This window comes from Leeuwenhoekiella parthenopeia (assembly GCF_020782115.1).
In the GTDB taxonomy this organism is placed as follows: Bacteria; Bacteroidota; Bacteroidia; order Flavobacteriales; family Flavobacteriaceae; genus Leeuwenhoekiella; species Leeuwenhoekiella parthenopeia.
On record NZ_JAJGMW010000007.1, the window covers coordinates 1 to 115343 of the forward strand.

112 protein-coding genes, 2 tRNA genes and 1 pseudogene (1 of these 115 running past the window's edge) are annotated in these 115343 nt (G+C 41.3%); 46 read left to right on the forward strand and 69 right to left on the reverse strand.

All coding sequences use genetic code 11. The annotated features are described in order from the left end of the window. Positions 1 to 402: 402 nt before the first annotated feature. From LLW17_RS06760 to LLW17_RS06790, 7 genes are all read left to right on the forward strand, one after another. Complete coding sequence (locus LLW17_RS06760) at positions 403 to 1017, forward strand: RNA polymerase sigma-70 factor (RefSeq protein ID WP_228229506.1); 615 nt, start codon at positions 403 to 405, stop codon at positions 1015 to 1017. A gap of 70 nt (positions 1018 to 1087) precedes the next feature. After that, positions 1088 to 2197, forward strand: a complete 1110-nt coding sequence (locus LLW17_RS06765; protein ID WP_228229507.1) for a FecR family protein — start codon at positions 1088 to 1090, stop codon at positions 2195 to 2197. A 3-nt stretch (positions 2198 to 2200) separates the two neighbouring features. Next, on the forward strand, positions 2201 to 5554 hold the full coding sequence (locus LLW17_RS06770; protein ID WP_228229508.1) for a SusC/RagA family TonB-linked outer membrane protein: 3354 nt from the start codon (positions 2201 to 2203) through the stop codon (positions 5552 to 5554). Positions 5555 to 5564: 10 nt separating this feature from the next. Then, entirely contained in the window at positions 5565 to 7025 is a 1461-nt protein-coding gene (locus tag LLW17_RS06775) for a RagB/SusD family nutrient uptake outer membrane protein (protein ID WP_228229509.1), read from the forward strand. Continuing rightward, a complete protein-coding gene (locus LLW17_RS06780) occupies positions 7012 to 8478 on the forward strand; it encodes a hypothetical protein (RefSeq protein ID WP_228229510.1) in 1467 nt (488 codons plus the stop codon). Before LLW17_RS06775 ends, LLW17_RS06780 begins: the two co-directional genes overlap by 14 nt. After that, positions 8479 to 9630, forward strand: coding sequence for a cytochrome-c peroxidase (locus LLW17_RS06785; protein ID WP_228229511.1), 1152 nt, complete (start codon positions 8479 to 8481; stop codon positions 9628 to 9630). Between the two features lie 207 nt (positions 9631 to 9837). Further along, entirely contained in the window at positions 9838 to 10992 is a 1155-nt protein-coding gene (locus LLW17_RS06790; RefSeq protein ID WP_228229512.1) for a porin, read from the forward strand. Between the two features lie 112 nt (positions 10993 to 11104). On the opposite strand, the gene LLW17_RS06795 is transcribed toward LLW17_RS06790, so the two are convergent. Both LLW17_RS06795 and LLW17_RS06800 read right to left on the reverse strand, forming a co-directional pair. Beyond that, a complete protein-coding gene (locus LLW17_RS06795) occupies positions 11105 to 12751 on the reverse strand; it encodes a RagB/SusD family nutrient uptake outer membrane protein (RefSeq protein ID WP_228229513.1) in 1647 nt (548 codons plus the stop codon). Positions 12752 to 12761: 10 nt separating this feature from the next. After that, positions 12762 to 15794, reverse strand: a complete 3033-nt coding sequence (locus LLW17_RS06800; protein ID WP_228229514.1) for a SusC/RagA family TonB-linked outer membrane protein — start codon at positions 15792 to 15794, stop codon at positions 12762 to 12764. Positions 15795 to 16003: 209 nt separating this feature from the next. Here LLW17_RS06800 and LLW17_RS06805 point away from each other — a divergent pair, with 209 nt between their 5' ends. Continuing rightward, positions 16004 to 18424, forward strand: coding sequence for a glycoside hydrolase family 2 TIM barrel-domain containing protein (locus LLW17_RS06805; RefSeq protein ID WP_228229515.1), 2421 nt, complete (start codon positions 16004 to 16006; stop codon positions 18422 to 18424). Here LLW17_RS06805 and LLW17_RS06810 read toward each other — a convergent pair. Further along, positions 18419 to 20323, reverse strand: a complete 1905-nt coding sequence (locus tag LLW17_RS06810) for a tetratricopeptide repeat-containing sensor histidine kinase (RefSeq protein ID WP_228229516.1) — start codon at positions 20321 to 20323, stop codon at positions 18419 to 18421. The two genes, LLW17_RS06805 and LLW17_RS06810, sit on opposite strands and share 6 nt — an antisense overlap. Before the next feature lie 92 nt (positions 20324 to 20415). Here LLW17_RS06810 and LLW17_RS06815 point away from each other — a divergent pair, with 92 nt between their 5' ends. Then, the gene (locus LLW17_RS06815; RefSeq protein ID WP_228229517.1) at positions 20416 to 20868 is read left to right on the forward strand and encodes a Na(+)-translocating NADH-quinone reductase subunit F; all 453 of its coding nucleotides are present in this window, start codon (positions 20416 to 20418) and stop codon (positions 20866 to 20868) included. Between the two features lie 208 nt (positions 20869 to 21076). Here LLW17_RS06815 and LLW17_RS06820 read toward each other — a convergent pair whose 3' ends face one another. After that, positions 21077 to 21469 carry a DUF423 domain-containing protein gene (locus LLW17_RS06820; RefSeq protein WP_228229518.1) on the reverse strand — a complete coding sequence of 131 codons (393 nt, stop codon included), beginning with the start codon at positions 21467 to 21469 and terminating at the stop codon, positions 21077 to 21079. Between the two features lie 88 nt (positions 21470 to 21557). Between LLW17_RS06820 and LLW17_RS06825 the strand changes: the two genes are divergently transcribed. Further along, positions 21558 to 22070, forward strand: a complete 513-nt coding sequence (locus LLW17_RS06825; protein WP_228229519.1) for an adenine phosphoribosyltransferase — start codon at positions 21558 to 21560, stop codon at positions 22068 to 22070. Here LLW17_RS06825 and LLW17_RS06830 read toward each other — a convergent pair. The 3 genes from LLW17_RS06830 to LLW17_RS06840 all read right to left on the reverse strand — a co-directional run bounded on the left by LLW17_RS06830 (position 22067) and on the right by LLW17_RS06840 (position 24972). Continuing rightward, the gene (locus LLW17_RS06830) at positions 22067 to 22219 is read right to left on the reverse strand and encodes an SsrA-binding protein (protein WP_228229520.1); all 153 of its coding nucleotides are present in this window, start codon (positions 22217 to 22219) and stop codon (positions 22067 to 22069) included. The genes LLW17_RS06825 and LLW17_RS06830 overlap by 4 nt on opposite strands. A 490-nt stretch (positions 22220 to 22709) precedes the next feature. Further along, positions 22710 to 24611, reverse strand: a complete 1902-nt coding sequence (locus LLW17_RS06835; protein WP_228229521.1) for a M56 family metallopeptidase — start codon at positions 24609 to 24611, stop codon at positions 22710 to 22712. Position 24612: 1 nt separating this feature from the next. Beyond that, positions 24613 to 24972, reverse strand: coding sequence for a BlaI/MecI/CopY family transcriptional regulator (locus LLW17_RS06840; protein ID WP_228229522.1), 360 nt, complete (start codon positions 24970 to 24972; stop codon positions 24613 to 24615). Between the two features lie 260 nt (positions 24973 to 25232). On the opposite strand from LLW17_RS06840, the gene cdaA reads away from it, so the two are divergent. Together cdaA and LLW17_RS06850 are read left to right on the forward strand one after the other, a co-directional pair. Further along, on the forward strand, positions 25233 to 26015 hold the full coding sequence (gene cdaA, locus LLW17_RS06845; RefSeq protein ID WP_228229523.1) for a diadenylate cyclase CdaA: 783 nt from the start codon (positions 25233 to 25235) through the stop codon (positions 26013 to 26015). A 3-nt stretch (positions 26016 to 26018) separates the two neighbouring features. Next, positions 26019 to 26873, forward strand: a complete 855-nt coding sequence (locus LLW17_RS06850; protein ID WP_228229524.1) for a DUF3667 domain-containing protein — start codon at positions 26019 to 26021, stop codon at positions 26871 to 26873. A gap of 1 nt (position 26874) precedes the next feature. Here the strand turns inward: LLW17_RS06850 and LLW17_RS06855 are convergent, their stop codons facing one another. Together LLW17_RS06855 and truA are read right to left on the reverse strand one after the other, a co-directional pair. Continuing rightward, positions 26875 to 28644, reverse strand: coding sequence for an ABC transporter ATP-binding protein (locus tag LLW17_RS06855; protein ID WP_228229525.1), 1770 nt, complete (start codon positions 28642 to 28644; stop codon positions 26875 to 26877). Then, a complete protein-coding gene (truA, locus tag LLW17_RS06860) occupies positions 28631 to 29398 on the reverse strand; it encodes a tRNA pseudouridine(38-40) synthase TruA (RefSeq protein WP_228229526.1) in 768 nt (255 codons plus the stop codon). The genes LLW17_RS06855 and truA overlap by 14 nt, the downstream gene beginning before the upstream one ends. A 75-nt stretch (positions 29399 to 29473) precedes the next feature. Here truA and LLW17_RS06865 point away from each other — a divergent pair, with 75 nt between their 5' ends. Next, positions 29474 to 29968, forward strand: a complete 495-nt coding sequence (locus LLW17_RS06865) for a metallophosphoesterase family protein (protein ID WP_228229527.1) — start codon at positions 29474 to 29476, stop codon at positions 29966 to 29968. Positions 29969 to 30071: 103 nt separating this feature from the next. On the opposite strand, the gene LLW17_RS06870 is transcribed toward LLW17_RS06865, so the two are convergent. Next, a complete protein-coding gene (locus LLW17_RS06870) occupies positions 30072 to 30482 on the reverse strand; it encodes a DUF4293 domain-containing protein (RefSeq protein WP_228229528.1) in 411 nt (136 codons plus the stop codon). A 207-nt stretch (positions 30483 to 30689) separates the two neighbouring features. Between LLW17_RS06870 and rho the strand changes: the two genes are divergently transcribed. Continuing rightward, the gene (gene rho, locus LLW17_RS06875) at positions 30690 to 32495 is read left to right on the forward strand and encodes a transcription termination factor Rho (protein WP_228229529.1); all 1806 of its coding nucleotides are present in this window, start codon (positions 30690 to 30692) and stop codon (positions 32493 to 32495) included. Between the two features lie 105 nt (positions 32496 to 32600). Here the strand turns inward: rho and rpsT are convergent, their stop codons facing one another. The 4 genes from rpsT to proS form a co-directional block, all read right to left on the reverse strand. After that, positions 32601 to 32849, reverse strand: coding sequence for a 30S ribosomal protein S20 (rpsT, locus tag LLW17_RS06880; protein WP_228229530.1), 249 nt, complete (start codon positions 32847 to 32849; stop codon positions 32601 to 32603). 22 nt (positions 32850 to 32871) lie between these two features. Next, positions 32872 to 32943 (reverse strand) — tRNA-Glu (locus LLW17_RS06885). Between the two features lie 40 nt (positions 32944 to 32983). Beyond that, positions 32984 to 33055 (reverse strand) — tRNA-Glu (locus tag LLW17_RS06890). A gap of 76 nt (positions 33056 to 33131) precedes the next feature. Next, positions 33132 to 34604, reverse strand: coding sequence for a proline--tRNA ligase (proS, locus tag LLW17_RS06895; protein WP_228229531.1), 1473 nt, complete (start codon positions 34602 to 34604; stop codon positions 33132 to 33134). Positions 34605 to 34735: 131 nt separating this feature from the next. Between proS and LLW17_RS06900 the strand changes: the two genes are divergently transcribed. The 8 genes and pseudogenes from LLW17_RS06900 to LLW17_RS06935 all read left to right on the forward strand — a co-directional run bounded on the left by LLW17_RS06900 (position 34736) and on the right by LLW17_RS06935 (position 42536). After that, positions 34736 to 35932 carry a hypothetical protein gene (locus LLW17_RS06900; RefSeq protein WP_228229532.1) on the forward strand — a complete coding sequence of 399 codons (1197 nt, stop codon included), beginning with the start codon at positions 34736 to 34738 and terminating at the stop codon, positions 35930 to 35932. A 21-nt stretch (positions 35933 to 35953) separates the two neighbouring features. Further along, the gene (locus tag LLW17_RS06905) at positions 35954 to 37450 is read left to right on the forward strand and encodes an OmpP1/FadL family transporter (RefSeq protein ID WP_228229533.1); all 1497 of its coding nucleotides are present in this window, start codon (positions 35954 to 35956) and stop codon (positions 37448 to 37450) included. A 166-nt stretch (positions 37451 to 37616) separates the two neighbouring features. Continuing rightward, on the forward strand, positions 37617 to 38297 hold the full coding sequence (folE, locus tag LLW17_RS06910) for a GTP cyclohydrolase I FolE (protein ID WP_228229534.1): 681 nt from the start codon (positions 37617 to 37619) through the stop codon (positions 38295 to 38297). Between the two features lie 40 nt (positions 38298 to 38337). Continuing rightward, a complete protein-coding gene (gene cysS / locus LLW17_RS06915) occupies positions 38338 to 39828 on the forward strand; it encodes a cysteine--tRNA ligase (RefSeq protein WP_228229535.1) in 1491 nt (496 codons plus the stop codon). Between the two features lie 15 nt (positions 39829 to 39843). Further along, positions 39844 to 40089, forward strand: a complete 246-nt coding sequence (yidD, locus tag LLW17_RS06920; RefSeq protein ID WP_228229643.1) for a membrane protein insertion efficiency factor YidD — start codon at positions 39844 to 39846, stop codon at positions 40087 to 40089. A gap of 66 nt (positions 40090 to 40155) precedes the next feature. Beyond that, positions 40156 to 41103 carry a prolipoprotein diacylglyceryl transferase gene (lgt, locus tag LLW17_RS06925; RefSeq protein ID WP_228229536.1) on the forward strand — a complete coding sequence of 316 codons (948 nt, stop codon included), beginning with the start codon at positions 40156 to 40158 and terminating at the stop codon, positions 41101 to 41103. Between the two features lie 4 nt (positions 41104 to 41107). Continuing rightward, complete coding sequence (locus LLW17_RS06930; protein ID WP_228229537.1) at positions 41108 to 41587, forward strand: DUF192 domain-containing protein; 480 nt, start codon at positions 41108 to 41110, stop codon at positions 41585 to 41587. A gap of 33 nt (positions 41588 to 41620) precedes the next feature. After that, positions 41621 to 42536 (forward strand): annotated as a pseudogene (locus LLW17_RS06935) (glutaminase). A 78-nt stretch (positions 42537 to 42614) separates the two neighbouring features. Here the strand turns inward: LLW17_RS06935 and secDF are convergent. After that, entirely contained in the window at positions 42615 to 45626 is a 3012-nt protein-coding gene (secDF, locus tag LLW17_RS06940) for a protein translocase subunit SecDF (RefSeq protein WP_228229538.1), read from the reverse strand. A gap of 538 nt (positions 45627 to 46164) precedes the next feature. Between secDF and LLW17_RS06945 the strand changes: the two genes are divergently transcribed. Further along, the gene (locus tag LLW17_RS06945; RefSeq protein ID WP_228229539.1) at positions 46165 to 48720 is read left to right on the forward strand and encodes an adenosylcobalamin-dependent ribonucleoside-diphosphate reductase; all 2556 of its coding nucleotides are present in this window, start codon (positions 46165 to 46167) and stop codon (positions 48718 to 48720) included. A 70-nt stretch (positions 48721 to 48790) separates the two neighbouring features. Here the strand turns inward: LLW17_RS06945 and mdh are convergent, their stop codons facing one another. The 4 genes from mdh to asnB all read right to left on the reverse strand — a co-directional run bounded on the left by mdh (position 48791) and on the right by asnB (position 55037). Beyond that, positions 48791 to 49717 (reverse strand): malate dehydrogenase, encoded by a 927-nt coding sequence (gene mdh / locus LLW17_RS06950; protein WP_228229540.1) that lies wholly within the window; start codon positions 49715 to 49717, stop codon positions 48791 to 48793. Positions 49718 to 49944: 227 nt separating this feature from the next. After that, complete coding sequence (locus tag LLW17_RS06955) at positions 49945 to 50949, reverse strand: DUF6588 family protein (protein ID WP_228229541.1); 1005 nt, start codon at positions 50947 to 50949, stop codon at positions 49945 to 49947. Positions 50950 to 51093: 144 nt separating this feature from the next. Further along, complete coding sequence (gene gyrB / locus LLW17_RS06960; RefSeq protein WP_228229542.1) at positions 51094 to 53034, reverse strand: DNA topoisomerase (ATP-hydrolyzing) subunit B; 1941 nt, start codon at positions 53032 to 53034, stop codon at positions 51094 to 51096. 317 nt (positions 53035 to 53351) lie between these two features. Continuing rightward, positions 53352 to 55037: an asparagine synthase B gene (gene asnB / locus LLW17_RS06965; RefSeq protein WP_228229543.1), complete on the reverse strand. Its 1686-nt coding sequence runs from the start codon at positions 55035 to 55037 to the stop codon at positions 53352 to 53354. A 246-nt stretch (positions 55038 to 55283) separates the two neighbouring features. Between asnB and LLW17_RS06970 the strand changes: the two genes are divergently transcribed. Next, positions 55284 to 55826: a DUF2911 domain-containing protein gene (locus LLW17_RS06970; RefSeq protein ID WP_228229544.1), complete on the forward strand. Its 543-nt coding sequence runs from the start codon at positions 55284 to 55286 to the stop codon at positions 55824 to 55826. Positions 55827 to 55920: 94 nt separating this feature from the next. On the opposite strand, the gene LLW17_RS06975 is transcribed toward LLW17_RS06970, so the two are convergent. After that, positions 55921 to 56553, reverse strand: coding sequence for a 7-carboxy-7-deazaguanine synthase QueE (locus LLW17_RS06975; protein WP_228229545.1), 633 nt, complete (start codon positions 56551 to 56553; stop codon positions 55921 to 55923). A 153-nt stretch (positions 56554 to 56706) separates the two neighbouring features. Between LLW17_RS06975 and LLW17_RS06980 the strand changes: the two genes are divergently transcribed. The 11 genes from LLW17_RS06980 (at position 56707) to ppgK (ending at position 64318) form a co-directional block, all read left to right on the forward strand. After that, the gene (locus LLW17_RS06980; protein WP_228229546.1) at positions 56707 to 58227 is read left to right on the forward strand and encodes a helicase HerA-like domain-containing protein; all 1521 of its coding nucleotides are present in this window, start codon (positions 56707 to 56709) and stop codon (positions 58225 to 58227) included. A gap of 17 nt (positions 58228 to 58244) precedes the next feature. Continuing rightward, positions 58245 to 58790, forward strand: coding sequence for a hypothetical protein (locus tag LLW17_RS06985; RefSeq protein WP_228229547.1), 546 nt, complete (start codon positions 58245 to 58247; stop codon positions 58788 to 58790). Positions 58791 to 58817: 27 nt separating this feature from the next. Further along, complete coding sequence (locus LLW17_RS06990) at positions 58818 to 59183, forward strand: cupin domain-containing protein (RefSeq protein WP_228229548.1); 366 nt, start codon at positions 58818 to 58820, stop codon at positions 59181 to 59183. A 138-nt stretch (positions 59184 to 59321) separates the two neighbouring features. Continuing rightward, positions 59322 to 59525: a hypothetical protein gene (locus LLW17_RS06995; RefSeq protein ID WP_228229549.1), complete on the forward strand. Its 204-nt coding sequence runs from the start codon at positions 59322 to 59324 to the stop codon at positions 59523 to 59525. A gap of 48 nt (positions 59526 to 59573) precedes the next feature. Then, on the forward strand, positions 59574 to 60413 hold the full coding sequence (locus LLW17_RS07000) for an alpha/beta fold hydrolase (RefSeq protein ID WP_228229550.1): 840 nt from the start codon (positions 59574 to 59576) through the stop codon (positions 60411 to 60413). A 10-nt stretch (positions 60414 to 60423) separates the two neighbouring features. Then, the gene (gene rluF / locus LLW17_RS07005; RefSeq protein WP_228229551.1) at positions 60424 to 61224 is read left to right on the forward strand and encodes a 23S rRNA pseudouridine(2604) synthase RluF; all 801 of its coding nucleotides are present in this window, start codon (positions 60424 to 60426) and stop codon (positions 61222 to 61224) included. A 93-nt stretch (positions 61225 to 61317) separates the two neighbouring features. Further along, positions 61318 to 61563 (forward strand): DUF7218 family protein, encoded by a 246-nt coding sequence (locus tag LLW17_RS07010; protein WP_228229552.1) that lies wholly within the window; start codon positions 61318 to 61320, stop codon positions 61561 to 61563. Between the two features lie 20 nt (positions 61564 to 61583). Beyond that, positions 61584 to 62003: a VOC family protein gene (locus LLW17_RS07015; RefSeq protein WP_228229553.1), complete on the forward strand. Its 420-nt coding sequence runs from the start codon at positions 61584 to 61586 to the stop codon at positions 62001 to 62003. Continuing rightward, positions 62000 to 63061, forward strand: a complete 1062-nt coding sequence (locus LLW17_RS07020; protein WP_228229554.1) for an AI-2E family transporter — start codon at positions 62000 to 62002, stop codon at positions 63059 to 63061. Before LLW17_RS07015 ends, LLW17_RS07020 begins: the two co-directional genes overlap by 4 nt. Further along, positions 63036 to 63365, forward strand: a complete 330-nt coding sequence (locus LLW17_RS07025; protein WP_228229555.1) for a thiol-disulfide oxidoreductase DCC family protein — start codon at positions 63036 to 63038, stop codon at positions 63363 to 63365. Before LLW17_RS07020 ends, LLW17_RS07025 begins: the two co-directional genes overlap by 26 nt. Positions 63366 to 63574: 209 nt before the next feature. Then, positions 63575 to 64318 (forward strand): polyphosphate--glucose phosphotransferase, encoded by a 744-nt coding sequence (ppgK, locus tag LLW17_RS07030; RefSeq protein WP_228229556.1) that lies wholly within the window; start codon positions 63575 to 63577, stop codon positions 64316 to 64318. A 58-nt stretch (positions 64319 to 64376) separates the two neighbouring features. Here the strand turns inward: ppgK and tnpA are convergent, their stop codons facing one another. The 5 genes from tnpA to LLW17_RS07055 form a co-directional block, all read right to left on the reverse strand. Beyond that, positions 64377 to 64811: an IS200/IS605 family transposase gene (gene tnpA, locus LLW17_RS07035; protein WP_228229557.1), complete on the reverse strand. Its 435-nt coding sequence runs from the start codon at positions 64809 to 64811 to the stop codon at positions 64377 to 64379. A gap of 135 nt (positions 64812 to 64946) precedes the next feature. Then, positions 64947 to 65828, reverse strand: a complete 882-nt coding sequence (locus LLW17_RS07040; protein ID WP_228229558.1) for a bifunctional 5,10-methylenetetrahydrofolate dehydrogenase/5,10-methenyltetrahydrofolate cyclohydrolase — start codon at positions 65826 to 65828, stop codon at positions 64947 to 64949. Between the two features lie 34 nt (positions 65829 to 65862). Beyond that, a complete protein-coding gene (locus LLW17_RS07045) occupies positions 65863 to 66228 on the reverse strand; it encodes a four helix bundle protein (protein WP_228229559.1) in 366 nt (121 codons plus the stop codon). Positions 66229 to 66279: 51 nt separating this feature from the next. Then, positions 66280 to 67608 carry a signal recognition particle protein gene (gene ffh, locus LLW17_RS07050; RefSeq protein WP_228229560.1) on the reverse strand — a complete coding sequence of 443 codons (1329 nt, stop codon included), beginning with the start codon at positions 67606 to 67608 and terminating at the stop codon, positions 66280 to 66282. 138 nt (positions 67609 to 67746) lie between these two features. Beyond that, positions 67747 to 68613 carry a Brp/Blh family beta-carotene 15,15'-dioxygenase gene (locus LLW17_RS07055; protein ID WP_228229561.1) on the reverse strand — a complete coding sequence of 289 codons (867 nt, stop codon included), beginning with the start codon at positions 68611 to 68613 and terminating at the stop codon, positions 67747 to 67749. A 108-nt stretch (positions 68614 to 68721) separates the two neighbouring features. On the opposite strand from LLW17_RS07055, the gene LLW17_RS07060 reads away from it, so the two are divergent. Continuing rightward, on the forward strand, positions 68722 to 69462 hold the full coding sequence (locus tag LLW17_RS07060) for a bacteriorhodopsin-like (protein ID WP_228229562.1): 741 nt from the start codon (positions 68722 to 68724) through the stop codon (positions 69460 to 69462). 140 nt (positions 69463 to 69602) lie between these two features. On the opposite strand, the gene LLW17_RS07065 is transcribed toward LLW17_RS07060, so the two are convergent. Further along, entirely contained in the window at positions 69603 to 70655 is a 1053-nt protein-coding gene (locus LLW17_RS07065; protein ID WP_228229563.1) for a hypothetical protein, read from the reverse strand. A 138-nt stretch (positions 70656 to 70793) separates the two neighbouring features. Here LLW17_RS07065 and LLW17_RS07070 point away from each other — a divergent pair, with 138 nt between their 5' ends. The 3 genes from LLW17_RS07070 (at position 70794) to LLW17_RS07080 (ending at position 74806) form a co-directional block, all read left to right on the forward strand. Next, on the forward strand, positions 70794 to 71312 hold the full coding sequence (locus LLW17_RS07070; protein WP_228229564.1) for an RNA polymerase sigma factor: 519 nt from the start codon (positions 70794 to 70796) through the stop codon (positions 71310 to 71312). Between the two features lie 61 nt (positions 71313 to 71373). Continuing rightward, positions 71374 to 72291, forward strand: coding sequence for a FecR family protein (locus LLW17_RS07075; RefSeq protein WP_228229565.1), 918 nt, complete (start codon positions 71374 to 71376; stop codon positions 72289 to 72291). Then, entirely contained in the window at positions 72281 to 74806 is a 2526-nt protein-coding gene (locus LLW17_RS07080) for a TonB-dependent receptor (protein ID WP_228229566.1), read from the forward strand. Before LLW17_RS07075 ends, LLW17_RS07080 begins: the two co-directional genes overlap by 11 nt. On the opposite strand, the gene argS is transcribed toward LLW17_RS07080, so the two are convergent. After that, positions 74807 to 76582 carry an arginine--tRNA ligase gene (gene argS / locus LLW17_RS07085; protein ID WP_228229567.1) on the reverse strand — a complete coding sequence of 592 codons (1776 nt, stop codon included), beginning with the start codon at positions 76580 to 76582 and terminating at the stop codon, positions 74807 to 74809. Positions 76583 to 76799: 217 nt separating this feature from the next. On the opposite strand from argS, the gene LLW17_RS07090 reads away from it, so the two are divergent. Continuing rightward, positions 76800 to 77231, forward strand: a complete 432-nt coding sequence (locus tag LLW17_RS07090; protein WP_228229568.1) for a hypothetical protein — start codon at positions 76800 to 76802, stop codon at positions 77229 to 77231. Here LLW17_RS07090 and LLW17_RS07095 read toward each other — a convergent pair whose 3' ends face one another. Continuing rightward, on the reverse strand, positions 77232 to 77435 hold the full coding sequence (locus LLW17_RS07095) for a hypothetical protein (protein WP_228229569.1): 204 nt from the start codon (positions 77433 to 77435) through the stop codon (positions 77232 to 77234). A 97-nt stretch (positions 77436 to 77532) separates the two neighbouring features. Between LLW17_RS07095 and LLW17_RS07100 the strand changes: the two genes are divergently transcribed. Continuing rightward, a complete protein-coding gene (locus LLW17_RS07100; RefSeq protein ID WP_228229570.1) occupies positions 77533 to 78972 on the forward strand; it encodes an SDR family oxidoreductase in 1440 nt (479 codons plus the stop codon). Between the two features lie 18 nt (positions 78973 to 78990). Here the strand turns inward: LLW17_RS07100 and ctlX are convergent, their stop codons facing one another. The 37 genes from ctlX to rpsL form a co-directional block, all read right to left on the reverse strand. Beyond that, positions 78991 to 79926, reverse strand: coding sequence for a citrulline utilization hydrolase CtlX (gene ctlX / locus LLW17_RS07105; protein WP_228229571.1), 936 nt, complete (start codon positions 79924 to 79926; stop codon positions 78991 to 78993). A gap of 18 nt (positions 79927 to 79944) precedes the next feature. Beyond that, positions 79945 to 80892 (reverse strand): dimethylarginine dimethylaminohydrolase family protein, encoded by a 948-nt coding sequence (locus tag LLW17_RS07110; RefSeq protein WP_434084773.1) that lies wholly within the window; start codon positions 80890 to 80892, stop codon positions 79945 to 79947. Between the two features lie 59 nt (positions 80893 to 80951). Continuing rightward, positions 80952 to 82238 (reverse strand): citrate synthase, encoded by a 1287-nt coding sequence (locus LLW17_RS07115; protein ID WP_228229572.1) that lies wholly within the window; start codon positions 82236 to 82238, stop codon positions 80952 to 80954. Between the two features lie 565 nt (positions 82239 to 82803). Further along, a complete protein-coding gene (gene eno, locus LLW17_RS07120) occupies positions 82804 to 84093 on the reverse strand; it encodes a phosphopyruvate hydratase (protein WP_228229573.1) in 1290 nt (429 codons plus the stop codon). 210 nt (positions 84094 to 84303) lie between these two features. Beyond that, on the reverse strand, positions 84304 to 85416 hold the full coding sequence (gene carA, locus LLW17_RS07125) for a glutamine-hydrolyzing carbamoyl-phosphate synthase small subunit (RefSeq protein WP_228229574.1): 1113 nt from the start codon (positions 85414 to 85416) through the stop codon (positions 84304 to 84306). Between the two features lie 105 nt (positions 85417 to 85521). Further along, complete coding sequence (gene rplQ / locus LLW17_RS07130) at positions 85522 to 86013, reverse strand: 50S ribosomal protein L17 (protein ID WP_228229575.1); 492 nt, start codon at positions 86011 to 86013, stop codon at positions 85522 to 85524. Positions 86014 to 86078: 65 nt separating this feature from the next. Beyond that, entirely contained in the window at positions 86079 to 87071 is a 993-nt protein-coding gene (locus LLW17_RS07135) for a DNA-directed RNA polymerase subunit alpha (protein ID WP_099645995.1), read from the reverse strand. Between the two features lie 26 nt (positions 87072 to 87097). Further along, on the reverse strand, positions 87098 to 87703 hold the full coding sequence (rpsD, locus tag LLW17_RS07140) for a 30S ribosomal protein S4 (protein ID WP_228229576.1): 606 nt from the start codon (positions 87701 to 87703) through the stop codon (positions 87098 to 87100). 86 nt (positions 87704 to 87789) lie between these two features. Next, positions 87790 to 88212 carry a 30S ribosomal protein S11 gene (gene rpsK / locus LLW17_RS07145; RefSeq protein ID WP_099645993.1) on the reverse strand — a complete coding sequence of 141 codons (423 nt, stop codon included), beginning with the start codon at positions 88210 to 88212 and terminating at the stop codon, positions 87790 to 87792. 9 nt (positions 88213 to 88221) lie between these two features. After that, complete coding sequence (rpsM, locus tag LLW17_RS07150) at positions 88222 to 88596, reverse strand: 30S ribosomal protein S13 (RefSeq protein WP_228229577.1); 375 nt, start codon at positions 88594 to 88596, stop codon at positions 88222 to 88224. Positions 88597 to 88601: 5 nt separating this feature from the next. Next, entirely contained in the window at positions 88602 to 88718 is a 117-nt protein-coding gene (gene ykgO, locus LLW17_RS07155; RefSeq protein ID WP_009779203.1) for a type B 50S ribosomal protein L36, read from the reverse strand. A 4-nt stretch (positions 88719 to 88722) separates the two neighbouring features. Further along, on the reverse strand, positions 88723 to 88938 hold the full coding sequence (gene infA, locus LLW17_RS07160; protein WP_028376332.1) for a translation initiation factor IF-1: 216 nt from the start codon (positions 88936 to 88938) through the stop codon (positions 88723 to 88725). Then, entirely contained in the window at positions 88938 to 90275 is a 1338-nt protein-coding gene (gene secY / locus LLW17_RS07165) for a preprotein translocase subunit SecY (RefSeq protein ID WP_228229578.1), read from the reverse strand. Before secY ends, infA begins: the two co-directional genes overlap by 1 nt. Positions 90276 to 90285: 10 nt before the next feature. Next, positions 90286 to 90738, reverse strand: a complete 453-nt coding sequence (gene rplO / locus LLW17_RS07170) for a 50S ribosomal protein L15 (RefSeq protein WP_228229579.1) — start codon at positions 90736 to 90738, stop codon at positions 90286 to 90288. An 11-nt stretch (positions 90739 to 90749) separates the two neighbouring features. Beyond that, positions 90750 to 90929 carry a 50S ribosomal protein L30 gene (rpmD, locus tag LLW17_RS07175; protein ID WP_228229580.1) on the reverse strand — a complete coding sequence of 60 codons (180 nt, stop codon included), beginning with the start codon at positions 90927 to 90929 and terminating at the stop codon, positions 90750 to 90752. A gap of 10 nt (positions 90930 to 90939) precedes the next feature. Next, positions 90940 to 91464: a 30S ribosomal protein S5 gene (gene rpsE, locus LLW17_RS07180; RefSeq protein ID WP_099645988.1), complete on the reverse strand. Its 525-nt coding sequence runs from the start codon at positions 91462 to 91464 to the stop codon at positions 90940 to 90942. A 6-nt stretch (positions 91465 to 91470) separates the two neighbouring features. After that, positions 91471 to 91824, reverse strand: coding sequence for a 50S ribosomal protein L18 (gene rplR, locus LLW17_RS07185; protein ID WP_228229581.1), 354 nt, complete (start codon positions 91822 to 91824; stop codon positions 91471 to 91473). An 11-nt stretch (positions 91825 to 91835) separates the two neighbouring features. Beyond that, positions 91836 to 92378, reverse strand: coding sequence for a 50S ribosomal protein L6 (gene rplF / locus LLW17_RS07190; RefSeq protein ID WP_228229582.1), 543 nt, complete (start codon positions 92376 to 92378; stop codon positions 91836 to 91838). A 20-nt stretch (positions 92379 to 92398) separates the two neighbouring features. After that, on the reverse strand, positions 92399 to 92797 hold the full coding sequence (gene rpsH / locus LLW17_RS07195) for a 30S ribosomal protein S8 (protein ID WP_099645985.1): 399 nt from the start codon (positions 92795 to 92797) through the stop codon (positions 92399 to 92401). A gap of 73 nt (positions 92798 to 92870) precedes the next feature. After that, positions 92871 to 93140 carry a 30S ribosomal protein S14 gene (rpsN, locus tag LLW17_RS07200; RefSeq protein ID WP_099645984.1) on the reverse strand — a complete coding sequence of 90 codons (270 nt, stop codon included), beginning with the start codon at positions 93138 to 93140 and terminating at the stop codon, positions 92871 to 92873. Positions 93141 to 93143: 3 nt separating this feature from the next. Then, positions 93144 to 93695 (reverse strand): 50S ribosomal protein L5, encoded by a 552-nt coding sequence (rplE, locus tag LLW17_RS07205; RefSeq protein WP_228229583.1) that lies wholly within the window; start codon positions 93693 to 93695, stop codon positions 93144 to 93146. Between the two features lie 2 nt (positions 93696 to 93697). Further along, positions 93698 to 94009, reverse strand: a complete 312-nt coding sequence (gene rplX / locus LLW17_RS07210) for a 50S ribosomal protein L24 (RefSeq protein WP_099645982.1) — start codon at positions 94007 to 94009, stop codon at positions 93698 to 93700. An 11-nt stretch (positions 94010 to 94020) separates the two neighbouring features. Then, positions 94021 to 94389: a 50S ribosomal protein L14 gene (rplN, locus tag LLW17_RS07215; protein WP_028376343.1), complete on the reverse strand. Its 369-nt coding sequence runs from the start codon at positions 94387 to 94389 to the stop codon at positions 94021 to 94023. Positions 94390 to 94391: 2 nt separating this feature from the next. Beyond that, positions 94392 to 94649, reverse strand: a complete 258-nt coding sequence (gene rpsQ, locus LLW17_RS07220; protein WP_099646250.1) for a 30S ribosomal protein S17 — start codon at positions 94647 to 94649, stop codon at positions 94392 to 94394. 11 nt (positions 94650 to 94660) lie between these two features. Further along, positions 94661 to 94852 carry a 50S ribosomal protein L29 gene (gene rpmC / locus LLW17_RS07225; protein ID WP_228229584.1) on the reverse strand — a complete coding sequence of 64 codons (192 nt, stop codon included), beginning with the start codon at positions 94850 to 94852 and terminating at the stop codon, positions 94661 to 94663. Positions 94853 to 94863: 11 nt separating this feature from the next. After that, positions 94864 to 95286 carry a 50S ribosomal protein L16 gene (gene rplP / locus LLW17_RS07230; RefSeq protein ID WP_099645981.1) on the reverse strand — a complete coding sequence of 141 codons (423 nt, stop codon included), beginning with the start codon at positions 95284 to 95286 and terminating at the stop codon, positions 94864 to 94866. A 19-nt stretch (positions 95287 to 95305) separates the two neighbouring features. Continuing rightward, the gene (gene rpsC / locus LLW17_RS07235; protein ID WP_228229585.1) at positions 95306 to 96025 is read right to left on the reverse strand and encodes a 30S ribosomal protein S3; all 720 of its coding nucleotides are present in this window, start codon (positions 96023 to 96025) and stop codon (positions 95306 to 95308) included. Between the two features lie 3 nt (positions 96026 to 96028). Then, complete coding sequence (rplV, locus tag LLW17_RS07240; RefSeq protein ID WP_228229586.1) at positions 96029 to 96439, reverse strand: 50S ribosomal protein L22; 411 nt, start codon at positions 96437 to 96439, stop codon at positions 96029 to 96031. 8 nt (positions 96440 to 96447) lie between these two features. Beyond that, positions 96448 to 96726 (reverse strand): 30S ribosomal protein S19, encoded by a 279-nt coding sequence (gene rpsS, locus LLW17_RS07245; RefSeq protein ID WP_099645978.1) that lies wholly within the window; start codon positions 96724 to 96726, stop codon positions 96448 to 96450. Between the two features lie 6 nt (positions 96727 to 96732). Continuing rightward, positions 96733 to 97557, reverse strand: coding sequence for a 50S ribosomal protein L2 (rplB, locus tag LLW17_RS07250; protein WP_228229587.1), 825 nt, complete (start codon positions 97555 to 97557; stop codon positions 96733 to 96735). 9 nt (positions 97558 to 97566) lie between these two features. Beyond that, a complete protein-coding gene (gene rplW, locus LLW17_RS07255) occupies positions 97567 to 97857 on the reverse strand; it encodes a 50S ribosomal protein L23 (protein ID WP_228229588.1) in 291 nt (96 codons plus the stop codon). A gap of 4 nt (positions 97858 to 97861) precedes the next feature. Continuing rightward, entirely contained in the window at positions 97862 to 98491 is a 630-nt protein-coding gene (gene rplD / locus LLW17_RS07260) for a 50S ribosomal protein L4 (RefSeq protein ID WP_228229589.1), read from the reverse strand. Further along, complete coding sequence (gene rplC, locus LLW17_RS07265; protein ID WP_228229590.1) at positions 98491 to 99102, reverse strand: 50S ribosomal protein L3; 612 nt, start codon at positions 99100 to 99102, stop codon at positions 98491 to 98493. Before rplC ends, rplD begins: the two co-directional genes overlap by 1 nt. A gap of 198 nt (positions 99103 to 99300) precedes the next feature. Beyond that, on the reverse strand, positions 99301 to 99606 hold the full coding sequence (rpsJ, locus tag LLW17_RS07270) for a 30S ribosomal protein S10 (RefSeq protein ID WP_009779180.1): 306 nt from the start codon (positions 99604 to 99606) through the stop codon (positions 99301 to 99303). Positions 99607 to 99617: 11 nt separating this feature from the next. Then, on the reverse strand, positions 99618 to 101750 hold the full coding sequence (gene fusA / locus LLW17_RS07275) for an elongation factor G (protein ID WP_228229591.1): 2133 nt from the start codon (positions 101748 to 101750) through the stop codon (positions 99618 to 99620). A 6-nt stretch (positions 101751 to 101756) separates the two neighbouring features. After that, positions 101757 to 102233 (reverse strand): 30S ribosomal protein S7, encoded by a 477-nt coding sequence (gene rpsG, locus LLW17_RS07280; protein WP_228229592.1) that lies wholly within the window; start codon positions 102231 to 102233, stop codon positions 101757 to 101759. 76 nt (positions 102234 to 102309) lie between these two features. Further along, positions 102310 to 102684, reverse strand: coding sequence for a 30S ribosomal protein S12 (gene rpsL, locus LLW17_RS07285; RefSeq protein WP_099645971.1), 375 nt, complete (start codon positions 102682 to 102684; stop codon positions 102310 to 102312). A 176-nt stretch (positions 102685 to 102860) separates the two neighbouring features. Between rpsL and LLW17_RS07290 the strand changes: the two genes are divergently transcribed. From LLW17_RS07290 to rlmB, 4 genes are all read left to right on the forward strand, one after another. Further along, entirely contained in the window at positions 102861 to 104549 is a 1689-nt protein-coding gene (locus tag LLW17_RS07290; RefSeq protein ID WP_228229593.1) for a BamA/TamA family outer membrane protein, read from the forward strand. Positions 104550 to 104757: 208 nt separating this feature from the next. Continuing rightward, positions 104758 to 107961, forward strand: coding sequence for a SusC/RagA family TonB-linked outer membrane protein (locus tag LLW17_RS07295; protein WP_228229594.1), 3204 nt, complete (start codon positions 104758 to 104760; stop codon positions 107959 to 107961). Between the two features lie 6 nt (positions 107962 to 107967). Next, positions 107968 to 109563 (forward strand): SusD/RagB family nutrient-binding outer membrane lipoprotein, encoded by a 1596-nt coding sequence (locus LLW17_RS07300; protein ID WP_228229595.1) that lies wholly within the window; start codon positions 107968 to 107970, stop codon positions 109561 to 109563. Positions 109564 to 109652: 89 nt separating this feature from the next. Continuing rightward, positions 109653 to 110387, forward strand: coding sequence for a 23S rRNA (guanosine(2251)-2'-O)-methyltransferase RlmB (gene rlmB, locus LLW17_RS07305; protein ID WP_228229596.1), 735 nt, complete (start codon positions 109653 to 109655; stop codon positions 110385 to 110387). Here rlmB and LLW17_RS07310 read toward each other — a convergent pair. Continuing rightward, entirely contained in the window at positions 110384 to 111094 is a 711-nt protein-coding gene (locus LLW17_RS07310; RefSeq protein ID WP_228229597.1) for a rhomboid family intramembrane serine protease, read from the reverse strand. The genes rlmB and LLW17_RS07310 overlap by 4 nt on opposite strands. Before the next feature lie 155 nt (positions 111095 to 111249). Between LLW17_RS07310 and LLW17_RS07315 the strand changes: the two genes are divergently transcribed. Continuing rightward, on the forward strand, positions 111250 to 112527 hold the full coding sequence (locus LLW17_RS07315; protein WP_228229598.1) for a replication-associated recombination protein A: 1278 nt from the start codon (positions 111250 to 111252) through the stop codon (positions 112525 to 112527). A gap of 96 nt (positions 112528 to 112623) precedes the next feature. Here LLW17_RS07315 and LLW17_RS07320 read toward each other — a convergent pair whose 3' ends face one another. The 3 genes from LLW17_RS07320 to LLW17_RS07330 form a co-directional block, all read right to left on the reverse strand. After that, positions 112624 to 113502, reverse strand: coding sequence for a hypothetical protein (locus tag LLW17_RS07320; protein WP_228229599.1), 879 nt, complete (start codon positions 113500 to 113502; stop codon positions 112624 to 112626). A gap of 72 nt (positions 113503 to 113574) precedes the next feature. Continuing rightward, a complete protein-coding gene (locus tag LLW17_RS07325) occupies positions 113575 to 114267 on the reverse strand; it encodes a YjjG family noncanonical pyrimidine nucleotidase (RefSeq protein WP_228229600.1) in 693 nt (230 codons plus the stop codon). Continuing rightward, positions 114260 to 115343: the 3' portion of a polysaccharide deacetylase family protein gene (locus LLW17_RS07330; protein WP_228229601.1), read on the reverse strand. The gene runs 221 nt beyond the window's last position; the window shows 1084 of its 1305 coding nt (coding positions 222-1305); its start codon lies off the right edge, out of view; it ends in the stop codon at positions 114260 to 114262. The genes LLW17_RS07325 and LLW17_RS07330 overlap by 8 nt, the downstream gene beginning before the upstream one ends.

Sequence of the window (115343 nt, forward strand, 5' to 3'; positions counted from 1 at the left end):
TTCTTGCCCGACATGAACTGGTCAAGCACCTTCTTTTCAAATTCTGTCTGTTCCTCTTTTCTCATGGTTCTGTCTGAATAAAATTAATGTTTAAATCTATTTCAGACAGAGTTTAATTTACACCCTCGCCAGTTACCATCAACGGCTATGATTAAGCGTGACTGTAGGTTTCCCCTTTTAAGGACACCTTAAAATTCGATAACTGCTTATTATTTAGTTTAGGATAGATGAAGAATTTATATTTTTCATCAAACCTGGGAATATATTCTTTAATGAAGCCTAGCATACAGACTTCGCTAATCTTTTGATTCTAATTATTTCAGATCTTTAAATCGTATTTCTATCCATATTATTCATTTTCATTCTAAATAAGCCTTACCTTAGCAGCCTAGTTAGTTAATAATGCCATCCCCTACTCCAGATCACATAGCTGATTCTTTGCTCTTTATTCAGTTTAAGAAAGGGAGTGAAAAAGCCTTTACACATTATTTCAATACGTATTTCAGAGCAATTACCGGTTTTTGTGAGCAATTTATTCCCGATACCGAAAGCGCACGCGGGATAGCTCAGGAGGCTTTTGTAAATCTGTGGCTCAACCGAAAGAAAATTGAAAAACCTGGGGGTATTCCTTCATTTCTTTACACCTCAGCACGCTCCAAGTGTCTTAACGAACTAAAGCACCTCAAGGTCGTGCGCAGGTATGAGAACGAAACTTTGGCGCAAAAAGAGAGTTCCATTAACTTGGAAGTCTTGCAGGCATTAGAAAATGACAGCCTAAGTTTTCAGGAGCTCGATCAAACTATTAACCGATTTATTGAAGAATTACCCGAACAGACCCGGCAAATCTTTAAAATGAAACGTTTTGAGCATAAAAAAAATTCTGAAATAGCGGCGGAACTGAATATTTCAGTAAAAACTGTAGAAGCCCATATGACAAAGGCCCTGAGCTTTCTTCGGGATGGCCTTTCAGAGTACTTTCCGGCAGTGATTGTGGGTCTTATTTCACACCTTTCTTAAAAAAATCCCAATTTAACATAGGGTTTGCTGTTTTTGAGTTGTACGTATATAAAAGCACCTCATAAAAGCAATGAATTCAAACATTCTATATAAATACTTCAATCAACAGGCATCTGAAGAAGAGATCGCTTTGGTTTTTGAATGGATCGAAGAAAACCCTGAGCATAAGCGCAAGTTTATTAGGCTTAAGGCTGCCTATGCAATGGCGACATCGGCTGAAATTGACCAGATAGAAATCGACCGCAGAAGATCTGAAATCAAACTTCCTAAAAAGTCATTTAAACCCTGGCGCTATGCTGCAATTCTGACTTTAATGATTGCTGCCGGAACATTTTGGTACCATTCTGACAGAAACGAGGAGATTACACAACAACCTCTTGTTTTAGAGATTCAGGAGTCTCAGGCAAGCATCAGACTCGAGGAAGTATCCCTAATTAAATCAAAAGAAGGTACTCCCCTGGCTCAATTTTCAGAAAATCAGCTTACGTATTTAGCGCAGTCCGCATCTACCCCAGTTACAAAGCAGCTCATCAAAGTTCCCTACGGCAAAACGCTTAAAGTAAGATTACCCGATCAAACTGAGGTTACGCTAAACGCCGGGAGCACGCTTGAATTTCCCAGCAGATTTGAAGGCAAGACACGAGAGGTAAGACTTACCGGAGAAGCATTTTTTGATGTGTACAAAAATAAAATGCAGCCCTTTGTGGTAAGGTCTCAAAATTTACACGTTGAAGTTTTAGGTACGCGTTTTAATATTCAGGCCTATCCTGAAGATGATTCCATAAGAACCGCACTTGAAGAGGGAAGCGTAAAGCTCTTTATCACAGAAACCCCGGATGCGCACACGCTACTGAGTCCGGGAGAACTGGCGACCTACAGCCGTAAACTTCAGAATCTGACCAAAGAACAGGCTCATATTGCACAACAGACAGCCTGGGTACGCGGCGAAATGTTGCTAGACAACACTCCATTTTCTGTTATTCTCAAAAAACTGGAACGTCACTTCAATCTAAAAGCTACAAACCACTATGCTCAACTAGAAAAAGAATCCTTCAGCGGAATCGTAAAACTTGATTTAGGAATCGAAGAAATACTTCAGGTCCTTCAACTGGATACCGCTTTTGAGTACAAACTTTCCAATAACCATTTAACTCTGTCACAACCGAAAACTAATCCCTAGCCTATGTTTCAATCTTTATATTTATTAAAACTTCGCCCGGTATTTTTAGCCTTGTTTTTTCTTGGTTTAGTGCTGACTCCCAAAAAAACTTTCGCCCAGCAGAGCGAGATACAGCTCAATCTGAATAAACCAACTCTTGCAAATTTTATAAAGGCCATCGAATCGCAAACTACGTACCGTTTTGTTTATAATGCCGGTAAGATAGATAGCAATCGGGTTATTGACCAAAATGTCAATGCCACTAACCTACGCGATGCATTAGCTATCGTTTCGGCTACACTCCCCTATAGCTTTACCGTAAAAGCAGATCAAATTATCATTTTGGCTCCCGGTGATCAAACGGGCAGTCAGCAGAAAACACGTCGTATTCAGGGTAAGATCTTAGACCCCTCAGGTCTGGGCCTTCCCGGGGCAACGCTGACTATCAAAAACACCAAACAAGGTGTCATGACAGACGCTGACGGTAATTTTTCCTATATCCTTTCAACTCCAGATATACCAAACACCCAACTGGAGGTAAAATTTCTGGGAATGGAAACCCAAACGATTACCGTGGGTAATCAAAGCGTTTTCAATATACAGATGCAGGAAGCACAAAACGAACTCGATCAGGTTATAATCACTTCCTCCTACGGTACCAAAAAGCTGAAAGAAGAAGTTGTAGGGAGTATCGTAACCATTACCGATAAAGAAATCCCAACACAACAAGCCAGTGAGAGTGTTGACAAGATGCTGGAAGGCCAGCTTGCCGGGGTTTTGGTTGAAAACACCTCAGGAATTGGAGGTCCGGTAAAGATCAACATTAGAGGTCAGGGAAGTCTTTCGCCACTAAATAATTCTTTATTAGGCACCTCAACCCAGCCATTAATCATTATTGATGGGGTTATTATGAACGAGCAAACTGCTGTCGACAATACCTTTTTTGACGGAGGTAACTTTTCAGAAACCCTGAATAACCCTTTAGGTCAAATTTCACCTGATGATATTGAGAGCATCAATGTCTTAAAAGATGCTGCAGCGGTTGGAGTTTATGGCGCTGATGGTGCGAACGGTGTTATACTTATTACTACCAAAAAAGGCCGGAAAGGTGCAATGCAATACAGCTTTTCATCGCAATTGGGTATTTCCGAAGCTATAAATCAAATTCAATACCTCAGCGGAAGCGAATATACACAGGTTCGTAATGAATTTTTAAGAAATACTACAGGGGCTACAGTGCCCCAAAATGGGATTAATACCAATTGGTTTGAGCTCCTCAATCAAACAGGGGTTTATAATAAATACAATTTTAGTGCTTCAGGAGCTACTCAAAAACTTAATTACAGGGCCAGTGTGACCTATCTGGATATTGATGAGCCGCAGGTAGGAAATGGTGCAAAACAGGTGAATTCAAACATTAATTTGGGTTACAGAGGCGAAAAACTAAACCTTTCCCTGAGCCTGTCTCCCAGTTATATTCAAAACAAGCAGCCCAATATTTATTACAACTATGCCTTTGCCCCTAATCTTGACCCCTATAATGAAGATGGAAGTTTTGCCTTTTTAGGCCTCAATGGCAGACCTAATCCTTTAGCCGCAGCAGCACAAAACCGAAATCTAAGTGACACCTATGGAGTTTTGGGAAGTTTTAATGTAGAATACCAACTGCTCCCCGAACTGAAACTTTCCTCGCTCTTTGGTGTGGACTATAAAGACAAAAAGCAAGATCGCTACTTCTCTGCTGCAAATGAAAGCGGTCAGACTAACGGTACTTTTGAACTCAACGGGATCGAGTATCCCAGATGGGGCCGAAGATTGATCAATAAGCGAAACTCTACCCGTTGGAACTGGCAAACTCAGGGCTTTTTTGAAAAACGCCTGGGCCTGCATAGTGTTGATCTCCTGGCCGGTGTTGAGTTAACCGAAGAACGAACTGACCTAACCTATGCCAGCGGACAAGGATTCGTAAATCCTGAAGTGCTAAATCCGGTAAGTGCTGCCTTGCAGGATGATGATCCTGAAACACAGGAAAACGATCGATTTGATAATCAAACCTACGCTTTCGATATCAATAATAACTCCCGGGTTTCGGTATACTCCCAGTTTAATTACAACTATGCGGGCAAGTATTTCTTATTAGTCAACTTTAGAAGGGATGAAAGTTCAGTCTTTGGTTCAGACCGTAATGTCGCCTATAATGGTGGGGCAGGCGTAAGCTGGATTCTTTCTAAAGAAAACTTCCTGAGCGATGCAGACTGGTTAGATTTATTAAAGCTAAAAGCCAGTTACGGAACAACCGGAAACTCGAGAATTGGTTCGTACAGAGCATTAGGATTATACTCTCGTGAAATTAATGGCGGGTATAATGGTCAAAATGAAGCTTTCCCTACTGCAGCACCGAACCCAGATCTTAGTTGGGAAAAGAACAACAAATTCAATTTTGGTATTGATTTAAATGTGTTTAGAAAATTACAGCTGTCTGTAGAATATTACTATGATGATCTAAAAGACCTCATTACCTCACGTGATATTCCTACAGAAAATGGATTTGCAAACCTTCAGCTTAATGCCGCCGAGATGTATAACAAAGGTTTTGAAGTCAGCGCTACAATGAACTGGGTTGATACCGATGCTTTTAAATGGCGAACCTCGTTTAATCTGGCTACCCTTCAAAACAAAGTAACCAGTCTGGTAGGTCTGGGAAGCGACTTTTCACCGGCCGCCAGAGCTTTAGCTCAAAAAGTAGGCTATAGCACTTCAGCAATCTGGGGAATCAATTGGGTGGGTATTGACCCGGCTACCGGGCGTGATCTGGTGAGCAAAGACGGGCAAATTTATGATCTTAATACGTATCGCGAATTGTTCAATGTAGATGCCTGGGAAGTTATTGGTAACAATCAGCCGGACATCTATGGCGGGTTTAGCAATACGTTTGATTTTGGTTTTGGGCTTAGCCTGAGCGTGCGTGGCTCGTATCAGGCAGGCGGCGAAGAATTGGTAGATTACCAGTTAATTTCCCAGTATAATTTTATAAACACCCGAAACCTTTCGGTTAACGCCCTAGACTACTGGCGTGGCCCCGGTGATACCAATGCCCGCTTACCGGTAGTATCAAACACCAATCTAATTGCGGCAAATATGTCCCGCTTTCTATACGATGCGACCTTTATTAAAATCAACAACATCAATTTAAGCTATAGCGTACCTGTTGCAGGTCTTAAAGTGCCTCTTGATGATCTTAGCGTTTTTGTAGATGCCTCTAATGTTGCCTACTGGTATCGCGATAATCCACCTGCGGGGCGTAATGGGATACGCGAATTCAAATTTGTGTACCCTCAGGCACGTACCCTCTCACTAGGTTTAAGAACCCGATTCTAAAAAGACAATTATGAAAACTATACCTACTAAAGTAACCCTGATCCTTAGTTGCCTCCTGATATGGAGCTGCAGTGATTTTCTGGATCAGGAACCCGGCTCTCAAATTTCCATTAATGAACAACTTTCAACCCGCAATGGCATGCTCGAAGCAGTTTCGGGAATTTACAGCAATCTGGAAGCTGTTCTTAGATTCGAAAATTATACCGTCTATGCAGACCTTCAGGGAGGAAATCTCAAGTTTTCTCCAGAGCCTTCCGGAAGTAATCAAGGACAAACGATTATTCCTGAAAATATTCAAAACATTTATAATTTCAATGATTTAGCTTTAGAAAGTGACCTGGAATCATTTTATGATGATTGTTACGAAATTATCAATGCTTGCAATTTACTTCTTGAAAACCTGAACACCCCTGAAGATCTTTCGGCTTCAGATCGTGATGAGATTGAAGCACATATGCTTGCCATTCGTGCATTTTCACACTTTATACTCACTCAGGTCTATGCACAAAACACGGTTTTAGGACAGGAAAACACCTTGGGGGTCGTTTATAAAACCCGTAGTCTTCAGGAGGACCTGGAGTTTTTACCTCGCTTGAGTCTTGATGAGACCTATACCAATATCATCGCAGATTATAATGCATCCCTGGAGCTTTTTACCGGCAATCAATTGCTTGAAGGTCCCGCATTCAGCTATTTTGATAGTAACAGTACCAAAGCACTATTATCACGGGTTTATCTGGCTAACCAAAACTGGCAACAAGCCCTAACAGCAGCACAGGGCGTCATTGAATCGTCTGGAATCGTTTTAACACCTCAGGAAAATTATATCGAATCCTGGGAAGAATCTCTCGCTCCTATTTCTGAAACCCTGCTCGAGCTTTCACTTCCACGCGATGCAGATGGTGATCTTGGAAATTCCATCGCTCAAACCTGGGGGTATACTTCAGCAACCTCATACGGAGAATTTGTAGCTTCAGAAGATTTAATCGACCTCTATGAAGAGGATGATTTACGAGGTCAACTCTTTTTAGAAATTGAACTGGCTGTTCTGGAAAATGATCAATTGGTCAATAAGCCCTTTTACTTTACTTCAAAATTTCAGGGGCAACCCGGCACTCCGGTCATTCGGATTAGCGAGTTGTATCTTATTGCTGCTGAAGCAGCGTTTGAGCTGAATCAAATTCCTCTTGCACTTGAGTACCTAAATAACATACGACAACGTGCTGGTCTTGATGCGCTTACGCAAACCGAAAATCTGGATGACCAGATTTTTCTGGAGCGTCGTCGCGAACTGGCCTTTGAACGTCATTTATTCTTTGACAGCAAACGCACGGGCAGAGGCATCGTGCGCAACGACGGCTGCCTGGCTACAACCTGCACGTTAGACTATCCTTCTAACTTTTTTGTACTGCCCATTCCGCAGAAAAACTTAAACCTTAACGAAAATCTTATTCAAAATGAAGGCTATTAATTATCTCTATTTTACATTGTTGTGCTTTTCGTTATCCTGCACTAACGATGACGTGAGTAATCAGGAACCCAAAGAGTTTACCCCCTTCTTAAGGTTTAATTTTTTGGTCAATTCTAATAACGAACCGCTGGTCTATCCTCAGGTAGTTGCAAACCGTCTACCGCTTTCAACTTACGATAACACCAGCCTTAAAACCTTAAAAATACCGGTAGCCCTGAGTTCTCAAAATTATGCAGAGACCGTAAGCGCTCAATATAGTTTGCAAACCGGCTTACCGCAAACCGCTTATACTGTAACTCCTGAGCGTTTGACCTTTACCGCCTCGCAGCCCACAGACACGATATATCTCAGCTTTAATGAGCGCTGGGGAAGTCAGGAAAGTCTGGTTTTTGAGCTAACCGAGGTTTCAGACCCCGCGATTCAGTTGGGCAATTTAAATGATGCGTATCCTAATAAGCGCCTGGAGATCAAACTGGGAGAAGTAACTACCACTTATCGTTTAAACACAAGCCGAATTGACTTAACCGGTCAGCTTGGTGAGGAGGTAAAATTTAGAGTAGAATTTCCTTCAGGATTTATTGCTTCCGAGATTGACGACAACAGTCTATTCAGTTTTCTGGATGGTTTCGATTATACTTTAGAGCGCTCAGAAATTGCTAACGACTTTATAGAATACACAGTAACCCTGAATGAATCACTTGCTAATGATGATGTCAACTTTCAGTCTATTGTCTCCTTAGCAGCGCTGGAAAATTATCAATTGTCAGGTAACAGTAATCTACTCCTGATTAAGCCTATCAAAGCTGAGCGGGATTTGGCTACTAACCCGGCTTCAAACTTTTACGATACCAGCAATCCGTTTTACCTGGCCAGAGGCGAAAACTGGATTGATCACGATAATGACGGGGAATGCACCTGGAGATCATGGACCGCTTTTGCGGTGCCCGTTGTCGTTAGCGCAAATAATCCCAATGCTGTTTTGGGAAGTGACAACGACACACCAGACCCGGCTGATGACATTTACTATGATGCATTTAAAATAGGTTTTGTAGCACCGCTTGCAGGAAGGACTACCAATCCTTTTAACTTGCAACGCTGGTTTGACAATGAGGCCACTAATGCCGATGTGTCCCCGGGATTCAATATTGAAGCTGCTATCGAATTCTTTCCCGAGGATGGAACAAGTACTACTCAGGGGACCGTGGCGGTCATCCCTCAGTTTTTAGCCATTTCCAGCCGCGATGATAAACTCTATGAGTTTGCTATCTCAGGAAGCGGTACGTACAGACAGGTAACTGATGATTTATGGGAAATCAAGCTCGAACTCCGCGTTAAAAATGACGCATTATACGGCGGCACAGTCACCTCAGAATATTACATCTACAGCGACCGCGGTTATGAAGACCCTGCAGATTTACCCGGCAACTCCTGTGTTAATGAAAAAACCCTTTAAATGATTTCAACTCTTTCGAAAATTCTCATTGCCGGCCTTGTTCTTCTAAGCCTTTCCTGCAAACACCACAGTGATACGCAGGAATATCAATCACTGGCAGAACTGCGCAAACTTTATGCCTCTGGCGATCCTACAATCTGGCCAAACCCCAATCTGGATAGCAGTGTGGTTGAGGGCTTCGAGGACATAGGTCATTTGCCGGATGTGCAGCACCCTGCGAACAATCCCTATTCTAAAGAAAAGGCTGATCTGGGCAAAAAACTATTCTTTGACCCACGTTTATCCCTAAGTGGACAGATCGCCTGTGCTTCCTGCCACAATCCTGAGCTTGCGTGGACAGACAATATCACGCGTTCTTTTGGTCACGACCGCCAGAATGGAAAACGGAACGCTATGACCATTATGAATGCGGCTTTTGCTCACGAACTTTTCTGGGATGGAAGGGCTAAAAGTCTGGAAGATCAGGCACGTTTTCCCATCGCAGACCAGGTGGAGATGAATGAAAAACTGAATATTGCCGTAGATAAAATAGATGCGGTTGAAGGTTACAAACCGCTTTTTGAAAACGCTTTTGGAACTACTGAAGTTTCACTGGAACGCATACAAAAGGCCATTGCCACTTTTGAACGTACTGTTGTAAGCCATACCAGTAAGTTTGATCGGTTTATAGACAACAGACCCGATTTATTTACAGATCAGGAAGTGCTGGGCCTCCATCTCTTTAGAACCAAGGCACGCTGCATCAATTGCCATAACACCGGTTATTTTAGTGATAACCAATACCACAATGATGGTCAGGTACTATTCGGTACTAAAGATGAAGATTTTGGAAGGTTTATCGTAACCGGCGATACCGCAGACATCGGGAAGTTTAGAACCCCAACCTTACGTGAAGTAGCGCGCACGGGACCCTGGATGCATCATGGCCACTTCCCTTCCCTGCGCGATGTCGTAGAATTTTACAATTTGGGGAATCCGCAGGTTGTTCAGAAAAAATATCGCGGAACCCCAAGGGACTCCTTAATCCCTAAGGTTTCGCCAATTCTGCAAAAACTAAACCTGAGTCGGGAAGAAATGGACGCGCTTGAAGCTTTTATGCGAACGCTTTCTTCAGGAGATACCCGAATACGTACGCCTGAGTTGCCTAAGTAAAGCGAATTAAAAATCCCGGGATTTCTGGTATCCCGGGATTTTTTTTGCATTTCAAAAATAATTTCAATCCCTTCTAGTATTTTATCAACCAACCCATAAACTTCCTTCAAATCGAGGTTCAAATAAATTTAGTAACTTCAAAAACCATTAAATCTTTGGTCATTCCAACTTAATGGTCTGCTTTAGATTTCAACCTACAACCAAGCTATGATCAGATCGTATTTAAGTATCCTGTTTTTACTATTAGGCCTTTTTGGCTTAGCCCAGGAAGACGGTAGCCCAGACGAACCCATCTTCCCTATCGAAAAAGCAGGCCTTCTTAAAAACATCAACATCACTTTTGATATGCGTATGGATTTTCAGGCTTATACATTTAGGGGCGGCGATAATTATTATAATGGCTTACAGTTTGAAAACGGCTTCACCGCGCTGGGAATTTCAGCAAAAATTAATGAAAAGCTCAATTTCCGGTTTCGGAACCGCTTCAATAAAGATGCCGATGTACAGAGCCTCGACCGTCTGGGGAGTAATATTGAACTGGCTTATATTGACCTGGAATTAAGTTCAAAACTTGATCTGTATGCCGGTAAAATGACTGCTTTTTACGGAGGTTATGAGTATGAGTTTATCGCTCGCGATGTTTTAGAATACAATGACATTTATGGTAATGCTCTGGCTTTTGTTACCGGCGCCGGAATAACCTGGCAGGCATTTGAAAATCATAAATTCGGAGCGCAGGTTTTAAATTCCCGAACGGCTCTGTATGAAGACCTGTATGGTGATATTGTAGATGAAAATATTCAGGAACCGGACTGGCCGGTGACTTTTGTAGCTAACTGGCGGGGGAGCTTTTTTGGCGGTAAATTTGAAACCATTTACAGCTTCAGCAATTCGACTGAAGTCAAAGACCGCGGAACGACCTTTTTTACCCTGGGCAACAAATACCAAAACAAAAATTTGACACTGATGTATGATTTTCACTACAGCTATGAGCAAATTGACACTAAGGGTATTGTGACCAGCACCCGCAATGATGGTGCTATCGCAGAGAATGTGACTTACATCGAAAACTGGCTGCGTGCAGAATACCGTTTCAGCCCAAAATTTCAGGGTTTACTCACCTTAATGACCAGCAGTGCTTATGATAACGCAAAGGCGGGCAATGATTTTATACGCACAAGTTACGGGATGATCCCAACGGTTTACTACAGTCCGTTTAAAGACCTCAATTTCAAATTCTATTTCGCTTACATTGGTCGGCCTTACGACTATTCAGATTATGCTATCGATGCGCTGGGTGCTTCAGCCTACAACAAAAATGAAGTCCGTCTGGGTTTTATCGCACCGCTATTGCTGTTGTAAATTCTTTAGGACATTTATAAAATATTTATACCCTGAACAAAACTGATGTCAAACAAAAAAGTTCCGAGAAGCATTACATCTCGGAACTTTTCTTTTTAAATATTGGTGTTTATTACCAACCTAATATTTGCTTTGCAGCAGGGTTTTTATCTATCTCGTTTTGCGGAATAGGCAACACGTATAATTTATAAGGGAAGCTCCTCGTCTCAAAAGGCTCCTTTATGTAAGTATAGTTATCTCCTTCTTTAATTATGGTCATACGCATTAACGGTCCGTTGAGCAAATCTTCGGCTATTCTCCAGCGTCTTATATCGAAAAAGCGGTGTTCTTCAAAAGCCAGTTCTATTCTGCGTTCATTACGTATGCGTTCACGCATTTCAGCCTGAGACAAACCGATCTTTAAGTCTGGCATTCCGGCTCTATTCCTTATTTGGTTTATAGCATCGTAAACAGTTTGATCAGGGCCGGTAGCTTCATTTTGTGCTTCGGCATAATTTAATAAGACTTCTGCATAACGCATAAAAATCCAATCCTGATCACTTGATTGAGAATAAATTACCAAATCCTCATTATGAAATTTTCTCAGAAAATAACCCGTAGTCATAAATGTGCTGGATTGCCCTTCTAAACCGCCTTCATATAATTGGATCTCGCGCCCTCTAAATTGAGCACCATCGTGAACCACGGTCGCTTCAAATCTGGGGTCCAAATTTTCAAAAGGATTTTGTGGATCGTATAAATCAGACGATTCCTGAGGCTCGCCGTCAATCATATCATAGGAACCAACAAAATTTTGAGTGGGCAAATTACCTCCCCATCCACCATCACTGCTACCACGGAAAGTATTCGGTGTATTGTAAACATCCCAACCGGCACCTTGTGTACCTCCAGCGTTTGTTTGATGGTGTTTATCAGGATATTGAAACTTCTTTGCGAAGATGATTTCTGAGTTATTCTTTTCAAGAAAAATTTGCTTGTAATCGGAATATAAACTGTATTCCGTTCCTATAACAGCCTCTGCGGCATCAGCAGCGGCCTGCCATCTTTCAGCATATAAAAGAACACGGCTTTTGAGTGCATTTGCTGCTCCTACAGTTGCTCTACCCGCAACTGTTTCAGATTTTGAAGGTAAGTAAGTCAAGGCTGCATCTAAATCAGCTATAATAAAATCTACTACTTCGTCATAAGTTGATCTAGGAATTTCAAAATCATCTTCTAACGTGAGACTACGATCTATTAGTGGTACTCCGGTAGGCTCATTACCGTCTTCATTGAAGCCATAAAGTCTCAATAACTCATGATAAATAAACGCTCTTAAAAAATGAGATTCTCCTTTTAAGCGATCTCTCAACTCTTCATTGCCTAGTCTGTCCAAATTCTCCAGTGCTGCATTGGCTTTACGTACAAGACGATAATAGTCTCCCCAGGTTGTCCCCCAAGGAACATTGCTAGGCAAGAAATCACCTGACTGAAGCTGGTTTGAATGTGTCCATTGCATACTAACATCTCCATCATCTGTAGTTCCGTCTAGAAGGTAGAGTCCCTTTGCCCAACCTCCATAATTACGATCAAAACCAGATGGCATACTGCCGTATATACCATTTACAAACTGTATTGCCCCCTGCTCATCAGTCCAAACGAGTTCCTCAGTTAATGAGTCTTTGGGAACCTGATCAAGTAAGTCGTCGTTGCAGCTGGTAAAAACACCCAGAACTGCCAAAACACCAATTTTAACAATATTTATTTTATACTTTTTCATCACTTTAATTTTAGAAATTCATATTTAATCCCACATTCCAAATGCGTAATTGCGGATATCCCCAACCTCGGCCATTATCATTTTCAGGATCGTAATCTTCAATCTTAGTCCAGGTTGCTATATTGTTTGCATTCACATAAATACGCATGCCACGAATTAAACTATTCTCATTACTTATAGGTAAGTTATACCCAATCTCAATATTTTTAAGCCTGATATATGAGGCATCTCTCAACCAAAAAGAAGAACCTCGATGATTATTAGTGGCATCAATAAGTACTCTTGGTTCACTGGCATCAGTATTTTCTGGAGTCCAACGGTCCAGGTTTTTTTCATATGCATTACCTGTACCCAAAAAGAACGGCCATGCTGCTTCACCACTGTAATACTGTCTTACACGTGCAGCACCTTGAAATAAAAATGAAAAATCAAAGTCTTTATACTCGATACCTCCTCGTATACCGTATATAATCTCCGGTGTGTTTGAAGGACCTATTGCCACACGGTCATTATCATCAATCAAGCCATCATCATTTACATCAGCATAACGAATGTCACCAGGCGCAGTATCCCCAAAATGGGTAGGAGCATTGTCTATTTCTTCCTGTGATTGGAAGAGTCCTAAAGCTCGTAACCCAAATTGCGTTCCTAGGGGTAAACCAGTACGTCGAATGTTCGGATTTTCAGTCACAGGTTCATCAATAAAAATCACTTTATTTCGGGCAAAGGTTAGATTACCATTCAGCGAATAGCTCAAATCATCAGATAGAAAATTACGATGACCCAGTTCAAGTTCAAAACCTCGATTATTAATCTCAACTAGATTTTCAACAGGAAGACTAACACCTAACAAATCAGGAACAGTTAAATTGCGATATCCTAAAATATCACTGCGCTGATCAAAGAAATAATCCACATTTACAGAAAGAGCACCATCCCATAAAATAGAATTAACCCCTATATTCAATTTTTTCACTGTTTCCCAAGTCACATCGGGATTTGCCAAATTACCTTCAAAAATAGCTGGCTGTACATCACCATCACCAAAAACAGCATTTCCATTTACATTGTACGATTGTAGATATAGGAAACGTTGATTTCCAATTCTGTCATTACCTAACACACCATAAGAAGCTCTTAATTTTAAAAAGTCAATTGTTTCCGAATTTTCCAAGAAAGCTTCTTTACTTAATACATAGGCCGCAGATGCCGACGGGAAAAAGCCCCAACGCTTACCTGGAGCAAACTGTTCTGAGCCATCAGTTCTAAAGCTTCCTTCAAGGATATACTTATCTTTATAGGTCCAGTTGATTCTACCTACAAAACCCTGACGACCACTACTTCCTGAGTAACCACGGTTATTGCGGTTTGCCGTACCTCCGAAATCGATTTCGTCTATCGCTAAGGTATAACCATCTCTAAAAGCACTTAAGAATCGCCATTTCTCTTGAGTTTGGGTGTAAAGAGCAAGAGCTGAAATATCACTATCTCCAAATGAGCGTTCGTAATTGATATGAGCCTGTAAGGTTAATGATTGAAAGTCATTATTGCTCTGATACAGCGAAGAAGGTGCGTCTGCTCCACTTACACTTTCCTGAAAGCCTCCATTACCATCTTGGGTGTAAAATGGAATTTTAACATATGACCAGTTTTTTACGTCAGTTAGAGTTTTATCATAAGCAGCAATTCCTCTTACAGTAAGCCCCTCAACCGGTAGTTTTTGCTCCAGTTCTATTCTTCCCTTAAATGCCTGAATACCTTCTTTTCGATATCCATTCTCAGGTAATGTAAGGTAGGCAGGGCCGTTTGAATATCCGCCATTAGACCATTTTATAGGTTGCATATCTGGTCTAGTTGACGTAAGCCATCTAAAAACCTCTGGACTTCCTATAGATGTGATTTTTTCATCACGTCCGGAAACGTCAAACGATAGACGTGTTGTATTTGTAACATCTGCATCAATATTTGACCGGAAGTTATATCGTTTGAAATTGTCATTAGGCACAATACCATCCTGATCTAAAACTCCAAAAGATGTCGCATATTGAATTTTTTCAGATCCACCGTTTGCCGAAATATTATAGGTTTGAATTAGAGCAGTTTTGTTAAGTACAGAAAACCAATTCGTGTTCGGGTAATTGTCAGGATCACTACCGTTTCTGAATAGCTCTAATTCTTCTTGAGTATAAAGAGGTTCATCACCTTGATTTGTTAGAGCTTCGTTATACAAATTTCCGTATTCGTATGCACTCAAAAATTTAGGGTCCCGTGTACGCTCCTGTACTCCGAGAGTTGTAGTCAGGTTTATTTGCATTACACCTTTTTTACCACGCTTAGTAGTGATTAAAATAACACCGTTACCCCCACGTACTCCAAATACTGCAGCACTTGCAGCATCTTTCAAAACAGAAAACGATTCAATCTCATTAGCATTAAGCTGTGAAAAATCACGTGCAGTACGCACAATACCGTCTATTACATAAATTGGCGATGCATCTCCGGTTGTTCCAATACCCCTTATAAATATTTGAGACCCGTCTCTTCCTGGTTCACCAGATCTTTGTGTAGCAATAATACCAGAGGTTTGCCCAACTAAGGCATTACTGAGGTTTGCAGTAGGGTTTTGTTCAAGTTGTTCTGATTTAATTTCAGAAACTGCCCCAGACAGTGTATTCCGTTGCTGTTTGCCATAACCTACTACTACCACTTCATCAAGTTTAGCAGTGTCTTCCTCTAGACTTACATCAATTTGACTTTCACTACCTACCGTAATTTCTTTGGGTTTGAAGCCTACATAACTGAAGACAAGTATATCTCCAGAATCCGCCTCAATAAGGAAATTTCCATCGAAATCTGTCACTGCACCTACAGATTTACCTTTAACAGTAACATTAACGCCTGGAATAGGCATACCGTTCTCAGAAGTCACAACACCTTGTACTTCTTGTTTGGTCTGTCCAAAACTAAAAGTCTGGCCCATTAAATAAATCAGCAGAGTGAAAATTGTGGCTGCTCTGCTCCAATTAAAGTTGTTGTTTTGCATAGTTTGTTGTTTAATAAGTGTATTTTTCACATTAAAAATACTATTAATTTTCTAAAAAAAAAGAACAAAAACCGCAATTACCTCAATTTACTTATAGTTATTTTGACTATTTGACAAGATTTAATTATGTCTGACAATAGTATTTATGCGGGTTTTAATATCCACACAACTCGATTTAACTTTGTAATTTTATTTCCTAATTTATATTTATGAATACTAAGTTCGTTTGGTTTTTTTCCTTTGTGACAATTATTTGCAGCGCCCAATCCCGTTCTGTAATCGAATTAGAAAAAGGATGGAAATTTCATAAAGGCGATGCAGCAACTGCTGAAGCAATAGGTTTTGACGATTCGGGTTGGCAGACGGTAACTGTGCCTCACGACTGGGCTATTTATGGCCCTTTTGATAAGGAAATAGACAAACAAACCGTTGCCATTACTCAAAACGGCGAGAAAATACCAACAGAAAAAACAGGACGCACCGGCGCTCTCCCGTTTACCGGGACCGGCTGGTATCGTAACACTTTTGAAATTGCTGATTGGACAGCAGGCAAAAAGGCCATTCTGCTTTTTGAAGGGGCGATGAGCGAACCGCAGGTGTACCTCAACGGGTCGAAAATTGGCGAGTGGGCTTATGGATATGCCTATTTCTATTTTGACATCAGTGATAAACTGCTTGAGGGTAAAAATACCCTGGCCGTTCAACTTTCTAACAAAGAATTTTCGTCACGCTGGTATCCCGGGGCAGGCTTATACAGGCCGGTTAGCCTTATCATTAAAAATGCTGAAAGTATTGACCAATGGGGAACTACGATAACCACTCCGATAGCAACAGCAGAAGTCGCACAGGTTACTATAAAAACAACATTTACGGGTGAAAATCTTCGGTTGATGACGACTCTTTATGATACCGAAGGGAACGAAATTGCTCAAAATGAAAGTACCCAATCTATCCAGAATCAGTTCGAGCAGCATATAAAAGTCGAAAAACCTCAATTGTGGAGTCCCGAAAATCCCTACCTCTATACTGCTGTTTCCAAACTTTACGCCGGTGATGAACTTAAAGATGAAGTCACCACCACCTTTGGTATTCGGTCAATACATTATTCCGCAGAAAATGGGTTTCAGCTTAATGGTAAAACCCGAAAATTTAAAGGAGTCTGCCTGCATCACGATTTGGGGCCTATTGGAACTGCGGTTAACAAAGCTGCGCTGCGCAGGCAGATGCAGATTTTAAAAGATTTGGGCTGTGATGCCATTCGCAGTGCTCACAATATGCCCTCCTTTGAGCAACTGGAGTTAGCCGATGAGATGGGTTTTATGTTTTTGGCGGAAAGTTTTGACGAGTGGAAAAAGCCAAAAGTTGAAAATGGCTACAACCGCTTCTTTGATGACTATGCCAAACGCGATGTCGAAAATTTAGTGCGCGCTACGCGAAACCATCCGGCAATCGTGATGTGGAGTGCGGGCAATGAAGTTCCTGACCAGTACGGAAGCGAAGGCGTAAAACGAGCCAGATGGCTTCAGGAATTGTTTCATAAAGAAGACCCTACCCGTCCCGTTACCGTAGGGATGGATCAGGTTAAAGCTACGATGGAATCTGGTTTTGGTGCTATTCTCGACGTTCCCGGACTCAATTACCGCGTGCATCTATACGAAGAGGCCTATGAGAAATTTCCGCAGGGCTTTATTCTGGGTTCTGAAACCGCCTCGACGGTTAGTTCGCGTGGCATTTATAAGTTTCCGGTTGAAAAGGCGAGTATGAAAGAATATCCCGATTTTCAAAGTTCGTCTTACGATTTGGAATATTGCAGCTGGTCTAATTTACCCGAAGACGACTTCATCCTGCAAGATGATAAACCCTGGGTAATTGGTGAATTTGTATGGACGGGTTTTGATTATCTGGGCGAACCCACGCCTTACGATACCAGCTGGCCGTCTCGCAGCAGCTATTTTGGAATGATAGACCTTGCCGGTATCCCTAAAGACCGGTATTATTTATACCGGAGCCGTTGGAATACCCAGGATGAAACCCTGCATATATTGCCCCATTGGAACTGGGAAGGTCGCGAGGGCCAGAAGACTCCGGTTTTTGTTTACACCAGTTATGATCGTGCCGAATTATTTGTGAATGGAAAAAGCCAGGGAATTCAAATCAAAAACGATTCTACTCCACAAACTCGCTATCGCCTGATGTGGAATGACGTAATCTATGAGCCCGGAACTTTAAAAGTGATTGCTTTAGACGAAAACAATAAGCCTGTTGCTGAGAAAGAAGTCAAAACCGCCGGAAAACCCTATGCCTTAAAGCTGGAAGCAGATCGCACCACCCTTAATGCAGATGGAAAAGATCTTGCGTTTGTTACAGTATCGGTAGTCGATAAAAACGGTATCCCCTGTCCTACTGCGACAAATCGACTCAACTTTAAGGTAACCGGTGCCGGAAGCTTTCGCGCTGCCTGTAACGGTGATGCCACGTCTCTGGAATTATTTCACAAACCCACGATGCAAGTGTTCAGTGGAAAGTTGGTCGTATTGGTTCAATCCTCAGAAAAACGAGGTACTATCCAATTAGAAATAAGTGGTAAAGGATTAAAATCAGAATCGATTAAGTTAAATGCTTCCTTATGAACCCGGGTCAACCGGCGCTTTTTTAAAGCAAACCACAAAAGTAGAGCCTTTACCGGGAACACTTTCAATTTCAAGCGTGGCATCGTTGAGCTCCAGAAACTGCTTAACCACCATCAGGCCCAGACCGGTGCCTATTTCCATTTCGGTACCCACTTTTGAAAGGATTTGCTCCTGATTTGATTTGATCTCATTCAATTTTTCGGCACTCATACCGGTGCCTTCATCAGCTATTATAAGTTTTACCCAGGCTGATTGCTGCTCGTAACTCAATTCAATCCTTTTACCTGACGGCGTAAACTTAAGCGCATTTGAAATCAGGTTGTGCAAAATCACCGATAAATGACCGGCATCGACCAGAATAAAAGGCAGATCCTTTTGCCTCGTATGAGTAAGATGAATGTCTTTGAGCTCAGCTCCGGCACTGTAGGTCTCCAAAACAATGGAAACAATCTCGACCAGGTCTACCTGAGATGGATTTATCAATACACCTTCAAGCTGCGAATGAGACCACTTTAATAAATTATCAATCATCACCAAAGTGGCATCGGTCTGCTTTTTAAGATCCCCGGTGAGCTTCGCAAACTCTTCCGGACTCACCAGTCCCGATTCTGCCAATACCAGCACTTGTCGTATAGAACTTATGGGTGATCGTAAATCGTGAGAAATTATGGTAAACAGTTTGTTTTTATGCTCATCAAGCTTTGAAAGTGCATTATTGCGCTTTAAAAGCGTGGCCTGGTTGGTTTCAATAACCCGATTTTTTTGATGCAATTCTTCAGCAAAACGGGCTTTCTGCTTGTAGTTTTTCCAGGTTAAAAACAGAATCAGTACGAGTAATAAAGCAAAAATACCCAAAGCGATAAGTTGCGTTCGCTTGGAATTTAACTCCGTTTCCTTGAGCTCCATCGCCGCAGTAAGCTGCTGATTTTCGATCTCCTTTTCCTCAAGCCGCATTACATTAATCTGCTGAGTCGTTTTAATATCATAAAGGGAATCCCGGTAACGCTGATTTTCTTTCAGGGCTTCATAAGCTCTTTCAGCGTTACCCCTCGCCGCATAAACCGATGATAAAATGGCTGAATTACGCTCCAGATCCCAGATCGATTGTGATCCTTTGGCAAAACTCATAGCCTCGAGTGCATACTCTTCTGCCAGCTCAAGATTGTTAAGGGCAAGATGGGATTGAGCCAATCCCGCATAGGCATAAGATTTTTCCCATGCATTGGCTTCCTGAGAGTCGTCTAAAACTGCCTGATGATGTTTAATTGCACTATCAAAATCCTTGATTTGAAAGGCTACCTCTCCAGATTTATTGTGATAATGATGTAAGATACCCGTTAAATTATTGCGCTCAGCAAGCTTTCGGGCTTCTTCTAAAACCTCCGAAGCTTTATCGAACTCACGCTGCTCGATATAAGAAATAGAAAGATTTATAAAAACAGCTGCCTTTTTTTCTTCTAGTTGATGCGCGTTATAAATTTTCATTACTTCGCTAAAGATCGCAATCGCTTCCTTATGCCGGTCTAATGCCTGTATCACCAGACCATTACCCATAAGCGCTTTTCCCTCACCGGTATAGTCACCTTGTTCTCTAAAGAGATTACGCCCTTCAACAAAATGAGTAAGCGACTCATCATACATCCCTTTTACATAATAAATCCAGCCTGCGGTATACAGTACTTCGGCGGTAAGCAGAGGAATCTCGTGCTCTTTGGTATACAGGTAAGCATTGGTAAGTGTAGTGATTGCCTCGTCAAAATTACTATACGAGAGTTCCTGAGCTTTTAGAAGTTCAGCCTTAATATGTTCTTCACTCGTATTTTGAGCCCAAAGCGTACAAACCCGTGGTGAAAGAGTCAAAAAACCAATTGCGAGAAAAATGAACAGGTTTTTAAACATAGAAAACATGTGATAGTAAAGAATACAAAAGATTACAAAGCACAAATTACGTTTAATCTCAGATTTTGTAACTTTATAAAAAAGAAAAGATTATGAAAAATGTTCGCTTAGATCAGGCTCTGCAAAAACTGTATACGGCATTTCACGAAAACAGGCTTGATCCGGAGTGCTGTAAAAGCTGTGCGGTAGGCAATATTTTGAACAACACAGAAAGCTGGAAGCATCTTACCGAAGGGCACGGCTCCCTAAGATTAAGCTATGTAGGCCAGGTCAATCAGGCTTTCGGTAAAAAATTTGAAGGCTACTCTCCCGTCGAATTAATTCAAATTGAAGCTGCATTCTTAAGAGGCTGCGGGTATCAATTGCCCCTTAAACGCAATTCCTTTAGACCTGAGGATCGCCAATCAAAAGAAATTCTTTTTGAAGGTCTTTGTGAAGCCATAACGGTGCTTTGCAAACTCGAAGGTGTTAAAAATGTGATGCACTATCAAAATCTGTTTAAGGCAGATAAATCTACTGCTCAAGCGACTGCAATTGCGATTTAAATTATGCCGGCTACCCATAAATGTTAATTTTACTTTTTTTCAGTAAAATTTTGTCACATCTGTAATTTCAGGTCGTCTTTTAAGTAATTAGATTGACTAAGAAATTTGAGTTTATTTATTTGGATTAGCCGCCTTTAATAACATAGAATTTTTAGCGTTAATTATACATAAGTGCGAAAGCTTCAGATTTATCTGGAGCTTTCTTTTTTTAGAACATAAAATCTTTGATAAAAATGTAGGCCAAAAGCAACCATCCAGTTGCAAGAAGCAGCCCGCCCAAAGGGGTTACCGGCCCTAGAAACTTCCATTTTCTGCCCAATGCACCCGAAAGGCAAAGACCATAAATGGAGAAGGAAAATAAAAAAGTACCCAAAATAAGGCAGGTGATTATATAACCTTCTAGCGCTGTATTAAAACCAAGATTAAAGCTCAAAACAAGTAATAGCAGGGCGTGATACATCTGGTACTTCACTCCCGTTTCAAAACTGGCGAGTTGCTCCTGTGTAAAACGCTTTTTTAAAGCGTGCGCGCCAAAGGCTCCTAATACAATGGCCAAAAAACCATAAAGTGCTCCAAAAAACTGGCTCATCAAAATTTCCATGGGGTATAGATTACTATTTGTAGCTTTAAAGATATATTTTGCGAATTAGTTTACACACATCCTGACCGCTAAAATCAAAACCAATATTATGGATCTTAAGAATTACATCACAGACGTACCCGACTTTCCGAAAGAAGGAATTGTCTTTAAAGACATAAGTCCCCTGTTGGTAAACGCCCGGGCTACCAATTACGCTGTTGAGCTTTTAGCAAAAGGATTATACGACATCAAAGCAACTAAAGTAATCGGGATTGAAAGCCGTGGATTCCTGTTTGGCAGTTTACTGGCTCAAAAACTAGGATTAGGATTTGTGCCGGTTAGAAAACCCGGTAAGCTCCCCGGAAAAATTTTGAGCGAAAGTTATGATTTAGAGTACGGAACAGACAGTCTTGAAATAAAGGCGGAAAGTATTGCTGAAGGAGATCTGGTAATCGTTCACGATGATGTTCTGGCGACCGGAGGCACTGCCGCTGCGGCTTGTCGCCTGGTAGAACACTGTGGTGGTAAAGTAGTGCAATGCAACTTTTTAATGGAACTCGATTTTCTTAACGGAAGAAAAAAATTAAGTTCCTATAGCCTGCACAGCCTACTGCATTATTAATCTAAAGCATTCTTTGTGACCCATAGTTTATAGCCAAATAAGGCCAGTTGCAGCTTACTGGCTTTAGCCAGATCAACATTCTTTTTCGTAAGGCTGGGTAAAACCTTTTTATTCAGTTTGGCAAGCGTTTTAAAAAACGTTTTCTTCATAGCAGGATTCCCTTTTGAGTGGTTAGTATCTCAAATTTAAGCTTTTAACCCCTTTCTGCGCGCGCTTACAGAAGGTGTTATGACTATTTTAGGATTATCCGAAAATGGTTTCAATAATTGTTAAAATAAGTGTGACCATGATTGTGATTTTTGATTGATTAATTTTTATTTGATCACAAATACGGAAGTAAAAATCACTCCCACAAGCGATTGCACAACTATTGATAAAATTGAATACAGTATTGTAAGTAAAAAAATGACTTTACCCAAAAACCAAAACACAAAACCCTTTAATTCTGTATAAATTATAAACCCTATAACTCCCATAAGCTTTACAACTGTAACTTTTATAGGGGCTTTTTCGGCAAATTTTAAAATCTCAAGGGGCAAATAAATTAAAAACGACTCCTAAAAGAACATTTCATCTTTTAGGTCATAAAAAATCCGCTGTAAAAAGATTACAGCGGATTTTTACAGATCTGAAAAATATTTAGTTTTTCATCGATTTCGTAGTAATTAAAATCACTCCGTTTTTACCTTTTTCTTTGTAAAGTGCAGTTGCTGAGGCGTCTTTTAATATCGAAATAGATTCGATGTCTTTAGGATCGAGCATCCGGAGTTCTTCCTGAGTAATTTCTATAGCATTTTTCAAAATAAGTGGTTGTTCATCAGATTTCTCTCCGGTTCCATACATACGAAGACTAAAACCGTCTTTTGGGGCACCATATATAAGTTCCTTAATATGTTGAAAAAGACTGTCTGGCGTTTTAAAACGGCTGTTTTGAGTTGTAGAACCAGACCTTCCATAACCAATTACTTTAAGCTCTTCCATTTCTGCGCGTTTAGCTTTCATTTCTTTTTCCCGTAGTTCCCGTTGTGCTTCAAGTTCCGCCTTTCGTAACTCCATTTCAGCTTCAATCTCAGCTTTGCGCAATTCAACTTCTGCCTCCATCTCGGCTTTACGCAATTCCATTTCGGCTTTCATTTCTTGTTTGCGCATTTCCAGTTCAGCTTTACGTATGGCGATAGCTTCCTCCAAGTCTTTTGCCAGATCTTGATTAGCTGCCGCATTACTTCTCGTGCCCTGTAAAATACTGTTGGAAGCTGATGTTACCCCAAAAGTCCCGTCCTCGGTTCTATAGATTGCAATGTCACTTATGGGCTTATCCCCTGAATAACTGGAACTGGCCTGATTGCCGCTAACCTTATCTTTTACACTAATCTTTATAGATGTTAATAATCCTGATGCATTGTATTTTACATTTGAAAAGTTAAAGCTCACCTGATGTTCAGATTCGAGCTCTTTAGCGAGTGCGTTAAGATCACTTTTAGTAAACGTATTAGTAATTACCCGTTTAAATGAAGTCTGCTCGCTACCTGCTTGCTGATGTGCGGCACGGGTTTGCTCATCTTCATTAGGAGACGGCTTAACAGCTTCCAGATTCTCATCAGTAACTTCAGACCCATTTCCAACTGATGAAGACTTTGCTGCTACTTCCATTTCGGGCTCTTCGCCTGATTCTAAATAGCGCACTTCTTCTTTTAAATTAAAACTCCAGATAAATACCGCGAGTACCGGTAAAATGACTGCCAGTTTTAGCTGATTGGACTTGCTTGATGATTGTTTGTTTAACATAACTATTCGTTTTTTGATGAATGATTGATAAAATGAATGGGTTAAGGCAGGTACCTGCCCGGGCACAGCAACTTTCACAAGTGCCATTTGGTAATTTTTAGGACTGCTTAATGTACCTGCGGTGGTAGCATCGGCGAGATATTCCAGATTTTGAATTACGGCACTTTTATACAACCAGGCCAGTGGATTAAACCAATTAACTATAAGCACAAGTTGCATTAAAAGGGTATCCAGACTGTGGTATTGACGTGCGTGAGCCTGTTCGTGAGCCAGGATCATTTCAAAATCTTCAGAACTATAGCGGGTTTTATCAACTGCGATATACTTAAAAAAGGAAAACGGAGACTCCAGTCCTTCTGCCTGAATGATTCTAAACCCATTTTCAAGCTTTCCGTTTTGCCTGTTTAAAAAACGCAGCAGCTCATAAAGCTTCCACACAAAAAGAAGACACATAACCCCTGCTCCCAGTAGATAACCGGTTAAAACAGCTTCCCAAATTCCAAATTCAAATGAATTTTGAGGTGTTTCTGCCAACGCAACCCCAACCGTATTCACCGTAAAATCAAAAACCGGCATTTCTTCATAAACGATTTGGGTAAATACCGCCACCGGAAGTACAAAACTTACAAAAACCCCTCCCAGCAAAAACTTGCGATTGGTTTCAAAAAAAGTCTCCTTCTGCAGCAAAACCAGATAAGTCAGGTAAAACAGACTCAACACGGCAGTGCTTTTCAATAGGTAAATGAGAAAATCCATACTACTGCTTTTTCTCGATTAATTCAAGTATTTCCCGCAACTCGTCTGCCGTTATTTTCTCCTCCTGAGCAAAAAAAGAAACCATATTTTTGTACGAACTGTCAAAAAACCGGCGGGTGGCCTCATTCCAGAATTTCTTGCCATAGGACTCCCGGCTTATCAAAGGATGGTATTGATGCGTTTTCCCAAAAGCCTTGTGCCCCACATACCCTTTCTCTTCCAGATTACGCACAATAGTCGACACGGTATTGTAATGCAGGTTCTCATCTTCCAGCTCTGCCTGCACCTCCTTTACAAAAGCCTTTTCGAGCCTCCATAAAACGTGCATAATTTCTTCTTCTTTATTGGTCAGTTTTTCCATAGGGATCATAAATTTTAGGGCGTTCGGGCGGGCTTGCGGCAGTCGCGATTTGCCGCCGAAAAAAACGGCTGCAAATGCGCTCCGACAATGCCTTAATCCCTAACGCATTACAAACATAAAACGAAAATTATAGTTAAACAACTATTTTTGTAGTTTTATGTTTGTATTCATTTTATGTGGTGCTTTTGTATAATTTAATACCTTCTGTCACTTTAGAGAACCATATATTTTAGCCTATTTTTACAAAAACTACCTGAGCATTGGACATTCTTGAAAACTTTAGAATACTTGACCTGGTCGACATCCTATTGGTAGCCACCCTACTCTATTATCTTTACAAACTGGTTAAGGGTACTGTGGCGATTAATATTTTCCTGGGAATTTGTATCATCTGGGTAATCTGGAAAATCACACAATTGCTTCAGATGGAAATGCTAAGTACCATTCTGGGCCAGTTTATCGGGGCCGGGATGTTTGCACTCATTGTGGTTTTTCAACAGGAAATTCGCAAGTTTTTGCTGATGATAGGTTCTACAAACATCGGTCGGAAGTCAGGATTTTTAAAACACATCAAGTTTCTTCAGGACGAAAATCAGGACAACTCCCTCACTAAAGTGGAAGAGATTGTAGATGCCTGCGAAAAAATGGGCAAGGACAAAACCGGCGCACTCATCGTCATTCAGCGTACCACCAATCTCGATTTTGTAAAACAAACCGGTGACGAGATGAACCTCGAGGTGAACCGCCCCATTCTGGAAAGCATTTTCTTTAAAAATTCAACCCTGCACGATGGAGCCGCCATTATCGAAGACAACAAAATTGTCGCTACCCGTGCCATACTTCCGGTTTCTAATGAGCGCAACATCCCCCTACGCTTTGGGCTTCGGCACAGAGCCGCTGTTGGTATTACCGAAAAGACAGATGCTGTAGCCCTGGTTGTTAGTGAAGAAACCGGCAACATCAGCTATCTTAAAGACGGCGAATTTGTATTATTCAAGAACACGACCGAGCTCGTAGATATCATACGTAAAGACCTAAGCTAAATTATGGAACAAGTTGAGCAGACCAATGAACAACTAGCCATAGTAAGCTATTGTAGAAATTGTCATCAAAATTTAGATGCCGGTGCAGCATTTTGCAGTGCCTGCGGAGGACAAATCGTAAAAAACCGAATAACCGTAAAAAACCTGGCTGAAGATTTTAATGACCGCTTCCTAAACCTGGATAGCGCCTTTCTAAAAACCTTCAGAGCACTCTTTACCAAACCGGAAGACGTCATAGGCGGTTATATAGACGGAGTTCGTAAAAAATACCTCTCTGCCTTTGGTTACTTTGCCATATCACTTACGGTAGCGGGAATCTATGTATTTATCCTTCGTGAGTATTTAATGGATTCCCTTTTTGAAAACCTTCAGGTATCTGAAACTCCAAATCAGGAACAGCAGCTGGCGTTTATCAAAAATTTTACGATGAGCATTAATGAATACCAGACACTTTTCAGCGTTTTGAGTATTCCCATTCTGGCTTTAATCTCCCGAATCGTATTCTGGAATTACAAAAAGTACAATTACCTGGAGCATATTGTAATTTACCTCTATGCGTTTAGTCACATTAACCTGGTATTCTACATTTTAGCCATTGGCACGATTTGGTCAACCTCCCTGTATACCTTTATCAGCTTTACAGGAATTATCGCCTACATTGTTTATATATGCTTTGTACTTAAACGCTTGTACCGTTTAAACACTACCAGCCTGATCTTAAAAACCTCGCTGTTTGCCTTAATCGGGGGTATTGTTTTCACCATTTTATGCACTGTAGCTATGATAATAATGTATAAACTGGGTGTTTTTGATGCTCTGATCGAAAGCACAAAAACTGCCGGGCAATCTAAAAGCTAGATTACTCTATTTCAGAATTTGAGGCAAACTGTACTTCGTAGAGTTTTCTGTAGTAACCATCTTCCTTCTCCAGAAGACTTTTATGGTTGCCCATTTCAACAATCTGACCCTTTTCCATCACGATGATCTTATCTGCCTTTTTAATTGTGGCCAGACGATGTGCGATTACAATTGAGGTACGCCCTTTGGTGATTTTATTAATCGCCTTTTGTATGAGGTGCTCACTATTAGAATCGACAGAAGAAGTAGCCTCATCCAGAACCAGAATACTGGGGTTGCTTACATAAGCCCTTAAAAATGAAATAAGCTGTCGTTGACCACTGCTCAGCATCGCACCGCGTTCTTTTACATTGTAATGATAGCCATTAGGAAGGCTCGATATAAATTTATCTACGCCAATAGTTTTAGCCGCGTTCACCACATCCTCTTCCGAAATATCGGGATTATTGAGCGTGATGTTATTGAGAATAGAATCTGCAAACAGGAAAACATCCTGTAAAACAACCGCAATTTCAGAGCGCAGCGAAGTGATTTTTACATCTTTTATATCTATTCCGTCAATAGAAATCGTTCCACTGTCAATTTCATAAAAGCGACTCAGTAAGTTAATGATAGTCGATTTTCCGGCACCTGTAGATCCTACAATGGCAACCGTCTCTCCTGCCGCAACCTCGAGATTAATTCCGCGTAAAACCTCTTCGTCAGGCACATAACTGAAGCGCACATCCTGAAAACTGATATCTCCTTTAATTTTAGCCAGTTCGCGCGTCCCTTCATCTTTTATACGTGCATCGGTATCCAGAATACCAAAAACCCGATTGGCAGCTACCATTCCCATCTGCAGGGTATTAAACTTATCGGCAATTTGACGTAACGGTGTAAACAGCATTTGCGAAAATTGTATAAAAGCAGTTACCAGACCTATGGTAATAACATCATTCTCTACAGCTCTCAAACCCCCATACCAAACCAGTAAACCTATCGTGATTGAAGTAACCATTTCGGCAATGGGAAAGAAAATAGAGTTGTACCATACGGTCTTGTTCCAGGCCCGCATATGCTTTTGGTTAATCTCGTTAAACTTCTCACGCTCTATGCGCTCACGCGAAAAAATCTGCACAATTTTCATCCCGGTAACCCGCTCCTGAACAAATGAATTGAGATTAGCGACCTGAGTACGCACTTCTTCAAAAGCAACTTTCATCTTCCGCTGAAAAATACGGGTGGCATAAAGTATAAACGGAAGGATTACAAAAACTATAAGAGAAAGCTGCCAGCTTTTGTAAAGCATTACTCCCGCAATCACCAGCATTTTAAGAAGATCACTGATGATCATAAAAAGCCCCTGACTAAAAATACTTGAGATGGTTTCGATATCATTTACAGCCCGCGTCACCAGCCTGCCCACGGCAGATTTGTCGTAATACTGCTTTTTAAAATAAATCATGTGATTAAAAAGCCTGGTGCGTATATCGAGTACCACCTGCTGTCCCAGCCAGTTTGCAAAATAGATAAATACGAGCTGGAAAATAGATTCGCCCAGAAGCACCAGAAAACTCAACCCAATATAGTACAGCAACGTGTCCATATCTCTGGGCTGCATACCCTGGTCTATGGCATACTCAAAATAAATGGGCCGTAAAACCGCAAATACTGAAATCAGAATCGCAGAAATACCTACAAAATACATGCGCCCCTGATAAGGGCGTGTATAACTCAAAAGCTTTTTAAACAAGCCAAAATCAAAAGCATTGCCTTTACTGTCTGCCATACGGGATAAAGATTTCTTCGGGGTAACGCACTGCGGTGAGGTATAAGCCATGCGCAGGAGCAGAAGCGCCTGCCTCAGATCGCTCGCCGCCGGCTATGATGTCTTTCAACTCATTAACGCTCGTTTTTTTAAGGCCTACATCCAGCAAAGTTCCTACTACGGCGCGCACCATATTGCGTAAAAATCGATCTGCAGTAATCCTAAAAACCAATCGGTCTTCTTCACGGCTCCAGAACGCTTCCCTAATGTCGCAAAGATAAGTTTTCACATCTGTATTTGACCGGCTGAAACATTTAAAATCCTGCCTGCCTAAAAGCAATTTTGCAGCCTTATTCATCAACTCCAAATCCACTTCGGCTTCAAAAAAATACGATTGATTCACCAAAAAAGGATTTTTCTGCTGGTGAATGAAATAAGAATAACTGCGCTCTATGGCATCAAAACGCGCATGTGCTTCTGCCGCTGCAGGAGTCATCGTTTTAACGGCAATGGCTTGGGGCAAAAAACGATTCAGTCTAAAAACCAGATGTTGTTGCTCATCTGGAGTTAGCAAATTTGCATAGTCAAAATGAACCCAAAGTTGTTTTGCATGCACTCCGGCATCTGTACGCCCGGCACCGGTAACCGCAATTTCAGACCTTAGCAAGGTGGTTAATGCCTTTTCCAATTCTTCCTGCACGGTGATACTCTGCGGCTGTCGCTGCCAACCATGGTATGCAGTCCCGTCGTAAGCTATATCTATAAAATACCGCACGCTTTGAATTTGTGATTAAAGCTGCAAAGATACATCTTTGCAGGGGCTCTTCTCACCCAATTAAGTTTCCCTCGTATGAAAAAAATCCTGCTTCTCAGTGACACCCACAGCCATATCGACGATCGTATTTTGGCATACGCCAAAAAAGCAGATGAAGTATGGCACGCAGGTGATATAGGAGATCTAAGAGTAACCGATGCGCTTCAAAAAATAGCCCCTTTACGAGCCGTATATGGCAATATTGACGATCACGAGATCAGAAATGAATTCCCCTTAAATAACCGTTTTAATTGTGAAGGTGTCGATGTGCTTATCACTCATATAGGGGGTTACCCGGGCCGATATTCGCCTGCCATTCGGGAAGAATTATATGCGCACCCGCCCAAATTATTTATTTGCGGGCATTCACACATCTTAAAAGTGATGCCAGACCGAAAACTCAACCTGCTGCATATGAATCCCGGTGCTGTGGGCACACACGGATTTCATAAAGTACGCACCATGCTTCGGTTTACAGTAGATCAGGGTAAAATAGACAATCTGGAGGTTATAGAAATGAAACGCGATTAATACCTGGTGCTTAATTAAGGCCTGCTACAAACATTTTAAAACGAAAAACCCTGCAAGTTGGCATACTTGCAGGGCTTCGCACTAATTAACTAAGATAGTAGGTCTATCGCAACCGGTCAACAGATTTTACAAGATCCTCATCCCGCTTAATTGCTTTGTTTGCCAAAGCGATAAAAACGATAGAAATGATGGGGATTAGCATCCCAATACCTTTCTCCGGGGCCGCCGCCCCTCCAGATAAGATTTGCGACTGGTAAACCAATACACCTAGTAAAATAAAGTTTAATATGATATTCAGTCTGCCTAGTACAAACTGTAGCTTTCTATTTTTAAATAAAAAAATGGTAATAAACGACAACAACGCACTTCCTAAAAACATAGCCAGCAACTCTATACGGCCGGTAGCATAAACCGGTTCTCCCTCAGCCGTACTAAAAACCGGTATCAGAAATAAAAGTCCGGCAGAAACCGCTGCGGCCAAAATTAAATAAATGCTTTGTATGCGTTGTATCATGTAAATACCTTCATTAGGGCTGACAAAAATAAAAACTTCTATCAGACTAGAGCCAAATTAATAAAAAATATTGTTGTATTATTGCAGTACATTGTGTAGCCAACTCTGAGTTGACTACTTACTTGCCAAAAAATTTATCAGATCTTCTCTCAAAATTTTTTGATCGCATTCAAACCAATTCATTACAGAAATTCATACGTATCGTTCATGTTTAATATTTCAGAATTAAAAGCTAAAAAGCTACCTGAACTTCAGGAAATTGCCAAAGGCCTTGATATCCCAAAGTTCAGAACACTCAAAAAGCTTGATTTAGTTTATAAAATCCTTGACCAGCAGGCATCAGACCCTAAAGCTGTAGCTGAAGTCATCGAAGATAAAAGCTCAGATTCCTCAAACTCCGGGGCTAAAGCTTCTGGAAAACCTGAAAAAGACGAATCCCGAAAGAATTCAGGATCAAAAGGACCTAACAATCCTCCAAAATCTGCAGGACCAAAAGATTCTTCCAATACACCTAAAGACGCAGATTCTTCTTCTAAAGATAAGGAAAAGCAAAAACGCAAACCTAAACCCAACAAGCCCGATCAGGATACTACCACCAAACAGGATTCTAATTCGGCAAAAGGAAGACCGCGCAAGGAAAACAATCCCAACTCCGGCAATCAAAATACCAAGAATACCAAAGATTCCAATTCGGGATCAAATGCCAACAACCCCAGGAATAACAACCGAAATAACAATTCGGGGAATAATTCTAATGGCAACCAGAACAACAACAATAACAACAACAATAATAATAATAACAATAATAACAGTAATTCAAACGGCAATAGCCACAATAATCAGCGCGACAACGGGAATAAAGACACCCGCAACCGCTACCGCGAGCCTGATTATGAGTTTGACGGACTTATTGAGAGCGAGGGTGTACTGGACATAATGCAAGACGGCTACGGCTTCCTGCGTTCTTCAGACTACAACTACCTGTCATCACCCGATGATATTTACGTATCGCAATCTCAAATACGTTTATTCGGTCTCAAAACCGGAGATACTGTACTGGGAGTAATAAGACCTCCTAAAGAAGGGGAAAAATATTTCCCGCTTATTAAGGTTTCTAAGATCAACGGACTTGACCCAAGCGTGGTGCGTGACCGTGTTTCGTTTGAACACCTCACACCGCTTTTCCCTAAGGAAAAATTCAACTTAGCAGATCGCCAAAGCACTATCTCTACCCGTATTATGGATCTTTTTGCACCTATCGGAAAAGGACAGCGGGGTATGATTGTATCTCAGCCCAAAACCGGTAAGACGATGTTGCTTAAAGATGTTGCAAACGCAATCGCAGCAAACCATCCTGAGGTTTATCAAATGATCCTTTTAATTGATGAGCGTCCTGAAGAGGTGACCGATATGCAACGCAACGTAAAAGGTGAGGTTGTAGCTTCAACTTTTGACAAAGAGGCTCACGAACACGTGCGCGTAGCTAACATTGTTCTGGAGAAAGCAAAACGCCTGGTAGAATGTGGTCACGATGTGGTAATCCTTTTAGACTCAATCACACGTCTGGCCCGCGCTTACAACACCGTACAGCCTGCTTCCGGCAAAATTTTGAGCGGTGGTGTTGATGCCAATGCCCTGCACAAACCCAAACGTTTCTTTGGCGCTGCGCGAAATATTGAAAACGGAGGTTCCCTTTCAATCATAGCCACGGCATTAACCGAGACCGGTTCAAAAATGGACGAGGTTATTTTTGAAGAATTTAAAGGAACCGGTAACATGGAACTTCAGTTGGATCGTAAGATCGCAAACCGAAGAATTTTCCCTGCGATTGACCTCACCTCTTCAAGTACCCGTCGTGACGATTTACTGCTTAGCGAAAACGCTATTCAGCGTATGTGGGTAATGCGCAAATACCTTGCAGATATGAATCCTATTGAAGCGATGGAATTCATCAGTGAACGCATTAAACAAACTAAAAACAACGAAGAGTTTTTGATATCGATGAACGGTTAAAAAACTTTTTTACTATACTAAAAATATATATTCAGATTTATCCCAACAAAAAAACTCCCTCGCATAAAAATGCAAGGGAGTTTTTAAACTTTTAAACAGAATTTATTAAAGCGCGTTTACGTGCTTAGCCAATTGTGATTTTAAGTTAGATGCTTTGTTATCGTGAATGATATTATTCTTAGCTAACTTATCGATCATAGAAACCACAGAAGGAAACATAGTCTCTGCTTCTTTTTTATCAGCCTCACGTAATTTTTTCATTGCATTACGTGTAGTTCTGCTTTGGTAACGGTTTCTAAGACGCTTTGTCTCGCTGTTTCTAATTCTTTTTAAAGATGACTTGTGATTTGCCATTATCTTGCTCTGTTTTAAATTGTAGCCCGTAGGGGAATCGAACCCCTCTTACCAGGATGAAAACCTGGCGTCCTAGCCGATAGACGAACGGGCCATTATGTTTTTATCACATTTGAGGTATGTGAAAACCTTTGTAGTCCGTAGGGGAATCGAACCCCTGTTACCAGGATGAAAACCTGGCGTCCTAACCCCTAGACGAACGGACCAGCCTTTGTTTCAAATGCGGATGCAAAAATAAACATATTTTTATAAGTCGCAATAGCAAAACAAAAAAAATTCAAATTAATATGCTTTTGCAAACAAAACACGTCTCGAAGCCGGTTTCCCACTATACACGCAAGTGCCTGATTCTTCCTTGTAATCAAGTGGTATACAGCGAATTGTCGCTTTAGTTTCGTTCTTGATTTGTTCTTCGGTTTCTGAGGTACCATCCCAGAATGCACTTACAAAACCGGTCTTATTCTCCAGAATATCTTTAAACTCGTCATAGGTTTCCACCTCGGTGATATGCGAATCTCTAAATTTAAGCGCTTTATCAAATAGGGCTGTTTGCATTTCTGCCAGTAAAGCCTGCACGCGATCAACAATAGCATCTTTAGAAACAACCTCTTTAGACAAGGTATCTCTTCGAGCCAGTTCAACCGTACGCTTCTCGAGATCCCGGGGACCAATCGCAATACGCAGCGGAACCCCTTTGAGTTCGTACTCATTAAATTTCCAGCCCGGTTTATGAGTATCACGATCATCATATTTAACCGAAACACCCAAAAGCTGTAGCTCACGCTTTAATTCTTTGGCGACCTGCGATATTGCATCAAGCTGCTCCTCCCCTCTGTATATAGGAACAATAACCACCTGAATTGGCGCTAATTTCGGAGGCAAAACCAGACCATTATCATCGCTATGTGTCATCACCAGAGCCCCCATCAATCGGGTTGAAACGCCCCAACTGGTAGCCCAGACATGTTCCTGATTCCCTTCTTTGGATGCAAACTTAACATCAAAGGCCTTGGCAAAATTCTGACCCAAAAAGTGTGAGGTTCCCGCCTGAAGCGCCTTACCATCCTGCATTAAGGCTTCAATACAATAGGTTTCAAGAGCTCCCGCAAAGCGTTCGCTTTCTGTTTTTGTACCGCGTATAACAGGCATTGCCATAAAACGCTCTGCAAATTCAGCATAAACGCGCATCATCAGGTTAGCTTCTTCTATCGCCTCCTGCTCGGTCGCGTGAGCAGTATGCCCCTCCTGCCATAAAAATTCTGCAGTGCGTAGAAACAGACGCGTGCGCATTTCCCAACGCACCACGTTTGCCCATTGATTGATTTTTATAGGTAAATCGCGATAAGACTGAATCCACTTTCTGTACGTATCCCAAATTATGGTTTCTGAGGTAGGCCTTACAATAAGCTCCTCCTCCAGTTTAGCTTCCGGATCTACTATAATTCCGCCATCTTCATCATTCTTAAGACGGTAATGCGTAACCACAGCACATTCCTTTGCAAAACCATCTACGTGACTTGCCTCCTTACTAAAGTAGGATTTAGGAATAAATAACGGAAAATACGCATTCTCGTGACCGGTAAGTTTAAACATGCGATCCAGTTCGGCCTGCATTTTTTCCCATATCGCATAACCGTAAGGCTTAATAACCATGCAACCGCGCACTCCGCTGTTTTCGGCCAGATCTGCCTTTACAACCAGCTCGTTATACCATTTTGAATAATCTTCTGCCCGTGAGGTTAAATTCTTTCCCATATATAGAAATTTGGCACAACTCTTGTGCTAGATTAAGTAGTTTTTCGGATTTGTAACATCTTTGTTAAATGCACAAATTTGACCGCAAAACTAACTAAATTTACAATTGTACAACAATAAATACGGATGATATGCGAGGCTTGAACATTACACAAACAGGAATACTGAAATTGGCCCTGGGCATTTTTGCTTCAGCGGGTTTAATCTCTTGCGGAACTTCACAATATGCTATGAATGATGGAATTTACGGATCACCATCAAACAGAGACTACAATAACGTGACTTCGCAAGATGTAACAACCAATGCCAACGGTAGTATATATGCTGATTATTTTAATCAGGGTGCTGCCGATATTGATAATGCTCAGCAGGAAGGCGTCATCTTTACAGATATTGATTCGTATTCTTCTACGGGTGATTACACCGAAGAAGACCTGCTCCTCGATAATGATTTAGGCTATAATGCTCAACCAGGTTGGGGAGACACCTATGACAATACAATTGTAAATGTTTATAACAACAGTCCGTTCTGGGGTGCAGGATGGGGTGCCTGGGGCAGTCCGTTTTTTGGAAATGCCGGATGGGGCTGGAACAACTGGGGATGGGGATGGAATTCTCCCTATAACGCCTGGGGTTGGGGCGGTCCCTTTTACGGAAACGTTGGATGGGGTTATGGTTTTGGAGCCTGGGGTAACCCTTACTGGGGCTATGGAATTGGCGGATGGGGCTATCCCTATGCAGGTTTTTACGGACACAACAACTTTTATGGATATCCATACCGCAACTGGTATCACAGCCGTTACGACAACAATAGATTAGCCTATTCCAACTCACGCAGAGGAGGACGTTATGAATCGGGCAGAACGGCAGATTCGAGGGCATCCTACTCACGCAGCAGAAGCAGCTATTCTACCAATTCGCGCCGATCATCTGATGTAAACTATGCCCGTACCAGTCGTACGTACAGCCGCAATGGTGTAGGTGTTGACACACGCTCGCGTAGTGCTTCCGGAAACACCTCAAACTCCAGAGTTTCGCGCTCCAGTACAACGAGTAACAGATCCATTTACAGTAGCCCAGCCAGACGCAGTAGCGGAAGCATCAGCAGAAGTGCGAGTGGAAACTCTAACGCGGTGCGCAGCAGTGCTCCAACAACAAGAAGCAGTACGTACAGCAGATCTAACAGCTCGACTCCAAGCCGAAGCAGCACCATGTCAAGAAGCGCTGCTCCATCCCGTAGCGCTGCACCTTCAAGATCAAGTTCATCAGGAGGCAGAAGCAGTTCTTCATCTTCTTCAGGAGGAAGAAGAGGCGGAGGTCGCGGGTAATTAATGTATCAATTTGCAAGTATGAAAAAAGTTCTCATAATTTTTATGATAGGTATTGGTTTGTCCCAAGTGAACGCACAAACCATATCTGATGCCGTAAACTACAGCACCGAAAATTTAACCGGTACCGCAAGATACCGCGGGGTTAGCGGAGCATTTGGCGCCCTTGGCGGAGATTTATCTGCTCTAAATAATAACCCTGCCGGTTCAGCTGTTTTCAATCAAAGCTTTGTTTCCTTAAGTCTTTTGTCTGATGGATACGATAATCAAACCCATTACGGTGACGGTATAACCACAAATTCAAGTTCTGATCTTGATTTTAATCAGTTAGGAGCTGTGTTTGTATCAAATGGCACCGGTAGTGTTACCAAACTCAGCTTCGGATTTAATTACGATCGCTCCAATGATTTTGACAATCAATTTTTAGCGTCTGGCGTAAGCTCTAATTCTATAAGCGATTATTTTCTTGGCTATGCTCAGGGAACACCACTCGAACTCTTAGAACTTCAGAACGGCGAAACTTTAGATGAATTGTATCAATTTTTAGGAGAAAATGAAAGCTTTGGCGCTCAGCAGGCCTTTTTAGGTTATCAGGGATATTTAATCGATCCGGAATCTTCAGATCTTAACAATACGGCATACACCAATGCACAAAACGGAAACGCCTTTGACCAGGAATACCGGTATACCAGCTTTGGGAACAACAGCAGATATACGCTAAATGCTGCAGCCCAGTTTGGAGAAGATTTTTATCTGGGAGGAAATATCAATATACACGCGTTTAATTTTACAAGGAATACCCTGCTTTTTGAAGACAACATTCAACAAAATAATGCCGTTAGCAGCCTCGATTTTGAAAATGATTACAGAGCGTTCGGCTCTGGATTTTCAGCCCAAATAGGCGCTATTTATAAAGCTTCTCAAAGTTTGAGACTCGGTCTTACTCTAGACAGTCCTACCTACTATACGATCAGCGAAGAAACCGAACAATTTCTGCGCACAACCAGCGACCTTGGTGAAACTGTAATTAACCCGAACGTCATTAATGTCTATGAAGATTACGAGTTTCAAACTCCTGCAAAAGCTACAGGAAGTATTGCCTATGTTTTTGGCGCGGGTGGGTTTCTAAGCTTTGATTATTCCTATCAGGATTACAGCTCAATCAAATTCAGACCGGAGAACGATGTATTCTTCCAGCAACTCAACGCAGATCTAAGCAATAGTCTGAAAGGAGTATCTACTTTTCGCTTTGGCGGCGAATTTCTTGCAGGCAGCTGGAGTTTCAGAGGAGGATATCGCTTTCAGGAAAGTCCGTATGTAAACCAAACCACTCTGGGAGATCTTACCGGGTATTCTCTTGGTCTTGGGTATGCTATTGGTAACGCCCGTATTGACGTTGCCTACGACTGGTCAAAACAGGAGCAAAATCCAGCCTTATATGACGGAGCCTTCACCAACACCGCTTTTATTGATCATATCAACACCAGCCTGGTGGCAACGCTTTCATTCAAGCTGTAGAACACCCTGTTTTCAAAATTCACATCAAGCCTTAATGCATTTCAGTATTAAGGCTTTTTTAATATCGCCTTGGCTAAATGTAGCCGCAAGTGTTAAGCAATTAAATTGTTAATTATACTATCTTTGCAAGCCCTTAGCGCAACCAGCGACTAAATGCACTATGAATATGAAAATTGACAACGAAGAATTGAATGCACTAGACGAAATAGGTGATAACCACCACAGCACTTCTGCACAGACTCCTTTGCGTGATGATGCCTTTAAACTTACCGATGCTGAAAAGATCGAGTTAATCAAAGAAGACGTTAATCATATTATGCAAACTCTGGGTCTGGATCTTACAGACGACAGCCTTAGAGGCACACCTAACCGTGTGGCCAAGATGTTTGTAAATGAAATTTTTGGTGGTTTGAGTCCGGCGCGCAAACCCAAGGCATCTACATTTAAAAATAATTACAAATACGGCGAGATGCTGGTAGAAAAAAACATTACTGTTTACTCTACCTGTGAACACCATCTCCTGCCTATTGTTGGGCGGGCACACGTAGCTTACATTTCTAACGGTACCGTAGTAGGTCTGTCAAAAATGAACCGAATTGTTGATTATTATGCCAAAAGGCCACAGGTTCAGGAACGCCTTACGATGCAGATTGTTCAGGAATTGCAACAGGCTTTAGGCACTGAAGATGTCGCGTGCGTGATTGATGCCAAACACCTTTGTGTAAACAGTCGCGGTATTCGCGATATCGAAAGCAGCACGGTAACCAGCGAATTTGGCGGTAAATTTAAAGATGAGGCAGTACGACGCGAGTTTTTAGATTACATTAAACTCGACACCCCTTTTTAAATCTACCTGCGTAGGCACAAAAGCATTTAAAACCACAGCTATGACGGCTCTGTACCACAAACAAAACATCAGCCTTTACAATTCGCTAAGCGGAAAGAAAGAATCTTTCAAACCCCTGTTAGAGGGTAATGTTGGGATGTACGTATGCGGACCTACCGTGTATAGCAATGTGCACCTTGGAAATGTGCGCACCTTTATGTCCTTTGATATGATTTTCAGATATCTGAAGCATTTGGGATATAAAGTGCGCTATGTACGCAACATTACCGACGCAGGACACCTTACCGATGATGCTGATGAAGGAGAGGATAAAATCGCAAAAAAAGCCAGACTAGAGCAAATAGAACCTATGGAAGTGGTGCAGCAATACACCATAGACTTTCATAATATCCTTCAAAAGTTCAACTGCCTCCCCCCCAGTATTGAGCCTACCGCAACCGGACACATCATTGAACAAATCGAGATCATAAAAGAAATTTTAGAGAACGGTTATGCCTACGAAAAAAACGGCTCTGTTTATTTTGATGTCATCAAATTCAATGAGAAACACGAGTACGGCAAACTAAGCGGCCGTCAATTGGAGGACATGATTACCAATACCCGCGAACTTACCGCGCAAAGCGAAAAGAGAAATGCTCAGGATTTTGCTTTATGGAAGAAAGCCGAACCGCAACACATCATGCGCTGGCCTTCTCCCTGGGGCGACGGTTTCCCGGGATGGCATCTGGAGTGTACCGCAATGAGCACTAAATACCTCGGAGAACAGTTTGATATTCACGGGGGTGGGATGGATTTAAAATTTCCGCATCATGAGTGTGAGATTGCCCAGTCTGAAGCTTCAAACGGAAAAAATCCTGTTAATTACTGGCTTCACGCCAATATGCTTACCCTTAACGGTAAAAAAATGTCTAAAAGCGATGGAAACAACATTTTCCCCGCTCAGATATTTACCGGTGACAGTCCGTTTTTGACTAAAGGCTTCTCTCCTTCAGTTGCCCGTTTCTTTGTGATGCAGGCGCATTACCGAAGCGTTTTAGATTTTAGCAATGAAGCACTTCTTGCAAGCGAAAAAGGCTTCAACCGTCTGATGGAAGCCGTAAGTTTACTCGATTCCCTCGAAGCTTCAGCAAATAGCGGTATTGACATTGCGGGCTGGAAACAAGCTTGCTATGATGCGATGAATGATGATTTCAATTCGCCCATACTTATCGCCCAGCTCTTTGAAGCTGTTAAGTACATTCATCAGCTTAAAGATGGTAAAGCTCAGATCACAGCGTCTGATCTGGAAGACTTCAAACAGAGCATGCGTGCTTTTGTTTTTGAAATCCTGGGCCTTGAAGATGTTACCGCTGCCGCAGAAGCCAATACCGATAAGCTTAATGGCACTCTTGAATTATTAATTCAGTTGCGAAAAGAAGCCAGAGCCAATAAAGACTTTGCCCTGAGTGACCAGATTCGTGATGAACTCCAAAAGTTGGGCATCCAGCTCAAAGACGGAAGAGAAGGCACCACCTATACCATATCAGGGTAATTGAATTGTACAACCGTGAAAAAAGTCCTGCAATCCATTTTGATTTTACCGATCAGGCTTTACCAGCGGTTTCTCTCACCCCTATTGCCCCCTGCCTGCAGATACACCCCAACCTGCTCGCATTATAGTGTTGAGGCAATTCAAAAACACGGCCCCATTAGAGGCTTGTGGCTGGCAATAAAACGCATCGCGAGTTGCAACCCATGGGGAGGATCTGGGTATGACCCCGTGCCTCCTGTCCCCAAAAAACAAAGTCTATAAAAACGATAAAATCCCCCAAGAAGCCTTTTGGCTTTGCTATATTTACAGCCTTAATTTTGATTACTTATGCATCTTCCATTTAAAATGACCTGGAATCCTTCAACCGGTTTAGACCTGGGATTTTTTACCCTTCACTACTATAGTTTGATGTTTGTCATTGCCTTCTCTCTGGGTTGGTATGTGATGAAAAGGGTTTACAAAAAAGAAGGTGTTGAAGAAGAAAAATTAGACCCGCTCTTTATTTATTCGGTATTAGCCATTTTGATAGGTGCTCGTTTGGGCCATGTGTTCTTTTACCAGACAGAATTGCTCTGGGAAGATCCACTTTCGGTTATTTTACCCTTCAGGTTTGTACCCGATATTGAATATACCGGCTTTCAGGGGCTTGCAAGCCACGGTGCCGCAATAGGTATGATTATCGCTATGTACCTGTATAATAAAAAGGTGTTGAAGAAAAGCGTATTATGGCTTTTGGACCGCGTCATTCTTCCGGTTTCATTAGGCGCAATCTTCGTGCGTATAGGTAATTTTTTCAATTCTGAAATGGTAGGAAAAATCACCGATTCTAATCTGGGAATTAAATTTGTACAGGACCAGTATAACAAATACGAAGTTCAGCGTTTAACCGGCATTCCTAATGAACAAAAAGCCTATCAGGCACTTACCGATGACCCGCAATTTGCAAGTTATATCGCCGAAATTCCCTATCGTTTTCCGGGTCAACTCATGGAAGCCACAGGCTATATTTTTGTATTTCTAATCCTGATGTTTGTGTACTGGAAAACCGACCTGCGTAAAAAAGAAGGCTTCTTGTTCGGTTTTTTCCTAATTCTGCTTTGGAGTGTACGCTTTGTGGTTGAGTTCTTCAAGCGCGCTCAGGTGGAAGGTAGAGAAGACTGGATTTTCGGGTTTAATACCGGGCAGATTCTGAGTATTCCGTTTATTTTAGTTGGAATCTTTTTTGTTGTACGGGCTTTAAACCAAAAGAAACAACCCAAGTATCCTAAATCTTAAAATTATGCGTTTATTGCTCTTAAGTTTGCTTTTTATAAGCTTTGTAAGCTGTAAGAATAAAGCAGAAAATACACCTAAAGAATTAACGCAGGAAAAGATCACATTTAGTCCCGAAGGAAGTCTGGAAATTTTCAAGAAAGACAGTAGTGTTGTTTCGTTAAGCATAGAACTTGCAGAAACTGCATACGAGACCGAAACCGGCCTTATGTACCGCGAATCTATGAAACCCGATCAGGGTATGCTTTTTGTTTTTGAAGACGAGCAGCCTCATAATTTCTATATGAAAAACACCTACATTCCGCTTGACCTGTTTTTCATTACCAAAGACCAAAAGATCGCAACCATCATAGAAAACGCGCGACCTCTTGATGAAACCAGCTTACCGTCTGAAGTTCCTGTACAATACGTTTTAGAGGTTAACGCCGGTTCAGCCGAAACCTGGAATATTCAGGAAGGAGATTCTATAAGCTGGAAGCGCAATTAGATCTTTTCAATTTGTCGCAAAACCAGTCACGTCATGAACTATCAAAAAATCCTTGAAGAAATTGCGGCAGAAACTTCAGTCCTAAAAAACTCAGGAAAAGTTGCTACCTATATTCCGGAATTGGGAAAAGTTGATCCCGGAAAATTCGGAATCTACCTGCAATGCACAGACGGGAAATCGTATGCTACCGGCGACTCGCACGAACGCTTTTCAATACAAAGTATATCAAAGGTTCTCAGCCTCGCTCTGACCTTGAAATTAAAAGGAAACAGAATCTGGCAACGCATTGGCGTAGAACCTTCAGGAGACCCGTTTAATTCACTGGTTCAGCTCGAGTACGAAAAAGGCATTCCCCGCAATCCGTTTATCAATGCAGGTGCATTGGTTGTTGCAGATATCCTGCTCACCGAACTGAAAAATCCCAAAGAAGACTTCCTACAATTTGTACGCGACGCTGCCGGAGATCAAAGCATCAATTACGATGAGAAAGTCGCTGCTTCAGATGGAACATAAGTTTCGCAATGCGGCATTAACTCATTTGATGAAAGACTTTGGCAATATCAATCACGATGTAGATACGGTGCTTGATTTTTACTTCCACCAATGCTCCATTGCGATGAGTTGCAAACAACTCGCGAAGGCCTTTACCATATTTCTGAACTACGGTAAATACGATCTGAGCAAAGAAGCCGCAATTCTAAACCCAATGCTTGCCAAGCGTATCAACGCCCTGATGATTAGCTGCGGTTTTTACGATGAGTCCGGCGAATTTGCATTCAGCATAGGCTTACCCGGTAAAAGTGGCGTAGGTGGTGGTATTGTGGCCGTGCATCCACGACATTACAGCGTTGCAGTTTGGAGTCCGCCGCTTAACAGCAAAGGAAATTCGGAGCGCGGAATGAAGGCCTTAGAATTGCTCACCACCAAAACCGAACAATCTGTTTTTTAAAAACCTTTAATTTTAAAACAAAAGAAACCCGATAGCTTTTACTATCGGGTTTCTTTTTATCTAATTAAGTCGGAAAGCTTAAGCTACCGGCTCCTCTTCTTTTTGTTTTTCAGGCTTAAGAGCCTTCTTTTGAATCGTATCAAACATCACAGGAGTTGCGATGAAAATCGAAGAATAGGTACCCACTACCACACCTACGATCAATGCAAACATAAAGCCCATAATACTTGCTCCACCAAAGATGAAGATTGCAAGCAATACGATTAAGGTGGTCATCGAGGTATTTAATGTACGGCTGATGGTACTGTTAATCGCCTGATTGATGATCACATCCATTTTGCGGGTAGGACCATACTCTTTCATGAATTCCCGGATACGGTCAAACACAACCACGGTATCGTTAAGCGAGTAACCAATAACGGTAAGGATCGCTGCGATAAATGACTGGTCAATTTCCATATTGAACGGCATAAACTTATAGGTCAGCGAGAAGATCCCTAACACGATAAGCACATCGTGGAAAACAGCCGCAACTGCACCAAGAGAAAATTGCCATCTTCTAAAACGCAATAAGATATACAGGAACACCACTACAAGAGACCCCAATACGGCCCAAAACGAATCTCTCTTAATATCATCTGCAATGGTAGGACCAACTTTGTTGTACTCCAAAATACCAATTTTAGCATCGCTTGATCCGCCTTTTACAAACTGTTCAAGAGTCAAATCTGCAGGTAAATACGATTTTAAAGCAGTATAGAGTTTTTGCTGAATATCATCATCAACATCAGAAGTTTCCTCTTCAATACGATATTTGGTAGTAATCTTCAGCTGGTTTGCCTCACCATAGGTTTTAGCCTGAGCGCTTTCTAACTCTGCAACTAAGCTCTGTTCTGCTTCTGTAGCATTTACAGGTTGCTCAAAACGCACCGTATAGTTACGTCCCCCAACGAAGTCAACACCCTGGTCAAGACTAAACGTAAACAAAGAAATTACACTCACCACAATTAATGTCCCACTTACGATGTAAGCAATCTTACGCTTCGCAAGGAAATCTTTATTGAAGTTGGCAAACAAGTTGCGTGTTGCAGCCGTTGAAAACTCAAGCGACTTCCCGTTTTTCCCATAACCGTCAATAAACAGACGAGTAACGAAAATCGCGGTAAATAAGGAAGTACCAATACCTATCATTAAGGTTGTAGCAAAACCTTGAATAGGTCCTGTACCAAATAAGAATAGAATTAAAGCTGTAAGGAAAGTTGTGATGTTGGCATCAAGAATAGATGACAGGGCATTGTTGAAACCATCCTTAATTGCATCTTTCTGAGACTTGCCTTTTGCCAGTTCTTCCTTGATACGCTCAAATATAAGTACGTTAGCATCTACCGACATACCTATGGTAAGCACGATACCTGCAATACCGGGAAGGGTTAATACCGCTCCAAGTCCTGCCAGAATACCAAAAATGAATAAAATGTTTACCGCCAAAGCGATATCTGCAAAAAGACCGGCTTTACCATAGTAAAAAACCATCCAAAGCAGAACTAGTAAAAGCGCTATAACGAACGATATTAAACCGCTGTTGATAGCCTCCTGTCCTAAAGAAGGTCCTACAACATCGTAAGATATGATCTTTGCAGAAGCAGGAAGTTTACCCGCTTTCAATACGTTAGCGAGATCCTGAGCTTCGGTTACCGTAAAGCTTCCTGAAATCTCAGTACTTCCATTTTTAATTTCTTGTTTTGCAGTCGCTGCAGAATACACCGTTCCGTCAAGAACAATTGCGATAGCGCTACCATCTGCCGCAACATCACCGGTTAGTTTTGCCCACTGGGTAGGCCCCTGACCTTCAAAATCAATTCCTACAGAAGGCAACCCCATCTGCGTATATTGCTGACGCGAGTCCTGAACTACGTCTCCATCCATCGCAGGGTTACCCGCACGATCTGATTGTAATGCGTATAAAGGCAACACATCGCTCTCACCTTCTGCAGTACCCCAACGGAATTTAGCATAACGCAGACTTTGTGGTCTTGCGCGCACAACTTCAGGCTTAGAAAGGTAACTGTTTATGGTAGCGGTATCTTTAATCTGCGCATATCCTATTACAGGAATCTGGCCATACTGCTGCAATGCAGGATTAAAGCTGAAACGCTCAAACAACGGATTATTTTGTGTAGCAGGAGTAATAGTATCTTCCTCACTGGCAAGTAATTCTTCAATAGAATCGTCTGTAGTTTCGGTAGAATCCTGAACTTCTGTAACTTCTTCTTCTTCAGCAGGAGCTACAAGGTCTTTTAAAATTGTGTTTACCTCTATAAGATAAGGAGCGGCTTCACCTGCAAAAACGGTTTTATAAAATTCCAGCTGAGCCGTACTTTCCAGCTGAAAACGAACGCGCTCAATATCGGTAGCACCAGGAAGCTCAATAAGAATTCGCGAGCGGTTATCTAAACGCTGAATATTAGGCTGTGTAACACCAAATTTGTCAATACGATTACGCAGTACTTCAAAGGCTGATTTAATAGACTCTTCAACTTCACGACGAATAATTGGCTTAACCTCATCATTTGTCATATTGAAGTTTACTTTTTCGCCCAAAGTAGTATTGGCAAAAATATCTGGAGATGCCAATTTATTGTCTCCCGGGATAGCCTCAAAAGCATCAAAGAAATTATCTAGAAAAGAATTCTGACTGTCTTTCTGAGCTTCTGCTGCCTGGTCTAAAGCCTGGTTGAATGCCGGGTCTGTAGAATTATTGCTCAAACCTCTTAGGATATCTGCAACAGAAATCTCTAAAATCGCGTTCATACCCCCTTTAAGATCCAGACCTTTATTAAGCTCTTTCTCTTTTGCATCGTTGTAGGTAATACCCAAAGCAATAGGATCATTTCCTACAGAATCTAAATACTGACGGGCAACTTCTCCTCTTCGATCAACATAATCAGGCACTGTGGAAGGCACTTGTTGTTCTGCAAAAGCAGCCGCCTTATCTTCAGCCTGGTTGGTAAAATACGTGAACGAAAGCTGATACAAACTTACCAGCCCAAATAAAATCGCAAATACTCTAATGAGTCCTTTATTTTGCATTACTTATACTATTTATTGATTCTTCCCGAACATTTTTCGGGCGATTTTGTAAAACGTGCAAATATAGGGTTTCAAGGCAGAAATGCCAATAAATATCTTTTTGATTTCTTTAACCTTTTAATTCACTGAAAAACAAGTGTTTATTCATTTTAAAAAAGAGCATTCAGGTGGTTTTAATATTCCTTCCGGGCTTCGTTCACATTATAAAAAGTATCACAGACAGCACGAAAATTGAATGAAAAATCCCCTTAAAAGGAATTCGGTTTTACCACTTAAAATAGGCGGTATCACTACCAGGATTAAGGGTTTTTTAAAAGCGTGGTAATTGATTTTCAGAAGTTAAACCCCGGCAAACTCCAAATCCTAAAACTTTACTTTTTTGTCAACTTTTTAATGTTGACAAATTTTTAAAAAACTGATTTTAAGTTATTTACAATTTATTTTTGATAACTTTTAAAAACATAAGCTCACCTTGCCTTATAAAATTGTGTACCTTCACATCTCGAAATTCCAGCATTAAAATTCTAAAATATTACCTATGCCTACACAAACTAAAGCACCTGTCTCTAAAACGTTTACGCAGGATGAAGCCTTCAAAGCTTCTCTAAACTATTTTAAAGGTGATGATCTTGCCGCTCGCGTCTGGGTCAATAAATACGCTCTTAAAGATTCTGAAGGCAACATTTACGAAAAAACACCGGACGATATGCACCGTCGTATCGCTAACGAAATTGCCCGTATAGAAAGCAGATATCCAAACCCATTAACGGAAGAAGAAGTTTTTGAACTCATAAAAGACTTTAAATACATTGTACCACAGGGAAGCCCCATGGCCGGGATAGGTAATCCCTTTCAGGTGGGTTCTTTATCCAATTGCTTTGTAATAGGAAACAGTGGTGAATCTGACTCGTATGGCGGGATTATGAAAATTGACCAGGAGCAGGTACAACTTATGAAACGCCGTGGCGGTGTAGGCCACGACCTTTCTCACATCAGACCAAAAGGCTCTCCCGTTAAAAATTCGGCGCTTACCTCAACCGGACTCGTACCATTCATGGAGCGGTATTCAAACAGCACGCGCGAAGTCGCCCAGGACGGCCGCCGCGGTGCGTTGATGCTTTCGGTCTCTATAAACCATCCCGATGCCGAAGATTTTATAGATGCTAAAATGGAGCAGGGCAAAGTAACCGGAGCTAACGTTTCGGTGCGTATTGATGACGGCTTTATGCAGGCGGTAAAAGACAAAAACAACTACACCCAGAAGTATCCTATTTTCAGCCCCAATCCCATCAATCAAAAAGAAATTGAAGCCGAAAAGCTTTGGAAAAAAATAGTTCACAACGCGTGGAAATCTGCAGAACCCGGAATCTTATTCTGGGACACCATTGCCCGGGAGTCAGTGCCCGATTGCTATGCAGATTTAGGTTACAAAACCGTATCAACAAACCCTTGCGGTGAGATTCCGCTTTGCCCTTACGATTCATGCCGTCTGCTGGCGATCAACCTGTTCTCATACGTTGAAAATCCTTTTACAGACAAGGCCTCCTTCAACTTTGATCTTTTCAAAAAACACATTGCCCACGCGCAGCGTATTATGGACGATATCATAGATCTGGAGCTGGAAAAAGTTGACGCCATCCTGGAAAAAATTGATGCCGATCCGGAAAACGAAGAAGTGAAGCAGGTAGAACGCAATCTTTGGTTAAACATCAAGAAAAAGGCTGAAGAAGGAAGACGTACCGGAATAGGTATTACTGCCGAAGGAGATATGCTGGCCGCATTAGGCATTAAGTACGGAAGTGAAAAAGGCATTGAGTTTTCTGTGGAAATTCACAAAACCATCGCGATTGAAGCCTATCGCGCTTCGGTTTACGCAGCTAAAGAACGTGGCGCCTTCCCTATTTTTGATTCGGAACGCGAAAAAGAGAATCCGTTTATCCTGCGCCTCAAAAATGCCGATGAGAAATTGTATTACGATATGCTTGAGTATGGCCGTCGTAATATCGCCCTGTTAACTATTGCTCCAACAGGTACGACCAGTCTAATGACTCAGACCACTTCGGGTATTGAGCCGGTGTTTTTACCGGTTTACAAACGCCGTCGTAAAGTAAACCCAAATGATAAAGAAGCCCGGGTTGATTTTGTTGATGAAGTTGGCGACAGCTGGGAAGAATATGTAGTATTTCACCATCGCTTTAAAGAATGGATGCAGGCTAATGGTATCGCAACCGACAAAAATTACAGTCAGGAAGAGCTGAATACTATTGTAGCCAAATCGCCTTACTTTGAAGCCACTTCAAATGATGTAGACTGGCTTAATAAAGTACGCATGCAGGGCGCCGTACAAAAATGGGTGGATCACAGCATCAGCGTGACTATTAATCTGCCTAATGATGTAGATGAGGAGCTGGTAGGCAACCTTTATCTTGAAGCCTGGCAGGCCGGCTGCAAAGGAGTTACGGTTTATCGCGATGGTTCACGTTCTGGTGTACTAATCTCTAACGAAGAAAAGAAAGAGGAAGAAGAAAGCGATACGCTAACACCATTTCCTACGAAAAGACCACAGGTTTTGGAGGCAGACATCGTTCGTTTTCAAAACAACAAAGAGAAATGGATTGCCTTTATTGGTTTAATTGGCGGAAAACCTTACGAAATATTCACCGGTATTGCTGATGATGAAGACGGAATTTTGATTCCGCGTTGGGTGGAAGAAGGGCTTATTATTAAAAACCGAAACGAAGACGGAAGCTCTCGCTACGATTTTCAGTACAAAAACAAGAGAGGGTATAAAACCACGATCGAAGGCCTTTCGCATAAGTTTGACCCGGAATACTGGAACTACGCTAAATTGATCTCGACAACCCTACGCTATGGCATGCCGATAGAAAAAGCAGTCGAGTTGACCAATAGCCTGCAACTGGACAGTGCGTCTATCAACACCTGGAAAAATGGTGTGGCGCGTGCATTAAAGCGCTATGTTGCAGATGGTACCGAAGCCCGCAAGCAAAAATGCGACAATTGCAACTCCTCGCAATTAATCTATCAGGAAGGTTGCCTTACCTGTAAAGATTGCGGTTCTTCAAAATGTGGTTAATCACAAGTATATAAGAACAAAAGAGCCGCTCGATGAGCGGCTCTTTTTATTTTAAGCTAGGAGAAATTGATTACAACTCAAGCAATCCGTTAGTTTTACGCACTGCATCAGCACTCTCCTTAAGTTTTTCTTTTTCAGCATCTGTTAAATCAACAGGCACGATACGCTCAATACCGTCTTTACCTAAAATAACAGGTACACCTATGCAGATATCATCAAGATCATACTCCCCTTCCAGCAAAGCTGAACATGGAAACATTTTCTTTTGGTCACAAGCAATAGCCTGCACTAAACCGGATACCGCAGCTCCCGGAGCATACCAGGCCGAAGTTCCTAAAAGCTTAGTAAGGGTCGCTCCACCTACTTTAGTGTCCTCCATCACCTGATCCAAACGCTCTTCAGATAAAAATGCAGAAGCAGGTACGCTGTTACGGGTTGCTAAACGGGTAAGCGGGATCATACCGGTATCACTGTGACCACCTATTACCATCCCGTCTACATCAGAAATAGGGCATTCTAAAGCCTCTGCCAGACGGTATTTAAAGCGGGCGCTATCAAGAGCACCGCCCATTCCTATGATTTTATTTTTTGGCAAACCTGTGGTTTTGTGTACCAGATAGGTCATGGTATCCATAGGATTACTTACCACAATGATTGTTACATCAGGAGAATGCTTGATCAGGTTACCGGCTACATCTTTCACGATTCCGGCATTGATACCTATCAATTCTTCTCTGGTCATACCCGGTTTACGTGGAATACCACTGGTAATCACCGCGATGTCGCTACCTGCAGTTTTTGAATAATCGCCGGTAGTCCCTGTGATTCGGGTATCAAAACCGTTCAGTGAAGCGGTTTGCATCAGGTCCATTGCTTTTCCTTCTGCAAATCCTTCTTTAATATCAACTAAAACAACATCTGAAGCAAAATTTTTCATTGCGATATATTCGGCACAACTTGCACCTACTGCTCCTGCTCCTACTACGGTAACTTTCATGGGTATGTATTTTTTAAATTAATTAGTATATGAAACACAATACCTTATGCGGTATCGTTTGCGGACGCAAAAATACGACTTCGTTTAATCTTTAGAGACTTATAAAGTTAAAAAATGAGGTAATCCTTAGCGGTAAGAGAAATACAAACCTTCAGCTTTTGACATAAAAAAACCGCTTTCAGCCTGGGTTTTGCTGAAAGCGGCTTATATTCCTAAAAAAAGTATCGCTATCTGAAACTAAATGCAATACCGGCTGTTAAATTACTGTATTCCTGCACGGTGTAATCTGCAAAGATTTTGAAGAAGGCCAGATTTAAACGGGCTCCTAATGAAGCACGCACGCTTGAAGGGTTATAAGACAATGCAATGGGATCAACCACTTCTCCAGGCTGACCATTATCGTATTCAAACTTATAAGTTCCCAAAACATTGATTTCAGATTTACCCCCTGTATATCCCAAACCGCCGTAAACCGTGACAAATGGAAAATCAAGCGAAGCAACACCCTGCACGGTATAGGAATTCAGTTTGAACTCTGCAGCCTGATTGCTTCCTTCTAAATCAGAATTTGCCTGAATATCGTAGTCAACATTCATATTGGTAAAAGCACCTAAAACAGAAATATTTAAAGGCAATTTGTCTAAAGGACCAAAGTATTGCATAATGTCGTGTTTAAAACCGGCTCCAAAAAGCTTCCCTTTCACATCATCACTACCCACTTCGGGCACAAAACGCACCATTAAATCTGTCCCTTTAAAAACACCCAGACTCGCCTGAATTGCAGGTGCGGGCACAGCGTTAAGGGGCAAGTCATCCTTTACACCTTCGGGCATGGTAAAACTCACCTCATCTCCATCCTGTGTGCGAAATTCAAGATCTACAGGCACACCACTACCCGCAACTGTAGGCGTAATGTCTCCGCTCTTGTTGATCAACTCATTTTGAAAATTAAGACTGCTTATTGCAAACATCTCTTTCTCAGAAGGAACAATTGCTCCGTTAAAGCCAATAGTAATATCAAAACCCCATTGCTTATGCGTTTTTGCCGTATGATACCAGCCGCCAGACATGCTGTAGACCAGACCTTCCATCGCCGGTGCGATATAAGCGCCCATCAGCGTATTAGCATCTGCTGTTCCGGCTTTTACAATGGCTTCAAAGCCATCATCTTCCTGTGCAAAAAGGCCTGTTGAGCCCAAAGCCAATAATCCAAATAGTAGTGTTTTTTTCATTCTCTGATTGATTTGGTTAAGTAAGATTGAATTTAAAATTCGTTATACGCCGTCAAAAATAACAAAACCGCTTAAAGACCAAAGGCTTAAAAATAAAAAAGCCCGACTTTTTCAAGACGGGCTTTCCAAATTATTTAAAAGATGTTACACATCAATATTTGCGTAAATCGCGTTTTTCTCGATAAACTCACGACGTGGTGGCACCTCATCACCCATTAGCATAGAGAATATACGATCAGCTTCAGTACCGTTGTCTATGGTTACCTGACGCAGGGTTCTAAATTCCGGGTTCATCGTGGTATCCCACAATTGCTCGGCATTCATCTCCCCAAGACCCTTATAACGCTGTACCGAGGCACTACCGCCCATTTCTTCGTTATACTGATCGCGCTCTTTATCACTCCATGCATAACGCATTTTTTTACCTTTTTTAAGTAAATAAAGCGGTGGAGTCGCAATATATACGTGACCGCCTTCAACGAGTTCGCGCATATAACGGAAAAAGAACGTCAAAATCAAGGTTGCAATGTGACTACCATCGACATCGGCATCACACATAATCACGATTTTATGATAACGCAGTTTAGTAAGGTTAAGCTCTTTGCTATCTTCTTCGGTACCAATGGTTACACCCAAAGCCGTAAAAATATTCTTGATCTCCTCGTTTTCAAAAACCTTATGCTGCATCGCTTTCTCCACATTCAGAATTTTTCCGCGAAGCGGAAGAATCGCCTGAAAGTTTCGATCACGACCCATTTTTGCAGTACCACCCGCAGAGTCACCCTCTACCAGGAATACTTCACAGGCCTGAGGATCGGTTTCAGAACAGTCTGCCAGTTTCCCGGGCAAACCGCCTATACTCATCACCGTCTTACGCTGCACCATCTCGCGCGCTTTCTTGGCGGCGTGACGTGCCTGAGCGGCAAGAATTACTTTCTGTACGATGGTTTTAGCATCATCCGGATGCTCTTCCAGATAAATTTCGAGCATTTCAGAAACAGCCTGAGATACCGCAGAAGTCACCTCGCGGTTACCCAATTTGGTCTTGGTCTGTCCTTCAAACTGAGGCTCAGCTACTTTCACCGAAATTATCGCTGTAAGACCTTCTCTAAAGTCATCACCGGCGATTTCAAATTTCAGCTTATCAAGCATCCCTGAAGCATCGGCATATTTTTTCAATGAAGTGGTCAAACCTCTTCTAAAACCGGCAAGGTGCGTACCTCCCTCGTGAGTATTGATGTTGTTGACATACGAGTGCAGATTTTCTGCATAACTGTCGTTGTAAATCATCGCAACCTCAACGGGGATATCGTTTTTCTCGCCTTCCATAGAAATAACGTGACCAATAATAGGCTGACGGTTACCATCCAAAAAGCGAACAAATTCCTTCAATCCTTCTTCAGAATGAAACGTCTCTATCGGGAATTCGCCTTTATCATCTTTCTGACGCTTATCCATCAGGGTAATGGTTATCCCCTTATTTAAATAAGCCAGTTCACGCATACGGCTGGCAAGCGTATCGTAGTTAAATTCTATAGTTTGCTGAAAAATGGTAGGATCTGGCAAAAAGGTCACTGCCGTACCACGATCTGTGGTATCACCAACAGCCTTTACCGGATACATAGCCTTACCTTTCTCATACTCCTGCTCCCAGATTTTACCATCGCGGTAAACGGTTGCTTTAAGGTGGTCTGAGAGTGCGTTAACACAACTCACCCCTACCCCGTGCAAACCACCGGAAACTTTATAGGAATCTTTGTCAAATTTACCTCCGGCACCAATTTTGGTCATTACCACCTGAAGTGCCGAAACGCCTTCTTTCTTGTGTAAATCTACCGGAATACCCCGGCCGTTATCTTTAACCGAGATTGAATTATTTTCATTTATAATCACATCAATGGCGTCACAATGACCGGCCATCGCCTCATCTATAGAGTTGTCAACAACTTCATAAACCAGGTGATGCAAACCACGTACACCTACATCTCCTATATACATCGATGGTCGCATACGCACATGCTCCATTCCTTCCAGCGCCTGAATACTGTCTGCAGAATACTGCTTCTTATTGGCTTCTTCGCTCATATATTTTTATTAGGTTAAATTGTTCTGTTTTTTCTTAAAGCGGAAAACATATTGCCTTAGATCAAAAGGGTGCTTAAAACACGACAAAACACACGCTAAAGATGTGTTTTTTGACAGCAAACAAATATAAAAAAAGGCTTCCCAGTAAAGGAGCAAAAGCCGAGCCAAAGGCTTTAAGTTATCAACAAATTGTGAAAAAACAGCCCTCATTTTTGAGTATCGGTGCCCGAAGGATTTAATTACTTCGAAAAGCATAAAAAAAGCGTTTTCAGTTACCCGAAAACGCTTCTTAATTGGCTGGTAGTTTATGAAATCTGTTAGGCCAACTCTTTCTTTTTACCATAGGCATCACTATGCACGTTTGCAACTGCACGACCAGATGGGTCGTTCATGTTTTTAAACGCCTCGTCCCACTCTAAGGCAATCTTGGTACTACAAGCCACTGAAGCTTCCTGAGGCACACTCCATGCTGCCGCATCACTTGGGAAGTGTTCTGCAAAAATGCTGCGGTAATAGTATTCCTCTTTGTTTGTTGGGGTTTGTATCGGGAACTTGTATTTCGCGTTAGCAAGCTGCTCATCGCTTATTTTTTCGTTCACCATTTCTTTTAAGGTATCAATCCAGCTGTAACCTACGCCATCTGAAAATTGTTCTTTCTGTCTCCAGGCTACACTTTCAGGTAGATACGATTCAAAGGCTTTACGCAACACCCATTTTTCCATACGCTCCCCGTTGATCATTTTATCCTGAGGGTTGATGTTCATCGCGACATCCATAAATTCTTTATCCAGGAATGGAACACGACCTTCTATACCCCATGCTGCCAGCGATTTGTTTGCACGCAGGCAGTCATACATATGCAGTTTGCTTAATTTACGCACGGTTTCCTCATGAAATTCCTGAGCGTTTGGTGCTTTGTGGAAATAAAGATATCCTCCAAAAACCTCATCTGCACCTTCACCCGAAAGTACCATTTTCACACCCATAGACTTGATGACACGGGCCATAAGGTACATTGGGGTTGAAGCACGAATCGTTGTGATATCGTAAGTCTCCAGGTTATAAATCACATCTCTGATGGCATCAAGACCTTCCTGGATGGTAAATTTAATCTCGTGGTGTACAGTGCCTATATGATCGGCTACTTTTTGAGCTGCAGCAAGATCTGGAGATCCCTCAAGACCTACAGAAAACGAGTGCAGACGTGGCCACCAGGCTCCATCCTGATCGTCGCTTTCAATATGCTTTTCTGCGTATTTTTTAGCAACCGCAGAAGTGATTGAAGAGTCTAGCCCGCCCGAAAGCAATACGCCATAAGGCACGTCAGACATCAACTGGCGGTGAACTGCTGCCTCAAGGGCGTCTCTTAATTTTTCGATGCTGGTTTCGTTTTCCTTAACGGCATCGTACTCCATCCAGTCGCGCTTGTACCATTGTTTAAGCTCGCCGTCACTGCTGTGCAGGTAATGACCCGGAGGAAATAATTGAATTTTTGTACAGGTACCTTCCAAAGCTTTCAGTTCTGAAGCTACATAAAAAGTACCGTGCTGATCCCAGCCCATATAAAGCGGGATAATCCCCATATGATCACGGGCTACAAAGTACTCGTCTTTAGCAGCATCGTATAATGAAAAAGCAAAGATTCCGTTTAACTTATCTAAAAACGCCGGACCTTCCTCCTGATACAAAGCTAAAATCACTTCACAGTCAGACTGCGTCTGAAAATCGTATTGCTTTTTAAGTTGTTTGCGTAATTCTTTATGATTATAGATCTCACCATTGGCGGCAAGAATAAGTTTTCCGTCAGGGCTTAACAAGGGTTGTTTTCCAGAAGCCGGGTCAACGATTGATAAACGCTCGTGAGCTAAGATGGCTTTCTCGTCGCTATACACTCCATTCCAATCCGGACCACGATGACGTATTTTTTTTGACATTTCTAAAAGCTGCGGTCTTAAAACTTCAGCAGGCTGTTTCAATTCATAGGCACATACGATCCCACACATAATTGTAATTGTTTTAATTTGATGGCTCAAAGATGCTATTTACATATTAACTCACAAACAAAAAAGCGATATATGATTACAATTGACAACTTTTTTTAGTTTATTTAGGTAAATCTGGAACAAAAACAAGCACTCTTCCTGTTTTTAAATTACAAATAGGATTTTAAGACCCTATTAACTAAAGAAAAGTCAGTCCACATTGTACATTTGCACGAAAGTTGACATCCACTTCATAAACATTATCTAATGAACAATATAGTAAAGACCATAGCAATTGCATTTCTGCTTTTAAGCATAGATGTTCAGGCACAAAAATTCACAGATCCCGATAAAAGTCCGTTAGACATTGCGATGTACCGCGGTCAGGATAAAGCTCCACGAGTACGTGTAATTTATAGCCGTCCTCAGAAAAAAGGCCGGGAAATTTTTGGTAAACTGGAGAAATACGGTGAAGTATGGCGCACCGGAGCTAATGAGTCTACCGAAATTAAATTCTACCGCGATATGATGGTTGGCGACTCGGTGGTACCTGCAGGCACTTACACGTTGTTTACCATTCCGGGCAAAAAGGAATGGACTGTAATCCTGAATAAAGATCTGGATACCTGGGGAGCTTACGGCTACAAGAAAGAGCGCGATTTGTTGCGCTTTACTACTCCTGCACGTAAGACTGCCGCACCTATTGAATCGTTTTCCATTTCCTTTCAACCCACCGAAGCCGGTTCTGATATGTTTTTAGGCTGGGACGATACGTATATCCAGGTTCCGTTTGAGGAAGTTGAGGAATAGTCTCTTAATAAGAATTAAAACTAATTATATGAAAAAGCCCCTTCCAAAAGAAGGGGCTTTTCTATGCTTTATACGTTCAGATTGAAAGCAGCAATTAGGGAATATTGAGGTACTTGTGCGTTTGCAGACTTATTTTCCATTTAGGATTTGCCATCACATAATCTACGATAAGCGGAGTCATCTTTTCACGAACGCTCCATTCCGGCTGTAAATACAATTCGCAAGCCTCATTAACCTTAGCTGCGTGTTCTTCGGCGAAATCAAAATCAGACTTGTTGTAGATGATTACTTTCAGTTCGTTTGCCTCCTTATAAATGCGGGGCTTTGGCAGCATTCGTTTTTTAGGCGAAAGACAAATCCAATCCCAGGTTCCGGTAAGCTCATAGGCTCCTGAAGTTTCAATATGCACCTGCATCCCTTCGGCTTTAAGCAAACCTGTAAGGTGCTCCATATCCCACATCAAAGGTTCCCCCCCTGTTACTACGATGGTTTTGCTGTATTTTTTGGCATTGGCAACAATAGCAGCAGCTTCGGTAGGCGGGTGTATGGCCGCGTCCCAGCTTTCTTTCACATCACACCAATGGCAGCCCACGTCGCAGCCTCCCACACGTATAAAATAGGCGGCGGTACCGGTATGATGACCTTCGCCCTGAATGGTGTAAAACTCCTCCATCAACGGGAGTAATTCTCCCAGCTCTACTCTGCTTGCTGTTGCCTCTTTTGTCATAGGGCGCAAAGATACACCGCCTGAAATGCATGCCAAAGCGAAGTGTATTTTATTTGACTAAAACCCCTAATCGCAGAACGCTAAACCGAGGTAATTTTCCCCGCCCGCTTGTAATACCAATCTTATCCTTATTTTTAAACCAAAATCTAAGCGATGGATCAAACGGAAGCATTTAAAGAACACATCATTGCGGGCAACACCTTCAAGGGAGATTCGATCCCGGTTGGAGCGGCCATGTTAAACGGGCAAACCATTACCGGTGCTCTGGTTAAAATTCCACTTAAAACTATGAACCGTCATGGGTTGATCGCCGGTGCTACCGGTACCGGAAAAACGAAAACCCTGCAAGTGCTGGCCGAAAACCTATCGGAAAAAGGAGTACCCGTACTGCTGATGGATATGAAAGGGGACTTAAGCGGAATTGCCAAAGCAAGCCCCGGACATCCAAAAATTGACGAGCGGCACGAAAAAATAGGCCTGCCTTATGAAGCCAAAGATTTCCCGGTAGAGCTTTTGACCCTTTCGGAACAAAATGGGGTGCGGCTCCGGGCGACGGTGAGTGAATTTGGCCCTGTGCTATTTTCGCGAATTCTGGATGCTTCAGATGCTCAGGCGGGTATTATCGCCATCCTTTTTAAATATTGCGACGACAAGAGCTTACCCCTTTTGGATCTTAATGACTTTAAAAAAGTGTTGCAATACGCCACAGATGAAGGCGGCGAGGAGATTCAGGAGCTGTATGGTCGTATTTCAACCTCTTCAGCAGGTTCTATTCTGCGAAAAATTGTTCAGCTTGAACAGCAGGGAGCAGATGTCTTTTTTGGCGAAAAGTCTTTTGAAGTAAACGATCTGTTGCGTCTCGATGAAAATGGAAGAGGAAAAATCAACATCATTCGGCTTACCGATATTCAGGATCGCCCGAAGCTGTTTTCAACATTTATGCTGAGTTTACTGGCTGAAATTTACAGTACCTTCCCCGAGCAGGGCGATAGCGAGCAGCCCGAACTGGTCATCTTTATTGACGAAGCCCACCTCATTTTTCAGGAAGCTTCTAAAGCTTTACACAGTCAGATAGAAAGTATTGTAAAACTCATCCGGTCTAAAGGCGTAGGTTTGTATTTTGTAACTCAAAATCCTACCGATGTTCCCGATGGAGTATTAAGTCAGTTAGGTTTAAAGATTCAGCACGCCCTGCGCGCCTTTACCGCAAAAGACCGTAAAGCGATAAAGCTTACTGCCGAAAACTACCCCATTTCTGAATATTACGACACAACCGAAGTGCTCACATCTCTGGGTACGGGAGAAGCTCTGGTTTCTGCACTTGATGAAAAAGGACGCCCCACACCGCTTGCGGCTACTATGATGCGTGCGCCTATGTCGCGAATGGATATTTTGAGTCAGGGCGAAATTGACGATATCAACCGAAAATCAGCCTTAATACCTAAATACAACGACAGTATTGACCGCGAGAGCGCTTACGAAATCCTTAATGCCAAAATAAAAAAGGCGGAAACCGAGGAGGCTAAAGAAAAAGCCCGGGACGAGCGTGCAACAGTTAAACGCAGCAGCAGTCGTTCAAGTGGTAATACTACCGAAAAAGCCATTATTAAAGTACTCACCAGTGCCACTGTATTACGCGGTGTTCTGGGGATTTTAAACAAAATGATTAAATAAAACACATAGCCTATTTTATGAAAAAAATCCTTTTAGCCGGTCTATTTGCCGGTATGTTAGTTACTTCTTGCTCTAAAGAAAATCCGTTTCAGGTGACTGCGACTCAGGTGGGACCTTTGACTAAAGAAACTCCGGTAAGCGATCTGAAAACTGTTTTTGCAAATGACAGTGTGGTAGATCAAAACAGCGGACTCAGCGAAGAACTTAACATTAATGCTATTGAAATCTATGAAAAAGGTGGAAAACAGCTTTTGAGTCTTATGCCCGTTAAGGAAGGGGAGCCAAAAACCATAAGAACCGTTCAGATCTTTGACCCCAGATATACTACTGAGGCCGGTATTAACCTCAACTCTACCTTTAAAGACCTTACTGACGCTTACGAGATTTCGCGGATAGAAACACTCATAAGCAGTGTGGTGGTATTTGTAGATGACATCAACGCGTATTTCACCATTGATCGTAAAGAGCTTCAGGGCGAACTGCGCTTTGATATGGAAGCTAAAGTTACCGAAGCTGAAATACCCGATGCGGCAAAAATCAAATACTTTATGATAGGCTGGTAATATTCAGCCTTTTTAAAAATTAAAGCAGTGAGCACCTATTTCATTCAGAAAAAACCTTTTGTAGTACCTACTGATGACGGCAAGTACATTGGCGAACATTTTGGCAAAGCCAGCACGGGTCAGAGTGATCTGAGTATTGCCCATATGGTTGCCCCGCCACATTGGAGTGAACCTTTTCAAACTCCCGAGTTTGACGAGTACACCTTCATTATTAGTGGCCAGAAGCAGTTTGAGATAAACGGCGAGCAACTCACACTACGGGCAGGAGAATCCATCCAAATTAAGGCCGGGACCCGGGTGCGTTACAGCAATCCTTTTGATGCGCCCTGCACCTATATTTCGGTATGTAAGTCTGCCTTCGATTTTGAAAAAGTAAATCGTGAAGCCGAATAATGATTAATCCAGTTTTATAATTTACTATCACGCAGTAATTTATAAATATGTATTAATTGTTGCTTAAAGGCTCGTTAATCTACATGAAGCTCTGCGCCTATTCCAGTACTTTAGCTCCATAACCAATATTTTAAAATTATGATCAAGATATTAGCAATCATCATGGTAATAGGTGGAGCGATCGCGCTAGTAGCCGGAGTGATGGGCATTTTTGGAAGTTTAAGCACAGGATTAAGCCCCTGGGCTCTCGCTATTTTGGGTGGTATATTTTTCCTTTCGGGGATATCTCTGCTTAAATACCGAAAAGATACTGATGTAATTGAATCTGAAAGCAAGAAGTAACAACCTGCTTAATCGTATATTTGCCCTCCCAAACAGGAGGGCTTTTTTATGCAAAAACTTTTCAAAAAACTCTTAGTAGGATCTTTAGGATTTTATATTAATACGCTGGCTTACTTAAGTCCGCGTGCTTCTGCCAGAAAAGCCTTTCGCGTTTTTAGCAAACCCCGTCAGGGAAAAATAGGACCGCATCATCAGGATTTTTTAGACTCTAACCTGGAGCCCAAACTTGAAGTTGCAGGGCTCTCCATTCAACCCTACAGGTGGAAAGGAACCGGAAAAACCATCGTGTTAGTACACGGCTGGGAAAGTCATTCGCATCGTTGGAAGGAAATGATTTTCAGACTCCAAAAAGAAAATTACAACATCATTGCCTTTGACGCACCCGCTCACGGGTATAGTGATGGCAAATATTTATATGTTCCTATCTACAGTAAGGTTCTTGATCAGGTTATTGCCATCTATCAACCGGCATTCCTGATAGGCCATTCAATGGGTGGTATGACCGTTTTGTATAATCAGGCGCAGGATTCAGCAACACGAATGGAGAAACTGGTCATCTTAGGCGCTCCTGATAAACTGGAAAGCCTGGTTGATCAATACCGGGCTATTTTAGGTCTTAATCAGAAAGCCATTGATGCCCTGGAAGCGTTTTTCAAGAGACGCTTCAATTTTAAGACTAAAGATTTTTCTTCTTCCGTATTCGCGAAAAAAATACAGACTCCTACCCTGCTTATTCACGACAAGGAAGATACCATTACTCCTGCTTCAGGCTCCCGGGCGATTCATATAGCACTGAAAAATTCAGAATATATTGAAACCGAAGGACTCAATCACAGCTTGTATGATCGTGAAGTCAATGAGAAAATAATAACTTTCCTATCTAAATAGAACAATTCTTATGCCCGGCGAAACACCTACACGTATCAACAAATACCTCAGCGAACTCGGATTCTGCTCACGCAGGGAAGCCGATAAGCTTATCGATGCCGGACGCATTACCATAAATGGCGCTGTACCCGAAATGGGCACAAAAGTTACGACAGCAGACGAGATTCGCGTAGACGGAAAACTGGTTGTGCAGGAGAAAGACAAACCGGTTTACCTTATTTTCAACAAACCGGTAGGGATTGTGTGCACCACAGACACACGGGTTGAAAAGGACAACATCATTGATTTTATCAATTACCCCACCCGCATTTTTCCGGTTGGCCGACTCGATAAAGCCAGTGAAGGTCTTATTTTCTTAACCAATGACGGGGATATCGTCAATAAAATTCTGCGTGCCCGTAACAATCACGATAAAGAGTATATCGTTGAAGTTGATAAACCGGTTACCGCATCGTTTGTAACGCGTATGTCAGACGGCCTGCCCATACTCGATACCATCACCCGTAAATGCGAGGTAGAGCAACTGGGCAAAAACCGGTTTAAGATTGTCCTCACTCAGGGACTTAACCGTCAGATACGCCGTATGTGCGAGTATCTCGGCTACGAGGTAACCCGCCTTAAACGCGTGCGTATAATGAATATTCATCTGGATGTTGCAGTGGGCAAATACCGGCAATTTACCCCGGCCGAACTTGCTGAACTCAACAGGCTTCTGGAAGGCAGTTCTAAAACCTATCTTGATCAGCAGGGTGAAGCTTCGGCACAGAAGGGCTTTATCCCTTCCGGACCCAGAAGGCGCAGAAAGGAGTAGTGATTTCCTTCAGTTTATAAACCTGTGTTAATCCTATCCTGCAACTCGTAAATTCCCACTAATTTTAAAGAAATCACTTTAGAATTATTGAGTATGGCAGATGAGAGACCTTCCGTTAAAAATGAAGACCAGTATGAGGCGCTAAGAGAGCAGGGTTATAGCAAAGAAAAGTCTGCTCGTATTGCCAACACCCCAAACGCGGGTAAAAAAGGAGGCAAAGCCAAAGACTACGAGGACCGAACCAAAGAAGAACTATACAAACAAGCTCAGGAAGTAGGCATTGAAGGCCGCTCGAAGATGAGCAAAAGCGAACTTATTGAAGCGCTGCGCAATAACTAAAACAACCAAAACACCAACCAATGCCCGCACCTTTTCACCTGGCTATTCCTGTTGATGATGTACAGAAAGCCCGAATTTTCTATAGAGACACCTTAGAACTAACCGAAGGTCGCAGCAGCGATCACTGGGTTGATTTTGATTTCTTTGGTCACCAGCTGGTGATTCATTACAAACCCAAAAGTGCTCAGGATGACGTACATCACAATTCGGTTGACGGCAAGGAAGTCCCTGTGCCGCACTTTGGCGTTGTGCTCGCCTGGGATGATTTTCATCAGTTTGCAGAAAAGCTGAAGCAAAAAAATATTGAGTTTGTAATTGAACCGTACATTCGATTTGAAGGTTTACCCGGAGAACAGGCTACCCTGTTCTTTTATGATCCCTGCGGAAACGCTCTGGAATTTAAGAGCTTTAAAGACATCTCTCAACTTTTCGCCAAATGAACAGACTCAAACCCGAACTGGTAAGGCAACTCTTCTTAATACTGCTCATTTTATTTCTTTCGGTATTAATTATTGAAGAAATGACCCCGTATTTATCGGGAGTTTTGGGAGCCATTACCTTGTATGTTCTTTTGACCAAAAGTGTAGAACGACTTATTAATAGAGGCTGGAAAGCGGGCTATGCTGCCGGTTTGGCTATGCTGGGCTCATTTTTAGTGATATTAGTACCCATCGGGTTAACCGTGATGATGCTTACTAATAAAATAGGCAAGGCGGTAAACAATTCAGAGCGCGTTATTGAGGTCATTAAAGATCAAATAGGGATTTGGGAAGCAGACCTAGGCTTCAAAGTGAGTGAATCTATTGACACCAACTCTATAACCAGCTGGGTTTCGACCAACTTACAAAATCTGGCGGGAGGTACCTTTAATGTGTTCATCGCAGTGGGTATTATGTATTTCATTCTGTATTATATGTTGGTCAATCGCGAAAAACTTCATAACTATCTTTACGCGTTTATTCCACTTGGTAAAGACAACATAAAACGTATAGGCGAAGAAAGCCAGGCCATGGTAAAAAGTAATGCTATAGGCATTCCTCTTGTAGCCTTGGCTCAGGGAATTGTAGCGCTGATTGGCTTTTTTATATTCGGAGTACCTGATCCCTTTTTCTGGTTTGTTATTACGGCGATAGGAAGTATGATTCCCTTTGTAGGAACCTTGCTGGGTATTGTACCGGTTGTAATTTTATTGGTTGCCAGCGGCAATAATCTGCAAGCTTTGGGGATTGGCATCTATGGGCTGGTCGTTGTAGGCTCTACAGACAATCTGATACGCCTTTATGTTTTAGAGCGACTTGCTAACGTACATCCACTGGTAACATTAATAGGGGTAATCGTAGGGGTTCCTCTTTTTGGATTTATCGGGTTAATCTTTGGACCGTTACTCATTAGCCTGTTTTTGCTGATTGTGAAAATTTACAAGCAGGAATACGGAGATCCCGATACCTTACTCGAACAACACCAGGAAGAGCATGTTTCAGAAAATACCACAGACTGAATTTCCACCAAAAGATAAACCGGTACTTATCTGGGACGGTAAGTGCGGGTTCTGCAAGTATTGGGTAACCCGTTGGCAAAACATGACGGGAGATTCTATCGAATACCGAACCTTTCAGCAGGCTGCAGCAGATTTTCCTGACATTCCTTTAAAAGAATTTAAAAAAGCAAGTCGTCTTATTGAAACGGAAGGCTCTGTTTATGCCGGCCCTGACTCCGCTTACCGTAGTTATGATTATTCTTCCAAAAAAAGAGTATCCCTATCATCGCTGGTACACACAAAATGCAACTTTCAGAAAGCTTAGCGATCACGGTTATAATTTTATAGCGAAGCACAGACCGGCAATGTTTAAATTGACCAAAATGATGTTTGGCAGCGATCCTTTAAACTTTAGACCCTATTGGCTTATGTATATTCTGGGTATAATTGGGCTCTTTTTTGTGGTTTTTCAATAAATTGCCTATTCATTTTAATTCATGCTGAAAATTTCAGCCTAAAATTTAAGAGATCTTTATGGCAATACTGGGCGTTGATGTAGGAGGTTCAGGCATCAAAGGGGTACCTGTTAATTTAACTAAAGAAGAATATCTAGGGGAGCGTTTCCGGCTTGACACGCCCGTTCCACGCGAACCCAAAGCAATGGTTGAGACTATTGCACAAGTGGTAAAACACTGGGACTGGAAAGGTCCTGTAGGTGTGGGTTTCCCCACCGTTATCCACAAAGGAAAAGCATTAGAACACGGAAATCTAGACAAATCCTGGCTGGGTGTTCAGGTTGATGATATGATCTCGCAACGCATAGGTCTCCCGGTAAATGTGATGAATGATGCAGATGCGGCAGGCCTTGCCGAAATGGAATTTGGCGTGGGAAAAGGCGTAAAAGGTCTTGTTGTTGTCGTCACTATTGGAACCGGTATAGGCAGTGGCGTGTTTTTTAACGGCGAACTCATCCCAAACTTTGAATTGGGACAAATGCGCTACAAGAAAAAGACAAGTATTGAAGAATATGCCTCAAGACGTGTGCGTCTCGACAATGATATGAGTTTTAAAAAATGGGGTAAACGCTTCAACCAGTTTATACAGATGTTAAGTACCATGTCTCAGCCCGAATTGATTATTATAGGCGGGGGTGCCAGTAAAAACCTGGATGAGTATATCAAATACCTTAAAACCGATATTCCCATTATGGCTGCGCATACGCGCAATCATGCGGGTATCATAGGAGCTGCGCTGGGAGCACGGCATCTTTTAAACTAAACCACTCTGCACTAAAAGTGCAGAGGTTTATTTTACTGGGGACTGAAAGTCCCCTTTCTTATTCCAATATAAAATTGGAATTATCAGTACCATCGCGACGATGATGGTCTAAATAGTCATTGACCATCTTGTCGGTCACATTGCCTGTGCTCCATACTCCATAACCACTCGCCCAAAAATGTTGACCCCAGTAACGCTCCTTAAGCTTTGGAAACTCTTGTTGCAACTTGCGAGAAGACCTCCCCTTTAGTTGCTTTACAATATAGCTAACATTGGTCTTAGGGGCATATTCTATATGCATATGGACGTGATCGGAACTAACTACTCCTTTCATTATCTCTATCCCCTCTGCTTCACAAATTTGTATCAAAAGCTCTCGACAACGAATCTGAACATCTCCACGTAAAACTTTATATCGGTACTTGGTAACCCAAACAATATGACAGGTCAACCTGCTCACAGTATGAGAGCCTCTTCTTAAAGTATTGCTCATAGTGCCAAATTATAGATTTTTTCGCAATACTAAAGTTCTGCAATAAATTGCAGGGTTTTAAACCCTTACCTGAGACCAATAAAACACCAAAAAAGAGGCTCTAAAGCCTCTTTTTTAGTTCAAGTAATCATCAACTTAGTTTTTATTGTGACGTGCTCTTGCAAGTAAGGTATTCTTCAACAGCATCGCGATTGTCATAGGTCCTACTCCACCGGGTACCGGTGTGATAAAATCTGCCTTTTTACTCACCGCCTCATAATCTACGTCACCGGTAATGCGGTAACCGCGTTCTTTGGTCGTATCGGGTACACGGGTGATCCCCACATCAATAATGGTGACATCATCCTTAACCATATCAGCCTTTAAAAATTCGGGCACCCCTAAAGCAGTAATGATGATATCGGCCTGTTTGGTAAGCTCTTCCAGATTTTTTGTGCGGCTGTGCGCCAGGGTTACGGTGCTGTTTCCGGGATTTCCTTTTTGAGACATTAAAATACTCATAGGGCGACCTACAATATGGCTGCGGCCAATAACAACGGTGTGTTTACCTTCGGTAGGAACTTTATAACGCTTCAGCAATTCCATAATACCGAAAGGTGTTGCAGGAATGAAAACCGGCATATCCTGAGCCATCTTACCAAAGTTTGTAGGATGAAAACCGTCTACATCTTTATCGGCATCAACAGCAAGAAGCACTTTCTGCTCATCAATATGTTTTGGTAACGGAAGCTGAACGATATAGCCGTCAATTTCAGGATCTGCATTGAGTTTTTTAATCTGATCAAGCAATTCTTCTTCAGTAGTTTCTTCCGGAAGACGGATGAGGGTAGATTCAAAACCAATACGCTCACAGGCTTTCACCTTGCTGCCCACGTAGGTTAGACTTGCCCCGTCATTTCCTACCAAAACAGCTGCGAGATGCGGAACCTTTTCGCCCCGCTCTTTCATCGCTTTTACTTCTTCAGCAATCTCGTTTTTAATATCGTCGCTGGTTTTTTTTCCGTCTAGTATTGTCATTTTTTATTCAGTTGGCAGTATCAGTTGGCAGTTTTCATTTACAGCCAAACTTTCCTGGATTATTAATCATATAGTTTATGAGTTTCCCTATTTCCTTACTCTTTTCAAGTCTAGAATTATAATATTCTTCAGATATGTATTCACAAGCAAAAGCAAAGCGTAACCAAGTCTGTGTTTCACCGTTTTCTGCATCACAATCAGTCAATTTGCTTATAAAATGTCTTTCATACTTTCGCTTTCTATATGCTTCAGACATATTTGCGCACACCGACCTAGAGCATCTTCTAATTTGATCAGTTAAGGAATAGCATTCCTCTTTTGGAAAAGATTTAGAAACCTCAAAGATTTCCATCGCCAGATCAAAAGCTTTTTGATAAGCAATTAAATCTTCAACACCCATAATCAAAAAATTAATTCCTGCTTACTGAAACTGCAAACTATAAACTCTAGACTATCTCATATTATTCATCATCTGCATCATCTTGGCCCCACCGCCGCCTTGCATCATTTTCATCATTTTGCTCATTTGATCAAACTGCTTGAGCAATTGATTTACTTCCTGAACCGATGTACCACTACCTTTACTGATGCGTTTTTTACGACTGCTGTTGATAATAGAAGGTTTCGTACGCTCATCCGGCGTCATACTGTGAATGATGGCTTCGATACCTTTAAAAGCATCGTCATCAATATCAAGACCTTTAAGCACCTTACCGGCACCGGGAATCATCCCGATCAGGTCTTTCATATTACCCATTTTTTTGATCTGCTGTATTTGCTTCAGGAAATCATCAAAACCAAATTGATTTTTGGCAATTTTCTTCTGCAGCTTTCGGGCTTCTTCTTCATCAAACTGTTCCTGAGCACGCTCAACAAGGGACACCACATCTCCCATTCCGAGAATTCGGTCTGCCATACGGGAAGGATAGAACACATCGATCGCTTCCATCTTTTCACCGGTACCGATGAATTTGATAGGCTTGTCAACTACCGTTTTAATAGAAAGAGCGGCACCACCTCGGGTATCACCATCTAATTTGGTAAGAATTACCCCGTCAAAATTAAGAACGTCATTAAAAGCTTTTGCGGTGTTTACAGCATCCTGACCGGTCATCGAGTCAACCACAAAAAGGGTTTCCTGAGGCTGAATTGCCTTATGGATAGCAGCAATCTCGTTCATCATCACCTGGTCTACCGCAAGACGACCCGCGGTATCAATGATCACTACATTAAAACCATTGGCTTTGGCGTGAGCAATTGCCGCTTCCGAAATTTTTACCGGATTCTTTTCTTCCTTATTGGAGAAAACCTCAACCCCTATCTGATCTCCTACTACATGAAGCTGATCTATCGCCGCAGGACGATACACGTCACAGGCAACCAAAAGCGGCTTTTTAGTTTTTTTGTTTTTTAAGTAATTGGCCAGTTTACCGGAGAACGTGGTTTTACCACTACCCTGCAAACCGGACATAAGGATTACTGAAGGATTGCCCGAAAGATTGATGCCCTCTGCATCCCCTCCCATGAGTTCGGTTAACTCATCCTTTACGAGTTTGGTCATTAACTGACCCGGTTTAAGGGCGGTAAGTACATCCTGTCCCAGCGCTTTTTCTTTTACCGTGCTGGTAAAATCTTTAGCGATTTTATAGTTAACATCTGCATCTACAAGGGCGCGACGTATTTCTTTAAGGGTTTCGGCAACATTGACTTCCGTTATCTGACCGTGCCCCTTAAGCACGTGCATCGCCTTATCTAACTTATCACTTAAATTATCAAACATAGAGTGTATCCTAAATATCCTCCTGACTTGCAGAAGGCATCGTGTTGAACTTCAAAAACACAACTGCGGGCAACTGTGTGGTTTTCCACTTTGTGGAAGGGTTGCAAATTTAATGATTTTAGGTCTGAGTTTAAAGATTTACTCCCGTTCTATTTGCTCAATTACAAAAACGTGCGGAAAGGTGATTGCAGCTAGAAATGAAAATAAAACCGGAAGGAACAGCGAGTCTTCACCACCTATAAAATAATAGATCACAAGCAAACCAAAAAGCGCAGCAAGCCAGTAAAACAGGGAGTTGATTAAATACTTACGCAATGATCCTGATGAAACATCCCCATATAGAAAAGTGATTTGATCATAAAGCGAAGGCAAACTGTGCCAAATCACAAAGTAAAAGGCAAATCCCAGAATAAGGGGAGCTATGCTGAAAATGAGTCCGAAAACCAAAAGGTAAAAGGCTTCCAAAACAAAATTACCGCTAAACTTTTGATAACCCACGACGCTCAAAATGACGAGCAGGCCCAGATTCACGAACAAAAAGGGGGCGAAAAATGCTGTTGGTAATTGAAACCCGGTTAAGTCGTATACCACCTCAACAACTTCAGGCTGATTGAAATAAAAGATTAAGGCAAAAATGAAAAGGCCATACACAGTAGCATAAACCGTAAAAAAAATGGACTGCTTTTTTAATTTTCCAGACCAGTGCTGCTCTCCAAAGTGGTAGGCACTTATACCCACAAAAAACATCAAAGTAACTAAGGGTATCAGGTAAAAACAAATCGCACCCAGAAGTACCACCGCAATGTAAAGCAACAGATACTGCTGTTTACTCATTTTAAGCCTCAGGCCTTCCTTTAAATTAAGCAATAACCTGATATCATTTGAGCCGTGTAAAATGCCGATGGTAAGAATTAAAATAAGGGCAAGAATATTCTCTCCCGAAGTTGAAAGAAATGACGTGAGCCACAGGGCAAAGAAGGTCAAAACTATCATTATTGCTTTCATACGAGTAAATTCTTACTATTTTTTCAGAAAATAACTTTAATTTTTGTTAAATACACAATCAGTTTGTTTAACTATTTCTAAATTTAGTTAAACAAAAAACATATTGCTATGAAAACATTTACTTTGGCTCTCGCCGAAATTTCAAAAATGGCAGCAGACGATTACGTAGGCTTCACATTTTTCGTAGGGAGTATGGCTATGATGGCCGCGTCTGCATTTTTCTTTTTATCAATGAATGACTTTGAGCGTAAATGGAAAACTTCCATTTTAGTTTCTGGTCTTATTACCTTTATTGCAGCAGTGCACTATTTCTATATGCGCGGGTACTGGGAAAGCTTCGGTGAATCCCCAACGTTTTTCCGTTATGTTGACTGGGTACTTACCGTGCCGCTGATGTGCGTTGAATTTTACCTCATTTTACGGGTTGCAGGAGCAAAACGCTCTTTGATGTGGAGATTAATTATCCTCTCGGTAATTATGCTGGTTACCGGTTACATTGGTGAAACCATCAATCGTGATCAGGCCTGGTTATGGGGCTTAATCTCTGGTATTGCATATTTCATTATCGTTTACGACATCTGGCTAGGTAAAGCTAAAAAACTGGCTACCAGTGCCGGTGGTAACGTGCTTAAAGCACATAAAGCCCTATGCTGGTTTGTTCTCGTAGGATGGGCAATTTACCCGCTTGGTTATATGGCAGGTACTCCGGGATGGTACGACGGTATATTTAATGGCTTAAGTATGGATGTTATTTACAACATTGGTGACGCCATAAACAAAATAGGTTTTGGTCTTGTTGTTTACAATTTGGCTGTAACCTCTACGGGTAGCAAGAAAGTTGCTGCATAATACTTTTTAATTAGCGTTAAAGAGAAATGGTTTCCAATTTGGAAACCATTTTTTTTGCTTCTACTTCATCCATTTTACACCAATCTCAATAAAAAAAACCCCGCTATTAACGGGGTTTCAGTATAAGTACAACCTGGTATCTACGATTTTAAAAGTGTCAGTTTTAAAGCGGCATTTGTTGTGCTTTGTAACTCGATTCGGGTTGCTGTTTGAGATACCACTTCGTAAGTACCTTCAAGTACGCTAAAAATAGTACTGCCTTCAAATTCGATCTCCACAAAGACTTCGGTCTCCGATTCAAAATCATATTCACCTTCTACATCCTGAACAATTCCGGTTGCTGCATTTCTCACGATGATCTCCCCGTCATTGGCAAACTCAAAAGTATAATCTGCAAGGAATGCCATTGTAGTCAATGTAGACTCAATTCTAAAGTTTGCATCGGCCATTAAATCTTCCAGTTCATCTTCCAGATCATCAGCAAGATCTTCTGCCTCATCCTCTGCGTCATCTTCTGCCTCACAGCTTTCTAATTCCTGAGCAAGTTGCGCATCAGAAGTTATGGTTATGGTACCTGAACTTGCTGATGTAGCCGTAATAGGATAGTCTATACTAAAGAACTGATTGTCCTCAAGATCATCAATAAAATTGTACATCTCACGCTTTCCGGTAATTACCACGCTTCCGGTTTGCTGTGCACTGGCGTCAAAAGTCAATAAAGTAACCGGATATTTAATGTCGAGACATTTAATGATGTCATCACGTGAATCATCGGCATCTTCGCAGGCATCTTTTAATGCTTCAAACTCATCTTCATTATTGATGGTTACTACCGTGTAGTTGCTCAATTGCATTTGGATAGGAAATTTAAATTCTACAAAATCATCATCTCCTTTAATGCTTCCAAAAATATCCACAACAAGCGAAAGCATAGCTTCATTGGTTAAGGTATATTCCTGCCCATTGATCTCTGCTACCACGGGATAAACAACAGACGCGCAACTTATTCCGTCTAAAATATCGTCATCAGAACCATCTGAAGCCGAACTACGCACCAGCAAGTCTGCCGTTTTGCTGCTGGCACTATTAGTACTTTCGCCCTCATTGATTAATTCACTTTCTTCAGTCTGACAGGAAGTAAATGTAAAAGCTGCCAAAACAGCTATGCTCAAAATTGATTTTAGTTTTTTCATTTTATTAAATTTAAAATTGCGATTTGGTTTTAATTCGTTTTCGTGAATAAGACAACCCAACGTAATTTTACCCTACCCCAAATAAGTAGAAATTTTATTTTTAACTAAATTTAACAATACCAAACCCCTACAAACCCCTTGAAAAACAGCGACTCAGAAAATTTATGTAAGGAGCCCACTTATAAAGCTTTTTACACCTCCTATGCACAGGGCGCTAAAAACTTTGCCCTTTATAAGTGCGGAGATGAGGCACAGGCGCTTGATCTCACGCAGGAGGCTTTCGTAAAAATATGGCAAAATTGTGCAGATATCGATTTAAGCAAAGCGAAAACCTACCTGTTTACCACCATAAACAACCTTTTCCTAAATGCAGTGAAGCATCAGAAAGTGATGCTCAACTTTGAAAAAAACAACACTAAGAAAGACCGGTCTTTTCAGGATCCGGAATATATACTGGAAGAAAAAGAATTTAAAGCACAATTAAGTCGCGCCATTGCAAATTTAACCGAAGCTCAACGCGAAGTTTTTTTAATGAACCGTATAGACGGCAAAAAATACCGCGAGATCGCCGAAACTCTAGATCTCTCTGTCAAAGCTGTAGAAAAGCGTATGAGCCAGGCTCTGGCCAGCCTTCGTGAACAAATTCCAAATATTTAACAATCTAAGGGTAGGGTAAAACGGTATTCAGTTGTCTTACAGATGCCCACAAGCAAGAATAATGAAAAACGAAAAGCTCATATTAAAATGGTTAAACGGTAACTTAACGCCCGAAGAGCTGGAAGCATTCAAGAAAACCGAAGATTACAAGGCTTATGCTAAAATTGCCGACTTTTCAAAGGAGCTCAAACCCGAACTTCTGGATACCGAGCAAACCTATCAGGATCTTGAGAAGCGCCTGCAATCGGTGAAAAAAGAGCCTAAAGTTATTAAACCAAACTTTGGCTGGGTGCGCTATGCCGCCGCGGCAGTGGTAGCCGTGCTAATTTCTACCTGGTTCTTTTTGGGCTCTAACGGAATTGACACGAAAACCGGCTTTGGCGAGATTGCTCAAACCCAACTGCCCGATGACTCTGAAGTCATTCTAAACGCAGGCAGTTCCTTAACTATAGACGAAAAAAACTGGGACAGCGGAAACCGAAAAGTAAACCTGAATGGCGAAGCTTTTTTTAAGGTCACCAAAGGCAAAAAATTCACCGTTCACACCTCAGCGGGTGATGTGCAGGTGTTGGGGACGCAATTCAATGTAAAAGAACGCGATTCCTACTTTGAAGTACACTGTTATGAAGGAAGGGTTAGCGTTACCCGGGCGACAGACAGCCTTATTTTAGAACCGGGAGAACGCTATCGCTTTTTAGATGGTACAGGTGAAAAAATCACCGGTCTTCCTGATGCTAAACCGGCCTGGTTAGATAAAGAAAGCCTTTTTGATGCTGTACCGCTTGAGCTGGTTTTTGACGAAATGCAACGCCAATTTGATATTAAAATCGAAGCTTCTGCGGTAGACACCAGACAACTGTATTCAGGAGGCTTTAGTAATACAGACCTGCAACTGGCGCTTCAATCGGTTTGCATCCCGCTTAACCTCAGCTACGAGATTGAAGATGCTGTGGTAAAAATTTCGCCCGATGCTCATTAAAACCTACATCACTGCGATCGTACTTTTCGGTTTTCTGAGTCTGAAAGCTCAGGAACAAATAGCAGTCATTCCATTTCTAAATACACTGGAATCGCAGTTTGACGTAAAATTTGCTTACAAAACAGAAGATTTGGAGCACCTGAAAATACGATCTGCTACTTTTGAAAATCTGACACTTGCTTTAAAATATATACAGGAAGAAAGTCCGCTTGAGGTTGAAAAACTAAGTGATCGCTATATTGCACTTACACTAAAAACCGGTACGCTTAGCTTTTGCGCTATCCTGAAAGATGCTACAAACTTTTCGGTTTTAGCCGGGGCTGAAATACGCGTAACAGGCACCAATCAAGGTGGTATTTCGGGCTCTAAGGGCCAATTTCAACTTCGTGATATAGCTCCGGGTGCAGAGCTCGAAATCAGCTATCTGGGCTATGAACGCTTAATTGTAAAAGCCGCTGATTTGATTTCGCAGGGCGGAAACTGTAAAGAACTCTATCTCAAACCGCAGGATTTTAAGCTTCCTGAAATTGTTGTCTCCCGTTTTTTAACCCGTGGTTTGCAAAAAAGCGTAGACGACCGGTTTATTATAAACAGTGAGCAATTTGGCATACTTCCGGGGCTGGTAGATCCCGATATTTTACAAACCATTCAGGTGCTTCCTGGAGTGGAAAGTATTGACGAAAGCATCAACAACATCAACGTACGTGGTGGTACTCAGGACGAAAACCTGATGTTGTGGGATGATATCGTAATGTATCATTCCGGTCACTTTTTTGGACTTATCTCGGCTTATAATCCCAATCTCACCAAAAAAGTTTCGGTGATAAAAAACGGAACCCCTTCTGAGTACGGCGGCGGAGTGAGCAGCACCATACGCATGAATACCGAAAATGAGATCGGCAACAAAATAAGCGGCGGTGTAGGTCTTAACGGATTAAGCGCAGATGCCTTCATACAAATCCCCTTTGGTAAAGCTGTTGCCCTGCAACTTTCCGGCAGACATTCTATCGCAGACCAATTGCAAACGCCCACCTATCAGGCGTATTTTAAACGCAGTTTTCAGGATTCGGAGATTGAAGACGAAAACAACACCTCCTTAGATGATGGTGCCCAATCTGATTTTAAATTCTACGACTATACCGCAAAACTTTTAGTCGACTTTAATGAAAATCACAAAGCACGCGTTAGTTTTATACAAATCAGCAACGAACTTTTTTACGCAGAACAGAATGCGGCAGCAGCAAATGTTACCAAAACCAGCAATCTCGATCAGCAAAATATCGCCATCGGCGGAAACTTAACCTCAACCTGGTCTGCAAACTATTCCACGTTTGTAAATGCCTATTTAACCAAATACAATATTGATTCCCGCGAATTTTTTACCGACTCAGAGCAGGAATTACTGCAGGAAAATGAAGTGCTGGAAACCGGGATTAAACTGAAAGGTATTCAGCAGATTGGCAAAAATCTGGAATGGCTGCATGGCTATCAATTTACCGAAACCGGCATTCGCAACGGTACTCGCGTGAGCAATCCGTTATTTTCCCAACGCCAAAAAGACGTGGTTCGCAGCCACAGCGCCTTTACCGATCTTACCTATAAATCCTCAAAAACCTTTTTAAGAGCGGGCCTGAGAGCTTCGTACTTTGAAAAGTTTGAAAAACTGAGACTTGAGCCCCGGCTTAACGCCAGGCAAAAACTGGGAGCCTATGTTGCCCTCAAGGCTCAGGGCGAGTTTAAATACCAGACCGCAACTCAAATAATCGATTTTGAAGAAGATTTTCTGGGTGTTGAAAACCGCAGGTGGATTTTGGCTAACGACAACGACATTCCGCTGATACGCAGCAAGCAATTTTCGGGTGGAATGGAATTTAAAAAGAATGGCTGGCTGCTTGACTTAAGTGGTTTTTACAAAAATGTAGCGGGTATAACGGCTTCCAATCAGGGTTTTCAAAACCAGTTTCAGTTTATAAAAACCTCAGGCTCCTATGAAGTTAAAGGACTTGAATTTATTTTGAATAAAACCAAAAAAAATTACAGCGTTTACCTCACCTATACCTTTTCAACCAATGATTATCAGTTCGAGAGTCTGGTTCCCGATCAATTCCCAAATAATACCGATTTGAGACACTCGCTCAATCTCGCCGGTAACTATTCGATCTTAAAGAATCTGGATATTGCGCTGGGCACAACCTACCATACCGGCAGACCCTACACGGTTCCTATTGCAGGTGAAGAAACCATCTCATCGGGTAACGGGCGTATTGTAAACTACGGCTCGCCCAATGCTGAAAATCTGGATGATTTTTTACGCGTAGATGCCTCTGTAAATTACAGTTTTGAGGCCGGCCCCATTCAGGGTAAAGTTACCCTGGGTGCCTTGAACGTGCTCAATGCCAAAAATCCCATTCAGCAATACTATATCGTGAATCCGGAAGACACTACAAGAGCGCACGCCATTCGGAACAATTCACTGGGTTTTACGCCAAATGCTTCGCTGCGAATCAATTTCTAATTACATCCGCTCGGGCACATCAATCCCCAGTAAACCAAAAGCAGATTCAATGACCTCTGCTACTTTTTTAGATAAGGCTACGCGGAAACTTTTCTCTGCATCGGTATCTGCTCCCAAAATAGAAATCTGCTGGTAGAATGAGTTAAATTCCTTCACCAGATCGTAGGTATAGTTGGCAATCAGCGCCGGACTGTGATTTTCTGCTGCAAGCTGAACCGTTTCCGGATACAAGACCATTTGCTTGATGAGTTCTTTTTCTTTGGGCTGAAGATTTTCATAACTAAGCGTCTCCGGCACCTTAAGTTCTTCAGCCTTTCTCAAGATAGACTGAATTCGCGCGTAGGTATATTGAATAAACGGCCCCGTATTCCCTTGAAAGTCTACAGACTCTTCCGGGTTGAACAAAATGCGTTTTTTAGGATCTACTTTTAAGATGTAATATTTTAACGCCCCCAGACCGATGGTTTTGTAGAGCTCCTGCTTTTCTGCATCGCTGTAGCCATCTAGTTTACCCAGTTCCTCTGCGATTTTTCCGGCGGTTTCTGCCATTTCTGAAACCAGATCATCGGCATCAACCACAGTACCTTCGCGGCTTTTCATTTTTCCGCTAGGTAAATCTACCATCCCATAGCTTAGGTGATACAGATTCTCGGCCCAGTCATAGCCCAGTTTTTTCAGTATTAAAAACAGGACTTTAAAGTGATAATCCTGCTCATTCCCCACGGTATAAAGCATTCCGCCTACATCAGGATGATCTTTTACCCGCTGAATGGCGGTACCAATATCCTGAGTCATATACACTGCAGTACCATCACTGCGTAAGACCAGCTTTTCATCAAGACCATCTTCGGTTAAATCACACCAAACCGAACCGTCTTCCTTTTTATAAAACACGCCTTTTTTAAGGCCCTCTTCAATATTGTCTTTTCCGAGTAAATAGGTATTGCTTTCGTAGTAATAGCTGTCAAAATCAACACCCAGATTTTTATAGGTTTCTTCAAAACCTTCATAGACCCAGCCGTTCATTTTTTTCCAAAGCGCGACCACTTCAGCGTCGCCTGCCTCCCACTTACGCAGCATATCCTGAGCCTCGAGAATGAGTGGCGCTTCTTTTTCGGCTTCCTCTTTGGTTTTACCCTGAGCAACTAAATAGGATTGTTCCTCTTTATAAGCTTTATCAAACTTCACGTAGTAATTACCCACGAGCTTATCGCCCTTAAGTCCGGTTGACTCCGGTGTCTCGCCATCACCAAATTTCTGCCAGGCCAGCATACTTTTACAGATATGAATACCCCGGTCGTTAATGATTTGGGTTTTATAAACTTTTTTACCGGAAGCCTTTAAAATTTCGGCAACCGAAAAACCTAACAAGTTATTACGAATATGGCCCAGGTGAAGCGGTTTATTGGTATTAGGCGAAGAATACTCGACCATCACAGCCTTACCTTCAGGGGCTTTGTGACCAAAGTTTTTTTCAGAGCGAATGCTTCCGAAGAAATCCAGATAATACCCATCTGCAACCAGCAGATTGAGAAAGCCTTTAACCACATTAAAATCAGAAATTTCGGCAAGATGTTCTTTTACATAAGACCCTATCTGCTCTCCAATTACCGCAGGATTACCTTTGGCCACCCGCAAAATGGGAAACACCACTACGGTAAGATCGCCTTCAAAATCCTTACGGGTAGGCTGAATTTCAACGGTTTCCAATTCGGTTTTAAAGAGATGCTGTACCGCGTCTTTAACGGCTTGAGTAAGCTTTTCTGATAAATTCATGAGTCGTATTTCTGAAGGCGCAAAGATACGTAAACTAGCTTGGGAGAAGACCTCGAGCCTAAAAATTGATGCTAATTTTATCCCGTGGGAATCTTAAAATCCTTTAAGGCCTGACTTAGAATTGAAAATGCCATTCTCAAACCTAAACCTCAAAGACCTCTGAGACCGGTCTGATAGCTGTCTGTTTTAGTTTAATGCCGTATCTTTAAAAGAAAAAATGCTTTTAAACGTTTCGTACAACAATCCCGAGGTCAAGCGAAAAATAAATGAGGCCGTAGGGCCGGCATTTACCTTGCGCGAACGCATTAAAATGCGGGGCATCGGCTCTTCAAAACTGTTTATTACCACCACCAGTATTGAGATTCACAACTTACTGGTTCTGGACAGTTATGTAAACACCTGCAATATCGAGATGCGACCCAACGGTATCATCGTGGGCTTCCGTTCTTTGCTGGAGTCGTTTGCGCTGATTATACCCTATTACAAACTCAATTTATACAAGGGAAAGGCCGAAGAATACAGCATTTACAAGGACCAGTATTTTATAAAAATCCGGGCGAAAGCAAAAGACAAAGCCACACATAATTTTATGAAGAAGATTCTTGATTACAAGGCTGCGCATTTGCCTCTGGGACCGGAAGATTTGTAGTTACTTTCTCTTCAGGAAACTGGCAACCAGGGCAAGCACTCCAAGACCGATTAACAGCAGAGATTCTGTGGTAAGGCCTTCTTTGGCAGATACTTCTAGCGGACCAAAATCGACCACTTTTTGAGGAATTAAAGCCTCATACAGGCCCAAAGCGATCAAAACAAGACCTACCACCACTGTAATTGTGCGCATGGTTAAATTCATAATCAATAAGATTTAAAGTTATCATAAGATACTACTTTGGGCGGTTTACAACTCTAAAAAAGCCTGTTTAAATGTGTATCTTTATTAAAAAGCCATTATGAAAATACTGCTTACCGGAGCTAACGGTTACATCGGGATGCGCCTGTTACCACTTTTACTGGAAGCAGGACATCAGATTGTATGTGCGGTTCGTGATAAAAACCGCCTGTCTGTAAATGCAAAAACCCGCGAACAAATAGAGATCGTGGAGATCGATTTTTTAGACGATCCGCAGCCGGGCAAACTCCCGAAAGATTTAGACGCGGCCTATTATCTCATACATTCGATGACCTCCTCTACTTCTGATTTTGATGAGAAAGAGGAACGTTCTGCCCGTAATTTCAATATCTATCTTGAAGCGACAGATTGCAAACAGGTGGTGTACTTAAGCGGAATTGTCAATGAAGAAAACCTGAGTAAACACCTACAGTCCCGCAAACGCGTGGAGGATGTACTCTATCAGGGAAATTTTAATCTAACCGTTTTGAGGGCGGCAATTATTGTAGGTTCGGGCAGTTCGTCTTTTGAGATTATAAGGGATTTGTGTGAAAAACTACCTATAATGATCACGCCCAAATGGGTGAAGACCCGTTGCCAACCCATCGCCATACGCAATGTCTTGCAATACCTCACCGGGATGCTGGGTCATGAAAAATGCTACAACGAGTCTTTTGACATTGGTGGTCCAGATATCCTGTCTTACAAACAAATGATGCTGCTTTACGCGCGGGTGCGAAAACTTTCCCTTACCATCATAGATGTGCCGGTCATGAGCCCAAAGATTTCATCCTACTGGCTGTACTTTGTGACCTCAACCAGTTATAAACTCGCGCTCAATTTGGTAGACAGTATGCGGGTTGAAGTGATATCTAAAGACACCCGTCTTCAGGAGTTGCTCAAAATCAAACCCATCAATTACGTTGATGCGATTAAGTTAGCTTTTGAAAAAATAGAACAAAATCAGGTGGTCTCCAGCTGGAAAGATTCGATGGTAAGTGGGCGTTTTAGGAAAGACCTCAGCCATTATGTGAAGGTGCCCGAATTTGGTTGCTTAAAAGACCGGCAAAGCATCAGGCTTGAAAATCCGGAGCAGGCTCTTGAGAATATTTGGTCTATTGGCGGAAACCGCGGCTGGTACTATGCTGATTTCCTTTGGAAAATACGCGGCTTTATAGACAAAGTCGCTGGTGGCGTGGGTTTAAGACGTGGCCGTACACACAGCAATGAGATTTATGAAGGCGACTCTCTTGATTTCTGGAGGGTTTTACTAGCAGATAAAGAAGAGCGCCGACTTTTGCTTTTTGCCGAAATGCGCGTACCCGGTGAAGCCTGGCTAGATTGGGAAATTGACGAGGATAATGTACTGCACCAAACCGCCACCTTTAGACCGAAGGGTTTATGGGGAAGGTTATACTGGTTTAGTATGTTACCGTTTCACTACTTTATTTTCAGCGGCATGATACGCAATATTGCGAACTACCAGCAAAAAAATAAATAGGCCAGGCCTCTAGAATGCTTATGCTTTAGGCAGGAATACTTCAGCCATCATGCAACGGGCGCTTCCGCCGCCACAGGTTTCTATGGTGTTTAAATCACTGCTTACTATTTGACAATATTTAGTAATCTGTGCGATTTGTTGTGCATTGAGTGAGTTGTGAGCACTTGCACTCATTACCAGAAACTTTTCGCCCTGATCATTTCTAACCTGAAGCATATTACCTGCAAACTGGTGCATTTGCTCCTCTGAGATAGCGATGATCTCTTTACCCGATTTTTTAAGCTGATCAATAACAAGCTTACGCTCTTTTTTATCGTCAATCGTGTCCAGGCAAATAACGCAGAATTCTTCTGCAACACACATCATCACATTGGTGTGGTAAATAGGAAGGCGTTTGCCGTCTACACTTTGATAGGCATTAAAAACTACGGGGAAGTACTCAAAATCCTCACAGAATTCTATGAAGAGTTCCTCGTCTGCGCGTGCCGAAAGTGCACAATAAGCCAGTTCGTTTTGCCGGTCCAGAACAATACTTCCGGTGCCTTCCAGAAAAATCCCTTCTTCTTCAGCTTCGGTATAATCTACAACGCTCTTAATCTTAAAACCAGATTCTTCAAGCAGTTCAAAAAACTCTTCGCGACGTTCTTTTCTGCGATTTTCGGCATACATCGGGTAGATAGCCACATTGCCGTTTTCGTGCGTGCTCACCCAGTTATTGGGAAAGATGGAGTCTGGTGTGTCGAGCTCTTTTTGATCCTGTAAAACCAAAACTTCAATGCCGTGGCTTCTTAGTTTATTTACAAAGGCATCAAATTCCTGCTGGGCTTTGGCATTGATTTCCTCATTATTTATCGAAAGTTTTTCCTGAAAATAATTATTTACCGCTGTTTGTTCGTTCATTCTAAACGCTGCGGGACGCACCATCAACAAGGTGCCGGTTATTTGTTTATTCATAGGGATTATAATTGAATATTATTCGCGTACCAAAGGGAGTGTACTGCAACGCAATAGTCCTTCCTGCTTGGAGATTTCAGCATAGGGTACTTCTTCTACGGTTATGCCTTTAGACCGAAGCCATGTATTTAAACGTGTAAAATTGCGCTCGGAAATCACAACATCGGGAGCGATTGAAAATATGTTTGAATTCATATGAAACATTTCTTCGGAAGTAATTTCGAAAACATTTTCAGACCCGAAAAAGTTTACCAACCACTGGTATTCCTCTTCAACAAGAAATCCATTTTTATGAATAATCGCATATTTTTCGCCCACGGGCTGAAAACAACAATCTAAATGCAGGGCATTTTCATAAGGATTGGTATTAGACTTTCTCAGGTTAAAGGAAACAACTTTTTTATTGGGAAACGTATTTTCCAAGCAGGCAACCGCATTCATATTGGTACGGGCTATTATATAATCTGAATAGTCATCACCCCGATACGTCCCGACAAAAATGTAATCGCCGTGCGGCATGACATCGCCTCCTTCTATATGAGCTTCCTCGGGAAACCGAATGACTTTTTCAGGATCAATCTGGCTTAACACATGTTGAATGGCATCGAGTTCCTGCTCCCGATCGGGTAAAATATTTGCTTTTATAAAAACGTCATCAATCACAAACCCAATATCACGTGCAAAAATCTGATTGTAATTTTCTATGATTTTTGGGCGAAATACCTGTACTCCATACTTATTAAAAACTGCTTCCACTGCTTCAATCTCGCGCATCATATCCTCTTCTTTGGGATAGGTTTTTTGCTTGATATGAAGCATAGACTTGGGATCGTAAGCATCTTCCAGAGAAGGCACTCCGCCATTGCTACGTGCAGTTCCCAGCAATACCGACCGTAGTCGTGATGTCTCGTCGTTGATGTTGAGTTTTATCATAGCGTCTTTAATTAGGGGTAAATATAAAAACATAAAGCGGGTATTTGATCTGAAATCAAAAACCCGCTTCCTGTGTTATTCAAGTTGGCGTCTTAGCGCTCTTCCATTGGTTTAAAAGATCGAAGCGTTTCACCTATATAAACCTGTCTTGGTCTTCCTATAGGTTCTTTGCGCAAACGCATTTCGCGCCATTGAGCAATCCAGCCCGGTACGCGTCCCATTGCAAACATTACGGTAAACATTTCTACCGGGATTCCCAAAGCTCTGTATATGATTCCGGAATAGAAATCAACGTTAGGATACAACTTGCGTTTTACGAAGTAGTCATCTTCTAAAGCTTCTTTTTCGAGACCCTTGGCTATTGCCAATACTTCATCTTCTACACCTAGCTGGTTTAGAACATCATCTGCGGCTTTCTTGATGATTTTAGCACGGGGATCAAAATTCTTATAGACCCGGTGACCAAAGCCCATTAAACGGAATGGATCGTCCTTGTCTTTTGCTTTAGCCATATATTTTTTAGTATCACCACCATCTGCTTTAATACCCTCCAGCATTTCGATAACAGCCTGGTTTGCACCACCGTGAAGCGGCCCCCATAGGGCAGAAATACCTGCAGATATGGATGCAAAAAGACCTGCGTGAGACGAGCCTACAATACGCACGGTTGACGTAGAGCAGTTTTGCTCGTGATCTGCGTGTAGGATAAGAAGTTTATCTAAAGCTTCTATAATTACAGGATCAAGCTTGTATTCACTATTGGGTTTTGAGAACATCATTTTATGCAGATTTTCTACATAAGTAAGATTGTCGTCCCCATAATCCAGAGGCTTGCTCATTTTGGTACGCATGGTCCAGGCTACTAAAACCGGGAATTTACCCAGAAGTTTTACAATAGCCTTATACATATCTTCTTCAGAATCTACATTAACAGCCCCGGGATTAAAAGCGGTAAGCGCAGAAGTTAAGGAAGCCAAAACCCCCATTGGATGGGCAGATTTAGGAAAACCGTTTAGGATCTTTTTAATATCCTCATCCACGTGATTTTCCTCCTTAATGTCTTTGTGAAATTTCTCCAACTGTTCCTGAGTAGGCAGCTCTCCAAAAATTAAAAGATAAGTAACTTCAAGAAAAGATGCTTTTTCTGCAAGTTCTTCAATGGCATACCCACGGTATCTCAGAATGCCTTCTTCGCCATTCAAAAATGTAATTGCACTCTCGCAACTACCGGTATTCTTAAAACCGGGATCCAGGGTGGTATAACCTCCCGTTACTCCTCTTAATGTAGCGATATCGATTGCAAGCTCCTTTTCAGAGCCTTCAACGATAGGAAATTCATAGGACTTGTCTCCTATTATAAGTTTAGCATGATCTGCCATTATCGAATATATTTTTAGCTGATTATCAAAAAATTCAAGAGTTGCTAAAGTACGAAAATGACGACGATATTTAAAGTATAATGCGGCTTTACAAGGTTAAAAAAAGTTTAAATCAAGGCAATTAATGCGCATTTCAGACTATTTAGGTAAGCATTTGATAAAAAGAAAAAATAAACCTGAGCTAAATATGCCCATAAAAAAAGGGGCAACGCTGCAAAGCAGTGTAAACCCCTCACCCAACTTCAAAATTTAGATTCCTTAATTGGTGAAAAAAGAGCGATACGTACTTGATTTCAGAATCGCTCTTTCACCCAACTTCAAATTTTTCAGCTCTTAAACAGATACTGTTGGGTTTTGAAATCTAAATTTATTTTTGTTGTCTTGTGTGTACGAATGTACTGTTTTTATTTAGAAAAAAACACACTATATCGTAAATAAATAACACTTAATCGTCGAATTAAGTGTTATAGTTATTTTTTACTAGAATAAAATCTCAAAACTATTTGAACCCATTTACAGTTTGTAAAAGGGCAAAAAAAACACCCCGATTGGGGTGTTCTTCATTTTATTTTACCTTAAAGGCTTTCTCCTTAGGGAAGTAAGCTACAGATCCCAACTCCTCTTCAATACGCAAGAGTTGATTGTATTTTGCCATACGGTCACTACGTGAAGCCGAACCGGTTTTAATTTGTCCTGTGTTAAGAGCCACAGCAAGGTCTGCAATAGTATTATCTTCCGTTTCTCCAGATCTGTGAGACATTACAGAAGTATAACCGGCATTATGAGCCATATTTACCGCCGCAATAGTTTCGGTAAGGGTACCTATCTGGTTTACTTTAATTAGAATTGAGTTTGCGATACCATTTTCAATACCACGTGAAAGGCGCTCTACGTTGGTAACAAAAAGATCATCTCCTACAAGCTGCACTTTATCCCCGATTTTTTCGGTTAAAGACTTCCATCCTTCCCAGTCGTTTTCGTCCATACCATCTTCAATAGAAATAATGGGATATTTAGAAGCTAATTCTGCAAGGTATTCAGCCTGCTCTTCGCTGGTACGTACTACACCTTTATCGCCTTCAAATTTGGTATAATCGTATTTTCCGTCAACATAAAATTCTGCAGAGGCACAGTCTAATGCAATCATCACCTCTTCTCCAAATTTATAACCTGCATTTTCAACGGCCTTTTGAATACTTTCGATAGCATCTTCGGTTCCTTCAAGAGTTGGCGCAAAACCACCCTCATCTCCTACAGCAGTACTCAAACCGCGGTCGTGAAGCACTTTTTTGAGATTGTGGAAAATTTCAGTTCCCATTTGCATGGCATGCGTAAAGTTTTTAGCCTTTACCGGCATAACCATAAATTCCTGAAATGCGATAGGGGCATCACTGTGAGAACCACCGTTAATGATATTCATCATAGGTACCGGAAGCGTGTTTGCACTTACACCGCCTACATAGCGATATAAAGGCATATTTAGTTCATTTGCGGCAGCTTTGGCTACTGCAAGTGATACTCCCAGAATAGCATTTGCTCCGAGTTTTGATTTATTTGGAGTACCGTCAAGTTCGATCATGGTCTGGTCGATCAGGTTCTGTTCAAATACAGAAACACCCAAAAGTTCCTGAGCAATAACAGCGTTTACGTTGTCTACTGCTTTAAGTACACCTTTCCCCATATAATCTTTACCACCGTCACGTAACTCCACTGCTTCGTGCTCTCCGGTTGACGCTCCTGAAGGAACAGCGGCTCTGCCCAAAACACCATTTTCGGTTACTACATCTACTTCAACTGTGGGATTACCTCGTGAATCAAGGATTTGACGTGCATGGATATTGATTATAATACTCATTTTTTATTAAAATTGATAGGTTAATTAAGTATGCGCAATATAAGCAATACTGTACTATTTAACAGATATAGCCGGCGCTAAAAGCGCCTTTTAATAATTATTTAAAACACGCGTAACTTTAACCTGTTTAGGCAAAAGAACTGCAATAAAGCCTGCATTCAGGGATATATTCATCAAAAAAAAGCCCCGTTAAAACGGGGCTTTATGCACTTATACGGTTTGTTTTGACATCCGCTCAATAAATTCATCAAAAAGGTAGGTCGCATCGTTAGGACCCGGGCCTGCTTCCGGATGGTACTGCACAGAAAAACAGTTCTTGTTCTTCATTTTTAGTCCCATTACGGTATTGTCATTAAGATGCTTATGGGTTACCTCTATATTCGGGTTATTAGCAGCTTCATCATAGTTTACTGAAAACCCGTGGTTCTGTGAGGTAATTTCGCCTCGTCCGGTTTGATTGTTAAGTACAGGATGGTTAATACCTCTATGACCGTGATGCATTTTAAAGGTACTGATTCCATTTGCCAATGCAATTATTTGATGTCCCAGGCAAATACCAAATAGCGGATAATCTTCTTCTATAATCTGCTTAGCTACTTCAATCACACCCTTGAGAGGTTCAGGGTCACCGGGGCCGTTAGACAGGAAGAAACCATCCGGATTGAAAGCTTTCATTTCTTCAAAACTGCTGTTGTATGGAAAAACCTTGATATACATATCGCGCTTGGCCATATTTCGCAGAATATTTTTCTTAATCCCTAAATCTATAGCGGCAACCTTAAAAGTTGCGTTTTCATCTCCATAGAAATAAGGCTCTTTTGTAGAAACTTTAGAGGCCAGCTCCAGGCCATTCATATCGGGCACCTGAGCCAGTTGCTCCTTAAGACCTTCAATGTTGTCAACATCTGAAGAAATAACCGCGTTCATAGCCCCGTTATCCCGTATGTAAGCCACAAGAGCGCGGGTATCTACATCTGAGATTACAAAAAGATTGTTTTTATCTAAAAAAGACAGCAAGGACTCGTCAACCTGCTTTCTGGAATAATTGTAACTAAAATTGCGGCAAATAAGACCCGCGATTTTTACGGTTTCAGATTCAGTCTCTTCATTATTCCCTCCATAATTACCTATATGCGCATTGGTAGTCACCATAAGCTGACCAAAATAAGAAGGGTCTGTGAAAATTTCCTGATAACCGGTCATACCGGTGTTAAAGCATACCTCTCCGAAGGCCGTACCCTCTTTATTTGCAACTGCCTTTCCGTAAAAAATGGTTCCGTCAGCTAAAAGAATTAAGGCTTTTCTGTTTGTCTGGTACTTCATCTCGTGTTCCTGTAAAGTGTTAGATTTTTTTCAAAAATAATTATAAAAAAAAGGATAAACCGAAACGGCTTATCCCTTTTACTTTATGCAATGCTAAAGATTTTCTTATTCTTCCTCATCAGAAGCTTTTTTCTCTTGAACCGGTGCATCTTCCTTCTTAGGAGCCGCAGCTGCCGGAGAAGTCTTTTTACCTGCTCTACGAGTAGATTTCTTCTTGGTTTTACCAGAGTTGTATAACTCATTGTAGTCTACCAATTCAATCATCGCCATATCGGCATTATCTCCAAGACGGTTACCCAACTTGATGATACGGGTATAACCTCCCGGACGATCGCCAACTTTAACAGCAACATCTCTAAAAAGCTCTGCAACTGCATCTTTTTGACGCAATTTGCTCATTACGATACGACGATTGTGCGTGGTATCTTCTTTAGATTTTGTCACTAAAGGCTCTACAAACTGCTTAAGTGCTTTTGCTTTTGCAACAGTAGTGTTGATACGCTTATGCTCGATAAGTGAGCAAGCCATATTAGCAAGCATTGATTTTCTGTGCGCAGTTTTACGCCCTAGATGATTGATTTTTTTTCCGTGTCTCATGACATTTTTAAATTTAAGCTACCATCTTGCTCTACCCTTTTTGAGGAGCAAAATATGGAGCATTACTAGTCTTTATCTAATTTATATTTTGAAAGATCCATCCCGAAGTTAAGACCTTTTACATTTACAAGCTCTTCCAGCTCTGTAAGTGACTTTTTACCGAAGTTTCTGAATTTCATCAGATCATTCTTGTTGTAAGAAACAAGATCACCAAGAGTTTCTACTTCAGCAGCTTTTAAACAGTTAAGTGCACGCACTGAAAGATCCATATCAACCAGTTTGGTCTTAAGAAGTTGTCTCATGTGAAGGGACTCTTCATCATAAGTTTCAGTTTGAGCAATCTCATCTGCCTCAAGAGTGATGCGCTCGTCAGAGAACAACATAAAGTGGTGGATGAGTGTTTTAGCAGCTTCGGTCAAAGCATCTTTCGGATGAATTGAACCGTCTGTGATGATTTCAAAAACCAGTTTCTCGTAGTCGGTTTTTTGCTCTACACGATAGTTTTCAATACTATACTTCACATTCTTAATGGGAGTATAGATTGAATCGGTAAAAATGGTACCAACAGGAGCATTTTGCTTTTTGTTTTCTTCTGCAGGAACATAACCACGGCCTTTCTCAACAGTGATTTCCATGTTTATGCTAACATTCTTTTCCATATTGGCGATAACCAGGTCAGGATTAAGAATTTGGAAACCGGAGATAAACTTCTGGAAGTCACCGGCTGTTAATTGTTCCTTATCTGAAACAGAAATGGTTACAGTCTCATTGTCAATCTCATCGATTTGTCTTTTGAAACGCACCTGTTTCAGGTTGAGTATGATTTCAGTAAAATCTTCTACAACTCCTGCAATGGTTGAAAACTCATGATCTACACCTTCAACACGTACCGAGGTGATTGCGAAACCTTCTAATGAAGATAGCAATACTCTTCGAAGCGCGTTACCAACAGTCAAACCATAACCTGGCTCTAAGGGTCTGAATTCAAACTTACCCTCAAAGTCGGTAGAGTCGATCATTATGACCTTATCAGGCTTTTGGAAATTTAGTAATGCCATATTCTGTTTTCTAAGAGTTGTTATTATTATTTAGAGTACAATTCAACGATAAACTGCTCGTTGATATTTTCAGGAATCTGAATACGTTCAGGAACTGAAACGAATGTACCTTCTTTTTTATCGTTGTTCCAGGAGATCCACTCATAAACGTGGCTTGCGTTAGAAAGCGATTCCTGAATTGCTGTCAAGGATTTTGACTTTTCACGTACCGCAACAACATCTCCTGCTTTAATTTGGTAAGATGGAATGTTTACCAACTCCCCGTTTACAGTAATGTGTCTGTGAGATACTAATTGACGTGCAGATCTTCTGGAAGGGGCAATTCCCATTCTGAAAACTACGTTGTCAAGACGTGATTCGCAAAGCTGAAGTAAAACAACCCCGGTAATTCCGGTAGCGCGGGTAGCCTTTTCAAACATATTACGGAACTGATTTTCTAAAATCCCGTAAGTATATTTTGCTTTTTGCTTCTCCTGAAGCTGTATTGCATATTCAGACTTCTTACCGCGACGTCTGTTGTTTCCGTGTTGACCTGGAGGATAGTTTCTTTTTTCAAAAGATTTGTCATCTCCAAAAATCGCCTCACCAAATTTACGTGCGATTTTAGTCTTAGGACCGGTATATCTTGCCATTGTATAGTGTATTAGTTGGGGTGATTAAGGAATTAAGGTCTGGTCCTTCGCAAAATCAGTACTCCCCGATTGATATGAAAAATTAATTAAACTCTTCTTCGTTTAGGTGGACGACATCCATTGTGTGGTAGTGGAGTCACATCGATGATCTCGGTTACCTCGATACCGCTGTTGTGAATAGAGCGAATTGCAGATTCACGACCGTTACCCGGTCCTTTCACATACACTTTCACTTTACGCAAACCAGCCTCGTGAGCAACTTTACTTGCATCCTCAGCAGCTAGCTGAGCAGCATAAGGAGTGTTTTTCTTAGATCCTCTAAAGCCCATTTTCCCTGCTGAAGACCAAGAGATCACGTCACCTTTCTTATTAGTCAAAGAAATTAAAATGTTGTTGAATGATGCCGAAACGTGAGCTTCACCTACCGATTCAATAACAACCTTACGCTTTTTAGTGCTTTTTGCAGCTTTAGCGTTTTTTCCTCCGCCTTTAGTGTTTTGCTTTGCCATTCTTACTTATTATTTAGTTGCTTTCTTCTTGTTAGCAACCGTTTTACGCTTACCTTTTCGGGTTCTAGAGTTATTCTTGGTACGTTGACCGCGAAGTGGTAAACCAGAACGGTGTCTGATACCACGGTAGCAACCAATGTCCATAAGACGCTTAATGCTCATAGAAACCTCACTTCTAAGTTCACCTTCAATCTTGTAGGCACTTACCGCGTCACGAATACGACCAATTTGATCATCGTCCCATTCGGTAACTTTAAGGTTTTCATCAACACCAGCTTCTGCTAATATTTTCTGAGCTCTGCTTTTTCCGATTCCAAAGATGTACGTCAAAGCGATTACACCTCTTTTTTGTTTTGGGATATCTACCCCTGCAATTCTAGCCATAATCCTTAACCTTGTCTTTGTTTGAACTTAGGGTTCTTTTTGTTAATAACGTATAATCTTCCTTTGCGACGTACAATTTTGCAGTCTGCGCTTCTTTTCTTTACTGATGCTCTTACTTTCATCTTACTAGTATCTATAAGTTATACGAGCCTTAGATAAATCGTATGGGCTCATTTCAAGTTTTACTTTGTCTCCCGGTAGCAATTTAATGTAATGCATACGCATTTTACCCGAGATGTGTGCGGTCACGATATGACCATTTTCCAGCTCAACGCGAAACATTGCGTTAGACAATGCTTCAATGATTGAACCGTCTTGTTCTATTGCTTGTTGTTTTGCCATTATGCTACTGCTTTTCTGTTCTTACCTGTTTTCATCAATCCATCATAATGTCTATTCAACAAGTATGAATTTACCTGTTGCATAGTATCGATAGAAACCCCTACAAGAATAAGTAACGAAGTACCACCGTAAAACAACGCCCAACCTTGCTGCATACCCAGTACGCTCACTGCTATTGCAGGGAATACTGCGATTAAAGCAAGGAAAATAGATCCCGGAAGGGTTATTTGAGACATAATTCGGTCTAAATACTCAGCAGTTTCTGAACCCGGTCTGATGCCTGCGATAAAACCACCGCTGCGTTTTAAATCATCTGCCATTTTATTGGTAGGCACTGTAATTGCCGTATAAAAATAGGTGAAGATGATAATAAGTAGACCAAATACAAGATTGTACCAAAAACCGAAGATGTTTGTGAATTCACCGGCGATAGTTTGAGCAGTATCTGACTCAGATAGTCCAATAACCGCGCCAGGAATAAACATAATCGCCTGAGCAAAAATGATAGGCATTACACCTGATGCATTTAACTTAAGCGGAATATACTGTCTGCTTCCAAAAACATTGCGCTCATAGCTGCCACTGGCAGTTCTACGAGCATATTGAACCGGAATCTGACGCACAGCCATTACGAGCAGTATCGACAGCAGGATAATCACAAACCAAATTACAAGCTCAATCAAAATCATGATTAAACCTCCATTAGACTCAGTTACACGAGACACCCACTCCTGAAGGAATGACTGCGGCAAACGTGCGATGATACCCACCATAATAAGAAGTGAAATACCATTACCGATTCCTTTATCTGTGATCTTCTCTCCCAACCACATTGCAAAAATACATCCGGTTGTAAGGATAATTACAGACGAGATGATAAACATTACCTGGCTTTCCATTACGAAAGCTTCCGGAGGAAGTATACTAAACAAGTTAGTAATATACCCCGGTCCCTGAATTAAGGTAATTGCTATGGTTAACCATCTGGTAATCTGATTTATTTTGCGACGCCCGCTTTCCCCTTCTTTTTGTAGTTTTTGCAAATACGGTACCGCGATACCCATAAGCTGCACTACAATCGAAGCAGAAATGTACGGCATAATACCTAATGCAAAAACGGAAGCATTAGAAAACGCTCCTCCTGTAAATGCATTAAGCAACCCAAGCAAACCACCATCTGTCTGCGCAGAAAGGTTGGCCAGCTGAGAAGCGTCAATACCCGGAAGTACGATCTGAGCCCCAAAACGGTAAACCAAAAGTAAACCGAGGGTAAGAAGAATTCGATTCTTCAACTCTTCAATCTTCCAGATATTTTTAATCGTTTCTATAGCCTTCATGCTGCTTGTGTTATAAAGTTACTGCTTCTCCGCCTGCTGCTTCAATAGCTTTATGTGCCGAGGCCGTAAATTTATGAGCACTAACTTTTAGTTTAGCTTTTAGCTCACCACGACCTAAAATCTTAACTAAATCATTTTTACCAGCTAGTCTGTTTTCTACTAAAACATCAAGAGTTACTTCATCTTTGATTCTTCCAGCATCAACATATTCCTGCAAAGTATCAAGGTTAATCCCTGTGTATTCCTTACGGTTGATGTTATTAAAACCGAATTTAGGAACACGTCTTTGAAGTGGCATTTGCCCACCTTCAAAACCTACTTTTTTAGAATATCCTGATCGTGACTTCGCACCTTTGTGCCCACGGCCAGCGGTTCCACCATTTCCTGTGGCTTCACCACGACCTCGCCTGCTGTCGTTCTTTTTTACCGAGCCTGCTGCCGGTTTTAGATTGTTTAAACCCATTTTATAACTGTTTAAGCTTCTTCTACAGAAACCAGATGACTTACTTTATTAATCATGCCCAGGATGTTAGGAGTATTTTCATGCTCCACAACCTGATTCATTTTTCTAAGACCCAGGGCCTCAAGTGTTCTCTTTTGGTTTTGAGTGCGATTGATAGCACTTTTTACCTTAGTTACTTTAATCTTTGCCATTGTCTTACAATTATCCTTTAAAAACTTTATCTAAAGAAATTCCTCTTTGCTTAGCTACAGTCTCTGCACTTCTCATTTGTAAAAGGGCATCAAAGGTAGCTTTTACCACGTTATGTGGGTTAGAAGATCCCTGATTTTTTGATAATACATCGTGAATACCTACAGATTCGAGTACTGAACGTATTGCACCACCGGCAATTACCCCTGTACCAGGAGCAGCAGGCATCAACAATACGCGAGCACCGCCGTATTTTCCTTTTTGTTCGTGTGGAATTGTGCTTTTGTTAAGTGGAATACGCACTAAATTTTTCTTTGCGTCTTCTACAGCTTTAGCAATTGCACTGGCAACATCTTTAGACTTACCAAGACCCTGACCTACAACACCGTGCTCATCACCTACAACTACAATAGCAGAAAAACCAAAAGCTCTACCACCCTTCGTTACCTTGGTAACACGTTGAACACCAACTAAACGATCCTTAAGATCCAGTCCGCTTGGTTTTACTAACTCTACGTTTTTATATTTTTGATACATAACTTCTTAGAATTTTAATCCGCCTTCTCGGGCTCCTTCTGCTAATTGTTTTACTCTTCCGTGATACAAGTAACCACCTCTGTCAAATGCTACTGCTTCGATACCTGCTTCCTTTGCTTTTTCGGCAATTGCTTTACCTACTTCTTTAGCAACCTCTGCTTTATTACCGTTTGCTTTAAAACCTTTGTCTCTTGAAGACGCAGCGCTTAAAGTTTTACCGGTAGTATCGTCAATGATCTGCGCGTATATTTCTTTATTACTTCTATATACAGAAAGTCTCGGACGCTCTGCAGTACCGGCAAGTGATTTACGGATTCTGCGACGTATTTTATTTCTTCTTGTGTATTTTGAAAATGCCATAACGCTATATATTATGCAGATTTACCTGCTTTTCTTCTGATTTGTTCTCCTACAAACTTGATACCTTTTCCTTTGTATGGCTCTGGCTTACGGAAGCTTCTGATTTTAGCCGCAACCTGTCCTACTAACTGCTTATCGTAAGAAGTAAGTTTTACCACAGGGTTCTTACCTTTCTCAGTAACAGTCTCAACAGTTACCTCTGGTGCAACTTCTAAAACTATATTGTGGGAAAAACCAAGTGCAAGATCTAATTTTTGACCCTGATTGCTTGCTCTGTAACCCACACCAACTAATTCTAAAGATTTGGTGTATCCATTAGAAACACCCTCAATCATATTAGCAATCAATGCACGATATAAACCATGTTTTGCCTTATCTTCTTTCTTATCAGAAGAGCGCTCTAACGTAATAACGCCATCTTCAACTTTAATATCTATGCTAGAGTACTCTTGCTTAAGCTCTCCTAACTTCCCTTTTACCGTAATCATATTATCAGCTACATCGACAGTAACTCCAGACGGTATTGTAATTGGGTTTTTTCCTATTCTTGACATTGCTCTGTTTTTTTAACTGATTAATATACGTAGCAAAGTACTTCCCCTCCTACATTCTCTTGTTGAGCCTGCTTCCCGGTCATTACACCTTTAGAAGTAGAAACAATTGAAATTCCTAAACCATTAAGAATACGAGGTACATCTTTAGAAGATGCATATTTACGTAAACCAGGCTTACTGATTCTTTGAATATCTTTGATGACAGACTCTTTGGTCTCTTTGTCATACTTAAGAGCTATTTTGATAGTTCCCTGAGCGGTCTTATCTTCAAATTTGTAGCTCAAAATGTAACCCTGATCAAACAAGATCTTGGTTATCTCTTTCTTAAGGTTTGAAGCAGGAATTTCCACAACTCTGTGGTTTGCTGCTGCTGCGTTTCTAATCCTTGTTAGAAAATCTGCAATAGTATCTGTATACATTTATATTTAATTGCGGTTTTGGTTTTCACCTGTACCTGAGCACAAATGAACCTGAAACCAGTTTATCCTTAGTTTACCAGCTTGCCTTTTTAACACCTGGTATAAGACCTTGATTGGCCATTTCGCGAAACATAACACGAGAGATTCCAAAAGTTCTCATATATCCTTTAGGACGACCAGTCAACTTACAACGGTTGTGCTGACGTACAGGAGATGAGTTTTTAGGCAACTTTTGTAATGCTTCATAATCACCAGCCTCTTTTAAGGCTTTTCTTTTTTCAGCATATTTGGCCGCCATTCTCTCACGTTTTCTCTCGCGAGCTTTCATTGATTCTTTTGCCATAATTTACTTCTTTTTAAAGGGTAGCCCCAATTGAGTTAATAATGCTTTAGCTTCCTTATCGGTTTCGGCAGAAGTTTCAAAGGTAATATTCATACCTTCAATCTTACGTACTTTGTCGATATCAATTTCAGGGAAAATAATCTGCTCGGTAATACCTAAGCTGTAGTTTCCACGACCATCAAAGCCGGTAGCATTGATTCCGTTAAAGTCGCGTACACGTGGCAATGCAGAAGTGATCAAACGATCTAAAAATTCATACATACGCTCTCCGCGCAAAGTCACTTTAGCCCCGATAGGCATGCCTTTTCTCAATTTAAATGCCGCAACGTCTTTCTTAGAAACAGTTGCAACAGCACGCTGGCCAGCAATGTTGGTAAGCTCCTCAACCGAATAATCGATTAATTTCTTATCTGCAACTGCCGCACCTACGCCTCTTGAGATTACAATTTTCTTCAATTTAGGAACCTGCATAATATTTGCATACCCAAATTCTTCTTTAAGAGCCGCTATTACACGCTCTTTATATTCTGATTTAAGTCTTGAAGTGTAAGCCATAACTAAATTACTTCATTTGATTTTTTAGAATAGCGTACTTTCTTATCACCTTCCATACGGTAACCTACACGTGTAGCATCACCATTACCGTCTACTAAAGACAGATTTGAAATGTGCAAAGCAGCTTCTTTCTTAGCAATACCACCCTGAGGATTAGATGCGCTAGGCTTCTCATGTTTAGAAACCAGATTCACACCCTCAACGATTGCTTTGTTCTTATCTTTAATAACACGTTGTACTTTACCTTCCTGACCTTTATGGTCACCGGCAGTAACACGAACGGTATCTCCAACTTTTATTTTAAGCTTTGTCATCTTAATTCGTATTAAAGCACCTCTGGCGCTAATGATACAATCTTCATGAATTGCTTATCACGAAGTTCTCTCGCAACAGGACCGAATACACGGGTACCGCGCATTTCACCCTGAGCGTTTAGCAACACACAGGCGTTGTCATCAAAACGGATGTATGAACCATCCGGACGACGCACCTCTTTACGTGTACGCACTACAACTGCTGTAGAAACGGCTCCTTTTTTAACCTGGCCGTTAGGTGTTGCATCTTTTACAGAAACAACAATCTTATCACCTACAGAAGCATATCTTCTTTTGGTACCACCTAACACACGGATAGTCAAAACTTCTTTTGCTCCGGTGTTGTCAGCTACTCTTAATCTTGATTCTTGTTGTAACATAATTACTTAGCTCTTTCAATGATTTCTACAAGTCTCCAACTCTTTGATTTACTCAAAGGACGTGTCTCCATTATCCTTACAGTATCTCCGATATTGCAGTCATTTTGCTCGTCGTGTGCTACGTATTTTTTCGTCTTTAAAACGAATTTACCATACATAGGGTGTTTTACTTTTTTTACCTCAGAAACCACAATTGATTTCTGCATTTTATTGCTGGTAACAACACCTATACGTTCTTTTCTTAAATTTCTTTTTTCCATCTTAAGCAGCATTATTGTAATTCGCGTTTTGTAAGTTCGGTAGCTATACGAGCTACAGATCTTCTTAGACCTCTAAGCTGAATGGGATTTTCGAGAGGAGAAATAGCGTGAGCCATTTTAAGGTCGGTATAAGCTTGTTTAGCTTTTACCAATTCCTCTTGTAATTCTGCTACAGATAGTTCTTTTACTTCTGATTGTTTCATTTTTCTAGAATTTAGTCAGCTTGATAATCCCGAGCGATTACATATTTTGTTCTTACAGGAAGCTTCTGAGCAGCAAGTCGCAAGGCTTCGCGTGCAACAGGCTCTGATACCCCTCCTATTTCAAAAAGCATTCTGCCGGGTTTAACGACAGCTGCCCAATACTCAACAGCACCTTTACCTTTACCCATACGAACCTCAAGAGGTTTTTTCGTAATAGGCTTGTCAGGGAAAATACGTATCCATAATGAACCTTCACGTTTCATATAACGTGTAGCTGCAATACGAGCTGCTTCTATTTGTCTTGACGTAAGAAAATTAGAATCTAATGATTTAATCCCAAAAGTCCCATTTGAAAGTTGATGCCCTCTTCCGGCATTTCCTTTCATCCGGCCCTTCTGTTGCTTACGGAATTTTGTCTTTTTAGGCTGTAACATCTTGTTTTACTTTAAAAAATTACTTTCTGCGGCGTGCTTTAGGTGCTCCTGCTGCACGACCAGCCTTTCCTCCTTGCTTCTTAGCAAGACCTACTAAAGGAGATAACTCTCTCTTTCCGTAAACCTCACCTTTCATGATCCACACTTTGATACCCAATCTACCATAAGTAGTATGCGCTTCTACCAAAGCATAATCAATATCAGCTCTGAATGTTGATAAAGGAATACGACCTTCTTTATAAGATTCCTGACGAGCCATTTCCGCCCCGTTTAAACGACCTGAAATCTGTACTTTAATACCTTCGGCATTCATACGCATTGCAGCCGCAATTGCCATTTTGGTTGCACGACGGTAAGAAATACGGCTTTCGATCTGGCGGGCTATAGAGGATGCCACCAGGAAAGCATCAAGTTCCGGACGTTTGATCTCAAAAATATTGATCTGAACTTCCTTATTAGTAATTTGTTTAAGTTCTTCTTTTAACTTGTCTACCTCTTGACCACCTTTACCGATAATGATACCGGGACGGGCAGTAGTGATAGTAACGGTTACAAGCTTAAGCGTACGCTCAATAATTACTCTAGACACACTGGCTTTTGATAAACGAGCGTGAATGTACTTTCTAATCTTATCGTCTTCGGCAAGTTTATCACCGTAGTCGTTACCACCATACCAGTTAGACTCCCATCCTCTGATAATACCTAGGCGATTCCCGATTGGATTTGTCTTCTGTCCCATTTATTAATTGCTTTGTGTGTTATCTTTAGCACCAAGCACAACTGTAACGTGATTGCTGCGTTTTCTTATTCTGTGTGCGCGACCTTGTGGTGCAGGACGAAGTCTTTTTAACATACTTCCTCCATCTACACGGATCTCTTTAATAATCAAGTCTGCATCTTCTATACTTGCATCCTCGTTTTTCTCCTGCCAGTTTGAAATAGCAGAAAGAACCAATTTCTCAACACGACGAGATGCTTCCTTGTTACTAAACTTCAATATTTGAAGCGCCTTCTCTACTTGCTGACCACGTACTAAATCTGCAACTAAACGCATTTTACGTGGTGAAGTAGGGCAGTTGTTCAGTTTAGCAAAGGCTATATTACGTTTAGCCTCTTTTCTCTGCTCTGCTTTTTCCTTTTTACGAACTCCCATAGCTTCAATTATTTTTTACCTTTATTTTTTGACCCCGTGTGACCTCTAAAAGATCTCGTAGGTGAAAACTCTCCTAACTTATGACCTACCATGTTTTCTGTCACATATACAGGAACAAACTGGCGACCATTATGTACAGCTATAGTTTGACCAACAAAATCAGGAGTAATCATAGAGGCTCTTGACCAGGTTTTGATTACTGTCTTTTTGTTAGACTCTATATTAGCTGCAACTTTTTGCTCTAACTTATAGTGAACGTAAGGTCCTTTTTTTAATGAACGTGCCATATCTTATTATTTCTTTCTACGTTCTACAATATATTTATTACTCGCTTTTGTCTTCGTACGCGTTCTGTAACCTTTAGCAGGTATACCTTTTCTAGAACGTGGGTGACCACCGGAAGCACGACCTTCACCACCACCCATTGGGTGATCGACAGGGTTCATTACTACTGGTCTTGTACGTGGACGACGACCTAACCAACGTTTTCTACCTGCTTTACCAGATACAATAAGCTGGTGATCACTGTTAGAAACAGCACCAATGGTTGCCATACAATTTGCAAGAATCAAACGCGTTTCACCAGATGGTAATTTTACTGTCGCAAATTTACCATCACGAGCCATAAGCTGCGCGAAAGCACCAGCACTACGAGCCATAATAGCTCCCTGACCAGGACGTAATTCTATACAAGAAATAATAGTTCCCAATGGAATATCAGAAAGTGGAAGTGCATTTCCAATTTCAGGAGCAACACCAGAACCAGAAACGATGTTCTGATCAACCTGAAGTCCGTTAGGAGCAATAATATATCGCTTCTCACCATCCTGATAATTCAACAAAGCGATAAATGCAGTACGATTAGGATCATACTCAATTGAAGCTACTGTTGCAGGAACACCTTCCTTATTTCTTTTGAAATCAATAACGCGATAGCGCTTTTTGTGACCACCACCTTTATAGCGCATGGTCATTTTTCCTTGACTGTTTCTCCCTCCAGACTTTTTAATCGGAGCCAATAGGCTTTTCTCCGGCTTATCAGTAGTGATGGCGTCAAACCCATTTACTACTCTAAATCGCTGTCCTGGAGTGATTGGTTTTAATTTTCTTACTGACATTTTTTTGTCTTAAATGTTACTATAAAAATCAATCACATCACCTTCCGCCACCTGTACAATAGCTTTCTTAAAGCCACTTGTTTTACCAGTGATCATACCAGATTTTGTGTATTTGGTACTACGATCAGGGCGAACGTTCATTGTTCTTACTTTAATTACCGAAACACCATAAGCCGCCTCTACAGCGTTTTTAATTTCGATCTTATTCGAACCGGGATTTACTTCAAACGTATAACGACTGTGAAGCTCGCTATCGGTTGTAGCTTTTTCGGTAATCACGGGTTTTATTAAAATACTCATGTTGTTACTTACTTAAAGTTTGCTCAATTTCTTCTAGAGAACCTTCCAAAAACACTACATTATGAGCATTCATAATTTTGTAAGTGCTTAATTCTGAACTCGTTATAACCTCAGAGGTCTTTAAATTGCGTGACGACAAATATACATTATTATTTGAAGCACCCAATACAAATAGAGACTTTTTATTTTCAAGCCCTAAACCAGCCAAAACATTGATGAATTCTTTGGTTTTTGGGGTATCAAAATTGAAGTCTTCAATTACGGTAATCGCGTTCTCTTTTGCCTTAAGTGTTAAAGCTGAACGACGTGCAAGACGCTTAAGTCCTTTATTCAATTTGAAGGAATAATTACGTGGTCTTGGACCAAACATTCTACCCCCTCCTTTAAATACACCAGACTTAATACTACCAGCCCTTGCAGTACCGGTACCTTTTTGTTTTTTGATCTTACGGGTACTACCTGCAATCTCAGCACGCTCCTTAGACTTGTGCGTACCTTGTCTTTTGTTGGCAAGGTGTTGCTTTACATCTAGGTAGATAGCGTGATCATTAGGCTCTATACCAAAAACAGCATCAGAAAGGTTTGCCTCTCTCCCTGTTTCTTTTCCTTTAATATCAACTACTGCTACTTTCATTACCTTTCAATAATTACATAAGAATTTTTATGACCAGGCACACAACCTTTAACCACAAGTAGATTCTTTTCAGCAACTACTTTTAAAATTCTTAAATTTTGAACTTTTACTCGCTCATTTCCCATTTGACCCGCCATACGCATTCCTTTGAATACTCGTGCAGGATACGAAGCCGCACCGATAGAACCGGGAGCTCTCAAACGGTTATGCTGACCGTGAGTTGATTGACCAACACCACCAAAACCGTGACGTTTTACAACCCCCTGAAAACCTTTACCTTTTGAGGTTCCCACAACGTCAACAAACTGACCTTCTCTAAAGACATCTACAGTTACTGCATCGCCTAATTTAAATTCTCCTTCAAAGTCCTGAAATTCGACAACTTTACGCTTTGCAACTGTACCTGCTTTCTTGGCGTGGCCTTGAGCAGCTTTATTTGCAGTCTTTGCGTCATCGAAACCTAACTGAAGGGCACTATACCCGTCAACCTCTTCGGTTCTGACTTGGGTAACAACGCAGGGACCTGCTTCGATAACGGTACACGGAATGTTTTTTCCGTTCTCATCAAAGATGCTGGTCATACCCACTTTTTTTCCAATTAACCCAGACATATTAATTATTATTGATTATTACTAATTTACTTTTTGTTGTTTGGCTTTCGCCGAAATAAAACAGGGTCAAAATACGTTCGACCCTGAATGTATTTTTACCGTTTTTCCCTCGCTCGCAGCTCAGGACATGTTCATTCCTGCGAAGGCAGGAATCTCATATTTCTTACTATTCACATGAGATTCCCACCTCCGTGAAAATTATACCTTGATCTCTACTTCAACACCACTCGGTAGCTCAAGCTTCATTAACGCATCGATGGTTTTTGAAGATGAACTGTAGATGTCAAGCAAACGCTTGTAAGAGCTAAGCTCAAACTGCTCACGTGATTTCTTGTTAACGTGAGGAGAGCGCAATACTGTAAAGATCTTTTTGTGCGTAGGAAGTGGGATTGGCCCAGTTACTACAGCACCGGTACTTTTTACCGTTTTTACGATTTTTTCAGCAGACTTATCTACTAAGTTGTGATCGTAAGATTTAAGTTTTATTCTGATTTTCTGACTCATTTCTTAGTAAATTAAGCGTTAGCGGTTCCTTTTGCTGCTGCGATTACATCCTGTGATACGTTAGAAGGCGTTTCTGCGTAGTGCGCAAACTCCATAGTTGAAGTTGCACGACCAGAAGAAAGCGTTCGTAAGGTGGTTACATAACCAAACATCTCAGACAGAGGCACCAAAGCTTTTACCACTTTTGCACCGGCACGGTCTCCCATGCTGCTCATCTGACCACGACGACGGTTAAGGTCACCTACGATATCACCCATATTCTCTTCAGGAGTAATTACCTCTACTTTCATAATAGGCTCCATAACTACAGCTCCGGCAGATTTTGCAGCTGCTTTAAAACCAAGTTTAGCAGCAAGCTCAAAAGACAATGCGTCAGAATCCACAGGGTGGAACGAACCATCCTTAAGAGTCACTTTCATTGCATCTACTTCAAAACCAGCTAACGGACCATTTTTCATAGCTCCTTTAAAACCTTTCTCAACAGATGGAATATATTCTTTCGGAATGTTACCACCTTTAACAGCGTTAACAAACTCAAGACCTACTTTACCTTCTTCTGCAGGCTCTAAAGTAAATACGATATCAGCAAATTTACCACGACCACCAGATTGTTTCTTATAAACCTCTCTGTGATCTGCAGTTTTAGTAATTGCTTCTTTGTACTCTACCTGAGGCTGACCCTGACTTACTTCGACCTTAAACTCACGTCTAAGACGGTCAACGATAATATCTAAGTGAAGCTCACCCATACCAGAAATGATAGTCTGGCCTGAAGCTTCATCTGTACGCACCTGGAATGTTGGATCTTCTTCAGCAAGTTTTGCTAAAGCCATACCCAATTTATCAACATCTGCCTTTGTTTTAGGCTCAACAGCGATACCAATTACCGGATCAGGGAAATCCATACTTTCCAATACAATAGGATGCTTCTCATCAGAAAGGGTATCACCCGTTTTGATATCCTTAAATCCTACAGCAGCACCAATATCTCCAGCTTCGATAAAATCGATAGCATTTTGCTTATTCGCGTGCATTTGGTAAATACGAGAAATACGCTCTTTATTTCCTGAACGATTGTTCAATACATAAGAACCTGCTTCCAAACGACCTGAATAGGTGCGGAAGAATGCAAGACGACCCACGAAAGGATCTGTAGCAATTTTAAATGCAAGTGCTGCAAACGGAGCAGTTACGTCAGGCTTACGGATTTCTTCTTTTTCTGTATCTGGGTTGATACCTTTAATACCTTCCTTATCTACAGGAGAAGGTAAATAACGACATACAGCATCTAGCAAGAACTGCACACCTTTGTTTTTAAAGGCAGAACCACAAATCATTGGAATGATAGACATATCCATCACCGCAGCACGAAGTGCAGCGTGCACTTCATCTTCAGTAATAGAATCTTCATCCTCCATATATTTTTCAAGCAAATTTTCATCGTAAGCAGCAACCTCTTCGATTAGCATACCACGGTATTTCTTCACTTCCTCCTTCATGTCTTCAGGAATTGCAACAACGTCAAAAGTTGCTCCCTGAGTTTCGTCGTGCCATACAACAGCACGATTTTTAACAAGGTCTATAATACCCTTAAAGTCAGCTTCATCACCAATAGGAAGTACGATAGGCACTGCGTTAGAACCTAGCATTTCTTTAACCTGCTTACAAACCTCAAGAAAGTTTGATCCCTGACGGTCCATTTTATTTACAAAGCCCATACGTGGTACTTTGTAGTTATCAGCAAGTCTCCAGTTAGTTTCAGATTGTGGCTCCACACCATCAACCGCGCTAAACAAAAACACCAAACCATCAAGAACACGCAACGAACGGTTTACCTCTACGGTAAAATCAACGTGTCCCGGAGTGTCGATAATGTTGAAGTTATAATCTTTAGTTTCAGGTAAAGGCTGTGCGTTCTCCATCGGGAACTTCCATGTACAGGTAGTGGCTGCCGAAGTAATGGTAATACCACGCTCCTGCTCTTGCTCCATCCAGTCCATGGTAGCTGCACCATCATGCACCTCACCAATTTTATGGCTCACACCCGTATAATAGAGTATACGCTCTGTTGTCGTGGTTTTACCCGCGTCAATATGAGCCGCAATACCTATATTTCTAGTATATTTTAAATCTCTTTGTGCCATTTTTTTTTAGAATCTAAAGTGAGAGAATGCTTTATTAGCTTCCGCCATCTTATGAGTATCTGTACGCTTCTTAACAGCCGCACCTTCTTCTTTTGCAGCAGCCAATACTTCGGCAGCAAGCTTAGAAGCCATTGATTTTTCATTACGCTTACGCGAGTAGCTAATCAACCATTTCATCGCAGTAGAAATCTTACGATCTGGTCTGATTTGCATTGGAATCTGAAAAGTTGCACCACCTACTCTACGGCTACGTACTTCTACGTGAGGCATAACGTTAGAAAGGGCATCTTTCCAAACTTCAAGAGCTGTTTTCTCGTCGTTGTTTTTCTTTTCTTCCACGATATCCATTGCATCGTAGAAAATTTTAAAGGCTATCGATTTTTTACCATCCCACATCATCATGTTTACAAAACGTGTAACCAATTGATCGTTAAAACGTGGATCTGGTAAAAGTGGTCTTTTTTTGGCCTGTCTTTTTCTCATTTCTGTGTTTGTTAAATGTTAATCGTTAATCGTTATTCGTCAAAAGTATTACCTTAAGCGGTTAACAGTTAACAGTTTACTTTTTAGGGCGTTTTGCACCATATTTAGAACGACGCTGTAGTCTTCCCTGAACACCTGCGGTATCCAAAGCTCCACGTACAATGTGATATCTAACACCTGGCAAATCCTTTACCCTTCCGCCTCTTACCAATACTATCGAGTGCTCCTGTAGATTATGACCCTCACCACCAATGTATGCGTTCACCTCTTTACCGTTAGTCAATCTAACACGGGCAACTTTACGCATAGCCGAGTTAGGTTTCTTAGGCGTAGTGGTGTACACACGGGTACAAACCCCGCGGCGTTGTGGGCACGAATCTAGAGCAGCCGATTTACTCTTCTTGGTCATCTTGGCTCTTCCTTTTCGTACTAATTGTGAAATTGTTGGCATAATTTCTTTTACCTAAATTATAATTTTTCTAATAACCCCTTTTCTAAGGGCTTGCAAAGGTATAAAATAATTTGAGTAATTCAAGCTATAAATCATTAATTTTCAAAGGTATTTTAAGCTGAAGTTATTTATCTATTTTTAAAAAAACCAGAAACGACAGTTTTCAGCCCATTTAAATGACTTACAGACTTATAGTATTATTAGCGCTTCTTCTTTTTGGTTTAACAAAAGTAAGCCGAGCACAGCAACTTCAACTTTTGGTTCAGAGTGAAACTAAAGAATCAGATAGTATCGCATCTGTATATTTTCAAACCCGATTCTTCCCGAATCGAAAAGCGCTTGAAGAATCTCTTACAAACAGCAAAGACAGCCTACTTAAAGACGGATATTTTCAACACCAAATCACCAGACTTAAAACTGCAAACGACACAAACTACTGCATCAAATTTTTAAGCGGAGAACAAACGACTGTTTTTAAATTAAAATACGATCAGGCGTTTGTTTCAGATTATGCTGAAAAATTTGGCCTTGATAGAACAGCCTCTCATATATATATAAGACATAACGATCTAAATGCTGTTTTAGAAGAATTTGCACGCATCGACACAAAGAAAGGAAGACCACTTACAAGTTACGCAGTGCAAAACATAAGATTGTCAAATGACACGGCCCATGCCGTATTATCTATAAAAAACAATCAGGAACGCAAATTAACAGAGGTTGTCGTAAAAGGCTACGACAAATTCCCAAAGAGTTTTTTAACACATTTCACCAAACTCAAGACCAACACTCTTTATGATGAAGAAAAAATAAGTCAGAGTAGCAATTTTCTAAAGGAACTGGATTTTGTGAAACAATCCAGAGAACCCGAAATTCTTTTCAGTAAAGACTCCACGACTCTATACCTCTATTTGGAAAAAGCAAACGCTAATTTATTTGAAGGATTTTTAGGATTTGCAAACCAGGAAAACACAAACGGCCTGCGCATCAATGGTTATCTTGATTTGAATCTAAACAACACTTTAAACTATGGCGAAAGCCTGGAGATTAAATTTCGAGGAAATGGTGACAACCAGCAGCAACTAGAAGCTTCATTAAGAATCCCGTATTTGTTTAGATCGGCTTTTAGCCTAACACCGAGCCTGAGATTATTCAGGCAGGACAGCAGTTTTTCAAACAGCCAGACTAACCTGAAGATCGATTATACCTGGTCACCAACATTCACAATTAATGCTCAGGCAGGACAAATACGCTCAACCAAACTTGAAGCCTTATCGACAGCTGGTATTGAGAATTTTACCAAAACCATTTTCACTACAGGTTTTGAAACACGTAACCCTAAAAATTCATCAGATCCTTTTGATACAAATTACCTCAATCTAGATGTGGGTTTTTCCACGCGCCGGACAGAAGATCAACTAAGAAATCTCAACCAGTTACTTCTTAATATCGATGCGGCCTACACATTTGATTTCAGCGAGAAACACAAATTTTTCATTAAGAATACAACAACTTATATAAGCCCACGAAATGTTTTTAAAAACGAAATGCATCAATTGGGCGGTATGCAAACCCTCAGAGGGTATAAAGAAAACGCGCTCTACACACCCTTCTTTACTGCATTACAAACCGAGTACAGATACCGACCTTTAAACAGTATTTTTCTAAATTCTGTTTTTGACAGCGCATATTACGAGAATCCTTTGAGTGAAAAATCAGATTTACTTTTCGGAATAGGCTTAGGAGGTAGCATTCTCACCAATGCAGGATGGTTAAGTCTCAATATTGTGACACCGTTTAACGAGAAAAACAAAGCCTCTTTATCTTCATCAATTATACATATACAATTGCGTGTTATTTTCTAATAAACAACTCATACTGTGTAAACTATATAATCTTACCAAGTTTATATTTTAATAGGATTAGACGGGAGTTCTGTTAAACAAAACTCAATAAAATGTTAATAACATTGAATTATTTTTAAAACAGAAATGAAATTTTACCATAATATAATTGGCAATTCATTATAATTTTTACAAATTCGCGATTGGCTAATTCAAATAAACAATTAACATGAAAACTAAATTTAGTGGATTGCTAACGCTACTATTGGCGTTAGTTGTGCAAATTTCTTTTGCACAAACAAAAACAGTTACCGGAACTGTTACAGACGGAAGCGGTGTACCGCTCCCGGGTGTAAACATTTTGGTAAAAAACAGCACTACAGGAACTCAAACCGATTTTGACGGTAATTATAGTCTTGAAGTTGCTACAGGAGAAACACTTGTTTTCTCTTATGTAGGATTTCAGGAGGAAGAGCGCGTTGTAGGAGCTTCAAGTACAATTGACATCTCACTACAGGCCGGGGAGGCTTTAGAAGAAGTCGTAGTTACCGCACTTGGAATCTCAAGAGAGAAAAAATCTCTGGGTTATGCTACGCAGGAAGTAAGCAGTGAAGAATTAACAGAAACACGTAACACCAACGCACTTAATGCCTTATCAGGTAAAGTTGCCGGTGTTCAAATTTCAAATGCATCTGGTAATCTTGGTGGGTCTTCGCGAATCGTGATTCGTGGTATTGGATCTATTACTCAGGAAAACAGACCGCTTATTGTAGTTGATGGTATTCCTTTAGATAACAGTAACTACAACTCATCAACTACCCAAGCAGGTGGTGGTGGTCGTGATTTTGGTGATACCGGTTTTGACATCAACCCGGATGACATTGCGAGTATGAACGTACTTAAAGGTGGAGCTGCCGCGGCGCTTTACGGTTCTCGTGCATCTAACGGTGTTATCCAGATTACTACCAAATCTGGTAAAAAAGGTAAAGGTGAAGTTGTAGTTAATACAGGCATCACATTTGAAGAAGTCAACATCCTTCCTAAAGTTCAGAAGCTTTACGGTGGAGGCGGTGGTAATTTTACCATTGGCAATCAGGGTGGCTTTAACCAGGCTACTATCAATGGAACTACTTATGACGTGGTCGACTTTGGTACCGATGAGTCCTGGGGACCTCGTTATGAAGGACAACAAGTTTTGCATTGGGATGCCTTTGACCCCGAATTTGAGAATGACTATCTTCAAACACGTCCTTGGTTATATCCAAAAAACGACGGAAGCACTCTTTTTCAAACCGGATATTCGTATAACAATGGTGTAGCATTTTCACAAGGTGGTGAAGACAGCAACATGCGTATGTCTATAAATAATACACAAACCGAAGGTATTTTACCAAATACCAAACTGAACAAGACGTCGGTTAATTTTAATGGATCAACCAAAATAGGAGATAAATTAAAAGTTGATGCTTCGGTTAACTTTACAGTAACTGATGGTTTTAACAGACCTGCAGTAGGTTACACAGGAGAAAGTGTTATTCTTCAGCTATATCAATTTGGTCAAACCTCTTTAGACTACAACCGTCTTCAGGCTTTCCAAACACCTGACGGACGTCAAAGAACCTGGAACCGTATTTCAGCTACAAACCCGCTTCCAAGATATACAGACAATCCATACTGGGTACTCAACAAGAATACGGCAGAGGATAAAAGAACACGCTGGTATGGTACTGTAGGCGCTACCTACAACTTTACCGATGAGTTTTATGCGGTTGCTAAGGTGTATGGTGATACTTACGATTTTAGAGTTAATCAAAGAACTGCAGTAGGTTCTCAAGCACTTGCCTCTTATTCCGAATCCGATCGTGATTTTCAGGAAATAAACTATGAAACTCGCTTTCATTATGACAAAAATGTTTTTGATAACAAGCTTAGTATAAATGCCTTTGTGGGTGGAAACAGAAGGGTAAATGAATTTCATGCCCTATCATCATCTACAAATGGTGGCCTCGTTGTTCCTAACTTTTATAACCTGAGTAATTCAGCCGAAAACCCAAGTGTTTCAGAAGCAGACACTCAAAGACAAATCAACAGTTTATTTGGTTCTGTTTCTTTGGGCTATGATAACTTTGCTTACTTAACTGTAACTGGTCGTAACGACTGGTCTTCTACGTTGCCAGCTGATAATAACTCGTATTTTTACCCATCTTTTAGTGGTAGTTTTATCGCATCTCAATTTATTAATGCCGAATGGTTATCTTTCCTAAAGCTAAGAGCAGGTTATGCTGAGGTTGGTAGTGATACTGATCCTTACCAATTGCGTAACGTGTTTATAGGTTCAGACCCATTTCTTGGAAGTGTTCCTTTCTCCCTGAATAACAGTAACAAAAATTCAGAATTGAGACCAGAGGATAAGCGCACTTATGAATTTGGTGTAGAAGCTTCTTTCTTTAACAGACGTTTAGGTTTTGACATTACCTATTACAACGAGTTGACCAAAGATTTGATCACTCCGGTACAGGTTGATCCTTCAACAGGTTTTACTACTACAGTTCTTAACGCCGGTGAATTAGAAAACAAGGGTATTGAACTTCTTGTTAATGCTACACCGCTTATGACAGATGATTTCAGCTGGGACGTAACATTTAACTTTGCTAAAAACGAAAACACCTTGTTAAGTCTTGCTGCCGGCTTGGAAACTTTGCAGATTGCGCGATTCCCATTTAACGGTGTTTCTCTAAACGCAGTTGTTGGTGAGCGTTATGGTCAGATTAGAGGTACTAACTTCGTTTATGACGATCAGGGTAATAAAGTGGTAAATGATAACGGTAGTTATGCAGAAACGCAGGATGTTCAAAACTTAGGTTCCATTCTACCTGATTATAACCTGGGAATTCGCAACAGCTTTACCTTTAAAGGAATCAGCTTAGGTTTCTTAATTGACCACCAAAAAGGAGGTAAATTCCGTTCTTTAACAAATATCTGGGGTAACTATTCCGGTATCTTAGAGCAAACTGCTGCTAATAATATCCGTGAAGAAGGTTTAATCCTTCCGGGAGTTACTGGTGATGTTACCTATAATGACGATGGTTCTTACACTGTAACTAATACTGCAGAAAACACTCAGGTAATTTCTGCGCAGCAATTTGGTACCGATTATTTCTTCGGAAATGACAATCAAAACGTTTTTGACGCCACCTATTGGAAACTTAGAGAGGTAACTCTTGGTTACAGCTTACCTAAAAAATGGTTGGGCAGTGCTCTGAGCGATGTTCGTGTAACCGCATTTGGTAGAAATCTATTAGTTTGGGGATTAGACAACGCGAACTTTGATCCTGAAGTTGCAACTTCCGGTAGTGGAAATATCCAGGGTTCTGAAGGTGGTTCTTTACCATCTACACGCTCATATGGACTGAATGTTCAATTAAAATTCTAAAAGAAAATGAAAAATAAATTTATAATCTTATTGATGCTCCTTGTCGCTGCAGGATTTAGTTCTTGTGATGAGGGTCTTGAAGACGTGAACACCAATCCGAATGATCCGGAGGTAGTTCCTACGGGTAATATTTTCGCTGATGCGACAAAAAGCTTTACCGATTTTAGCCGTGATGCTTTTAATGCCGGGCGATTAACCCAGGCCTGGGTACAGTACTGGGGACAGACTGCTTATGCTGACGAAGATCGTTATCTATATCGTGAGACAACAGCAGAAAGCATCTATCAAAATACCTATTTAGCAGCATCTGATCTTAAAGCAATTATTGATTTCAACACCAATGAAGCTACACGTGATGACGCGGCTGCTTCAGGCGATAATGACAATCAGATTGCCGCTTCAAGAATTATGCTTTCGTATATGTTTTACGAACTAACCAATTTCTTCGGTGACGTACCTTATTATTCTTATGGCTCTGATGATCCTGATTTTCAAGCCTTAGCGGTTGACCAGTCTTTCGCACCGGTATTTGCTCCACAAGAAAAAATATATACTGATATTCTTAAGGAATTGAGAGAATCTTCTAACATGATCAACACCAATGCTCCTGTATTTATCAGTGGTGATAATATTTTTGGTGGAGATCCTGTTAAATGGAAGAAGTTTGCTAATTCTCTTATCCTGAGAGTTGCAAACAATCTTAGAGAGGTTGATCCTGCAACAGCTAATAGCGCAATCACCGCTGCTGTTCAGGCAGGTGTTATGACTTCCAACGATGATAACGCAATACAAAAGTATGGAACCACCAATATCAACGCCTCTCCTTACTGGATTGCCTTTGAAGTAGATGGTCGTACCGATTTTGCGGTAACTGCTCCATTTATTGACTTATTAAAAGGTGAAAGCGGAAATTTTGGATTAGACCCAAGACTTTTTGAAATGGCAGCTCCAATTTCAGCTACTATTGAAGAAGTGAAAGACAGTTCTTATGAACCAAGTCAGGACCCCGACGATTATGTAGGTGCTCCTTACGCTTTTAGAAACATGAATAACCTTCCGTTCAGTTCTTACTCTTTTATGAGTGGTAAAATACTTAAACCAGACTATGGTGAGGTATTGATGGAGTATGCTGAAGTTCAGTTTATCCTTTCTGAACAAAATAACTGGAGTCAAGCTAATTATGCTAATGGTGTACGTGCTTCTATGGAAAGATGGGGAGTTGCCGATGCTGATATTGATGCTTATGTTGCTACTCTTCCTGCTGCAAACGAAGAAAATGTATTGACTCAAAAATACATCGCTCTTTACATGCAGCCACATACCGCTTATGCTGATTACCGAAGAACCGGTTTCCCTAACACCTTGTTATTACCGGGAGATCAGGTAACACTTCCTCAAAATCAGATTGAAGCTCAGTCTCCATCAAACCGAATTGAGTCGTATACATTCATTTCTGGTGTTAATAATGTTACTGACTTACCATTCCGTTTACGATATCCACAGATTCTACAGACGCTAAACCGAGAAAATCGATCAGCGGCTGCAGCAGATCTTGACAATGGTGATACCATTTTGAGTAAACTTTTCTGGGACGTTAACTAATTCCGGAATTCTCATAAAATCAAAAACCACCCCTAAACGGGTGGTTTTTTTTATTTCTACATCCACCAAAACAATACTACCTTTGTGCTATGTCAAAAAACACCCACATCTACGGTACCCGAGCCATTATTGAAGCGATTAATGCGGGCAAAGAAATCGGAAAAATTTACCTTCAAAAGGGATTGAATAATCCGCTCTTTAAAGAACTGGAACTGCTTATTAGAGATCACGGCATTTCGACCTCTTATGTTCCACAGGAGAAACTATACAAGCTTTCTGATCAAAACCATCAGGGTGCCATCGCAACCATCTCCCCTATTCAGTTTGCAGATTTCGAAGCAACTGCAGAAGCCATTTTAATGAGCGAAAAGCCGGGTTTATTTCTGTTGCTTGATCAACTCACCGATGTGCGTAACTTCGGGGCGATAATTCGTACTGCAGCCTGCACAGGCGTTGATGCAATCATAATACCCAAATCAGGCGGTGCCCCGGTGACTGACGACACAGTTAAAACTTCTGCCGGAGCCATATTCAACATTCCTATTTGCAAGGTTGATCACATCAAAGACGCATTATTTTACCTGCAAGGTTCAGGAGTGCAGGTGGTGGCAGCAACCGAAAAGACGGAAGATTCTATTTATGATTTAGACTATACCACACCTACTGCTTTGGTAATGGGAAGCGAAGGAAAAGGAGTCACTGCTGGAGTTTTAAAATTGGTAGACCATAAAGCCAAACTACCTATGACGGGAAGCATTAGCTCCTTAAATGTTTCGGTAGCCTGCGGGGCATTTTTGTATGAGATTGTAAGGCAGCGCCGCTAACGGGGCAGCTCATCTTCCTCTTCATCTGTTTCAGGAACGGGATCTATAAAATTACCCTCTGCATCAAATTGACGAAGAAAAGGATCATCCTCGGCCTTGTAGTCTTCTGCCTCCCACGCATATTTAGTGGGTTTTGCAATTTTAGCCCGAACTACAAAAGCCAAAACAGTACCGGTTATAAATCCGCTTAGATGGCCTTCCCAACTCATTCCTTCCTGTAAGGGCAAAGTTCCCCAGATGAGACTTCCGTAGAGGAAAACCACAATTAAGGAGAAAGCGGTCAATCGAAAGTTTCTGGACCAGATTCCTTTAAAAAAAAGAAAAGAAGCCAACCCGTAAATGACTCCACTTGCACCAATATGGTAAGCCTCTCTCCCTATGATCCATGTTCCTATTTCGGCTCCAAGAATAAGAATACACAAAACCTTCCAGGCCACACCCCTATAGAAATAAAACAGGCCTCCGGTCAACACCACCGCAGGGACCGTGTTGTGCCATAAATGACTTAAGGTAGAATGAATAAAGGGAGAGAATAGAACACCTCGCAAGCCTTTTAAGGATCTTGGCAGAACTCCAAAAGGAGTAAAATTATACCCAAACCGCAATTCAAACCAAAAAACAAGCCATATCACTAATGCAAAAGCAAACGGCACCCACACGACTTCAGGTGTAAATACCAATGCGGCTTTTGAGTTTTTCTGATTCATTAAAATCTAACTGGTGTTTAGCTCCTTCCTAAATCCTTAAGAGATTATAGACCCAAAGCTGATATTCTTATTAACCGAATAAGCAATTCTTTAGCCAAAATCATAAAGTAAGCAATACTGTCAGTTTATCCCGCATATTTAAATAATTTTGAATTATGAATGCACCACTCGCAGAACGTTTACGCCCAAAGAATTTAGACGACTACCTAAGCCAGGAACATTTGGTTGGGGACAAAGGCTCGCTCACTTCTTCCATAAAGTCGGGGATCATCCCGTCACTCATTCTGTGGGGCCCTCCCGGTGTGGGCAAGACCACGCTGGCTTCTATAATTGCTGAAGAATCTAAACGCCCTTTTTACACCTTAAGCGCGATTAACAGCGGGGTGAAAGATGTGCGTGAAGTGATCGAAAAGGCCAAGCAAGCCGGCGGACTTTTTACTCAAAAGAACCCTATTCTTTTTATTGACGAAATTCACCGCTTTAGCAAGTCTCAGCAAGATTCGCTATTGGCAGCCGTTGAAAAAGGCTGGGTAACTTTAATTGGTGCCACTACCGAAAATCCTTCTTTTGAAGTGATCCCTGCATTGCTGTCCCGATGTCAGGTTTATGTGCTCAACCCATTTTCGGCTGATGATCTGAGGGCGCTTTTAAAACGCGCAATGACCCAGGATGCGGTATTAGCCAAAAAGAAAATTAAACTTAAGGAGACCGAAGCCCTGCTGCGTATAAGCGGTGGTGACGCACGCAAGCTGCTCAACATCTTTGAGCTTTTGGTCACAACCGAATCTTCAGAGGAAGTGGTTATCACTAACGAAATGGTTCAGCAAAAGGTTCAGCAAAACACGGTGCTTTATGATAAAACCGGTGAGCAGCATTACGATATCATTTCGGCATTTATCAAATCTATTCGCGGTAGCGATCCCAATGCAGCCGTGTATTATCTGGCCCGAATGATTGAGGGTGGTGAAGACCTTAAATTTATTGCGCGCAGGCTTATTATTCTGGCTTCAGAAGATATTGGCAATGCAAACCCCACGGCACTGGTAATTGCAACCAACTCCTTTACGGCAGTAAATACAATTGGTTACCCTGAGGCCCGTATTATTTTAAGTCAGTGTGTGACCTATCTGGCAACCTCACCTAAGAGCAATGCCTCTTATATGGCAATAAACAAAGCGCAACAACTGGTTAAACAAACCGGCGATCTCCCTGTACCTTTAGCCCTGCGTAATGCTCCCACAAAACTTATGAAAGAACTGGGTTATGGTGAAGAATATAAATATTCGCACGATGGCGCCGGCAATTTTATATCTCAGGAATTTCTCCCCAAAGAACTAAGCGGTCACAAATTATACGATCCCGGCGAAAATGCCCGTGAAGACGGCATTCGCAAGTTTCTTAAAAATCGCTGGGGAGATAAATACGATTATTAAAAACGTACTGTGGCAGAAGGTATGATACATTAAACCCCGGATTCTGTTCTGAAAAAGATGAATCCGGGGTCTGAATATTAAAAGTATGAATCTCGATTATCGGGTAAACACCATTTTTACCAGACCCGAAACACCTTTAATCTCACGCTCAACAGTAAATTCTGAGCCATTATAATAACCAATACCGGTAAATTCTGAAGTACTCACCAGATACGATCCGTTTGAGGTTTTAGTGGCTGTGCCTATTTTTGATTCCCCTTCATATACATCAAAACCGCTACTTACGGGTCTAAGGCTATAGCTTCCGTCTTCACTCACCAGATTGCTTTCGACTTTTTTCTCAACAAGAGCTTCATTTTTATTTGGCTTTTGTTCAGCGGTATTTTGCTCAGCTACTTCCAGCACCTCTTTAACCTCGATATTCCCATTTTTTGGCACAGCCGAAACTTTTACAGTCTTCGTTTCAGCAGGTTGCGGCATGGTTTTACGGGCTTCGGGAATTAGTGTTTCGGTTTCTTCGGAAACCTCTGCGCTTTCAACGATCTCGTCAGAATAGGTATAACCCAATTCTTCCAAACCTTCAAAAGCACGTCTAAAAGCTTCCTGATGGCCGGCCTTAAACTCCTTTATCTTGCTCTTACCCTCAGGGATTTCAAAAACCGTCTGACCTTTACAGTTCACAAGCTTAATATTTGCTTTGGTAGTCAAAAAGCCACCCACGTCTGCACGGGTGTAAAGGGTATTGCATCCAGAGGCATTGAGATCTGCAGGAAGCTCTTCGTTTTCCAGATAAGCATCAAACCCCCATTTAATAAAAAGAAAGCGGGCAAGGGCATTGAGATCGTATTGCCCAGCCTCATCCTGAAAATCAAATTTCTGGGGTACTACTACATATTTATAGTCTTTAACATCCTGGGCTTTTAAACCGGTAAAAGCAACCGTCATCAGTATAAGCAGACTTATCATTTTTTTCATAAGATTTCTATTTTAGGCAAATGCATTTCAAAATTAGCATAGAAGATAAAAAACCAAAGGTTTTTATCAGTTTTATAAATATACTTTAACAGCTTCGATCTGTTCAATAATTCGCTCTCCGGAATCTACCTGTTCCTTATGGTAATTTAAAAAAATGGTTTTCATCCCTACGTTTTGTGCCCCTACAATATCTGCATCATAGGTATCCCCCACCATAACACTTTCCTCAACCGCAGCTCCGGCAACTTTTAAAGCATGGAAAAAGATCTTGGGATCGGGCTTTTTTACCCCAACCGCTTCACTGCTGGTCACCGTTTTAAAGTAGTGATCTATCTTAGAGTTCTTTAGTTTTAGATGCTGAACCTCTTCAAAACCATTTGTTATGATATGCAATTCATAATGAGGTCTAAGCTCTTCAAGCACTTGTAAAGTCCCGTCAAAAAGATGATTGTATTTGGGCAGGTAACTGATGTAGTCTGTAGACAGCCTGTCTATTAAAAAATCATCAATGGCCACTCCCAGTTTATCAAAGCTTTTTTTAAGCCTGCCATAGCGCAACTGTTCTTTGGTCACGCGTGCTTCTCTAAAGTATTTCCAGTATTCGAAATTTATGGGTTTATAAACCTCCAAAAAATCACCTACCGGAATGCTTATCTTGTTTTTACTAAAGATCTCTTCAAAAGTAAGTGCAGAATTTCGGTCAAAATCCCACAGGGTGTGATCCAGATCAAAAAAAACGTGTTTTATACCTTCTAGTTTATGCATTGACCAGTTCTCTAAAAAATTGTTTCCATTGCCCTTGATCCTGCCCCTTTCCGGTTACCGATTTATTGCTGAAACTAAACACAAACGTACCATTTACCTGCTCTATTTCTCTTTTAATTCTAAAAAAAATATCGAGCTTGTGATTGAGTTCTTGAACATCCAGACCCTGCGCCTCAAAGGCTCCCGGCTGCGCACAGATGGGATGCAATTTTAAGGGCGTAATACTCTCATAATCGAGATCGTAAAAGAAAAACGGCGTGCAGGTACCGGCTCTGAAACCCAGTACATTGGGGTAACCCATAGAATAATCGTTTTTCGCTTCAAGCTGAATCATCTCGCGGTATTGAACCGGAAGACTTCCCATATTTGTAGAGCAGCGCACCGCATTTAAGGGCTTATTTATAATATTCTCAAGTCGTTTTTTTTCAATCTTCATCTGTTTTTTAGCCTCTAAGGCCTCCTTGGAAAACAGCAAACCAATCTCACTGTAATCGCCAACCATTTTAATGAGTTCGCGGAACGTGCGTTTATTAAACCGAATGTTTTTGGTATAAGTGGAATAATCTCCCAGTTGAAAAAAGAACAAAAACTTAAATTTTGCATTTTTCTGAACGTTTATAAGCCAGCTGAAGGTATCAAAAGGATCCTTACGCAATCCCAAACTCACCTGAAACCGCAACCAAATACGTTGAAACTTTAACCGAAAGAGATCACTAAACAGACCGCTTACCCAGCGCATCACTCCCGCGCTGTTCATTTCGTATGCCTGCTCGACATCTACCAGCGCCTGAAATGAAAATTTACGCTCGGGAAAATCATAATTGGGATAGCTTTCTTTAAGAGCCTCTTTAAAATAGCTTGCCCAAATATCAATTACCGGCTGATTTAAGAAATCTTCCTGATAACCCAGGCTTTCAGTTGCCGGAAAACGCCCCATCTCATCTTTAACGTGTGGCAAAAACTCCTCATACCTGCTCAGCAAAACAAAGGAAGCTGCAAAAATATCGAAAGGAAGCAGGCTCTTGGGGCCGGTCACAAAAAAGCATTTGGTGTCGCGCCAGGCCTGCACTTTGATC

Bases quoted from the DNA above. Each gene is read 5' to 3' on its own strand.
- infA (WP_028376332.1), bottom strand. From the start codon at position 88,938: ATGGCAAAACAACAAGCAATAGAACAAGACGGTTCAATCATTGAAGCA.
- LLW17_RS06995 (WP_228229549.1), top strand. From the start codon at position 59,322: ATGATCAAGATATTAGCAATCATCATGGTAATAGGTGGAGCGATCGCG.
- rpsQ (WP_099646250.1), bottom strand. From the start codon at position 94,649: ATGGAAAAAAGAAATTTAAGAAAAGAACGTATAGGTGTTGTTACCAGC.
- rpmD (WP_228229580.1), bottom strand. From the start codon at position 90,929: ATGGCAAAGATTAAAGTAACTAAGGTAAAAAGTGCTATCAATCGCACT.
- rplQ (WP_228229575.1), bottom strand. From the start codon at position 86,013: ATGAGACACGGAAAAAAAATCAATCATCTAGGGCGTAAAACTGCGCAC.
- rpsE (WP_099645988.1), bottom strand. From the start codon at position 91,464: ATGTATCAAAAATATAAAAACGTAGAGTTAGTAAAACCAAGCGGACTG.
- rplF (WP_228229582.1), bottom strand. From the start codon at position 92,378: ATGTCAAGAATAGGAAAAAACCCAATTACAATACCGTCTGGAGTTACT.
- LLW17_RS06985 (WP_228229547.1), top strand. From the start codon at position 58,245: ATGAAAAAAATCCTTTTAGCCGGTCTATTTGCCGGTATGTTAGTTACT.
- LLW17_RS06835 (WP_228229521.1), bottom strand. From the start codon at position 24,611: ATGGATTTTCTCATTTACCTATTGAAAAGCACTGCCGTGTTGAGTCTG.
- LLW17_RS06870 (WP_228229528.1), bottom strand. From the start codon at position 30,482: ATGATACAACGCATACAAAGCATTTATTTAATTTTGGCCGCAGCGGTT.
- eno (WP_228229573.1), bottom strand. From the start codon at position 84,093: ATGAGTATTATAATCAATATCCATGCACGTCAAATCCTTGATTCACGA.
- LLW17_RS07295 (WP_228229594.1), top strand. From the start codon at position 104,758: ATGAAAACTAAATTTAGTGGATTGCTAACGCTACTATTGGCGTTAGTT.
- secY (WP_228229578.1), bottom strand. From the start codon at position 90,275: ATGAAGGCTATAGAAACGATTAAAAATATCTGGAAGATTGAAGAGTTG.
- folE (WP_228229534.1), top strand. From the start codon at position 37,617: ATGAAAATTGACAACGAAGAATTGAATGCACTAGACGAAATAGGTGAT.
- rplB (WP_228229587.1), bottom strand. From the start codon at position 97,557: ATGTCAGTAAGAAAATTAAAACCAATCACTCCAGGACAGCGATTTAGA.
- rho (WP_228229529.1), top strand. From the start codon at position 30,690: ATGTTTAATATTTCAGAATTAAAAGCTAAAAAGCTACCTGAACTTCAG.
- LLW17_RS06760 (WP_228229506.1), top strand. From the start codon at position 403: ATGCCATCCCCTACTCCAGATCACATAGCTGATTCTTTGCTCTTTATT.
- rplW (WP_228229588.1), bottom strand. From the start codon at position 97,857: ATGAGTATTTTAATAAAACCCGTGATTACCGAAAAAGCTACAACCGAT.
- rpsK (WP_099645993.1), bottom strand. From the start codon at position 88,212: ATGGCAAAGCAAAACACTAAAGGCGGAGGAAAAAACGCTAAAGCTGCA.
- LLW17_RS07090 (WP_228229568.1), top strand. From the start codon at position 76,800: ATGCTTTTAAACGTTTCGTACAACAATCCCGAGGTCAAGCGAAAAATA.
- LLW17_RS07025 (WP_228229555.1), top strand. From the start codon at position 63,036: ATGTTTCAGAAAATACCACAGACTGAATTTCCACCAAAAGATAAACCG.
- asnB (WP_228229543.1), bottom strand. From the start codon at position 55,037: ATGTGTGGGATCGTATGTGCCTATGAATTGAAACAGCCTGCTGAAGTT.
- rpsL (WP_099645971.1), bottom strand. From the start codon at position 102,684: ATGCCAACAATTTCACAATTAGTACGAAAAGGAAGAGCCAAGATGACC.
- rplE (WP_228229583.1), bottom strand. From the start codon at position 93,695: ATGGCTTACACTTCAAGACTTAAATCAGAATATAAAGAGCGTGTAATA.
- ykgO (WP_009779203.1), bottom strand. From the start codon at position 88,718: ATGAAAGTAAGAGCATCAGTAAAGAAAAGAAGCGCAGACTGCAAAATT.
- rpsC (WP_228229585.1), bottom strand. From the start codon at position 96,025: ATGGGACAGAAGACAAATCCAATCGGGAATCGCCTAGGTATTATCAGA.
- lgt (WP_228229536.1), top strand. From the start codon at position 40,156: ATGCATCTTCCATTTAAAATGACCTGGAATCCTTCAACCGGTTTAGAC.
- rplD (WP_228229589.1), bottom strand. From the start codon at position 98,491: ATGAAAGTAGCAGTAGTTGATATTAAAGGAAAAGAAACAGGGAGAGAG.
- rplN (WP_028376343.1), bottom strand. From the start codon at position 94,389: ATGTTACAACAAGAATCAAGATTAAGAGTAGCTGACAACACCGGAGCA.
- LLW17_RS06810 (WP_228229516.1), bottom strand. From the start codon at position 20,323: ATGTTTAAAAACCTGTTCATTTTTCTCGCAATTGGTTTTTTGACTCTT.
- tnpA (WP_228229557.1), bottom strand. From the start codon at position 64,811: ATGAGCAATACTTTAAGAAGAGGCTCTCATACTGTGAGCAGGTTGACC.
- LLW17_RS06955 (WP_228229541.1), bottom strand. From the start codon at position 50,949: ATGAAAAAAACACTACTATTTGGATTATTGGCTTTGGGCTCAACAGGC.
- rpsD (WP_228229576.1), bottom strand. From the start codon at position 87,703: ATGGCAAGATATACCGGTCCTAAGACTAAAATCGCACGTAAATTTGGT.
- LLW17_RS07015 (WP_228229553.1), top strand. From the start codon at position 61,584: ATGCCCGCACCTTTTCACCTGGCTATTCCTGTTGATGATGTACAGAAA.
- LLW17_RS07080 (WP_228229566.1), top strand. From the start codon at position 72,281: ATGCTCATTAAAACCTACATCACTGCGATCGTACTTTTCGGTTTTCTG.
- LLW17_RS06975 (WP_228229545.1), bottom strand. From the start codon at position 56,553: ATGACAAAAGAGGCAACAGCAAGCAGAGTAGAGCTGGGAGAATTACTC.
- LLW17_RS06795 (WP_228229513.1), bottom strand. From the start codon at position 12,751: ATGAAAAAGTATAAAATAAATATTGTTAAAATTGGTGTTTTGGCAGTT.
- LLW17_RS06815 (WP_228229517.1), top strand. From the start codon at position 20,416: ATGAAAAATGTTCGCTTAGATCAGGCTCTGCAAAAACTGTATACGGCA.
- LLW17_RS06970 (WP_228229544.1), top strand. From the start codon at position 55,284: ATGAACAATATAGTAAAGACCATAGCAATTGCATTTCTGCTTTTAAGC.
- LLW17_RS06865 (WP_228229527.1), top strand. From the start codon at position 29,474: ATGAAAAAAATCCTGCTTCTCAGTGACACCCACAGCCATATCGACGAT.
- rlmB (WP_228229596.1), top strand. From the start codon at position 109,653: ATGTCAAAAAACACCCACATCTACGGTACCCGAGCCATTATTGAAGCG.
- rplV (WP_228229586.1), bottom strand. From the start codon at position 96,439: ATGGGAGTTCGTAAAAAGGAAAAAGCAGAGCAGAGAAAAGAGGCTAAA.
- LLW17_RS07320 (WP_228229599.1), bottom strand. From the start codon at position 113,502: ATGAAAAAAATGATAAGTCTGCTTATACTGATGACGGTTGCTTTTACC.
- LLW17_RS07315 (WP_228229598.1), top strand. From the start codon at position 111,250: ATGAATGCACCACTCGCAGAACGTTTACGCCCAAAGAATTTAGACGAC.
- rpsN (WP_099645984.1), bottom strand. From the start codon at position 93,140: ATGGCAAAAGAATCAATGAAAGCTCGCGAGAGAAAACGTGAGAGAATG.
- LLW17_RS06855 (WP_228229525.1), bottom strand. From the start codon at position 28,644: ATGGCAGACAGTAAAGGCAATGCTTTTGATTTTGGCTTGTTTAAAAAG.
- LLW17_RS07055 (WP_228229561.1), bottom strand. From the start codon at position 68,613: ATGAAAGCAATAATGATAGTTTTGACCTTCTTTGCCCTGTGGCTCACG.
- LLW17_RS06945 (WP_228229539.1), top strand. From the start codon at position 46,165: ATGCCTACACAAACTAAAGCACCTGTCTCTAAAACGTTTACGCAGGAT.
- LLW17_RS06770 (WP_228229508.1), top strand. From the start codon at position 2,201: ATGTTTCAATCTTTATATTTATTAAAACTTCGCCCGGTATTTTTAGCC.
- LLW17_RS07110 (WP_434084773.1), bottom strand. From the start codon at position 80,892: ATGTTTTTATATTTACCCCTAATTAAAGACGCTATGATAAAACTCAAC.
- ppgK (WP_228229556.1), top strand. From the start codon at position 63,575: ATGGCAATACTGGGCGTTGATGTAGGAGGTTCAGGCATCAAAGGGGTA.
- secDF (WP_228229538.1), bottom strand. From the start codon at position 45,626: ATGCAAAATAAAGGACTCATTAGAGTATTTGCGATTTTATTTGGGCTG.
- LLW17_RS07065 (WP_228229563.1), bottom strand. From the start codon at position 70,655: ATGAAAAAACTAAAATCAATTTTGAGCATAGCTGTTTTGGCAGCTTTT.
- LLW17_RS06830 (WP_228229520.1), bottom strand. From the start codon at position 22,219: ATGAAGAAAACGTTTTTTAAAACGCTTGCCAAACTGAATAAAAAGGTT.
- LLW17_RS06980 (WP_228229546.1), top strand. From the start codon at position 56,707: ATGGATCAAACGGAAGCATTTAAAGAACACATCATTGCGGGCAACACC.
- LLW17_RS07300 (WP_228229595.1), top strand. From the start codon at position 107,968: ATGAAAAATAAATTTATAATCTTATTGATGCTCCTTGTCGCTGCAGGA.
- cysS (WP_228229535.1), top strand. From the start codon at position 38,338: ATGACGGCTCTGTACCACAAACAAAACATCAGCCTTTACAATTCGCTA.
- LLW17_RS06780 (WP_228229510.1), top strand. From the start codon at position 7,012: ATGAAGGCTATTAATTATCTCTATTTTACATTGTTGTGCTTTTCGTTA.
- LLW17_RS07060 (WP_228229562.1), top strand. From the start codon at position 68,722: ATGAAAACATTTACTTTGGCTCTCGCCGAAATTTCAAAAATGGCAGCA.
- LLW17_RS06840 (WP_228229522.1), bottom strand. From the start codon at position 24,972: ATGGAAAAACTGACCAATAAAGAAGAAGAAATTATGCACGTTTTATGG.
- rluF (WP_228229551.1), top strand. From the start codon at position 60,424: ATGCCCGGCGAAACACCTACACGTATCAACAAATACCTCAGCGAACTC.
- proS (WP_228229531.1), bottom strand. From the start codon at position 34,604: ATGGGAAAGAATTTAACCTCACGGGCAGAAGATTATTCAAAATGGTAT.
- LLW17_RS07115 (WP_228229572.1), bottom strand. From the start codon at position 82,238: ATGGCAGATCATGCTAAACTTATAATAGGAGACAAGTCCTATGAATTT.
- LLW17_RS07010 (WP_228229552.1), top strand. From the start codon at position 61,318: ATGGCAGATGAGAGACCTTCCGTTAAAAATGAAGACCAGTATGAGGCG.
- LLW17_RS06800 (WP_228229514.1), bottom strand. From the start codon at position 15,794: ATGCAAAACAACAACTTTAATTGGAGCAGAGCAGCCACAATTTTCACT.
- LLW17_RS07020 (WP_228229554.1), top strand. From the start codon at position 62,000: ATGAACAGACTCAAACCCGAACTGGTAAGGCAACTCTTCTTAATACTG.
- rpsJ (WP_009779180.1), bottom strand. From the start codon at position 99,606: ATGAGTCAGAAAATCAGAATAAAACTTAAATCTTACGATCACAACTTA.
- ffh (WP_228229560.1), bottom strand. From the start codon at position 67,608: ATGTTTGATAATTTAAGTGATAAGTTAGATAAGGCGATGCACGTGCTT.
- rplX (WP_099645982.1), bottom strand. From the start codon at position 94,009: ATGACAAAGCTTAAAATAAAAGTTGGAGATACCGTTCGTGTTACTGCC.
- rplO (WP_228229579.1), bottom strand. From the start codon at position 90,738: ATGGGTTTAAACAATCTAAAACCGGCAGCAGGCTCGGTAAAAAAGAAC.
- rpsM (WP_228229577.1), bottom strand. From the start codon at position 88,596: ATGGCTAGAATTGCAGGGGTAGATATCCCAAAACAAAAAAGAGGTGTA.
- rpsH (WP_099645985.1), bottom strand. From the start codon at position 92,797: ATGTATACAGATACTATTGCAGATTTTCTAACAAGGATTAGAAACGCA.
- LLW17_RS06785 (WP_228229511.1), top strand. From the start codon at position 8,479: ATGATTTCAACTCTTTCGAAAATTCTCATTGCCGGCCTTGTTCTTCTA.
- LLW17_RS07075 (WP_228229565.1), top strand. From the start codon at position 71,374: ATGAAAAACGAAAAGCTCATATTAAAATGGTTAAACGGTAACTTAACG.
- LLW17_RS07000 (WP_228229550.1), top strand. From the start codon at position 59,574: ATGCAAAAACTTTTCAAAAAACTCTTAGTAGGATCTTTAGGATTTTAT.
- rpsG (WP_228229592.1), bottom strand. From the start codon at position 102,233: ATGAGAAAAAGACAGGCCAAAAAAAGACCACTTTTACCAGATCCACGT.
- LLW17_RS06825 (WP_228229519.1), top strand. From the start codon at position 21,558: ATGGATCTTAAGAATTACATCACAGACGTACCCGACTTTCCGAAAGAA.
- mdh (WP_228229540.1), bottom strand. From the start codon at position 49,717: ATGAAAGTTACCGTAGTAGGAGCAGGAGCAGTAGGTGCAAGTTGTGCC.
- LLW17_RS07100 (WP_228229570.1), top strand. From the start codon at position 77,533: ATGAAAATACTGCTTACCGGAGCTAACGGTTACATCGGGATGCGCCTG.
- LLW17_RS07045 (WP_228229559.1), bottom strand. From the start codon at position 66,228: ATGGGTGTTGAAGATTTAATTGCTTATCAAAAAGCTTTTGATCTGGCG.
- LLW17_RS06775 (WP_228229509.1), top strand. From the start codon at position 5,565: ATGAAAACTATACCTACTAAAGTAACCCTGATCCTTAGTTGCCTCCTG.
- LLW17_RS06765 (WP_228229507.1), top strand. From the start codon at position 1,088: ATGAATTCAAACATTCTATATAAATACTTCAATCAACAGGCATCTGAA.
- rpsS (WP_099645978.1), bottom strand. From the start codon at position 96,726: ATGGCACGTTCATTAAAAAAAGGACCTTACGTTCACTATAAGTTAGAG.
- carA (WP_228229574.1), bottom strand. From the start codon at position 85,416: ATGAAGTACCAGACAAACAGAAAAGCCTTAATTCTTTTAGCTGACGGA.
- LLW17_RS07290 (WP_228229593.1), top strand. From the start codon at position 102,861: ATGACTTACAGACTTATAGTATTATTAGCGCTTCTTCTTTTTGGTTTA.
- LLW17_RS07040 (WP_228229558.1), bottom strand. From the start codon at position 65,828: ATGACAATACTAGACGGAAAAAAAACCAGCGACGATATTAAAAACGAG.
- LLW17_RS06790 (WP_228229512.1), top strand. From the start codon at position 9,838: ATGATCAGATCGTATTTAAGTATCCTGTTTTTACTATTAGGCCTTTTT.
- LLW17_RS07310 (WP_228229597.1), bottom strand. From the start codon at position 111,094: ATGAATCAGAAAAACTCAAAAGCCGCATTGGTATTTACACCTGAAGTC.
- LLW17_RS06850 (WP_228229524.1), top strand. From the start codon at position 26,019: ATGGAACAAGTTGAGCAGACCAATGAACAACTAGCCATAGTAAGCTAT.
- LLW17_RS06900 (WP_228229532.1), top strand. From the start codon at position 34,736: ATGCGAGGCTTGAACATTACACAAACAGGAATACTGAAATTGGCCCTG.
- argS (WP_228229567.1), bottom strand. From the start codon at position 76,582: ATGAATTTATCAGAAAAGCTTACTCAAGCCGTTAAAGACGCGGTACAG.
- fusA (WP_228229591.1), bottom strand. From the start codon at position 101,750: ATGGCACAAAGAGATTTAAAATATACTAGAAATATAGGTATTGCGGCT.
- LLW17_RS06905 (WP_228229533.1), top strand. From the start codon at position 35,954: ATGAAAAAAGTTCTCATAATTTTTATGATAGGTATTGGTTTGTCCCAA.
- rplR (WP_228229581.1), bottom strand. From the start codon at position 91,824: ATGGCATTTTCAAAATACACAAGAAGAAATAAAATACGTCGCAGAATC.
- rplC (WP_228229590.1), bottom strand. From the start codon at position 99,102: ATGTCTGGGTTAATTGGAAAAAAAGTGGGTATGACCAGCATCTTTGAT.
- ctlX (WP_228229571.1), bottom strand. From the start codon at position 79,926: ATGAATAAACAAATAACCGGCACCTTGTTGATGGTGCGTCCCGCAGCG.
- rpmC (WP_228229584.1), bottom strand. From the start codon at position 94,852: ATGAAACAATCAGAAGTAAAAGAACTATCTGTAGCAGAATTACAAGAG.
- LLW17_RS06805 (WP_228229515.1), top strand. From the start codon at position 16,004: ATGAATACTAAGTTCGTTTGGTTTTTTTCCTTTGTGACAATTATTTGC.
- gyrB (WP_228229542.1), bottom strand. From the start codon at position 53,034: ATGAGCGAAGAAGCCAATAAGAAGCAGTATTCTGCAGACAGTATTCAG.
- rplP (WP_099645981.1), bottom strand. From the start codon at position 95,286: ATGTTACAGCCTAAAAAGACAAAATTCCGTAAGCAACAGAAGGGCCGG.
- LLW17_RS07095 (WP_228229569.1), bottom strand. From the start codon at position 77,435: ATGAATTTAACCATGCGCACAATTACAGTGGTGGTAGGTCTTGTTTTG.
- LLW17_RS07325 (WP_228229600.1), bottom strand. From the start codon at position 114,267: ATGCATAAACTAGAAGGTATAAAACACGTTTTTTTTGATCTGGATCAC.
- LLW17_RS06820 (WP_228229518.1), bottom strand. From the start codon at position 21,469: ATGGAAATTTTGATGAGCCAGTTTTTTGGAGCACTTTATGGTTTTTTG.
- rpsT (WP_228229530.1), bottom strand. From the start codon at position 32,849: ATGGCAAATCACAAGTCATCTTTAAAAAGAATTAGAAACAGCGAGACA.
- LLW17_RS07135 (WP_099645995.1), bottom strand. From the start codon at position 87,071: ATGGCATTACTAAATTTCCAAAAGCCTGATAAGGTCATAATGATCGAC.
- LLW17_RS06930 (WP_228229537.1), top strand. From the start codon at position 41,108: ATGCGTTTATTGCTCTTAAGTTTGCTTTTTATAAGCTTTGTAAGCTGT.